At 67.3% G+C, this 114346-nt stretch carries 101 protein-coding genes, 1 pseudogene and 1 riboswitch (1 of these 103 cut by a window edge); of the genes and pseudogenes, 62 read left to right on the plus strand and 40 right to left on the minus strand.

Translation table 11 applies throughout. The features are described from left to right. The first annotated feature begins 405 nt into the window (after positions 1–405). Positions 406–1794, plus strand: a complete 1389-nt coding sequence (locus ACSYDW_RS10390; RefSeq protein ID WP_438338665.1) for an MFS transporter — start codon at positions 406–408, stop codon at positions 1792–1794. A 146-nt stretch (positions 1795–1940) separates the two neighbouring features. On the opposite strand, the gene ACSYDW_RS10395 is transcribed toward ACSYDW_RS10390, so the two are convergent. The 9 genes from ACSYDW_RS10395 to ACSYDW_RS10435 form a co-directional block, all read right to left on the minus strand. Further along, the gene (locus ACSYDW_RS10395; protein WP_438338666.1) at positions 1941–2477 is read right to left on the minus strand and encodes a DinB family protein; all 537 of its coding nucleotides are present in this window, start codon (positions 2475–2477) and stop codon (positions 1941–1943) included. Between the two features lie 147 nt (positions 2478–2624). After that, on the minus strand, positions 2625–4394 hold the full coding sequence (locus ACSYDW_RS10400) for an acetyl/propionyl/methylcrotonyl-CoA carboxylase subunit alpha (protein WP_438338667.1): 1770 nt from the start codon (positions 4392–4394) through the stop codon (positions 2625–2627). 169 nt (positions 4395–4563) lie between these two features. Then, positions 4564–4872, minus strand: a complete 309-nt coding sequence (locus ACSYDW_RS10405) for a winged helix-turn-helix domain-containing protein (protein ID WP_438338668.1) — start codon at positions 4870–4872, stop codon at positions 4564–4566. After that, the gene (locus ACSYDW_RS10410) at positions 4869–5312 is read right to left on the minus strand and encodes a hypothetical protein (protein WP_438338669.1); all 444 of its coding nucleotides are present in this window, start codon (positions 5310–5312) and stop codon (positions 4869–4871) included. Before ACSYDW_RS10410 ends, ACSYDW_RS10405 begins: the two co-directional genes overlap by 4 nt. Further along, positions 5309–5518, minus strand: coding sequence for a hypothetical protein (locus ACSYDW_RS10415; protein ID WP_438338670.1), 210 nt, complete (start codon positions 5516–5518; stop codon positions 5309–5311). Before ACSYDW_RS10415 ends, ACSYDW_RS10410 begins: the two co-directional genes overlap by 4 nt. Before the next feature lie 193 nt (positions 5519–5711). Continuing rightward, positions 5712–6404: a Maf family protein gene (locus ACSYDW_RS10420; protein WP_438338863.1), complete on the minus strand. Its 693-nt coding sequence runs from the start codon at positions 6402–6404 to the stop codon at positions 5712–5714. A gap of 17 nt (positions 6405–6421) precedes the next feature. After that, positions 6422–9910 (minus strand): MMPL family transporter, encoded by a 3489-nt coding sequence (locus ACSYDW_RS10425; RefSeq protein ID WP_438338671.1) that lies wholly within the window; start codon positions 9908–9910, stop codon positions 6422–6424. 4 nt (positions 9911–9914) lie between these two features. Continuing rightward, positions 9915–10565, minus strand: coding sequence for a TetR/AcrR family transcriptional regulator (locus tag ACSYDW_RS10430; protein WP_438338672.1), 651 nt, complete (start codon positions 10563–10565; stop codon positions 9915–9917). Positions 10566–10774: 209 nt separating this feature from the next. Then, complete coding sequence (locus ACSYDW_RS10435; protein WP_438338673.1) at positions 10775–12181, minus strand: dicarboxylate/amino acid:cation symporter; 1407 nt, start codon at positions 12179–12181, stop codon at positions 10775–10777. A 304-nt stretch (positions 12182–12485) separates the two neighbouring features. Here ACSYDW_RS10435 and ACSYDW_RS10440 point away from each other — a divergent pair, with 304 nt between their 5' ends. Beyond that, entirely contained in the window at positions 12486–15071 is a 2586-nt protein-coding gene (locus ACSYDW_RS10440) for a response regulator transcription factor (protein WP_438338674.1), read from the plus strand. Positions 15072–15704: 633 nt separating this feature from the next. On the opposite strand, the gene ACSYDW_RS10445 is transcribed toward ACSYDW_RS10440, so the two are convergent. The 3 genes from ACSYDW_RS10445 to ACSYDW_RS10455 all read right to left on the minus strand — a co-directional run bounded on the left by ACSYDW_RS10445 (position 15705) and on the right by ACSYDW_RS10455 (position 19397). After that, positions 15705–17372 carry a DUF885 domain-containing protein gene (locus ACSYDW_RS10445; protein WP_438338675.1) on the minus strand — a complete coding sequence of 556 codons (1668 nt, stop codon included), beginning with the start codon at positions 17370–17372 and terminating at the stop codon, positions 15705–15707. Between the two features lie 181 nt (positions 17373–17553). Beyond that, on the minus strand, positions 17554–17787 hold the full coding sequence (locus ACSYDW_RS10450) for an acyl-CoA carboxylase epsilon subunit (protein WP_438338676.1): 234 nt from the start codon (positions 17785–17787) through the stop codon (positions 17554–17556). Continuing rightward, entirely contained in the window at positions 17784–19397 is a 1614-nt protein-coding gene (locus ACSYDW_RS10455) for an acyl-CoA carboxylase subunit beta (protein WP_438338677.1), read from the minus strand. Before ACSYDW_RS10455 ends, ACSYDW_RS10450 begins: the two co-directional genes overlap by 4 nt. Before the next feature lie 194 nt (positions 19398–19591). On the opposite strand from ACSYDW_RS10455, the gene ACSYDW_RS10460 reads away from it, so the two are divergent. The 7 genes from ACSYDW_RS10460 to ACSYDW_RS10490 all read left to right on the plus strand — a co-directional run bounded on the left by ACSYDW_RS10460 (position 19592) and on the right by ACSYDW_RS10490 (position 29392). Further along, on the plus strand, positions 19592–20452 hold the full coding sequence (locus ACSYDW_RS10460) for an SDR family oxidoreductase (RefSeq protein ID WP_438338678.1): 861 nt from the start codon (positions 19592–19594) through the stop codon (positions 20450–20452). Between the two features lie 58 nt (positions 20453–20510). Continuing rightward, entirely contained in the window at positions 20511–21377 is an 867-nt protein-coding gene (locus ACSYDW_RS10465; RefSeq protein WP_438338679.1) for a biotin--[acetyl-CoA-carboxylase] ligase, read from the plus strand. A gap of 123 nt (positions 21378–21500) precedes the next feature. After that, a complete protein-coding gene (locus ACSYDW_RS10470) occupies positions 21501–22088 on the plus strand; it encodes a hypothetical protein (RefSeq protein ID WP_438338680.1) in 588 nt (195 codons plus the stop codon). After that, a complete protein-coding gene (locus ACSYDW_RS10475; RefSeq protein WP_438338681.1) occupies positions 22081–23346 on the plus strand; it encodes an adenylate/guanylate cyclase domain-containing protein in 1266 nt (421 codons plus the stop codon). The genes ACSYDW_RS10470 and ACSYDW_RS10475 overlap by 8 nt, the downstream gene beginning before the upstream one ends. A 1-nt stretch (position 23347) precedes the next feature. Continuing rightward, positions 23348–24487, plus strand: a complete 1140-nt coding sequence (locus tag ACSYDW_RS10480) for a PP2C family protein-serine/threonine phosphatase (protein WP_438338682.1) — start codon at positions 23348–23350, stop codon at positions 24485–24487. Between the two features lie 90 nt (positions 24488–24577). Beyond that, positions 24578–26860: an NAD-dependent DNA ligase LigA gene (gene ligA, locus ACSYDW_RS10485; protein WP_438338864.1), complete on the plus strand. Its 2283-nt coding sequence runs from the start codon at positions 24578–24580 to the stop codon at positions 26858–26860. Between the two features lie 1707 nt (positions 26861–28567). Then, entirely contained in the window at positions 28568–29392 is an 825-nt protein-coding gene (locus ACSYDW_RS10490) for an inositol monophosphatase family protein (protein WP_438338865.1), read from the plus strand. Positions 29393–29558: 166 nt separating this feature from the next. Here the strand turns inward: ACSYDW_RS10490 and ACSYDW_RS10495 are convergent, their stop codons facing one another. The 7 genes from ACSYDW_RS10495 to ACSYDW_RS10525 form a co-directional block, all read right to left on the minus strand. Continuing rightward, the gene (locus ACSYDW_RS10495; RefSeq protein WP_438338683.1) at positions 29559–30350 is read right to left on the minus strand and encodes a glucosamine-6-phosphate deaminase; all 792 of its coding nucleotides are present in this window, start codon (positions 30348–30350) and stop codon (positions 29559–29561) included. A gap of 13 nt (positions 30351–30363) precedes the next feature. Next, positions 30364–31374 (minus strand): ROK family protein, encoded by a 1011-nt coding sequence (locus ACSYDW_RS10500; protein ID WP_438338684.1) that lies wholly within the window; start codon positions 31372–31374, stop codon positions 30364–30366. Next, positions 31371–32888, minus strand: coding sequence for a glycoside hydrolase family 3 N-terminal domain-containing protein (locus ACSYDW_RS10505; protein ID WP_438338685.1), 1518 nt, complete (start codon positions 32886–32888; stop codon positions 31371–31373). The genes ACSYDW_RS10500 and ACSYDW_RS10505 overlap by 4 nt, the downstream gene beginning before the upstream one ends. Continuing rightward, on the minus strand, positions 32888–33727 hold the full coding sequence (locus tag ACSYDW_RS10510) for a carbohydrate ABC transporter permease (RefSeq protein ID WP_438338686.1): 840 nt from the start codon (positions 33725–33727) through the stop codon (positions 32888–32890). The genes ACSYDW_RS10505 and ACSYDW_RS10510 overlap by 1 nt, the downstream gene beginning before the upstream one ends. 1 nt (position 33728) lies before the next feature. Beyond that, entirely contained in the window at positions 33729–34703 is a 975-nt protein-coding gene (locus ACSYDW_RS10515; protein WP_438338687.1) for a carbohydrate ABC transporter permease, read from the minus strand. A 100-nt stretch (positions 34704–34803) separates the two neighbouring features. Next, entirely contained in the window at positions 34804–36192 is a 1389-nt protein-coding gene (locus tag ACSYDW_RS10520) for an extracellular solute-binding protein (protein ID WP_438338688.1), read from the minus strand. 93 nt (positions 36193–36285) lie between these two features. Beyond that, on the minus strand, positions 36286–37437 hold the full coding sequence (locus ACSYDW_RS10525) for an ROK family protein (protein ID WP_438338689.1): 1152 nt from the start codon (positions 37435–37437) through the stop codon (positions 36286–36288). A 234-nt stretch (positions 37438–37671) separates the two neighbouring features. Here ACSYDW_RS10525 and ACSYDW_RS10530 point away from each other — a divergent pair, with 234 nt between their 5' ends. From ACSYDW_RS10530 to gatB, 5 genes are all read left to right on the plus strand, one after another. Beyond that, positions 37672–38196, plus strand: a complete 525-nt coding sequence (locus ACSYDW_RS10530; RefSeq protein WP_438338690.1) for a GNAT family N-acetyltransferase — start codon at positions 37672–37674, stop codon at positions 38194–38196. A 170-nt stretch (positions 38197–38366) separates the two neighbouring features. After that, positions 38367–38945, plus strand: coding sequence for a maltokinase N-terminal cap-like domain-containing protein (locus ACSYDW_RS10535; protein ID WP_438338691.1), 579 nt, complete (start codon positions 38367–38369; stop codon positions 38943–38945). Between the two features lie 103 nt (positions 38946–39048). Next, complete coding sequence (gene gatC, locus ACSYDW_RS10540) at positions 39049–39345, plus strand: Asp-tRNA(Asn)/Glu-tRNA(Gln) amidotransferase subunit GatC (protein WP_438338692.1); 297 nt, start codon at positions 39049–39051, stop codon at positions 39343–39345. Between the two features lie 3 nt (positions 39346–39348). Beyond that, complete coding sequence (gene gatA, locus ACSYDW_RS10545) at positions 39349–40896, plus strand: Asp-tRNA(Asn)/Glu-tRNA(Gln) amidotransferase subunit GatA (protein ID WP_438338693.1); 1548 nt, start codon at positions 39349–39351, stop codon at positions 40894–40896. A gap of 1 nt (position 40897) precedes the next feature. Then, positions 40898–42412: an Asp-tRNA(Asn)/Glu-tRNA(Gln) amidotransferase subunit GatB gene (gene gatB / locus ACSYDW_RS10550; protein WP_438338694.1), complete on the plus strand. Its 1515-nt coding sequence runs from the start codon at positions 40898–40900 to the stop codon at positions 42410–42412. A gap of 95 nt (positions 42413–42507) precedes the next feature. Here the strand turns inward: gatB and ACSYDW_RS10555 are convergent, their stop codons facing one another. After that, on the minus strand, positions 42508–44313 hold the full coding sequence (locus ACSYDW_RS10555) for an HNH endonuclease signature motif containing protein (protein ID WP_438338695.1): 1806 nt from the start codon (positions 44311–44313) through the stop codon (positions 42508–42510). A 117-nt stretch (positions 44314–44430) separates the two neighbouring features. On the opposite strand from ACSYDW_RS10555, the gene ACSYDW_RS10560 reads away from it, so the two are divergent. From ACSYDW_RS10560 to ACSYDW_RS10610, 11 genes are all read left to right on the plus strand, one after another. Next, entirely contained in the window at positions 44431–44772 is a 342-nt protein-coding gene (locus ACSYDW_RS10560; RefSeq protein ID WP_438338696.1) for an ArsR/SmtB family transcription factor, read from the plus strand. Then, on the plus strand, positions 44769–45170 hold the full coding sequence (locus ACSYDW_RS10565) for a VOC family protein (RefSeq protein ID WP_438338697.1): 402 nt from the start codon (positions 44769–44771) through the stop codon (positions 45168–45170). The genes ACSYDW_RS10560 and ACSYDW_RS10565 overlap by 4 nt, the downstream gene beginning before the upstream one ends. Then, positions 45167–46099 carry an aminoglycoside phosphotransferase family protein gene (locus tag ACSYDW_RS10570; protein ID WP_438338698.1) on the plus strand — a complete coding sequence of 311 codons (933 nt, stop codon included), beginning with the start codon at positions 45167–45169 and terminating at the stop codon, positions 46097–46099. The genes ACSYDW_RS10565 and ACSYDW_RS10570 overlap by 4 nt, the downstream gene beginning before the upstream one ends. A gap of 291 nt (positions 46100–46390) precedes the next feature. After that, on the plus strand, positions 46391–47620 hold the full coding sequence (locus tag ACSYDW_RS10575; protein ID WP_438338699.1) for an ROK family protein: 1230 nt from the start codon (positions 46391–46393) through the stop codon (positions 47618–47620). Between the two features lie 250 nt (positions 47621–47870). Beyond that, a complete protein-coding gene (locus tag ACSYDW_RS10580; protein ID WP_438338700.1) occupies positions 47871–49463 on the plus strand; it encodes a peptide ABC transporter substrate-binding protein in 1593 nt (530 codons plus the stop codon). A gap of 100 nt (positions 49464–49563) precedes the next feature. Continuing rightward, positions 49564–50487 (plus strand): ABC transporter permease, encoded by a 924-nt coding sequence (locus ACSYDW_RS10585; RefSeq protein ID WP_438338701.1) that lies wholly within the window; start codon positions 49564–49566, stop codon positions 50485–50487. Then, the gene (locus ACSYDW_RS10590) at positions 50484–51485 is read left to right on the plus strand and encodes an ABC transporter permease (protein WP_438338702.1); all 1002 of its coding nucleotides are present in this window, start codon (positions 50484–50486) and stop codon (positions 51483–51485) included. Before ACSYDW_RS10585 ends, ACSYDW_RS10590 begins: the two co-directional genes overlap by 4 nt. A 1-nt stretch (position 51486) precedes the next feature. Next, positions 51487–52533, plus strand: a complete 1047-nt coding sequence (locus ACSYDW_RS10595; RefSeq protein ID WP_438338703.1) for an ABC transporter ATP-binding protein — start codon at positions 51487–51489, stop codon at positions 52531–52533. Continuing rightward, positions 52520–53560 carry an ABC transporter ATP-binding protein gene (locus ACSYDW_RS10600; RefSeq protein WP_438338704.1) on the plus strand — a complete coding sequence of 347 codons (1041 nt, stop codon included), beginning with the start codon at positions 52520–52522 and terminating at the stop codon, positions 53558–53560. Before ACSYDW_RS10595 ends, ACSYDW_RS10600 begins: the two co-directional genes overlap by 14 nt. A gap of 76 nt (positions 53561–53636) precedes the next feature. Further along, on the plus strand, positions 53637–54842 hold the full coding sequence (locus ACSYDW_RS10605) for a Gfo/Idh/MocA family protein (protein WP_438338705.1): 1206 nt from the start codon (positions 53637–53639) through the stop codon (positions 54840–54842). Between the two features lie 12 nt (positions 54843–54854). Next, positions 54855–56279, plus strand: a complete 1425-nt coding sequence (locus ACSYDW_RS10610; protein WP_438338706.1) for a sulfatase family protein — start codon at positions 54855–54857, stop codon at positions 56277–56279. On the opposite strand, the gene ACSYDW_RS10615 is transcribed toward ACSYDW_RS10610, so the two are convergent. Beyond that, positions 56276–57184, minus strand: coding sequence for a LysR family transcriptional regulator (locus tag ACSYDW_RS10615; RefSeq protein WP_438338707.1), 909 nt, complete (start codon positions 57182–57184; stop codon positions 56276–56278). The genes ACSYDW_RS10610 and ACSYDW_RS10615 overlap by 4 nt on opposite strands. Before the next feature lie 133 nt (positions 57185–57317). Between ACSYDW_RS10615 and tdh the strand changes: the two genes are divergently transcribed. Further along, positions 57318–58364: an L-threonine 3-dehydrogenase gene (gene tdh, locus ACSYDW_RS10620; RefSeq protein ID WP_438338708.1), complete on the plus strand. Its 1047-nt coding sequence runs from the start codon at positions 57318–57320 to the stop codon at positions 58362–58364. A 49-nt stretch (positions 58365–58413) separates the two neighbouring features. Continuing rightward, positions 58414–59613 carry a glycine C-acetyltransferase gene (locus ACSYDW_RS10625; RefSeq protein ID WP_438338709.1) on the plus strand — a complete coding sequence of 400 codons (1200 nt, stop codon included), beginning with the start codon at positions 58414–58416 and terminating at the stop codon, positions 59611–59613. Positions 59614–59790: 177 nt separating this feature from the next. Here ACSYDW_RS10625 and ACSYDW_RS10630 read toward each other — a convergent pair whose 3' ends face one another. Continuing rightward, complete coding sequence (locus ACSYDW_RS10630; RefSeq protein ID WP_438338710.1) at positions 59791–60372, minus strand: peroxiredoxin; 582 nt, start codon at positions 60370–60372, stop codon at positions 59791–59793. A 94-nt stretch (positions 60373–60466) separates the two neighbouring features. Between ACSYDW_RS10630 and ACSYDW_RS10635 the strand changes: the two genes are divergently transcribed. Continuing rightward, positions 60467–60670 (plus strand): hypothetical protein, encoded by a 204-nt coding sequence (locus ACSYDW_RS10635; RefSeq protein WP_438338711.1) that lies wholly within the window; start codon positions 60467–60469, stop codon positions 60668–60670. Here the strand turns inward: ACSYDW_RS10635 and ACSYDW_RS10640 are convergent. The 5 genes from ACSYDW_RS10640 to ACSYDW_RS10660 form a co-directional block, all read right to left on the minus strand. Beyond that, positions 60667–61212: a YceI family protein gene (locus ACSYDW_RS10640; RefSeq protein ID WP_438338712.1), complete on the minus strand. Its 546-nt coding sequence runs from the start codon at positions 61210–61212 to the stop codon at positions 60667–60669. The two genes, ACSYDW_RS10635 and ACSYDW_RS10640, sit on opposite strands and share 4 nt — an antisense overlap. A 642-nt stretch (positions 61213–61854) precedes the next feature. Beyond that, the gene (locus tag ACSYDW_RS10645) at positions 61855–62619 is read right to left on the minus strand and encodes an ABC transporter permease (protein ID WP_438338713.1); all 765 of its coding nucleotides are present in this window, start codon (positions 62617–62619) and stop codon (positions 61855–61857) included. Beyond that, positions 62616–63455, minus strand: coding sequence for an ABC transporter ATP-binding protein (locus ACSYDW_RS10650; RefSeq protein ID WP_438338714.1), 840 nt, complete (start codon positions 63453–63455; stop codon positions 62616–62618). Before ACSYDW_RS10650 ends, ACSYDW_RS10645 begins: the two co-directional genes overlap by 4 nt. Positions 63456–63477: 22 nt before the next feature. Then, positions 63478–63864: a DUF1048 domain-containing protein gene (locus ACSYDW_RS10655; protein ID WP_438338715.1), complete on the minus strand. Its 387-nt coding sequence runs from the start codon at positions 63862–63864 to the stop codon at positions 63478–63480. 2 nt (positions 63865–63866) lie between these two features. After that, positions 63867–64217 carry a PadR family transcriptional regulator gene (locus ACSYDW_RS10660; RefSeq protein ID WP_438338716.1) on the minus strand — a complete coding sequence of 117 codons (351 nt, stop codon included), beginning with the start codon at positions 64215–64217 and terminating at the stop codon, positions 63867–63869. A 175-nt stretch (positions 64218–64392) separates the two neighbouring features. Here ACSYDW_RS10660 and ACSYDW_RS10665 point away from each other — a divergent pair, with 175 nt between their 5' ends. The 4 genes from ACSYDW_RS10665 (at position 64393) to ACSYDW_RS10680 (ending at position 67571) form a co-directional block, all read left to right on the plus strand. Beyond that, positions 64393–65037 carry a maleylpyruvate isomerase family mycothiol-dependent enzyme gene (locus ACSYDW_RS10665; protein ID WP_438338717.1) on the plus strand — a complete coding sequence of 215 codons (645 nt, stop codon included), beginning with the start codon at positions 64393–64395 and terminating at the stop codon, positions 65035–65037. 122 nt (positions 65038–65159) lie between these two features. Beyond that, on the plus strand, positions 65160–65657 hold the full coding sequence (locus tag ACSYDW_RS10670) for a universal stress protein (RefSeq protein WP_438338718.1): 498 nt from the start codon (positions 65160–65162) through the stop codon (positions 65655–65657). A 156-nt stretch (positions 65658–65813) separates the two neighbouring features. Continuing rightward, the gene (locus tag ACSYDW_RS10675; protein ID WP_438338719.1) at positions 65814–67001 is read left to right on the plus strand and encodes a TerC family protein; all 1188 of its coding nucleotides are present in this window, start codon (positions 65814–65816) and stop codon (positions 66999–67001) included. A gap of 81 nt (positions 67002–67082) precedes the next feature. Beyond that, positions 67083–67571: a universal stress protein gene (locus tag ACSYDW_RS10680; protein WP_438338720.1), complete on the plus strand. Its 489-nt coding sequence runs from the start codon at positions 67083–67085 to the stop codon at positions 67569–67571. Positions 67572–67598: 27 nt separating this feature from the next. Here ACSYDW_RS10680 and ACSYDW_RS10685 read toward each other — a convergent pair whose 3' ends face one another. The 6 genes from ACSYDW_RS10685 to ACSYDW_RS10710 form a co-directional block, all read right to left on the minus strand. Then, on the minus strand, positions 67599–70319 hold the full coding sequence (locus tag ACSYDW_RS10685) for an aminotransferase class I/II-fold pyridoxal phosphate-dependent enzyme (RefSeq protein WP_438338721.1): 2721 nt from the start codon (positions 70317–70319) through the stop codon (positions 67599–67601). A 186-nt stretch (positions 70320–70505) separates the two neighbouring features. Further along, complete coding sequence (locus tag ACSYDW_RS10690) at positions 70506–71732, minus strand: serine hydrolase domain-containing protein (RefSeq protein ID WP_438338722.1); 1227 nt, start codon at positions 71730–71732, stop codon at positions 70506–70508. 124 nt (positions 71733–71856) lie between these two features. Next, positions 71857–74226 carry a biotin carboxylase gene (locus tag ACSYDW_RS10695; RefSeq protein WP_438338723.1) on the minus strand — a complete coding sequence of 790 codons (2370 nt, stop codon included), beginning with the start codon at positions 74224–74226 and terminating at the stop codon, positions 71857–71859. Between the two features lie 820 nt (positions 74227–75046). Then, positions 75047–75652 (minus strand): HutD/Ves family protein, encoded by a 606-nt coding sequence (locus ACSYDW_RS10700; RefSeq protein WP_438338724.1) that lies wholly within the window; start codon positions 75650–75652, stop codon positions 75047–75049. Between the two features lie 9 nt (positions 75653–75661). Further along, the gene (locus ACSYDW_RS10705; protein ID WP_438338725.1) at positions 75662–76324 is read right to left on the minus strand and encodes a LysE family translocator; all 663 of its coding nucleotides are present in this window, start codon (positions 76322–76324) and stop codon (positions 75662–75664) included. A 69-nt stretch (positions 76325–76393) separates the two neighbouring features. After that, positions 76394–77062: a LysE family translocator gene (locus ACSYDW_RS10710; RefSeq protein WP_438338726.1), complete on the minus strand. Its 669-nt coding sequence runs from the start codon at positions 77060–77062 to the stop codon at positions 76394–76396. Between the two features lie 308 nt (positions 77063–77370). Here ACSYDW_RS10710 and ACSYDW_RS10715 point away from each other — a divergent pair, with 308 nt between their 5' ends. Genes ACSYDW_RS10715 through ACSYDW_RS10725 form a run of 3 tightly spaced genes read left to right on the plus strand, consistent with a single transcriptional unit; the run spans position 77371 to position 81624 of the window. Next, positions 77371–77991, plus strand: coding sequence for a PadR family transcriptional regulator (locus ACSYDW_RS10715; protein ID WP_438338727.1), 621 nt, complete (start codon positions 77371–77373; stop codon positions 77989–77991). After that, complete coding sequence (locus ACSYDW_RS10720; RefSeq protein ID WP_438338728.1) at positions 77988–78713, plus strand: ABC transporter ATP-binding protein; 726 nt, start codon at positions 77988–77990, stop codon at positions 78711–78713. The genes ACSYDW_RS10715 and ACSYDW_RS10720 overlap by 4 nt, the downstream gene beginning before the upstream one ends. A gap of 1 nt (position 78714) precedes the next feature. Beyond that, a complete protein-coding gene (locus ACSYDW_RS10725; RefSeq protein ID WP_438338729.1) occupies positions 78715–81624 on the plus strand; it encodes an ABC transporter permease family protein in 2910 nt (969 codons plus the stop codon). A 342-nt stretch (positions 81625–81966) separates the two neighbouring features. Here the strand turns inward: ACSYDW_RS10725 and ACSYDW_RS10730 are convergent, their stop codons facing one another. Both ACSYDW_RS10730 and hutH read right to left on the minus strand, forming a co-directional pair. Further along, positions 81967–82605 (minus strand): HutD/Ves family protein, encoded by a 639-nt coding sequence (locus tag ACSYDW_RS10730; RefSeq protein WP_438338730.1) that lies wholly within the window; start codon positions 82603–82605, stop codon positions 81967–81969. A 30-nt stretch (positions 82606–82635) separates the two neighbouring features. After that, entirely contained in the window at positions 82636–84219 is a 1584-nt protein-coding gene (gene hutH, locus ACSYDW_RS10735; RefSeq protein WP_438338731.1) for a histidine ammonia-lyase, read from the minus strand. A gap of 232 nt (positions 84220–84451) precedes the next feature. Between hutH and ACSYDW_RS10740 the strand changes: the two are divergent. The 14 genes and pseudogenes from ACSYDW_RS10740 to ACSYDW_RS10805 form a co-directional block, all read left to right on the plus strand. Next, positions 84452–84859, plus strand: a pseudogene (locus ACSYDW_RS10740) (IclR family transcriptional regulator); the annotation flags it as partial. A 357-nt stretch (positions 84860–85216) separates the two neighbouring features. Beyond that, positions 85217–86896: a urocanate hydratase gene (hutU, locus tag ACSYDW_RS10745; protein WP_438338866.1), complete on the plus strand. Its 1680-nt coding sequence runs from the start codon at positions 85217–85219 to the stop codon at positions 86894–86896. A gap of 219 nt (positions 86897–87115) precedes the next feature. Beyond that, complete coding sequence (locus tag ACSYDW_RS10750) at positions 87116–88387, plus strand: allantoate amidohydrolase (RefSeq protein WP_438338732.1); 1272 nt, start codon at positions 87116–87118, stop codon at positions 88385–88387. Next, positions 88384–89685, plus strand: coding sequence for a formimidoylglutamate deiminase (locus ACSYDW_RS10755; RefSeq protein ID WP_438338733.1), 1302 nt, complete (start codon positions 88384–88386; stop codon positions 89683–89685). Before ACSYDW_RS10750 ends, ACSYDW_RS10755 begins: the two co-directional genes overlap by 4 nt. Then, complete coding sequence (gene hutI, locus ACSYDW_RS10760) at positions 89682–90926, plus strand: imidazolonepropionase (protein ID WP_438338734.1); 1245 nt, start codon at positions 89682–89684, stop codon at positions 90924–90926. Before ACSYDW_RS10755 ends, hutI begins: the two co-directional genes overlap by 4 nt. 44 nt (positions 90927–90970) lie before the next feature. After that, positions 90971–91468: a thiol peroxidase gene (tpx, locus tag ACSYDW_RS10765; RefSeq protein ID WP_438338735.1), complete on the plus strand. Its 498-nt coding sequence runs from the start codon at positions 90971–90973 to the stop codon at positions 91466–91468. A 274-nt stretch (positions 91469–91742) separates the two neighbouring features. Continuing rightward, entirely contained in the window at positions 91743–92651 is a 909-nt protein-coding gene (locus ACSYDW_RS10770; RefSeq protein WP_438338736.1) for an SIS domain-containing protein, read from the plus strand. A gap of 22 nt (positions 92652–92673) precedes the next feature. Next, entirely contained in the window at positions 92674–93603 is a 930-nt protein-coding gene (locus tag ACSYDW_RS10775; RefSeq protein WP_438338737.1) for an ROK family protein, read from the plus strand. Next, complete coding sequence (locus tag ACSYDW_RS10780) at positions 93600–94541, plus strand: 1-phosphofructokinase family hexose kinase (RefSeq protein ID WP_438338738.1); 942 nt, start codon at positions 93600–93602, stop codon at positions 94539–94541. The genes ACSYDW_RS10775 and ACSYDW_RS10780 overlap by 4 nt, the downstream gene beginning before the upstream one ends. A gap of 39 nt (positions 94542–94580) precedes the next feature. Further along, positions 94581–95423: a class II fructose-bisphosphate aldolase gene (locus ACSYDW_RS10785; protein ID WP_438338739.1), complete on the plus strand. Its 843-nt coding sequence runs from the start codon at positions 94581–94583 to the stop codon at positions 95421–95423. A gap of 308 nt (positions 95424–95731) precedes the next feature. Continuing rightward, positions 95732–97006 (plus strand): extracellular solute-binding protein, encoded by a 1275-nt coding sequence (locus ACSYDW_RS10790; RefSeq protein ID WP_438338740.1) that lies wholly within the window; start codon positions 95732–95734, stop codon positions 97004–97006. A 153-nt stretch (positions 97007–97159) separates the two neighbouring features. Continuing rightward, positions 97160–98083 carry a carbohydrate ABC transporter permease gene (locus ACSYDW_RS10795; protein ID WP_438338741.1) on the plus strand — a complete coding sequence of 308 codons (924 nt, stop codon included), beginning with the start codon at positions 97160–97162 and terminating at the stop codon, positions 98081–98083. Positions 98084–98090: 7 nt separating this feature from the next. After that, positions 98091–98948, plus strand: coding sequence for a carbohydrate ABC transporter permease (locus ACSYDW_RS10800; RefSeq protein ID WP_438338742.1), 858 nt, complete (start codon positions 98091–98093; stop codon positions 98946–98948). Positions 98949–99085: 137 nt separating this feature from the next. Next, complete coding sequence (locus tag ACSYDW_RS10805; protein ID WP_438338743.1) at positions 99086–99889, plus strand: DeoR/GlpR family DNA-binding transcription regulator; 804 nt, start codon at positions 99086–99088, stop codon at positions 99887–99889. Here the strand turns inward: ACSYDW_RS10805 and ACSYDW_RS10810 are convergent. Then, complete coding sequence (locus tag ACSYDW_RS10810) at positions 99886–100731, minus strand: phosphotransferase family protein (protein ID WP_438338744.1); 846 nt, start codon at positions 100729–100731, stop codon at positions 99886–99888. The two genes, ACSYDW_RS10805 and ACSYDW_RS10810, sit on opposite strands and share 4 nt — an antisense overlap. A gap of 62 nt (positions 100732–100793) precedes the next feature. On the opposite strand from ACSYDW_RS10810, the gene ACSYDW_RS10815 reads away from it, so the two are divergent. The 3 genes from ACSYDW_RS10815 to ACSYDW_RS10825 all read left to right on the plus strand — a co-directional run bounded on the left by ACSYDW_RS10815 (position 100794) and on the right by ACSYDW_RS10825 (position 102330). After that, positions 100794–101612 carry a CPBP family intramembrane glutamic endopeptidase gene (locus ACSYDW_RS10815; RefSeq protein ID WP_438338745.1) on the plus strand — a complete coding sequence of 273 codons (819 nt, stop codon included), beginning with the start codon at positions 100794–100796 and terminating at the stop codon, positions 101610–101612. Positions 101613–101759: 147 nt separating this feature from the next. After that, positions 101760–102038 (plus strand): hypothetical protein, encoded by a 279-nt coding sequence (locus tag ACSYDW_RS10820; RefSeq protein WP_438338746.1) that lies wholly within the window; start codon positions 101760–101762, stop codon positions 102036–102038. 16 nt (positions 102039–102054) lie between these two features. Continuing rightward, positions 102055–102330, plus strand: coding sequence for a hypothetical protein (locus ACSYDW_RS10825; protein WP_438338747.1), 276 nt, complete (start codon positions 102055–102057; stop codon positions 102328–102330). Positions 102331–102413: 83 nt separating this feature from the next. Here the strand turns inward: ACSYDW_RS10825 and ACSYDW_RS10830 are convergent, their stop codons facing one another. Then, positions 102414–103058, minus strand: a complete 645-nt coding sequence (locus ACSYDW_RS10830; protein ID WP_438338748.1) for a VOC family protein — start codon at positions 103056–103058, stop codon at positions 102414–102416. 169 nt (positions 103059–103227) lie between these two features. Beyond that, positions 103228–103343, plus strand: a riboswitch (SAM riboswitch). A 73-nt stretch (positions 103344–103416) separates the two neighbouring features. On the opposite strand from ACSYDW_RS10830, the gene ACSYDW_RS10835 reads away from it, so the two are divergent. Further along, positions 103417–104763, plus strand: a complete 1347-nt coding sequence (locus tag ACSYDW_RS10835; RefSeq protein WP_438338749.1) for a bifunctional o-acetylhomoserine/o-acetylserine sulfhydrylase — start codon at positions 103417–103419, stop codon at positions 104761–104763. Positions 104764–104765: 2 nt separating this feature from the next. Next, the gene (gene metX / locus ACSYDW_RS10840) at positions 104766–105908 is read left to right on the plus strand and encodes a homoserine O-acetyltransferase MetX (protein ID WP_438338867.1); all 1143 of its coding nucleotides are present in this window, start codon (positions 104766–104768) and stop codon (positions 105906–105908) included. Positions 105909–106008: 100 nt separating this feature from the next. Here the strand turns inward: metX and ACSYDW_RS10845 are convergent, their stop codons facing one another. Continuing rightward, on the minus strand, positions 106009–106428 hold the full coding sequence (locus ACSYDW_RS10845; RefSeq protein WP_438338750.1) for an SHOCT domain-containing protein: 420 nt from the start codon (positions 106426–106428) through the stop codon (positions 106009–106011). Positions 106429–106576: 148 nt separating this feature from the next. Further along, on the minus strand, positions 106577–107437 hold the full coding sequence (locus ACSYDW_RS10850; protein WP_438338751.1) for an SGNH/GDSL hydrolase family protein: 861 nt from the start codon (positions 107435–107437) through the stop codon (positions 106577–106579). Positions 107438–107528: 91 nt separating this feature from the next. Between ACSYDW_RS10850 and ACSYDW_RS10855 the strand changes: the two genes are divergently transcribed. The 3 genes from ACSYDW_RS10855 to ACSYDW_RS10865 all read left to right on the plus strand — a co-directional run bounded on the left by ACSYDW_RS10855 (position 107529) and on the right by ACSYDW_RS10865 (position 109731). After that, positions 107529–108185 carry an alpha/beta hydrolase gene (locus tag ACSYDW_RS10855; protein ID WP_438338752.1) on the plus strand — a complete coding sequence of 219 codons (657 nt, stop codon included), beginning with the start codon at positions 107529–107531 and terminating at the stop codon, positions 108183–108185. Between the two features lie 101 nt (positions 108186–108286). Then, complete coding sequence (locus tag ACSYDW_RS10860; RefSeq protein WP_438338753.1) at positions 108287–109348, plus strand: hypothetical protein; 1062 nt, start codon at positions 108287–108289, stop codon at positions 109346–109348. Beyond that, positions 109345–109731 carry a GntR family transcriptional regulator gene (locus tag ACSYDW_RS10865; protein ID WP_438338754.1) on the plus strand — a complete coding sequence of 129 codons (387 nt, stop codon included), beginning with the start codon at positions 109345–109347 and terminating at the stop codon, positions 109729–109731. Before ACSYDW_RS10860 ends, ACSYDW_RS10865 begins: the two co-directional genes overlap by 4 nt. On the opposite strand, the gene ACSYDW_RS10870 is transcribed toward ACSYDW_RS10865, so the two are convergent. Beyond that, on the minus strand, positions 109728–109955 hold the full coding sequence (locus tag ACSYDW_RS10870) for an RNA-binding S4 domain-containing protein (RefSeq protein WP_438338755.1): 228 nt from the start codon (positions 109953–109955) through the stop codon (positions 109728–109730). The two genes, ACSYDW_RS10865 and ACSYDW_RS10870, sit on opposite strands and share 4 nt — an antisense overlap. 145 nt (positions 109956–110100) lie before the next feature. On the opposite strand from ACSYDW_RS10870, the gene ACSYDW_RS10875 reads away from it, so the two are divergent. From ACSYDW_RS10875 to ACSYDW_RS10895, 5 genes are all read left to right on the plus strand, one after another. Further along, positions 110101–111081, plus strand: coding sequence for a DMT family transporter (locus ACSYDW_RS10875; RefSeq protein ID WP_438338756.1), 981 nt, complete (start codon positions 110101–110103; stop codon positions 111079–111081). Continuing rightward, a complete protein-coding gene (locus ACSYDW_RS10880; RefSeq protein WP_438338757.1) occupies positions 111078–112067 on the plus strand; it encodes a DMT family transporter in 990 nt (329 codons plus the stop codon). Before ACSYDW_RS10875 ends, ACSYDW_RS10880 begins: the two co-directional genes overlap by 4 nt. Positions 112068–112137: 70 nt before the next feature. Continuing rightward, positions 112138–112728: a carboxymuconolactone decarboxylase family protein gene (locus ACSYDW_RS10885; protein WP_438338758.1), complete on the plus strand. Its 591-nt coding sequence runs from the start codon at positions 112138–112140 to the stop codon at positions 112726–112728. 158 nt (positions 112729–112886) lie between these two features. Continuing rightward, complete coding sequence (locus ACSYDW_RS10890) at positions 112887–114272, plus strand: glycine--tRNA ligase (RefSeq protein ID WP_438338759.1); 1386 nt, start codon at positions 112887–112889, stop codon at positions 114270–114272. Between the two features lie 4 nt (positions 114273–114276). Next, positions 114277–114346 carry the 5' end (the start) of a GNAT family N-acetyltransferase gene (locus ACSYDW_RS10895; RefSeq protein ID WP_438338760.1) on the plus strand. Its footprint extends 848 nt past the window's final position, so 70 of the gene's 918 nt are visible here — the first part of the coding sequence; its start codon is at positions 114277–114279; its stop codon lies off the right edge, out of view.

Genomic DNA, 114346 nt, shown 5'->3' on the forward strand with positions numbered 1-114346 from the left:
CGGCGCCCCCCCCCCCCCCCCCCCCCCGGGGGCGGGGGCCCCCCCCCCCCCCCCCGCCCGCCCCCCGCCGCCCCCCCCCCCCCCGCCCCCCCCCGCCCCCCCCCCCCCCCGCCCCCCCCCCCCCCGCCCGCCCCCCCCCCCCCCCCCCCCCCCCCCGGGGGGGCCGCCCCCAACCCCCCGTTTTTGGCCCCCGGCCCGCCTTCGCTTTGTGCGGCGTTGTCCGTTCGTGGGGAAACGTTCCCCCTGCGGCACCGGGTTCCCGCGGACCGTTCCGCGGGCCGTGGCTACTACCGCCGAAAACGCCTCCCACCACCGAATGTCCAAATGCTGGACACCATCGTCCATCTGGTGAACAATCGGCATAGAGTTGTTGTCTGCTTTATTCCACCAAGAGAATCTTGAGCCATGTCTACCAAGTCAGCGGTCACCGCACCGAAGGAGAACACGCGAGGACGCGTGCTGTTCGCCAGCCTCATCGGCACCACCATCGAGTTCTTCGATTTCTACGCCTACGCCACGGCGTCGGTGCTGGTCTTCCCCGCGCTCTTCTTCCCGAACGCGTCGAACGTGAACGCCATCCTTTCGTCGTTCGCGATCTTCGGTGTCGCCTTCGTGGCCCGCCCGGTCGGCTCGATCCTCTTCGGGCACTTCGGCGACAGAATTGGCCGCAAGGGCACCCTTGTCGCCTCGCTGCTGCTCATGGGCATCTCCACCTTCCTGATCGGCTTCCTGCCGGCGGCGCAGGGCCACTTCGTGGTGCTTGCCCCGCTGATGCTGGTGCTGCTGCGTTTCGCGCAGGGCCTGGCGCTGGGCGGCGAATGGTCGGGCGCGGCGCTGCTGGCCACCGAGAACGCCCCGGCCAACAAGCGCGCCATCTACGGCACCTTCCCGCAGCTGGGTGCCCCGATCGGCTTCATCGTCGCGAACCTGATCTTCGTGGTCCTGCAGACCACGCTGACCGAGGAGCAGTTCATGGCCTGGGGCTGGCGCGTGCCGTTCCTGCTCTCGGCCGTCATGGTGGCCGTGGGCCTGTGGGTCCGGCTGAAGCTCGTCGAGTCCGTCTCCTTCCAGAAGGTGCTCGACCAGAAGAAGGTCGCAAAGTCCCCGTTCAAGGTGACAATGCAGCACCACTGGCGCCCGGTGGTTGCCGGCACGTTCATCATGCTCGCCACGTACGTGCTCTTCTACCTGATGACCTCGTTCACGCTGGCCTACGGCACGGCCCCGGCCACCGTCGAGGCCGCGCGTGCCGCGGCCGAGGCCAAGGGCAAATCGTTCGACGCCGCCAGCTTCGTGCCGGGCCTGGGCATTGCGCGTCCCGAGTTCCTCACCATGCTCATCATCGGCGTCGTCTTCTTCGGCATCTTCACCGTGGTCTCCGGCCCGCTGGCCGAGAAGTTCGGCCGCCGCAAGTTCCTGATCTGGGTGACCGCCGGCATCCTGGTCTTCGGCCTGGCCTGGACCCTGATGTTCGGCCCGGGCAAGGGCGCGGCCATGGCCGGCCTGGTCATCGGCTTCACGCTGATGGGCCTGACCTTCGGCCCGATGGCCGCCTACCTGCCCGAGCTCTTCCCGTCGAACGTGCGCTACACCGGCTCGGCCGTCGCCTACAACATGTCCTCGGTGATCGGCGCGGCCCCCGCCTCGTTCGTGGCCATCGCCCTGTGGCAGTTCGGCGGCGGAAACACCGTGTGGGTTGGCGCGTACCTGGCCCTGGGCGCGGTGCTGACGCTTGTCGCACTGTTCCTGACCAAGGACACCACGAACGTCGACTTCGAGAACAACGTCTCCTAGCCCTTCCCGGTCCTTTGGGACCTGGGCCGGCCGACGTGGCCGGTTGGGCACCGCGGCGCCCGCACCCCACAGGGGGAGCGGGCGCCGCGGTGCTTAAGGCGGGACCCTGCGCCGGGCGCGGGAGGGCCGGAGCCGGGGGCCGGCCGCTACTCGCCGACGACCCCGTCGATGCACTCGCGCAGCAGGTCCGCATGGCCGTTGTGCCGGGAGTACTCCTCGATGAGGTGGGTGATGATCCAGCGCACCGAGACCTCCCCGTGGCGCCCGACGTCCACACGCAGCTCCAGCGGTTCCTGGACCAGCGCGGCGTCGCTGAACGCGGTCTCCGTGCGCCAGGCCTCCCACGAACGGTGCACCAGGGCCTCGGTCGCCTCCGGGTGATCGAAGTCCGTGTCGCGGCCGTCCTCGCGCCAGTACAGCGGTGCATCCGGCTGGCCCAGCAGGTTGGTCCTGACCCAGAAGCGCTCGACGTCCGTCAGGTGCCGCACCAGCCCCAGTAGCGAGAGCGTCGAGGGCGGCACGGAGCGCGCGGCCAGCGCCGTGTGGCCAAGCCCCGCGCACTTGGCCTCGAGTGTTTGCCGCTGGTAGGCCAGGAACCCCAGGAGCGTCTCGCGTTCGCTGCCGCATGCCGGGGGATCCGTGCGGGGATCCTGTTCGGCGGAGGCAAACATGGGTGTGCTCATGGGCCATAGCTTAGGCACACGACGGCCTGCCCGTGCAACGGTCCCGCGGCGGGATGCTGGTTAACGCGCAAAGGGACGGGCGGGCTCCCTGTGGGGGAAACCCGTCCATCCCTTTGCGCTCCGTGCCCGGGGGCACGGAAGGGCGTGCTACTCGCCGATCGAGGCCAGCACGGTCCCGGCCGAGACGGTGTCGCCGGCCACTGCTTCGAGCCCGGAGACGACGCCGGAGCAGTGCGCGGTCAGCGGCTGTTCCATCTTCATGGCCTCGAGGACCACAATCAGGTCTCCTTCGGACACGGTGTCGCCGTTGGCGACGGCAACCTTCACGATGGTGCCCTGCATGGGGGAGACGAGGTCGGCGCCGGAGGTGGCGGTGGTGGCGCCGCCGCGGGCCTCGCGCTTCTTCTTCTTGGACTTCGAGCCGTTGCCGGCCGCGGAGAACGAACCCAGCGATGCCGGAAGGACCACTTCGAGGCGCTTGCCGCCGACCTCGACGGTGATGGCGTTGCGTGCCGAATCCTCGGCAGCGGTGCCTGCCGTGGAGGGGTCCCAGGCAGGGATGTCGTTGGAGAACTCGGTTTCGATCCAGCGGGTGTGGACCGTGAACGGGCCCTCCTCCGGGGTGAATGCCGGGTCCGCCATGACCGCGCGGTGGAACGGCAGCACGGTCGGCATGCCCTCGATCTGGAATTCCTCCAGGGCACGGCGGGCGCGCTGGGCGGCCTGGGTACGGGTGGAACCGGTGATCACGAGCTTGGCGATCATCGAGTCGAAGTTGCCGGAGACGGTTTCCCCCTCCTCGACGCCGGAGTCAAGGCGGACACCGGGGCCGGTCGGCAGCTTCATGGCGGTGATGGTGCCCGGTGCCGGCATGAAGCCGCGTCCGGCGTCCTCGCCGTTGATGCGGAACTCGAAGGAGTGGCCGCGGATTTCCGGGTCGCCGTAGCCGAGCTCCTCGCCGCGGGCCAACCGGAACTGCTCGCGGACCAAGTCGATCCCGGTGACCTCCTCGGAGACGGTGTGCTCGACCTGCAGGCGGGTGTTGACCTCGAGGAAGGAGATCACGCCGTCCTGGCCCACGAGGAACTCGCAGGTGCCGGCGCCGACGTAGCCTGCCTCGAGCATGATCGCCTTGGAAGCCTCGTAGAGGCGTGCGTTCTGCGCGTCGCTCAGGAACGGGGCGGGGGCCTCCTCGACGAGCTTCTGGTTGCGGCGCTGCAGCGAACAGTCGCGGGTGGAAACCACCACGACGTTGCCGTGCGCGTCGGCAAGGCACTGGGTCTCCACGTGGCGCGGGGCATCCAGGAAGCGTTCGACGAAGCACTCGCCGCGGCCGAAGGCGGCGATGGCCTCGCGCACTGCGGATTCGTAGAGTTCGGGGATTTCCTCGCGGCTGCGGACCACCTTGATGCCGCGTCCGCCGCCGCCGTAGGCGGCCTTGATGGCCAGCGGCAGGCCGTGCGCGTCGGCGAAGGCCAGCACTTCCTCGGTGGACTCGACGGGGTCCTTGGTGCCGGGAACAAGCGGGGCGCCGACCTTTTCCGCCAGGTGGCGCGCCTGCACCTTGTCGCCCAGCTGGTCGATGGCGGCGGGGGAGGGGCCGATCCAGGTCAACCCGGCGTCGATGACGGCCTGGGCGAACATGGCGTTCTCGGCCAGGAAGCCGTAGCCGGGGTGGACGGCGTCTGCGCCGGAGCGCCGGGCCACGGCGATGATCTTCTCGATGTCCAGGTAGGACTCTGCCGCGGTGGAGCCGCCCAGCGAGTAGGCTTCATCGGCCAGGCGCGAGTGCAGTGCGTCGCGGTCGGGTTCGGCGTAGACGGCAACCGAACCGATGCCCTCGTCACGGGCTGCACGAATGATGCGTACTGCGATTTCTCCGCGGTTGGCGATGAGGACCTTGGTCAACTGACTCATGGCAGGGTTTTCTCCTTAAATGTGCTCTTGTGGAGCCTACCTGCCGTTGTGGGAAATACACCCACAAACCACCTTGTGTCGGACGGAAGTCGCGATTTTGTTGTAGGAACCCTACAAGTTGTGTCAGTTGCGTGCGTCGTTGCAGGTCCGGCCCGATCGGTGCGCCCGGCTACGGGTTGCCGCCCGCGATGGCGTTGAGTGCGGCCAGGTGCCGCGCCCACTTCTCGCGGCCCTCTGCCGTGAGGGAAAGCCAGGTGCGTGGACGCTTCCCGACAAAGCCCTTGCGGATCCGGACGATTCCCGCAGACTCCAGCGCGGAGGCTTGGCGGCTGAGCACGGAGTCTGATACCTGCAGGTGCTCGCGCACCGCGGCGAACTCGCTTTCCTCGGTTCGCGCGATGGCGGCCACCAGCGAGAACCGGACGGGGTGGGCGAGCTCGTTGCAGAGCTGGTGGCGGGCATGTTCCGGCTGGCTCATGCCCGCACCTCGCGCCAGGCGCCGATGACCGAATTCGCGGTGATGGCCGCTGAAACCGCAACGAAGAACCACAGCGAACCCGGGAAGAAGACCAGTCCTACGACGGTCCCCAGGGTCCACAAGCCGGCCCAGATCCCCATGAAGGCCATCCAGCGGCGGGTGAAACCGAACTTGGTGGTGCGCCCGTTTGCGAGCATGAATCCCATGAAAATTCCGAGCCACAGCAGCATGGCGAGCAGGGGGAGGGTGATGAGGGATTCGTCGAACTGCCCGACCATCCAGAAGGACAGCAGGCTCAGCGAGCTGATCGCCCCGAGGCCGAGCAGCATGGCGATGTGCGGCCAGCTGGCACCTGCGCGGGAGGCAGCGCCGAGCCGCCCTGCTTGCTCCAGCATCTCGCGGGCCGCCTGCGCCGAGGGGGCCGTGGGGTCCGGATTCATTGCGCTGCCCGCTTCGTGGCTGCAACATGGGTCGCGCTCCAGGTGGCGCCCAGGACGGCCGCGAGCGAGGAACTGATGGCCACCATCCCGGGCTGCCGGATGGCAAGCCCGAAGATGAACAGCCCCGCCATGCAGGCGATGCCCATGGCGAAGCCGATCCATGCGTAGCGTGTCCCGGTCCGGGAATTCCTGCTTTTCTCGTTCACTGCTGCCTCCTGGGTCGTTGATGGACTCAGCCTAGAAAGTACTTTCCAAAATAGCAAGTACTTTCCGGATATCGCTCCAGGATGCCCGGACCCGATGCGTGGCGGTCCAACGCGAAGGCGGCGTGCACCACGACGAAAATCGTGGCACACGCCGCCTTGAACCAGGCCTGTTTTGGCAGTCTCCCGGGGCCGGTCAGGCCCAGACATCGGTGATGGACAGCCCGGCCTCGTGCAGCAGCTCGCGCAGCGTGGAGACGTTCAGGCCGATGACGGTGTGCGGGTTGCCCTCGATGCCGCGGATGAACGCGGCCCCGCGGCCGTCGATGGTGAACGCGCCGGCGCACGGCAGCGGCTCGCCGGTGGCGACGTAGGCGGCGATCTCCTCCGCGGAGACCTTCTCGAAGTTGACAACCGTCGAGGAGACGGCGCCGATGGTGGCACCCGACCCGCCGTCCCCGTCGTCCTCGGAGCGGTTGTCGACAAGCCAGTGGCCGGTGTGCAGGATGCCCGACTTCCCGCTCATGGCCTCCCAGCGTTCGGTGGCGACCTGCGCGGTGTACGGCTTGCCGTAGGCAACGCCCTCGAACTCGAAGACCGAATCGCAGCCCAGCACCACGGCGCCGTCGGTGTCCTCCAGGCCCGCCACGTCCTCGGCCTTGGCCTTGGCCAGCAGCAGGGCCGTGTCGGCCGGGCCCAGCGCACCGAACCGCTCCGTGGCCGCCGCAAGCGCGGCGTCCTCGTCGACAGTGGAAACCTGCACGTCGAAGTCGATGCCCGCGTCCTTCAGGATCTTCGCGCGCCCGGGGGAGGCCGAGGCCAGCACCAGCAGGGGGAGTTCTTCCGGGCCGGCGCCTTCCCCGTGCGGCGCGTCGGACGGGTTGGCCATGTTGCTTGTCATCTCGCTCATGCATCCACCGTATCCCGGGCCGCGGGTCCCTGGGGATCCTGCGGGTGGCCGTAGCCTTCGTCCCCGGCCTGCCCTCCGGCGGCGTCGGCCTCCGCGAGCGCGGCGATCTTCGAGCCCTCCACGTCGACGTCGGGCAGGATGCGGTCCAGCCAGCGCGGGATGTACCAGGCGCGGTGGCCCAGCAGGTGCATGAGCGCGGGGGTCAGCGTCATGCGGACGATGAATGCGTCGAAGAGCACGCCGATGGCCAGCGAGAAGCCGATCGCCCGGATCATGCTCAGGTGCGAGAACACGAACCCGGCAAACACCGAGGTCATGATCAGTGCGGCGGCGGTGACCACGGGGGCCGAGTGGGCGAAGCCCGAGCGGACAGCGGCGCGGGCCGGCTGCCCGTGCGCGAACGACTCGCGCATGCCGGCCACCAGGAACACCTGGTAGTCCATGGCCAGCCCGAAGAGGATGCCGGTGAGCAGGATCGGCAGGAAGCTCATGATCGGGCCGGGCACGTTCACGTCGAACACCTCGCCCAGCCAACCGAACTGGTAGACGGCGACGGTCGCGCCGAACGCGGCAACCAACGAGAGCAGGAAGCCGGCGGTGGCCAGCAGCGGCACCACGACGGAGCGGAAGACCAGCAGCAGCAGGATCAGCGAGAGGCCCACGACGATGCCGATGTACAGCGGCAGCGCCTCGGCCAGCTTCTCGGAGACGTCCACCTGCGCGGCAACCTGCCCCGTCACGGCGATCTGCGCGCCCGTCGCGTCCTTGATGGCGCCGGCGGAATCGCGCAGCGTGTGCACCAGCGCCTCGGTCTCGGCGCTGGAGGGGCCGGCGACCGGGATGACCTGGATGGCCCCGAGCGTCAGCTCCTCGTTGGTCTGCACGGGGATCGCCGCGACAACGCCGGGGACCTGGCGCAGCTCGTCGGCGATGTCCAGGTTCGCGGTTTCCGCCCCGCGCTCGTCGAGCCCGGCCGGCAGGTCCGCGAGCACCAGCAGCGGGCCGTTGTAGCCTGCGCCGAACTTGTCGCTCATCTGCTCGTACGCCTTGTATGCGGCAGAGTCGACGGGTTCGGCGCTGCCGTCGGGCAGTGCCGTGCGCAGCTGCAGCGCGGGCAGGGCGACGATCGCGAGGACCGCGATGGACGCAATCGTGGCGATCCAGGGGCGGCGGGTGACGACGGCACCCCAGCCGCGGTTGCCCGCGTCGTTCGCCGGCGCCGCCTGGGCGGCGCCCGCAGCCTCGTGGCGCGCCCAGGCGCGCTTGGAGACAAGCCTGGTGCCGATGAAGCCCAGCAGCGCCGGGGTCAGGGTGATGGCGATCAGCACGGCCATCGCCACGGTGAACGCGGCGGAGAAGCCCAGGATGGCCAGGAACGGCAGGCCCGGGACGGCAAGCGCGGAGAGCGCGATGACCACGGTGAGGCCCGCGAACACCACGGCGTTGCCGCTGGTGCCGGTGGCCCGGGCGATCGACTCGCCCACCGGGATGCCCTCCAGCAGCTGCCGGCGGTGCCGGTGCACGATGAACAGCGAGTAGTCGATGCCCACCGCGAGCCCCAGCATCAGGGCCAGGGCGGGGGTGATGGAGGCCATCTCGATCACCGAGGACAGCGCCAGCGTCCCGCCGACGCCCGCCCCGACGCCGAGCACGGCCATCAGCAGCGGCAGCCCGGCGGCAACCAGGGTTCCGAGCATGATCAACAGCACCGTGGCCGCCACGGCCAGGCCGACGACCTCCGCGGCGCCGAAGAGCGAGGAAAGGTCCTGCAGGATCTCCTTGGAGAAGAGCACCTCGACGCCGGCGGCCTCCGGCCCGGCCGCGATGGACTTGATGTCCTCGCGCTGGTCGGTGGTCAGCGAATCGGTCTGGCCCTTGAAAGTCACGTGGGCGACGGCCGTCGACCCGTCCAGGGAGATGAAACGCATGCCCTCGGAGGCGCCGGCCTGGCGCGCGGCGAAGGCGAGCTCGGCCTCGCCGGTGGCGAGGTCCTTGGCGCCCTGCTCCAGCTTGGCCTCGGCCTCGGGGATCTGCGCTGCCTTCTCGTCGAGGGTCTTCTGGCCCTCGACGAGCTTCGCTTGGTTCTCGTCGATGGCCCGCTGCCCGGCGGCGAGCTTTGCGGCGTTGGCGTCGATCTCCGCCTGTCCAGCGCGCAGCTGGGCCCGGCCGTCGGCGACCTTGGCCGCGGCGGCATCCAGCGTGGCCCGGCTTGAGGCAAGTTCCTTGGCCCCGGCGTCGAGCTTCTTCTTGGCGGCCGGCAGCTTCGCGGCGCCGGCCTCCAGCTCCTTCTTCTTGGCGTCGAGGATCTTCTGGCCCGCGGCAAGTTCCTTGCTGCCTGCATCCAGCTGCTTCTTTGCGGCGTCGAGCTGCTGGAGCCCGGCGGTGGCTGCAGCAATGCCGTCCAGCGCGCCGTTGGCCTCGGTGACGCCGATTTCGGCCTTCTTCTGCTCGGCCTCGAGGGCGGTCAACTGTCCGGTGAGCACGTCCTGCTGCTGCCGGGCCGCCGCCTTGGCCTCCTCCGTGGCGGCGTCGTCGTCGAGCACCTGCTGCGCCTGGGTGATGCCGGCCTTGGCCTGTTCGATGAGCGTGGCGAGCTGGGCGAGCCCTGCCTGGGCGCTGGCCAGTCCGGCCTCGGCCTGCGCCTTGCCCTGGGCCAACCCCGCCTCGAATTCGGTGCGGGACTGCTCCTGCAGAATGTGCTGCATTCCCGCGTCGTACTTGGCCCGGCCGGCGGCGATGTCCTTTTCCCCGGCGTCGATCTTTGCCTGCGCCTTGGCGATTTCCTTGCGGCCGTCGGCGACCTTTGCGGCGCCGGCGCGGTACTGGCGGTTGCCCTCGTCCCACTGCTTTTGCCCGGCGGCCAGCTTGGCCTGCCCGTCGGCAAGCTGTGCCGCGCCGGCATTGAGTTCGGTCCGCGCGGCATCCAGCTTGGCCTGCCCTGCGGCAAGCTGCCGGCGGCCGTCGGCGACCTGCGCCTTGGCCTCACCGAGCTTGACCTTGCCGGAGTCCAGCTCCTCCTGGCCCTTTTCCAGGGCCACCTTGCCGTCGGCGAGCTGCTGCTTCCCGACGGCCAGCTGCTTGGCGGCGTCCTCGAGCTTGGCGCGGCCTTCCTCGAGCTGTGGCTGGGCGTCATCGAGCTGCTGCTGGAGCTCGAAGGGCTGCCTGACCTCGGTGACCTCGGACTGCCCGGCCAGGTCGTCGAGGGATCCGGCGATGGCGCGGTGCTGTGCCTGGGTCAGGGCCGTGCCGTCGGTGGTGCGGAAGACGATCGACCCGGTGCCGCCGGCGAGCTCCGGCATCTCGACCTTGAGCCGGTCCAGCGTGCGCTGGGTTTCGGTCCCCGGGATGGAGAAGGTGTTGGAGAGCTTACCCATGAAGGCGCCGGCACTGACGCCGATGAGCAACAGGACCACGGCCCAGATGCCGAGCACGGCCCAGCGCCGGCGGTAGGCCAGTGCGCCGAGTCGGTAGAGGAAGGAAGCCATGTCCTTAGGCCTTTCGGGGTTGGATGGCGCGTTGCCGGAGGGAAGGGAAGCCGTCGCGCAACTGGGCGATGGCGTCGGCAAGGAACGTGCGCAGCAATTGCGTGCTGTGCGCGTCCACGGGCCCGTCGAGGTGCCGCGACCACTGGGCGAAGGCCGCCTGGCCCGCCCCGACGATCGAGTGCGCCAGGACCGTCGCGGCCAGCTCGGTGCCCTGCGGGGCCCGGGCGGTGATGATTCCGGTGAGCTGTTCGGCGCAGGTGTTCCACGCCTCGAGGTGCATGCGCCCCACCTGCGGGTGTGCGGCGGCGTGCAGGTAGAGCATCGCCACGGGCTCCAGGTAGGCCGGTTCGACGAGGTGTTCGATGGATACCACTGCGGCGTCGAGGAGTTCCACGTCCGGGTCCAGTCCGTCGAGGGCGGCGACGGCGCGGTCAAGCAGTTGCCGGGTCGGCTCGTTGAGCGCCGCCTCGAGCGAGGTGAAGTAGTTGAAGAAGGTGCGGCGGGAGACCCCTGCCGCTTCGGCGACGGATTCGGCGGTCAGCGAGGCGAAGCCGCCGGTGTTCAACAGCTCGAATGCCGCATGGACTATCGCGTCGCGGGTGGCGGTCTTGTTCAGTTCACGCCTCGAGGGCGCAGTGGTGTCGGGGGAACTCACATTTCTACACTACGTGCAAACTTGCATGCCGTGCAATTTGAAGGTTGCTTCCCGATCGGGAACCGTTCCGGGTTTATGCACGCCGGCCCCTGCCGGTGGCCGGGAGGGCTCCCTTAAAGCAGGAAGACCGCACCGTGTCCCGCGTTCCCGGGAGGGGAAACGAGGGACACGATGCGGTCTTCCGTGCGGCAACTACATCCGCGGGGGTGTCAGCCCACCTGCACCTTTTCGGTGGAGGCTTCCTGTGCCGGCTCGGACTTCGAGGCCGTGGCGAAATCGTCGCTGAACGGATCGCCGTGGCGCGGTGCGTTGTACAGCTCCTCGTCCAGGATTCCCTCGCGCTTGGCGACGATGGTCGGAACCAGTGCCTGGCCGGCGACGTTGACGGCGGTGCGGCCCATGTCGAGGATCGGGTCGACGGCCAGGAGCAGTCCGACGCCGGCCAGCGGCAGGCCCACGGTGGAGAGCGTCAGGGTCAGCATGACCACGGCGCCGGTGGTGCCGGCGGTTGCGGCCGAGCCGAGCACCGAGACCAGGGCGATCAGCAGGTAGTCGGTCAGGCCCAGGTCGATGCCGAAGAACTGGGCGACGAAGATGGCGGAGATCGCCGGGTAGATCGCGGCGCAGCCGTCCATCTTGGTGGTGGCGCCCAGCGGCACGGCGAAGGACGCGTAGCCGGAGGGCACGCCGAGGTTGCGCTCGGTCACGCGCTGGGTCAGCGGCAGGGTACCGATCGAGGAACGCGAGACGAAGGCCAGCTGTACGGCCGGCCAGACGCCGGAGAAGTACTGCTTGACGCTCAGGCCGTGTGCGCGGACAAGCACCGGGTAGAAGGCGAAGAGCACCAGGGCCAGGCCGATGTAGATGGCCACGGAGAACTTGCCCAGGGCGCCGATGGTGTCCCAGCCGTAGGTGGCGACGGCGTTGCCGATCAGGCCGACGGTGCCCAGCGGTGCCAGGCGGATGATCCACCAGAGGATTTTCTGGATGACGGCAAGGGTTGCGGTGGAGAAGTCGAGGAACGGCCGGGCGGCGTCGCCGACCTTCAGCGCGGCGATACCCACGGTGACGGCGATGACGAGGACCTGCAGCACGTTGAAGTTCAGTGCGGTGGTCACGGCCCCGGCCTCGGAGATCTTCGAGGTGGCACCCAGTCCCAGGTAGTTCGACGGGATGAGCCCGATGAGGAAGGACCACCAGTCACCGGTGCGCCCGGTGTATTCCGCCGGCGCGGGCTGGCCGGTGCCGGCACCCGGGCGGAGGACGACGCCCAGCACGATGCCGATGACCACGGAAACCAGCGAGGTGATCCCGAACCACAGGATGGTCTGCCAGGCCAGGCGCGCCGCGTTGGTGACCTTGGCGAGGTTTGCGATGGACGCCACCACCGCAAAGAAGACGAGCGGAATGACTGCGGACTTCAGCAGGGAGACGTAGCTGGAGCCGATGACGGCCAGCGTGGCGCCCAGTCCGGTGGGGGTTTCCTCGGTGTGGCCGGTGTACTTTGCGAGCAAGCCGAGGCCGAGACCCAAGACCAGGGCAATGATGATTTGTGGGCCAAACGCGGTGGCCCAAGAGGGCAGACGGCGCTTTGGCGCGGAAGTTGATGTAGGCACCCCTCGAAGGTAGGTCGTGCAATTTACCAAAGAAAGCCAGTATTGAGAAGTATTACGAAACGCGGATTTGTTCCCGAACATTGCGTTGGTTTTGTGATTCTTTACACAACATCATGTCGCGGTGTTAAGCTTTAATTTCCGGCCACGAGGTTGGAACGCTACTTGTCGTGCCTTGTGATCAAGTGGTTTGGGGGAGCCTGGTTCGTTGGGCATTCGCAAGGATCGGGGTGGGACGCACATGGTTTGGGGCCGCGCGCAGAGCAGTGTCACCCGCAGCCGACTTGATGCCCTGCTGGAAAAAACCGTGAGGTCGCCCATCGCGATTGCCAGGGGGCCACGCGGTTCGGGCAAAAGCACGGCGGTTCGGGACTGGCTGGAGCGCCGTGATCCGCAGGCGACAACCTGGAGCTGGATCAACCTTCCCAAGCTCGACAAGGAATTGTCCCTCGAATCCTCGGGGCAGGGAGCGGGCGGTGTCGCGTCGATGCCGCCTGACGCCGAGGACCTGGATCATCTGCGCCTCGCACGCGTCCGCCGGATGTTCGACCAAGCCGCCACACCCGAGTCCCACCTGCTGGTGCTTGACGCGTTTTCCACGCGCCACGAGGCGGGGCTCATGGCCTGGCTGGAAGTGAATGCCGAACGGCATCCGGGTCGTCGCGTGCTTATCATCACCCACGAGTTCCTGGTGGTCGAACGCCGCAGGACCCTGGCAGATTTCGACGTCTCCGTGCTTCCTCCGCACGAATTCGCCTTCACCATCGAGGAAACCGCTTTGTATCTCGAAGGGACGCGGTTGGCGGAGTTCGCGGCGGAGCTTGCTGAGGAGACTTGCGGGTCCGTAGCGCTGCTTCGGTTGGCGAAGCTTCGGGCGGACAGCCTCGACGCACCCAGGTCCTTTGGCGGCACATTCCCGCCTGACCGGCACAGCAACCATGGTTCGCCGCTGCGTCCCGACCATGGAAAGTTTGATCCGGAGACCCGCGCCGTCGTGGACACTGTTTTGGCCGCGATCCGCCGAGATGTGTTGCTTTTGATCCAAAGCGAGGACCTGGAACCGGAACGGCTGGAATTCTTTGCTGCGATGTCAGTTCCCTCGCTCGTGGACGAATCCATCGCATCCGAGCTGTATCCCGAGGCGCAGACCGCGTGGATCAGCGACCTGGAATCGAGGGGACTGGCCTACCGGACTTCCAGAAATCCGGAGCGGGAACTTCGAATCAATCCCGTCTTCCGCAGGGTCCTCCAGGACACCTACCTTGCTCCGGATCCCGAGCGGCTCCGTGACCTGAATGAGCGTTGCGCGCGCTTTGAAATTGCCAACGGGTCGTCGTACCGGGCCTTGCGCCACTCGCTCGAAGCGGCCAATTACGCGCTGGCATCGGAAATCCTGCGCACTCGTGCCGACGAGTACGTCGATGGGGAGCTGGGCCGGCGCGGATGCCTGCTGCTGGACAAACTTCCCATGACGGTGCTCGCCAAATACCCGATGCTCTCGGCGTGCCTTGCCATCGCCTACAGCGCCACGGGCAAATTCAAGTTCAAGACCCTTGAGCTGTTGGCCCTGGCCGCCACGGGCGCACGCACGGTGGCCAGGAAGGGGCCGGCCGCGGACAAGCTGGTCATGCTGATGATCGAGTCCGTCGCCATGCGGCTGAGTGGATTCGGCGACCGGGCGGCACGCGCGGCGAGGGCCGGAATCGCACTTTACCGGGAGATGGGCCCCGCTGATCGAGACGAAATTGGGCCCTTCGAGGGAGCGATCCTGGTGCAGTTCGCCCTGGCATTCCATAGTGTCCTGCTGCACCACGAGGCCCTGGAGGTCGTTGAGCTCGCTGTGGCGGTGGACCGCCGGCACGACCGGAGCGAAAGCGACAAGTACGCCGGAACGGTCCGTGCCTACCTGTATGCGCTCAGGGGGGACATCCGACTGGCCCAGGCGGAACTGCTGGATTCCCGCCCCGAACATTGGTCAAACCCTGCTGCCAATGCGTATTTTGCCTCCCCTTTCAGGCTTGCGTCGTTCATTTGCGCCCTCGAGGAGCAGCGCTTCGACCAGGCCGCGGAATGGATGGAACTGCTCGGCATCGACTTGGGCGGGAACGAGTTCTGGCCGGCGATCCGGTTGGCTGAATCCGTCCTCGCGATAGTCAACGGCGAGAGCACGGCATCCTTCGTCCGGATGCAGAACTACCTCATGAGGGAACGCGAGCAACCCATCGCCCAGAAGTTCGGACGGCAAATGCTTGCCGAGGCCTCGAGCCTCTTGAACCTGGCCGCCGGCGATGCGGGCGCGGCACATCGGATGACCGCCAAGTCCACGAACCCCGTGGCAAAGCGTCTGCTTCAGGCGCGCATCCGCTTGGCCGAAGGGGATGCGGCCGAAGTGCTGAGGTTGTGTGCAATCATCGGTACCCCGGTCTCGCCGAGGCCGCGCTTTGAGCAAGCGGTCCTGGTGCTTGCCGCGACGTTGCAACAAAAAAACCAACAGGCCATCGGCGGCGCCATGCGCCTTGTCGCGGCGCTGAGCGAGGAATGCGGGTTGGGCCTTGCCTTGAACCTGTTGCCGGCACCGGATCTCGAACGGGTACTCGGCCAGGCGCGAAGCATGGGTGTGCAACTTGTGGTCGATGAAAATGTTGTCTCGAACATCCCGGGCGGGCTCGGCCGTGTGGTGCTGAGCGAGCGCGAGCTTGCGGTCCTTGCCGAGCTTGCCACCACAGGGAGCGTCGCCGAAATCGCCGAGAGGCAGTTCGTCTCGGTCAACACCGTCAAGAGCCAGCTCCGGAGCGTGTACCGCAAGCTGGGCGTATCCGAGCGCGCCGCCGCCATCGAAGTTGCGCGGGTCCAGGGACTCTTGGTGCTCCAGGAACACTACGACGAGGGATAGCCTCACGTAGTCGTGCCCGGACCGGGCACTGCCATGGTGCCTCGAATGCGAGGAGTCGATTCCACCATGATCTAACCCGGAATCTTTCCCCAACTGCCGGTGCAGCCCCCAAGCTTGCACTAGCGCACCACTGCGATCGTTTCCCCAAACGGCTTTCGCTTTATTGCCTGAAGTGGAGTTTCCCGGAGACCCGGGCCGTGGTCACTTCAGGTTATTTCGCAGTGATAGATATAACTATCTCAAGAGATCCACGGCACTAGAAGCGTTTGACGGACTATTCACCCTGTCGTTCACCCTCATGCCGACTCATTCCGAATTTCCGTTGCGCGGACCCCGAAATCCCCGCCACGGAACGCTTTTTGCGGCCCGTCACCCGGTGCCGCCGGCCCGGGATGAGCCGGTGGCCCGGTGGCCGCCGGCATCGCGGATGGCCATGCGCGGCGTGTGGCGAAGGCGCTCTTTTGCCATGTCATTGGGCATTCATGTGCGATGCTCGGCAATCGTTCGGGAAGGCCGGGGCGCGGCCGTGGGGTGCGAACCGGGCCGGGTGCATTCAGGCACGGGAGAGGCCCGCGTTCCCCCTTATCTATCGAAGGGAGAAAGCGGGCCTCGTTCGCGGAAGGGCGGTGCCCGCTAGCCCAGCAGCGCGCGGCGCAGGGTGTCCAGCCCGACGGAGCCGACGTTGAGCGCTTGGGAGTGGAACGCCTTCAAGTCGAAGTCGGCGCCCGCACGCGCGGAGCGCTCATCGCGGATCTGCTCCCACAGGCGCTGGCCGACCTTGTAGGCAGGGGCTTGCCCGGGCCAGCCGAGGTAGCGGGTGAATTCGAACTGGAGCTGGCCCGCGGAGATGTCCAGGTTCTTTTCAAGGAAGGCGAAGCCGCTCTCCGAATCCCAGATGCCGTTGCCCCAGGCCTCCGGGATCTCCAGCTCGAGGTGCACGCCGATGTCGAAGACGACGCGGGCCGCACGCATGCGCTGGGCATCGAGCATGCCCATGTAGTCTCCCGGGTCCGAGAGGAAACCGAGATCGAACATGAGGCGTTCGGCGTACAGGGCCCAGCCTTCGCCGTGCCCGGAAACCCAGCACGCGTGGCGGCGCCAGTCGTTGAGTGTCTCGCGTGCCAGCACCGCGGTGGCGACCTGCAGGTGGTGGCCGGGAACGCCCTCGTGATAGACGGTGGTCAGCTCGGCCCACGTGGTGAACTTGTCCTCACCAACCGGAACGGACCACCACATGCGGCCCGGGCGCGAGAAGTCCTCTGAGGGGCCGGTGTAGTAGATGCCGCCCTCCTGGGTGGGGGCGATCATGCACTGGATCTGGTCCATCGGTGCGGGGATGTCGAAGTGGGTGCCGGCGAGTGCCTTGATGGCGGCATCCGACTTCTCCTGCATCCAGGCCTGCAAGGCGTCGGTCCCGTTGAGCTGGCGGGTCGGGTCCTCGTTGAGGATCGCTTTGGCCTCCGCGATGGAGGCCCCGGGGGAGACCAGTCGGGCCACGCGTTCCTGCTCGGCGATGATGTTCGCGAGTTCCTGCACGCCCCAGGCGTAGGTTTCTTCCAGGTCGACCGTGGCACCCAGGAAGCGCCGGGACATCAGCGAGTAGTATTCCCTGCCAACGGCGTCCTTCTCGGGGGCCAGCGGCAGCAGCTCGGTTTCCAGCACGTCGGCCAGGGCAAGGTAGGCGGCGTTGGCCCGCTGCGCGCCGGAAGCCAGGCGCTCGCCGAGATCGGGGGCGGCGGCGGTCCCGGCAGCGGCCAGGGTGTCGAAGAAGCCGCCGGACTTTGCGTAGTCTCGGGCCTGGGTGGTGACGATCTTGACCTGGCGCACGGCCGAAACCAGTCCGCGGGCAGCCGAATCGCGCAGCGAGGCGATGTAGCCGTCCACGGCGGCCGGCAGGTTGTGCATGCGTTCGGCGATGAATGCGAAGTCGACGGTGGTTTCCTGCGGCATCAAATCGAAGATGGCGCGGATGTCCTGGGCGGGCGAGGCGATGTTGTTCAGCTCGGTGCGGTGGGTCTGGGCGATCTCGATCTCCAGTCCGAGGCGCTCGCGCATGGCGTCGAGGGTGATCTCGTCGACGGCGTCCTGGGGCTCCAGGGATTCGAGGGCGTCGAGGGCCGCACGTGCGGCCTGGACCTGTGCCTCGGTTCCCGCGGGTGAGTAGTCGGAGTACGCAGCCTCGCTGCCGGGCAGGCCAAGGGAAGTGGCGAACTCGGGGGAGAGCTCGAGGAGCTTCTTGAAGTAGTCGGTGGCTACGGCGTCGATGGCGCTGGCTGCGCGAGTGGCTGTGGTGTTCGTCATACCTACAGCCTAAGGGCATGTGAAGTTGTTGTTGAAGATTATTTCCTGCGGGTTCCCCGGTTCGGGTTCTCCGGAGGGGCGGCGGGCACGAAAACGGCGGCGGGCCGAGGTGAAGCGCGCGGGGCGTTCTACCTCGGCCCGCCGCCGTAAGGATGTTGCGCCTTGCGGGAGCGGCAGTGGGTCAGCGTCGGCCCGAACGCCAGGGTTGCGGAGCCGCGGCAAGCAGGCGCCGGCGCTGCATGCGGTTGCGGCGCGCGTTGCCGGTGCGGGTCTCGGGTTCCGGCGTCGAGGATGCTGCCTGCATGGCTGCGACAACCGCGGTGACTGCGGCGATTTCCTCCGCGTTCGGGGCGCCGTGCGTGAAGCTCAGCGTGGTGCCGGCAGGTTCGGCCGCCGGGTCCTGGTGGCCGGTCACAGCGGGATGTTCCCGTGCTTCTTGGCCGGCAGCGCCGCGTGCTTGTCGCGGGTGGCGCGCAGTCCGCGCACGATCTGCAGGCGGGTGTCGCTCGGTGCGATGACCGCGTCGACGTAGCCGAGCTCGGCGGCCTGGTACGGGTTGAGCAGCTCGGCCTCGTAGCCTTCGATGATGGCGGTGCGGCGTGCCTCCACGTCGCCGCCCTCCGCCGCCACGGCGGCAAGGTCGCGGCGGTAGAGGATGTTCACGGCGCCCTGGGCGCCCATGACGCCGATCTGCGCCGTCGGCCAGGCCAGGTTGATGTCCGCGCCGAGCTTCTTGGAGCCCATCACGATGTAGGCTCCGCCGTAGGCCTTGCGGGTGATCACGGTCAGCTTGGGCACCGTGGCCTCGGCGTACGCGTAGAGCAGCTTGGCTCCGCGGCGGATGATGCCCTGGAACTCCTGGTCCTTGCCCGGCAGGAAGCCCGGGACGTCCACCAGGGTGAGGATCGGGATGTTGAAGGCGTCGCAGTGGCGCACGAAGCGCGCGGCCTTCTCCGAGGCGGCGATGTCCAGCGTGCCGGCGAACTGCATCGGCTGGTTGGCGACGATGCCGATCGTCGAGCCCTCGACGCGGGCGTAGCCGATCATCACGTTCGGCGCGTACAGCGACTGCATCTCCAGGAAGATGCCGTCGTCGACGATGTGCTCGATGACCTTGCGCATGTCGTACGGCTGGTTGGCCGAGTCCGGGATCAGCGTGTCGAGTTCGAGGTCCTCGGCGGTGAGCTCGTGTTCCTCGTCGAACTCCATGGACGGGGCCTCGGAGATGTTGTTCGAGGGCAGGAACTCCAGCAGTTCCTTGCAGAACTCGATGGCGTCCTGCTCGTCGGTGGCCAGGTAGGTGGCGGTGCCGGTTGTCGCATTGTGCTGGCGCGCACCGCCCAGGGTCTCCATGTCCACCTCCTCGCCGGTGACGGTCTTGATCACGTCGGGGCCGGTGATGAACATGTGGCTGGTCTTGTCGACCATGATCACGTAGTCGGTCAGTGCGGGGGAGTACGCGGCGCCGCCGGCGCAGGGGCCCATGATCAGGGAGATCTGCGGGACGACGCCCGAGGCGTGCACGTTGTTGCGGAAGATGTCCGCGAACATGGCAAGCGAGGCCACGCCCTCCTGGATGCGTGCGCCGCCGCCGTCGTTGATGCCGATGACGGGGCAGCCGTTGCGCAGCGCGAATTCCTGCACCTTGACGATCTTCTCGCCGTTGACCTGGGAGAGCGAGCCGCCGTAGACGGTGAAGTCCTGCGAGTAGACGGCGACCTGGCGGCCGTCGACGGTGCCGTAGCCGGAGACCACGCCGTCACCCAGTGGCCGCTTCTTTTCCATGCCGAAGGCGTTGGAGCGGTGCACGGCCAGGGCGTCGAACTCGATGAACGAGCCCTCGTCGAGCAGCATGTCGATGCGCTCGCGGGCCGTGTGCTTGCCGCGTGCATGCTGCTTCTCGATGGCGTCCTGCCCGGAGGGGGCCTGCGCAAGGGCCTCACGGCGGCGGAACTCGGCGATCTTGCCGGCCGTGGTCGACAGGTCGATCGATTCCGTGAGGTCTTCGATGCGGCTCTGGGTCATCCCGGGGCTCCCTTGGGGTAGTTGCGTAGTAGGAAAGGCACAATAACTATGCCACCTCGGCCAGTCTAGTGAGGGTTTGGATCGATTTGTGTGTAGGAACCCTACAAAGTCGCTCCGTGTTGGGCGCCGGGTTGGCCATAAAACAAGTTACTGACGGGTAGCTTATGGACGCGGGGTGCCGTAACGTGTGTCACATGAGTGAACCACGACGCGACACCATCGCCGCCAATGCGCGACCACTGAACGGCAAGACCATCCTGATGAGCGGGGGCAGCCGCGGAATCGGCCTGGCCATCGCCCTGCGCGCGGCGGCCGAGGGGGCCAACGTGGCGATCATGGCCAAGACCGGCACGGCCCACGCCTCCCTTGAGGGAACGGTGCACACCGCCGCCGCGCAGATCGAGGCGGCCGGGGGTTCGGCGCTGGCCATCGTGGGCGACGTGCGCAACGACGAGGACGTACTTGGCGCCGTGGCGCAGACCGTCGAACGCTTCGGGGGGATCGACGCGGTGGTCAACAACGCCTCGGCCATCGACCTCTCCAAGACTGACGACGTCTCGATGAAGAAGTACGACCTGATGATGGACATCAACGTGCGCGGCACCTTCCTGCTCTCCAAGGCCGCGCTGCCGCACCTGCGCGCCAGCGACAACGGGCACATCCTCACCCTCTCCCCGCCGCTGAACCTCGACCCGAAGTGGGCCGGCGCGCACCTGGCGTACACCATGGCCAAGTACGGCATGTCGCTGACGACCCTGGGCCTGGCCGAGGAGCTGCGCGGCGCGGGCATCGGCGTGAACTCGCTGTGGCCCGCCACCCTGATCGACACCGCGGCCATCCGCAACATGCCCGGCGGGGAGCAGCTGGTGAAGGCCGCGCGGTCCGCGGACATCGTCGCCGACGCGGCCCACGCGATCCTCACCTCCCCGGCGTCGGGATGCAGCGGAAACTTCTTCACCGACGAGGAGGTGCTCTCCGCGGCCGGCGTTACCGACCTGGGCGGCTACTCCCTGGGGGCGCCGGCCGACCGGCTGGTCCCCGACATCTTCCTCTGAGGTCCGTGACGGCAGGCCGGGGGTGCCCGGGCGCCCGCGGGTGGCTAGGCTTGTGGCCATGAGCCCCGAACCAGCACCCGCCCAGCGCCCGCCCCTCGACGAAGCCCGGCTGCGGGAAACCATGAAAGGCCTGGGCATGGGGGAACTGCGGATCAGCCAGTCCACGGGATCCACCAACGACGACCTGGTGGCGCGTGCCCGTGACGGGCGGCTGCCGCACCTGAGCGTCGAGACCACCGAGCACCAGGTCGCCGGGCACGGCAGGCTCGGCCGCGGATGGGAAACCCCGGAGCGCAGCGCCCTGGCCATCAGCATCCACTTCCGGCCCGATCCGGGTTTCGACCCCGCCGGCCTGCCCTGGCTCTCGATGCTCTGCGCCACGGCGATGGTGCAGGCGCTGTCCGAACGGGCCGGCCTTGCCGCCGGGCTGAAGTGGCCCAACGACGTGGTCGCCGGCGGGCACAAGCTCTGCGGCGTGCTGGCCCAGCTGGTGCCCACGGCCGGAGGGCCGGCAGTGGTGGTCGGGGCCGGGCTGAACGTCAGCCAGGAGCGTGCCGAGCTTCCGGTGGCGACGGCCTCAAGCGTCGCCCTGCTGGGGGGACGCACCACCGACCGGACCGAGCTGATGGTTGCCTACCTTCAACGGGTCGCCGAACTCCACTCCGGATTCGCCGCGGTGCACGGGAATGCGGAGGCGCCCGGCCCCGGGCAGAGGGTCTCCCTGAGGCGGGCCATCGCCGCGCACATGGTGAGCATCGGCCACGAGGTCGACGCCCACCTTCCCGACGGCACGGTGCTGCGCGGGACGGCCGAGGACCTGGGCCCGGAGGGGGCGCTGCTGCTGCGAGACGGCACCGGGGCGCTGCACCACGTGCTGGCGGCGGACGTGTTCCACCTTCGCCGCAGCGACGGCAGCTACGCCTGAGCGGGCCGCGGAACACGTGCCGATCCGGGGGATCCTGGCCTAAGCGTGGGTGCACTGGCTCTACGATGGAAGGGTAGGGATAGACCGGCACACACCACCGGTGTGGCGCCGAAGGAGCAGGACGTGAAGCTGATACTGGAAATGCGCGAACGCGTGATCGTGAAGACGCGGGCGCATCCCCGTGCCCTGCGCGGTGCACTGCTGCGGTTTTTCATCCTGCTGGCGGGCACCAGCTTCCTGGCCGGGCTGCTGGTCCGCACCGACCTGCCGGACTGGGCCGCCGAGGCCAGCCCGCTGTTGCTCGCCCTGCTCGGCGTCACGTTCTGCGTGTTGCTGGTCGTCTGGTGCCTGCGCCCGCTGGCGCGCTGGGCCGGCAGTTACACCTACCTGACCACCGAGCGGATCGTGACAAAGCGCGGCCGCTCCGCCGCCGGCCAGCGCTCCATAGGCCTCTACGCCATCCACGACCTCGTGGCGGTGACCGGCAAGCGCGCCCCGTACCAGGCCCCGGGAACGCTGCAGGTCGTGCTGGCCCACCAACGGATCGACATCCCCAACATGCCGGCGGTGCAGCGAATGCGGGAGCTCGGCATCGGGGCGATCACGGCACTGCCACACTTCCCCCGGGTTGATGGTGTAAACATGGAAGAGCGCGTTGAACCGGACCAGCCAACGCACCCACGGCAAACAGATTGGACTGAGCATGAGTGAGCGGTCGCAGGCGACGGGTTCCCAGCCCGTTGCACCCACCGCTGCCCGCGATGCGGCACGTGCCCAGGCCATGCGCCAGCCGAGCGATGTCGATGACCTCGGCGGCATCCAGGCCCGGGAGCCAGAGGCCGCCAAGGACGAGGCGGCGCTCGCCGACCCCATCGCCGACCTCGCCGCGGCCATGAAGAGCCCCGAACAGGTCGACCAGACGACGCCCGCCTCCGCGCGCGACGCCGTGCGGGAGCTCGAACGCCGTCTGCTGGGCGCCGAACGCACCATGAAGCGGCGCGAGGTCGCGGCCGAGGCCGGCGTCTCGCTGCTCTCCGCACGCAAGATCTGGCGCGCCCTGGGTTTCCCAAACCTCGGGGACGAGGAGGTCTTCTTCACCGAGGTCGACGAACGGGCCCTGGAGCTGATGCTCGGGATGGTCCGCGACGGCACGCTGACCGAGGAAACCGCGATCTCGCTGACCCGGTCCATCGGCCAAATGACCGACCGCATGGTGGTCTGGCAGGTCGAAGCACTGGTCGAGGACATGGTGCAGAACCAGAAGATGAGCGACCCCGAGGCGCGGCGGAACCTGGTGAACCTGCTCCCGGAGTTGATCGACCCCATCGAACACATGCTGGTGTACTCGTGGCGGCGGCAACTCAACGCCGCGGTGCACCGCCTGGCCGTGCGCGCCGAAACCGGGCTCGCCGCCTCCGCCGAGGGCCGCGACGGCTCCGAGGACGACATCTCGCTGCCGCTGGCCCGCGCCGTGGGTTTCGCGGACCTCGTCTCCTACACCTCGCTCTCGCGCCGCATGAACGAGCGCACGCTGGCCCAGCTGGTGCAGCGCTTCGAGTCGAAGTGCGCGGAGATCATCTCCGTGGGCGGCGGCCGGCTTGTCAAGACCATCGGCGACGAGGTGCTCTTCGTGGCCGAGACCCCGCAGGCCGGCGCGCTGATCTCGCTGGCCATGTCCCGCGAATTCGCTGCCGACGAGCTGCTGCCCAACACCCGCGTCTCGCTGGTCTGGGGCCGCGTGCTCTCCCGGCTGGGCGACATCTACGGGCCCACCGTGAACCTCGCGGCGCGGCTGACCTCGCTGGCCGAGCCCGGCACGGTGCTCACCGACGAACTCACCGCCTCGACGCTGGCCGGCGACGACAGGTTTGTCCTGCACCCGCAGGAGACAACGGCCGTGCGCGGCTTCGGAGACATCAATCCGGTGCGCCTGGCCCCGGGAACCGGGACGGGACTGGTGCTGGACTGAGATGCACACGCACATGGGCGGGATCCACGGGGCGGCACTGACCGACATCGGCCTGCGGCGCGCCGTCAACGAGGACGCGGTGCTCAGCGCCGGCAGCATCTTCGCCGTGGCCGACGGCATGGGCGGCCACGAGGCCGGCGACCTGGCCTCGCGGTTGTGCATCGAGACCCTCGAACAGCTGGCCGTCGACCCGGAGCAGGCGGGGCCCGCCGGGCTGCCGCATGCGCAGGCCGTGCTGGCGCAGGTCGAACGGGCCGATGCGATGATCCGCGCGGCCATCGGCTCCCGCGGCGGCACCACCCTCTGCGCGCTGGCCCTTGTCAGCTGCGAACCCGGAGGCACCACCTGGCCCCAGGAGCCGCCCTCGGCCGCCACCACGCTCCAGCTGCCGGTCCAGCCCGGTTCCGCAGCGGCCCCGGGCCCGGGGACCTCCGCGGCCCGCTACCTCGACGCCGTCGAAGAGGCGCACGTGCACCCCGCGGACGCCGTGTTCCGCCACGGGCAGGTGGACGACGCAGGGCAAGACACCGCGAAAGACACCGGGGAACCCGACCCGACCACCGATGTGCTGCCCTACACGCCGGCGCCCGGCGCCGGAACCCCCGCGGTGACGCGGCTTGGCGATCCGGGGTCCGGGCAGCAGGCCGGCCCGGCACCGCACGCGGACGCGGCGGCGGACAGTGCTGCGGACGCGGGTCCCGGCACCGGCCAGGACGCCGGGGTCCGGCTGATGCTGCTGAACGTCGGCGACTCCCGGGGCTACCGCCTGCGCGGGGGCAAGCTGACGCAGCTGACCCTCGACCACTCGGCCGTGCAGGAGCTCATCGACGCCGGGACCATCACCGAGGCAGAGGCCCGCATCCACCCGCAGCGCAACCTGATCACCCGCGCCCTGGGCGCCGGGGGCAACTCCGTGCCCGACTCGCAGTTCCACGAGCTGGTGGAGGGGGACCGCTACCTGCTGTGCAGCGACGGGCTGACCGGCGAGGTGGACCCGGCCCGCATCGAGCACATCCTCAACCGGGTCCCGGACCGTGCCGAGGCCATGACCCGGCTCGTGGACGCGGCCCTGGCCAGCGGCGGCCGGGACAACATCTCGGTCGTCGTCATCGATGTGTCGGGGCCGACCCGGGGCGACTGACCCTCCGGCCTCATCCCGCCCGGCCCCATCGTGGGGCAAAATGGGAGGGTGAGCCACCAAGAAGCGACCCAGCCCGCACCAACGACCCAGCTGCCAGAGACGTTCCCGGGTGCCGACCCGGCCGGCGAGGTGCTTCCCAGCGAGGCCCTGCGCGCCGAGTACCAGGCCCTCATCGACCAGGTCCGCACGCACCGCGCCGCCTACTACAACGACGACGCGCCGCTGATTTCCGACGCGGAGTTCGACGTCCTGTACTCGCGGCTCGAAGTGCTCGAGGCGCAGCACCCCGCCATCGTCGCCAACGACTCGCCGACCCAGGAGGTCGGCGGCGAGGTCTCCGCCGCCTTCACCCCCGTCGAGCACCTCTCGCGCATGTACTCCCTGGAGGACGTGTTCTCGCTGGAGGAGGTCATTGCCTGGGGCGAGAAGACCATGGCCAACGCGGCGCTGCGTGCTGCAGGGCACCGGCTGCGCTGGCTCTGCGAGGTCAAGATCGATGGCCTGGCGGTGAACCTGCTCTACCGCAACGGCAAGCTGGTGCGCGCCGCCACCCGCGGGGACGGCACCACCGGCGAGGACGTCACCCACAACGTGCTGACCATCAAGGAAATCCCGACCCAGCTCACGGGAACGGACTGGCCGGAGGAGGTGGAGGTTCGCGGGGAGATCTTCATCCCCTCGGCCGACTTCGCCGCCTACAACGAGGCGCTGATCGAGGCAGGCAAGGCCCCGCTGGCCAACCCGCGCAACGCGGCGGCCGGTTCCATCCGGCAGAAGGACCCGGCGGAAACCGCCAAGCGCCCGCTGAAGATGTTCGTGCACGGACTGGGCGTGCGCGCCGGTCTGGAGGCCGCGACCCAGTCCGAAACCTACGCGCTGATGGCCTCCTGGGGCCTGCCGGTCTCCCCGTACTCCAAGGTCGTCGACACGCTCGACGAGGTGCTGGAATTCATCGCCGCCAACGGCGAACACCGCCACGACCTGCTGCACGAGATCGACGGCATCGTGGTGAAGACCGACGCGTTCGAGATCCAGCGCAACCTGGGCTTCACCTCCCGCGTGCCGCGCTGGGCCGTGGCCTACAAGTACCCGCCGGAGGAGGTCAACACCAAGCTGCTGGACATCCAGGTGCAAGTGGGCCGCACCGGCCGGGTCACCCCGTTCGGCATCATGGCACCGGTCAAAGTCGCCGGCTCCACCGTGGAGCGCGCCACGCTGCACAACCAGGACGTCGTCAAGGCCAAGGGCGTGCTGATCGGGGACACCGTGATCCTGCGCAAGGCAGGCGACGTGATCCCGGAGATCGTCGGCCCGGTCCTGGCGCTGCGCGACGGCAGCGAACGCGAGTTCGTCATGCCCGCCACCTGCCCCTCCTGCGGCGAGCCGCTGGCCCCGGCCAAGGAGGGCGACGTGGACATCCGCTGCCTGAACGCCGAGTCCTGCCCGGTCCAGCTGACCGAGCGCGTCGCCCATCTGGGCGGGCGCGGCGCCTTCGACATCGAGGCGCTGGGCTACGAGGCCGCGCAGGCGCTGACCGTCGGCCCCGGCCCGGACCCTGCACAGAACGGCGGGGTGATAGCCCCGGCCGGCCCCGGCCCGATCACCAGCGAGTCGCAGGTCTTCGCGCTGGCGGAAAGCTACCCGGACCCGGCCCTGCGCGAGGCGCTGGCCGGGGTCAACGTGTGGCGCGAGATCCGTTCCAAGGGCGCGGGCACCGGCAAGTTCCAGCTGGTCCCCTACTTCTACACGAAGGCCACCGCCAAGAAGGAATCCGTCCCCTCCAAGACCACCGAGAAGCTGTTCACGGAGCTGGACAAGGCCAAGTCCCAGCCGCTGTGGCGGGTGCTGGTGGCGCTGTCCATCAGGCACGTGGGCCCCACCGCCTCGCGCGCCCTGGCCACCAAGTACGGGTCGATGGATGCCATCCGCGAACAGCTCGCCGCCCCGGATGCCCGCGAGGCGCTGGCCGAGGTCGACGGCGTCGGGGCGATCATCGCCGACGCACTGATCGAGTGGTTCTCCGTCGACTGGCACAACCGGATCGTCGACGAATGGGCAGCGGCCGGCGTGCTGATGAGGGACGAGCAGGACGAATCGATCACCAAGCACCTCGAGGGCCTGAGCATCGTTGTCACCGGCACGCTGCCGACCTACAGCCGCGACGCGGCCAAGGAAGCGATCATCATCCGCGGCGGCAAGGCCGCGGGATCTGTCTCCAAGAACACCGCCTACCTGGTGGCCGGCGAGGCCGCCGGTTCCAAGCTGGACAAGGCCGTGTCCCTGGGCGTGCAGGTGCTCGACGAGGAAGGCTTCAAGCTGCTGCTCGATGGCGGGCCCGACGCAGTCGCCGGCCGCCCCAACCCGGAGGCCTGACGCACGGGTTGGCCGCACCTCCGGCATCGGTTCCAACGGTGCTGCAGAATCGGATCCCTATCCGGTCGCGCGTGGTGGGACGAAGCATGGAAAGCCATGCCCGGGATGGTGGTGGCCGAGGGCGAGAACTCCGGCCGGTCCGGGAACCCTATGGGCACGTGGACATAGGGTTCCCGGGCCGCTGCGGGCGTTGGATTTCCTGGGTGCTTGGAGCCCAAGCAGTTCGGCGGGACGGGGCCCTTGCAGACCCGGCTCGACCGTACCCGCCACCTCAGGGAGCTCGAATTGGTTGCCCCGGGCATTGCCCGACGACCGTGACCCGTTCAGGATTTGGTGGCGTTCCAGGGACATTTTGGCCGCACCAAGCGCGGTCCATGGCGACGAGGGAAGCATCGGACAATGCTGGCCAATTCCCGCTTCATCTCCGTTTCCCGTGTGGCAGGAAGCGCCAGGCGGCGAACCGCGATCGAGGTCCACGCGGTGGACCATGGGATTGCACAGTTGTAGTCCGCGTTGCTGGGTGGTCTTCCCGGCAACTGCATCGGCTCCTCGCGTACGGGGCAGGATCGACGGACGGTTGGAACTGGCGATCCGATGCCAGATGACTGGAGCGGGCTTAGCTGCAGGAGCCGCAAACCAGACCATCGGGCAACCAATGGGGGAGCCGAAGAATCGAAGCAAACAAAATACCTTCGCCGGAGCAATGAATGGATCTGGTCTTGGCCTTGCGACGATCATGTGTCCCAAGGCCAAGCCGGGGTTGGCGTCCGTCCACCCAATGAACAAGTCACCGGATAGACGGAACTCTTTGTAAGCCGACGGCGGGTTTGTTGCCGTGGCTTTCGTCGGGGTTCAGCACGACCTCGTTGCCGACGAGGGTGGGGGGACCCGCTGATTCCAATCTCCCCAACATGTGCGAGTGCTTAATTGCATGGGAAATACCTGTCACCTGAACAAGATGTGTTGAATCGCCGAGAGCCCCGATCCGGAAAAACCGGCAGAACGAGGATCCGGCACCTCCACGACCAATAGGAGTGGGGTCGGTAAATCGATATTCTCGGGTCGATTACTTAAGCAAGGTCGCCGATGGCTGCCGCGTCCCCAAGCGGTAAGGCAACCATTGCGCGGCACCATTTTGACACCGCCTCAGCAGGGATTCAAGACTTCCACGAGCCGAGCCGGAATGTATGCGAAATCTTGACGTTGGCCCGCATCGTCCCGGCAAAGCCGAACGACGTGGGATACCTAATCCATGGACACGTCGTCATGTGGGATGCGGTTGCCCACCCAACGTTGAACGCCGGAAGAAACCTGCCTCTGATCAGAGACTGCGGGAGGACATGGCCGCCTTGGCAACGGAACCGTGTACGCAAAAGATCACGGTGGAGCATTCGAAAGGGGACCAGCATGGCTCAACCAAGGGATGCCCGGGTGTCTGGATTGGTTGCATGGGCCGCGGATGGCCGAGGTGCAATCCCGGTGCCCCTCGGACTTTTCTGGAATACGAGGCACCGAAGCCATGGCCGTGAAACACGAGTCACGAGTGCGAGTTGGGTACGCTCGAGATATCACGCAGGCCACGCCCACCACCACAGATCCGTATATGCGGCACTTCGAACCCAGGAGCAGCACATGAACAAGCAGCCACAGAACCGGCATCAGGCAGGTTCCGGGGGAGCCGCCGGACCGATCGGCGGAACGGAGCTGATGGCCCAACTGCTCGGCGTCGCTCGTGAGGCGGCAGCGGCAGGTGCAGCCGTACTTTCGGGGCGTGGCCGGACAAGGGTGGACGCGGATACCAAGAGCGCCGCGGGGGACTGGGTGACAGATTTTGACCGGCGGGCGGAAGTGGCGGTGCGCAACGTCATCTCCACGGCCCGCCCCAACGACTCGATCACCGGAGAGGAGTACGGCCACACGGTGCCGGCTTCTCCGTCGGGTTACAGGTGGTCGATCGACCCCCTGGACGGCACCGCCAACTTCGTCCGCGGTATCGTGTACTACTGCACCTCGGTGGCCGTCTATGGCCCGGACCCCGGAGCGCCGGAAACCGGGCGGTGGCTGGCCGCCGCAGTCAGCGCCCCTGCCTTGGACAGCGAATACTACGCCGCGGCGGGCTCGGGCGCTTGGCTTGCAGAAACCGACAGTTCAGCCGGGACCGGTGGGCAGCCGGCCGACGGCCCGCGGCCGGCGACGCGGTTGCACGGAGGTGACCCGGCGGAATCCGGCAGGTTGTTGGCCACGGGATTCGGCTACGATGCCAATCGCCGGCAGTTCCAGGTGGGCGCCCTGATGGGGCTCATGCCGGGATTCGCGAACGTGCGGCGACTGGGTTCGGCGGCGCTGGACCTGTGCCTGGTCGCGGACGGCACGCTGGACGCCTACGCGGAGTACGGGACGCAGGAATACGATTGGGCCGCCGGGGCACTGATCGCAGAGGAAGCGGGAATCCCCGTGCTGCGTCCAAGTGGCGGGCCGGGGTGGCAGGCCGCGGGCCGGCTCGATTTCAACGAGCTGCCTGCGGCCCACTAGCCGACACGGGGAGCACCGGGGTGGGCACGAAGGGCGCCCGGGCCCACCGGCGTCGCCGGGTCTCCACGGAACGGGGCCACGCGCAGGGCCGCTTCCCCGGCACGGATACCCGCCGTGGGGAAGCGGCGCTGTGCGTGCCGCGATGCGCCATGCACAGGGTGAGGTGCTAGATCCCGAACTGGAGTCCCGCGGCGGCATCGTCGTAGTAGGCACGGTTCTTCAGGTGGGCTGCGGCGGCCTCGTCGAGCACCACCACGGCATCCGGGTGCAACTGCAGCACCGAGCCCGGGCAGGATGCCGAGACCGGCCCTTCGACCGCGGCGGCAATGGCCTCGGCCTTGTGGCTCCCGGTGGCGATGAGCACCAGGCGGCCGGCCTCCTGCACGGTGCCCAGACCCTGGGTCACGCAGTGGGTGGGTACCTGGTCAAGGCCGTCGAAGAAGCGCGCGTTGTCCTCGCGGGTCTGCGAGGCCAGGCGCTTGATGCGGGTGCGGCTGCGCAGCGAGGACGCCGGTTCGTTGAAGCCGAGGTGCCCGTTGGCGCCGATGCCCAGGATCTGCACGTCGATCCCGCCGGCGGCCTTGATGGCCTCGTCGTAGGCGGCGGCCTGCGCGGCGATCTGCCCGACGGTGTCCCCGGTGCCGTTGGGCACGTTCAGTCCCGACTCCGGCAGGCCGATCACGGTGCAGACCTCGCGGATGAGGGTCTGCCGGTAGGACTGCTCGTGGGTGTCGGGCAGACCCACGTACTCATCGAGCGCGAAGCCGCGGGCGGCGGAGAAGTCGACCTCCCCGCGCCGGGCCGCGGCGGCCAGCTCGGCATAGAGCCCCAGCGGCGAGGAGCCTGTGGCGAGCCCCAGCACCGGGTCGCCGGTGCCGTAGGCCCGCAGGCCATCGAGCACCGCCGCGGCGGCAAACGACGCGGCTTCTTCGGGGGTATCGACGATCAAAACTTCCACGTAAACCTGTTCCTTAGTGCTTGGGCTGGTTCCGTGCCGGCAACAGCGCCGCACCCAGGGCGGCGACCGGCACATCGGAGGGCAGCAGTTCAAAGCGGTCGGCCAGCTCCAACGATGCGACGAAGTCGGAGGCCGCCGCATCACGGGTCAATTCCGAGCGTATCCCGTCCTCGAGGGCGTTTCCCAACGCGCAGAGCCCGCCGCCGAGCACTATCCGCTCGGCGCCGGTGGTGAGGACCAGCAACTGCAGGGAAAGCGCAATCCCGTGGCAGAGCACCTGCGCGGCGTGCGCGGCCACGGGGTCTCCGGACGCCGCGGCGGCGAAGGGATCGCGCCCACGGCCGCCGGGGACCCTCCAGAGCCTGTCCAGGGCCGAGCCCGAGGCCAGCGTCTCCAGGCAGCCGAACTGCCCGCACTTGCACAGCGTTCCTCCGGCCACCGGGAAGTGCCCGATTTCCCCGACGGTTCCGTCACGACCGCGTAACACTTGGCCGTCGCGCACCACGGCGGCGGCCAAGCCGGTGCCGAGGTTCAGGTAGGCCAGGGTGCGTTCCTCCGGTGACGCGGGTGCCACGGGCGTTTCCGGTGCCTCGGGGGACATGGGTGCACCGGAGCGGGCGCGCAGCAGTGCATGGGCGCCGAGCGCCGCGGCCTTCACGTCGTTCTCGACGCTCACGTCCATCCCGAGCGCCTCGGACAAGCCGCGGCGCAGGTCCATGGCCTCGACCCCGAGGTTCACCGCGTGGCGGACCATGCCGCTGGCCGGGTCAACGAGGCCCGGCATGCACGCACCGGCCGATTCCAGGACCGGGGCCCCGCCGGGAACGAGTGCCGGGGCGCCGGCCGCGGGAACCGGGACGGGGCAGGCCTCGGCAATAGCGGCCTTGGCGAGCATCGCCGCCACCGCGACGACCTCGCCCGGTCCGTGGCCGGAGGGGGCGGTGTGCAGGGCTGCGACGGAGCCGTCCCCGTGCAGGATCGCGGCGGCCGTCTTGGTGCCGCCGATGTCCAGGCCGAGCCTCATGCACCCGGTCCCGGCATGGGGCCGGACACGGTGCCCGACCGGGAGAGCAGCGCCACCAGCGCCTCGGAGACGGCCAGCGAGGCGCCGAAGGTGACGAGGTCGGCCCCGCCGCGCGGCCAACCGCATTCCACGACGATGACCCGACGGCCGTCGGCGCGCAGCTCGTCGGCCAACGGCCAGACCGGGTGCCCGGCGTCGAGCCCGCGCCCGACCAGGGCGATCTTGGCGTTCGGGGACACCTCGCGGATCCCGGTCCCGGCGCCGAGCGCGGCGGGACCCCACGGGACGTGGCCGACCGCCATGTTCGCCTCCGAACCGACCTGCACCAGCGCGGGGTCGCCCGGGTCGGCAAGCCACGTGCGGGCGGATTCGGATACTTCGAAGGCGGCGGTGATCGCAGACGCGCCGGTCGGCGATGCCGGCCCGGCAGGTGCGTCGTCGGTGCCCCGGACGCCGGCGGGTTGCACCGGCGGGTAGCCGGCGGCCAGCACGGCGGTGCGCCGGGCCGCATCGCGCAGCCGCTCCGGCGGCAGGGTCCCGGCGCGCACAGCGTCGACGATCGCGGCGAGGATGCCGTCGTAGCGTTCGGCGGAGGTCTCCGAGCCCAGGCAGAGCAGGTCGGCACCGGCGGCCAGGGCGCGCACGGCGGCGGCCTCGATCCCGGTCTCGGCGCTGGCGCCGGCCATGTCCAGCGCGTCGGTGATGATGGCGCCCTCGAAGCCCATGCTCCCGCGCAGCAGCCCGCCGAGGATCGCCGGGGAGAAGGTCGCGGGGTTTTCCGCATCCAGCGCCGGGACCATGATGTGGCTTGTCATGATGCTCGCGACGCCGGCTGCGATGGCCGCGGCGAAGGGCACCAGCTCTCGTTCGCGCAGGGTCTCGGGGCCCGCCTCGATCGTGGGCAGTGCCAGGTGCGAATCGACGGCGGTGTCCCCGTGCCCCGGGAAGTGCTTGGCGCAGGCGGCGACGCCGGCGTCCTGCAAGCCCCGCACCCAGGCGGCGGTGTGTTCGGCGACGAGCGTTGCGTCGGCACCGAAGCTGCGCACCCCGATCACGGGGTTTTCCGGGTTGGAGTTCACGTCGGCGTCGGGCGCCAGGTTCAGGTTGAAGCCCAGGTCGGCCAGTTCGCCGGCGATCGCCGCGGCGGAGGCCGAGGTGGCGGCGGGGTCGTTGATGCGGCCCAGCACCGCGTTGCCCGGCTGGTTTGACCCGGTGAGGTAGTGCAGGCGGGTGACGTCCCCGCCCTCCTCGTCAAGGGTCAGCAGGGCGGTGGGGGATGCGGCGCGCAACCGGCCCATCAGGGCGGCCAGCTGCCGGGGCGAGACAAGGTTGGTGCCGTAGATGCACACCGAGGCCAGCCCGTCGTCGAGCGCGGAGCCGATCCAGTCCGGCATCTGCGTGCCGGTGAAGCCGGGCATCAGGGTACCGGCGGCGAGCCTGCGAAGCTCGGCGTCGGATGTGGCGTCGGGGGCTGTGCCGGCAGGGTTTCCGGCGGCGGGGAGGAGGGAACGCATCAGCCCTTCACCGCCCCGCCGACGAGGCCCGAGGACATCCGGGACTGCACCACCATGAAGAACACGATGACCGGGACGGCGACAAGCGTTGAGGCGGCCATGACCATGCCCCAGTCGGTTTCGCGGGTGGCCGAGGCCTGCACGAAGCCGCGCAGCCACAGCGGCAGCGTCTTCATCTGGTCCTCGGTCATCACCACCAGGGCCACGGTGAACTCGTTCCAGGCCTGCAGGAACGCGTAGACGCCGGAGGCCACCAGGCCCGGGGCCAGCAGCGGGAAGGTAATGCGCATGAAGGCCTGGGTGCGCGAGAGTCCGTCGACCATCGCGGCTTCCTCCAGCTCGGCCGGCACTCCGGCCACGAAGCCGCGCAGCATCCAGATGGTGAAGGGGACGACGGCCGCGGTGTAGAGCAGCGTCAGGCCCAGCACGTTGTTCAGCAGGCCCACCGAGCTCATCATCTTGTACTGGGCGATGAACATGCCCTCGGCCGGCAGCATCTGGATCAGCAGCATCGCCAGGATGAAGGACTTGCGGCCCTTGAACTTGAAGCGGCTGATGGCCAGCGCGCCCAGGAACGCGACGAAGAGCGCCACGGCCACGGTGGCCAGGGTGACGGTGAGCGAGATGCCCAGTGCCGCGACGAACTTGCCGTCGGCGAAGACCGCCGCGAAGTTGTCCAGGGACCCGCCGAAGGGCAGGAACGTCGGGGTGCCGGACTGCAGCACCGTGTTGGGCAGGAACGAGGAGTTGACCATCCAGTAGACGGGGAACGCCCAGGCCAGGGCGATGACCAGGGCCATCGCCGTCCAGGCGCCCGTCGAGATCGACTTGATCCGCATGCTAGTCCTCTTCCTTCATCAGCGAGCGCACGTAGTACCAGCTGATGGCGATGGTGATGATGAGCATCAGGATCGATACGGCGCTTGCCGCGCCGAAGTCGCCGGAGCCGACGCCCATTTGGTAGATGTAGGTGCCCAGCAGGTGGGTCTCGTTGGCCACGCCGCCGGCGTCCTGCAGCAGCTTGATCTGGGTGAAGACGCGCAGGTCCCAGATCAGCTGCAGCAGCAGCACGATCGAGAGGACCGGGGTGATCAGCGGCATGATGATGTAGCGGATGCGCTGGGGCCCGGTGGCGCCGTCCATGGCCGCGGCCTCCAGCACCTCCTCGGAGATCTGGGTCAGCCCCGCGTAGATGCTCAGCGCCACGAACGGCACGGACATCCACACGACGATGACCAGCGCGATGGCGAAGAAGGTGAGCGGCTCGGCCAGCCAGTTGTGGCCCTCGGCGTCGAACCCGAGGCGGGTGAGCAGCCAGTTCAGCACGCCGCGGCGCCAGTCGACGAGCCAGACCCAGACGGTCATGGAGGCGACGACGGGCATCGACCAGGCCAGCAGCATGGAGATCTGCAGGGCCAGCCGGGCGACGGTGCCCACGCGTTTCATGAGGATCGCCAGGAGGAAGCCGATGGCGACGGTGATGCCGGCCGCGAGCAGGCAGAAGAGCAGGGAGCGGCCCAGGATGACCCAGAAGTTCGGGTCGGAGAGCAGGGTCGTGTAGTTCTCGAGCCCGACGAATTCGGGCGGTGCGCCGAACTGCTGCTTCAGGCCGAACTTCTGGAAGCTGGTGTAGATCTGCCAGCCCACCGGGTAGCCCAGTGCTGCGACGAGGATGACCAGCGCGGGGGCGACGAGCCAGAAGGGGGCCTTGGACTTGCGCTTCCGGGCGGGGGGAGCGGGGGGTGTGGCGCTGGCGCGGGCGGGTTCAACCTGTTGCGGTTGCTGCGCCGGCGGTGCCGGGGCGTGGGTGGGCATGAGCTGCTTACGGCCTTTCGTCTCGGCGGTAGCCGACGTACGGGGTGCTGCACCGATGGCGATGGCCGGGGCGGGTTCGCGCCCCGGCCATCGGGATGTGCTACTTCAGGTTCAGCATCGGGGTGATCTGGGCGTCGTATTCCTTCGCCAGGGCCTCGAGGTCCGCGGCGTCGCGGATCTTGCCGAAGAACTCCTCGAGCTTCAGCGAGGACTCGACGGCTGCCCAACCGGGTGCGGCCGGGGTCAGCTTGGAGTTCGATGCCGAGGCGATGGCCGCCTTGGCGAACTCGTCGTCACCCAGCGAGGCGTTGTTGTCCGAGTTTGCCGGGCCCAGGCCGTTCTTGCCGAGCATGTTCTGGTAGTCCGAGGAGAAGATGATGCGCATCAGTTCCTTGGCCAGTTCCGGGTTCTGGGACTTGGCGGAGACACCGATGTTCGAGCCGCCGGCCAGCACGGGTGCCGGCTTGCCGTCGTTGCCCGGGAGCACGAAGGTGGAGAACTTCTTCTCGTTCCAGGTGCGCACGTCCTTGCCGGTCTTCGCATCCTTCTCCAGGTCGCCGATGGACCAGTGGGCCCATCCCGGGGCCATGATGGTGGCTGCGGAAAGCGAGGTCTTGCCGGTGGGCTCGCCTGCTTCGTCGAGGATCTGGTCGGCGTCGTTGATGTAGAGCCACGGGGTGGCGTCCTTGGCGTCGGCCGGTGCCTTGGAAGCGTTCTTGTACAGGTCCTGCAGCTGTGCCAGGCCCTTGAGGGTGTTCGGGTCCGAGAGGGTCGAGACCCACTGGTCGCCTTCCTTCTTGGCCAGTTCGCCGCCGTTGGCGAAGACCCAGGAGATGCCGTTGCGCCAGTCCTGGCCGCCGAGGAAGAAGCCGGAGAAGTTCTTGATGTCGCGCGGGTTCTTCTCGGTGATGGTCTTGACCGCGGTGTTGAACTCGTCAAGGGTCGTGGGGGTCTCGACCCCGGCTTCCTTCCAGACGTCGGCGCGCTGGAACATGTAGCGCGAACCGGCGTAGTACGGGAGGGTGAACTTCTTGCCGTCGACGCTGCCGGCCTCGACGAAGGACGGGATCAGCTTGGCGCCGCCGAGCTCCTCGAACATGTCCGAGATGTCCAGGAAGGCGCCGATGTTGGTGAAGGTCGGGGACTGGGTGTTGCCCATTTCCACGACGTCCGGGGTGTTGTTGGCGTCCGGAAGGGCGGTGGTCATCTTGGTGACGAGGTCGCCCCAGCCCTGTTCCTCGATCTTGAGGGTGGCGCCGGTCTTCTCCTTGAAGGTGTCCTTCAGGTAGGTGCGCAGGGCCTCGGGGGTGTCGGCGCCGGCGAGCCACAGGGTGATCGACTTGTCGGCGTTTGCGGCCGGGTCGAGCGCTGCGGAGGAGCTGGCGCCGGCCGGTGCCGACGATGCTGCGGGGGAGCCGCTGCCGCCGCAGGCGGTCAGGGACAGTGCCGCGGCGGTCGTAAGAGCCGCAAGCCCAAGGTACTTCTTCATTGGAGATCCTTTCGGAGGGTGATTGGGTTTACCGCGGGCAAACCCATGCGAAGGGTCTAGCGTTTTGGATCGGGTCAAGCTGGGTACAACGGGTCAGGCCACTCCCAGTTGGTTCCAAAGAACCATGACTGCGGTACCGCGCAGGACCACGTCCTGCGGTTCCTTGGCGAGGCGTACTTCCACCAGGGGTGGTCTGTGCGGAAGCATCCGCTCCGCCAGCGTCTTTTCGACGCTTCGGCGCAGGGTTCCTTCCAAAAGGTGTGCCGGTCCGCTCAAGACGACTTCGGCCAAATCAAGGGCGCCGACGATGGGCGCCAGGGCTACGGCGAGGCGCTCGCCGGCGATCTGCAGGACATTCTCGGCTGCCGCGCCCGGGTCCTCGAAGGCCGCTGCCGCGGCAAGCCCGCGTTCAAGGAACGGGACCGAGAGCCAGGTTTCGAGGCAGCCGCGCTTGCCGCACTTGCACTCGAGGCCGCCGTCCGTGCCGACCACGACATGGCCGATTTCGCCGGCCGCCGAGTGGACGCCGCGGGCCCGCTGGCCGTTGACCATCAGCCCGGAGCCCACGCCGCGGCCGACCTTGACCAGGATCATGTCGTTTGCGCCGCCCCCGAAGGTGAACTCGGCGAGCACCGCGGCGTCGGCGTCGTTGGACACCAGTGTGGGGAGCCCGGTGTGGGTCTCCAGCAGTTCGCGCAGCGGAACGTTGTTCCAGGCGAGGTTGGGGGCGGTGAGGACCTCGCCCTCGAGGTTGACGATGCCGGGGGTGCCGACGCCGATGCCCAGCAACGGCGCGGTGGCCAGGGCGATGGCGCGGGATGCCAGGTCGAGCACCAGCTCGGTGACCTCCTGGCCCTTCTCGTCAGCCGTGGAGGTTTCGACCCGGTGCAGGATGTTTCCGTCAAGGTCCATGACTGCGGCCCGGAGCACCGAGTTCTCCGCGAGGTCCAGGCCGACGATCTGCAATCCCCGGCGGTTGAGGTCGACCATGATGGCGGGCTTCCCGGGTCGGATTTTCTCGGACTGGCCGAGTTCGATGACGTGGCCGCGTTCGAGCAGTTCGGAGACGAGGTCCGATACCGTGACCCGGGTCAGGCCGAGGGTTCGCGAGAGGTCCGCGCGGCTGAGCGGACCCGTCGAATGGAGGGTCTGCAGGACCAGCGACAGGTTGTGTGCGCGGCCGTGCGACGGCAGTGCCGCAGCGCCTGATGCCATGCTGCGCAGCGGGCCCCGTGAAGTGTTCATGGTTGTTAGTAAACTGTACTAACAAACATTGCGCAAGGGCGGCGGCGCCGAATGTCGGGTCGTGATCGAATTGTGACGTGCGACAAGTTGCGAAAAACCTGCCGGGGAAAGGTTTGCTTCGACCAGCCGGTGGTTCCCCGAGTTGCCCACCGCGGGGAAGGCGTGCGTGAGGTTGGCTACATGCGCCGGGAATCCCCGGGAGCGCCCGGCGCCCAGCTGTCACACTGGACAGTGATGACTACAGCAACCCGCACCGATGCCAGCACCCTCGTGATCCGTCCCGCCGTGGAAGCCGACTACCCGCACATCGCGCGGATCACCGTCGACTCCTACCTGGATGCCGGTCACTTCGATGACCCGAACCACGAGTACCTGCAGTTCGTGCAGCAGGTCGCCGAGCGACACGCATCAGCAGAGATCCTCGTGGCCGAGCGCGGAGGCGTCGTCATCGGCTCCGTCACCCTGGTGCGCCCGGGCAGCCCCTACGCAGACATCGCCCTGGACGGCGAGCTTGAATTCCGCATGCTGGTCATCGACCCGGCCGTGCAGCGAAGCGGGGCGGGCCGTGCCCTTCTCCGCGCCGTCATCGAGCGTGCCCGCGAGATCGAGGACGTGCACACCGTCTCGCTGACCACCGGGGGCCACTGGGTCGCCGCCCGCGCCCTTTACGAGGCCGAAGGGTTCCGGCACACCTCGGAGCGCGACTGGTACGTCCCGAACACCGAGATCGTGCTGGTGGTGTACACGCTGGGGCTCTAGCGCCGGTGCTTTCTCGCCGGTGATTCCTTGCCGGCGCCCCGGGATGCCCGCTGCCTTCACACCGGCGGTGCCTGCTGCGCGGGGCATTGCGTGATGCCGGTTCGAGGTGCTGGCTAGGCTGGAGACGGGGCGCGGACGGCGTTCCCGTCGCCGAGCAAAGGACTTTTCCCGTGAGCGTCATCTTCGAAACCACCATGGCACCGACCAAGCGCGAACTGATGGCCAGCTGGCTGCCGGGACAATCCTGGTTCGCCGGCAACACCGCACCGTCCCTGAGGGTGGTGGGCGGGTTCCGCCTCGACGACCCGGCTGGCAAGGTCGGCCTGGAGATGATCCTGGTGCTCGACGAAGCCCCGGAGGCACCGGTTCTCTACCACGTGCCGCTGAGCTACAGGGGTGAGGCGCTGCCGGGCGCCGAAGGCTTCCTGGTGGGCACCAGCGAGCACGGGGTGCTGGGCACCCGCTGGATCTACGATGCCGCCGGAGACCCGGTGTGGCAGGAGCAGGTACGTGCCCTGGCCGCGGGGAGCGTGCAAGCACAGCACCAGAGCACCTCGAACACGCCGGAGCCTGCGGTCACCGTGGGGTTCGGGCCTTCCACCGGGGAATCGCGCCCGGTCTTCCCCGTGGTCGTCCGCCGCCCGCGGGCGGGTGCGTGGGGATCCGCCGAGGCTCGGGCCTGGATCGGCGCGCCGTGGCCCGCCGGCGCCGGCGATGTCGTGACGGGCGCCGTCATCGAGCTCCTGTAGGGAGCCTCCCGGCCCCGCCGTCCGGGCCCGAAATCGGCGCGGGATCGGCGCCCGCGGCGTACTAGACTAGTGGGGAAACCCATCCGCCCACTTAGGGAGATACATGTCTGCCATCAGCCGTGAGGACGTTGCGCACCTGGCGCACCTGGCCCACATCGAGATGAGCGATGCCGAGCTGGACAAGATGACCGGCGAACTCGGTGTCATTGTCGAAGCAATCGCGTCGGTGTCCGAAGCCGCGTCCGCCGATGTTCCGGCGACCACCCACCCGATTGCGCTCTCCAACGTCTTCCGCGAGGACGTCGTCGGCGAGACGCTGACCGCCGAGGAAGCGCTGCAGAACGCGCCGGATTCCGCCGACACGCGCTTCAAGGTGCCGGCCATTTTGGATGGAGAGTAATTCATGAACGAGATCATTCGTTGCTCCGCAACCGAGCTCGCGGCCAAGCTGCGCGCCGGGGAAGTCACCAGCGTGCAGGCCGTGCAGGCCCACCTGGACCGCATCGCCGAGGTTGACGGTGGAGAGCAGGGCGTCCACGCCTTCCTGCACGTCAATGCCGAAGAAGCATTGGCAGTTGCCGCAGAGGTCGACGCGATCCGCGCCGCCGGCGGTGCCGAGGCGGAGGCGCTGCACCCGTTCGCCGGCGTGCCGATCGCCATCAAGGACCTGATCGTCACCAAGGGCCAGCCCACCACCGCCGCATCGAAGATGCTCGAAGGCTGGATGAGCCCGTACGACGCCACGGTGATCACCAAGATCCGCGCGGCGAAGCTGCCGATGCTGGGCAAGACCAACCTCGACGAGTTCGCGATGGGTTCCTCCACCGAGCACTCGGCGTACGGCCCGACCCGCAACCCGTGGGACCTGAACCGGATCCCCGGCGGCTCCGGTGGCGGCTCCGCCGCCGCGGTTGCCGCGTTCGAGGCCCCGCTGGCCCTGGGCACCGACACCGGCGGCTCGATCCGCCAGCCGGGCGCCGTCACCGGCACCGTCGGCGTGAAGCCGACCTACGGCGGCGTCTCGCGCTACGGCGCTATCGCCATGGCCTCCTCGCTTGACCAGATCGGCCCGGTCACCCGCACCGTGCTGGACTCCGCATACCTGCACGAGCTCATCGGCGGGCACGACGCTGCGGACTCCACCTCGCTGAACGAGCCGGTTCCTGCCCTGGTCGACGCCGCGGAACTCGGTGCCTCCGGCGACATGACCGGCGTGCGCGTCGGCGTCATCAAGGAACTGCAGGGCGAAGGCTACGAGCCGGGCGTGCAGGCGCGCTTCGACGAGTCCCTGGAGGCACTGCGTGCCGCCGGTGCGGAAATCGTCGAGGTTTCCTGCCCGAACTTCAAGTACGCGCTGGGCGCCTACTACCTGATCATGCCCTCGGAGGTCTCCTCCAACCTGGCGAAGTTCGACGGCGTGCGCTTCGGCACCCGCGTGCTCCCCACGGAGGGTCCGCTGACCATCGAACGCGTCATGGGTGCGACCCGTGCCGCGGGCTTCGGTGAAGAGGTCAAGCGCCGCATCATCCTGGGCACCTACGCGCTGAGCGCCGGCTACTACGACGCCTACTACGGCTCCGCGCAGAAGGTCCGCACGCTGATCCAGCGCGACTTCGACGCAGCGTTCGCGCAGGCCGACGTGCTGATCTCCCCGACCAGCCCGACCGTCGCGTTCGAGCTGGGCTCGAAGACCGGCGACCCGCTGGCCATGTACCTCAACGACGTGGCGACGATCCCGGCGAACATGGCCGGCGTCCCGGGCATCACTGTCCCGGGCGGCCTGTCCGAGGGCCTTCCGGTCGGCATCCAGTTCCTGGCCCCGGCCCGCGAGGATGCCCGCCTGTACCGTGCCGGTGCGGCACTTGAGAAGCTGCTGGAGGAGAAGTGGGGCGGCCGGTTGATCGACCAGGCCCCCGAACTCTCCGCCGCCACCACTGGAGGGGTTGCCTAAGATGGCTGCATACACCGATGAACTCGTAGACTTCGACGTCGCACTGGAAAAGTACGACCCGGTGCTGGGCTTCGAGGTCCACGTCGAACTGAACACCAAGACCAAGATGTTCTCGGCCGCGCCGAACGTGTTCGGCGACGAGCCGAACACCAACGTGACACCGGTCTGCCTGGGCCTGCCCGGCGTGCTGCCCGTGGTCAACAAGACCGCCGTGGAATACGCGATCATGATCGGCCTGGCGCTGAACTGCAAGATCGCCGAGACCTGCGGCTTCGCCCGGAAGAACTACTTCTACCCGGACACCCCGAAGAACTTCCAGACCTCGCAGTACGACGACCCGATTGCCTACGACGGCTACCTGGACATCGAGCTCGAGGACGGCGAGGTCTTCCGCGTGGAGATCGAGCGCGCGCACATGGAGGAGGACGCCGGCAAGCTCACCCACATGGGCGGGGCCACCGGCCGCATCCAAGGTGCCGACTTCTCGCTGGTCGACTACAACCGCTCGGGAGTTCCGCTGGTCGAGATCGTGACCAAGCCGATCGTCGGCGCCGGCAAGCGCGCCCCGGAACTGGCCAAGGCCTACGTCGCGGCGATCCGCGAGATCGTCAAGGCGCTGGATGTCTCCGACGCGAAGATGGAGCGCGGCAACGTGCGTTGCGACGCCAACGTCTCGCTGATGCTCAAGGACGCGGAGAAGTTCGGCACCCGCACGGAGACCAAGAACGTGAACTCGCTGCGTGCCGTCGAGCACGCCGTGCGTTTCGAGATCGAGCGCCACGCCGCGGTGCTTAACTCAGGTGCGGCGATCGTGCAGGAAACCCGCCACTGGCACGAGGACACCCGCACCACGACCTCGGGCCGCCCGAAGTCCGACGCCGACGACTACCGCTACTTCCCGGAGCCGGACCTTGTCCCGGTCGTCACCACCCCGGAGTGGATCGAGGAGCTGCGCGCCCGCCTGCCGGAGCCGCCGGCCGAGCGCCGCAAGCGCCTGAAGGCCGAGTGGGGCTACTCGGACGCCGAGTTCCGCGACGTCGTGAACGCCGGCGTCACCGAGGCCATCGAGGAGACCGTTGCCGCCGGAACCACCCCCGCGGTGGCCCGCAAGTGGTGGATGGGCGAGATCGCGCGCCTGGCCAAGAACGCCGACGTCGAGGTCCTGGACCTGGGCGTCGCCCCGGCGACGATCGTCGAGCTGAACTCGCTGATCGAGACCAAGAAGATCAACGACAAGATCGCCCGCCAGGTGCTTGAGTTCGTGGTTGCCGGCGAAGGCACCCCGTCCGAGGTCGTGGAGAAGCGCTCGCTGGCCATCGTCAACGACGATTCCGCCTTGGGCGCCGCGATCGACGCCGCCATGGAGGCCATGCCGGATGTCGTTGAGAAGGTCAAGGCCGGCAAGCTGCAGGCCATTGGCGCGCTGATGGGCCCTGTCATGAAGGCCACCCGCGGACAGGCCGACGCCGGCCGCGTGCGCGAGCTTGTCCTTGAGAAGCTGGGCATCCAGGGCTAACACCCGGCCGTGCCACGAGGCCCCGGTTCCTCCTCGCAGGAGGAACCGGGGCCTTTTGCCGTGTGCCTGCAAGTCGTTGTGGCGCGAAGCGGGAATCAGAAGAGCGGGATTGCGGTGAGGGTCGGCTGCGGGTTCCAGTAGGTGTTGCGCAGCGGCTTCCGCCCGGCGTCCATGAATTCCGGCAGGATGACTGCGGGAAGCTCATCCTCGTTGTGCACGATCTTGACCAGGCCCGCGTGGGCCGCATGGTGGTGGCCGCTGCAGACGGGTGCCCCGTCCTGGATGCGCGTCAGCCCGCCGCTTTCCCAGGGAATGAGGTGGTGGATCTCGCAGTGTTCGGGTGGCACGGTGCACCCGGGCACCAGGCATCCGCCGTCCCTGGCGAGGATCGCCTGGCGCATGTAGTCCGGGAAATACCGTTGTGAGCGCCCCAGGTCCAGGACCTGGCTCTTGCCGTTCATGACGATGGGAATGGCCGCACAATTGCACAGGTTTTGCCGCAGTTCCGCGGCGCCGAGTTTCTGGCCGTGCCGGGTGGTGCCGTTGCCGGTAGCGCGGCCCTCGAGTTCGGCGAGCGTGGTGATGATGACGACGTCTGGTGAGGGCAGTCCCGTGGTCTTCTTCGGGCCGCCCGTCCTGCCGTTGGATTTCAGGAGATTCAGCAGACCCTGCAGGTGGCGTTGCGGGGGAGTGAGCCCGTCCTCGCCCGCGCCTCCCTGGTTGAGGGCCTCGAACGCATCGGGACTTGGGGCCGTGCGCGGAGTTTCCGGGTGGGCCGGCCTGTTGCCGAGGGTGATGGCTGCGAGCTGCTCGGGCGTGGCCAGCGGGTGATCGTGGGAGGGGGAGGCGCCCACGAGGAAATCGGGGTAGGTGGTGCGTTCCGCGTCGGCATCGACCTCGGTGACGGCAATGGACTCCTGGGCGGCGACGGACTCCGGGGCGGAAACGGGCGCCTTGTCCTGCTGGCCGGGGGTGCCGAAGGCCGATTGTCGCAGCGGGCCGTCGCGGTCGCCGGCCTTGGTCCGCGGATTGTCCGTTTGGGCGCAGAGCGAGAGCACGAATTCGGCGTCGCCGGGCATCATGCGCAGCAGGAACTCCACGGTGCCCGAATTCATGCCCCGGTAGAACAACCCGAGCCTGGATCGCAGGACTTCCTCCGAAGGGTCGGTGGTTCCCTGCTCCAGCGCGCCCTGGATGGTGCTCAGAAGGCGTCGGGTGGTGCGGGGGTCCTGGGTACGTACCGATTCGAGGACCTGGCCCTCCAGCTCTGTCGTGAGCGCCTGCGGGTCGGGTTGCTGGTTGATGTGGGGAGCCAATGAGTCGAGCTTCTTCGCTGCGCTGCTGATTTCCCGGGGCGATGCGTCGCCCGTGGCAAGTTCGCCGGCGAGTTTCGGGAACCTCGGGGGCTGGTGCATGCCATTGACGTCGGTGTGCGGCAGCAGGTTGGCCGCCGCTTGCAGGCGGTCGCGCGCCTCGAAGAAGGTCAGGTGCAGCACGTTCTGCAGGAAGTCGACGGGGTTCCTGAACGTCGGGCGGCCGGCGGGGACGGTGCGCGGGTCCTCGGGCAGGGCCGACGCGCCGCTGATGTAGGCGTCGGGTTCCTTGGCCAGGGCACGCAGTCCGTTCAGGTGCGCGGCGGGCAGCTCGTGGGCGAGCGTTCGCTGGGCGAGGTCGGCGGCAAGGATCTGCTGGTAGGCGGCGGAGTGCTGTGCTTGCTCGGCAACCAACGCGAAGTAGCTTGCGCGCGTGGGGGAGGCGGTGCGTTCCGCGATGCGCTGCCCCAGTGCTGCGGCGAGCCGCACCGCCTCGGTGTAGGCGCGCAGTTCATCGTCCGGGGTCGGGCGGGACCCCGGTGCGTCGCCGTGGCCGGCGACGGCTGCGATGAATGAGTCGGTGTGCATGGGACAAGGATGCCGTCGGTGGCGGAGACCCAGGGTAGGGCGGCGCGGGAATGTGGACAAACGGCGGGTTCCGGGATGCTTCTTGACAGGCAAGTGTGTGCTTGCCTTAATGGAGTCGTGGAACTACTGCTGAAGGCCCTCGCCGACCCGACCCGGGCGCTCATCCTCGATGGGTTGGTGGAGCGGGACGGGCAGACGCTCTTCGAGATCTGTGCGCGCCTGGCCGGCAAGCACGGGATCAGCCCGACCCGCCAGGCGGTCTCGCAGCATCTGGCGGTGCTCGAGGCGGCAGGCCTGCTGCGCAGCGAACGCGTGGGCCGCTACAAGTTCCACTATGTTGACACCGAGCCGCTGCGGGAGATCTCGCGCCGGTGGCCGCCGCGGGAGCCTGGGCCGCCGGGCGGCCGGCGGGAACCGGAGGCAGGCACCGAACCATCGTCGGAAAGGACGAAAGCATGAAAATCAACCTGGCAAGCATCTTTGTTGACGACCAGGCCAAGGGGCTGGACTTCTACACCCGCATCCTGGGCTTCGAGAAGAAGAACGACGTCCCCATGGGGGAGTTTTCCTGGTTGACGGTTGTCTCCCCGGAAGCGCCGGACGGAGTCGAGCTGGTGCTGGAACCGGCCAACCACCCCGCCGTCGCACCCTTCCGGGATGCGCTCGTGGCGGACGGGATCCCCTTCACCTCGTTTGCCGTAGCGGATGTGCAGGCGGAGTACGAACGGCTGTCGGGGCTCGGGGTGGTCTTCACCCAGCCGCCCACCGTCATGGGTCCGGTCACCACGGCGGTGTTCGACGACACCTGCGGCAACCTGATCCAGATTGCCGCAATGCTCCAGACCCCGGGGCAGTGAACGCCGCGCCCGGAACAGGGCCGAAGCCCGCCGCGGATGTGGAGATCGGCCCCGAGCTGGTGCGGGCCCTGCTGCGGGCCCAGCACCCGGAGCTGGCCGGGCTGGAGCCTGTGTTTGCGGACGACGGATGGGACAACGCCGTCTACCGGCTCGGCGCGGATCTGGCGGTTCGCCTGCCGCGGCGCGCCGTCGCGAATACGCTGCTGCTCAACGAGGTGCGCTGGCTGCCGTTCCTGGCGCCCCGGCTGCCCGTGCGGGTTCCGGTGCCGCTGCACCGCGGCAGGCCCGGGGAGGGCTACCCCTACCACTGGGCCGTCGTGCCGTGGTTCGACGGGGTGAGCGCCGCCCGTGTTCGTCCGGGGAAACGCGACAGCTATGCACCGGAGTTGGCCACGTTCTTCCGGGCGCTGCATGTCCCGGCACCGGCGGATGCGCCGCGGAATCCCGTGCGCGGCGTGCCGCTGGCGGAGCGGGATGCGGCGGTGCGCGGGAGGCTCGCGGGGTCGGGACGGCCGGAACGCGCCGCACTCCTGGAAATCTGGGACGCGGGGGTCGCGGCGGAGGAGCATCGCGGCCAGAGACTGTGGCTTCACGGGGATCCGCACCCGCACAACATGGTCGTGGGAATCGCGCACCCCGAAGGACCTGGACAGCCGGACCACGGTCTGCGGGCCATCGTCGATTTTGGCGACCTGACGGCCGGGGACCCAGCCAGCGACCTGGCAGTTGCCTGGTTGCACTTCACAGCCCGCGGCAGGGAGACCTTCCGGTGCCGGCTGGAAGGGCATGCCCTGTATTCGCCCGGGACCTGGCGGCGCGCCAGGGCGTGGGCCGTGAACTACGCATCCTTGATGTGGGAGCTTCCGGAGAGGGATCCGCTGCACGGCGTCGGGTTGCATGGCCTGGAACAGCTGATGCTGGATCGCTGAGCGACACGAAGCGCGCCGGCATCCGCGGCGTTGGAACCGTGGCCCTGCCCGAGTCCCGGTTCCTTGGAATTCCGCGTGCACGGTGGGCCCGCTGTGCCAATCGTTGGTGCGAGGTGTGCTCCGATTTCGGGTTCGGAGGATTCGCTGGGTAAGGTTCGGAAAGCTGACACAGAAATTGCGTGGGACCATGTCACGCCAGATTGCTTGGCTGTTGCCCAAACACCGGCCAATGCGAATGGGTGACCAGGGCTTCGCTACGGAGCAGCCGGACGATACGGAGGTGTACCGGGAATGGGGATGCTCGAACGGGAGCAGGGATCGGGCTTGCGCAACGGGCGTGGGCATCGGGGCGACGACCTTCGCCGCCTGAACACCTCCGCGGTCATGAAGCACGTCTTCGACCATCCGGGGCTTTCGCGCTCGGAAATCGCCGCCCGCTTGGGGCTTAGCGCGGCATCGGTTACAAATATCACGTCGTCCCTGCTGGACGCGGGGTTGCTGTGCGCGATGCCGTCCCCAAGCGCCGGGCAGGGGCGGCCGCGGGTCCCCTTGCAGGTCGACAGCAAGTCCTCGTTGGTCATGGGCATCCACCTGGGTCCGCGGACCGCGGGCGTGGTCTTGATGGGCCTGGACGGCAAGGAACGGGCCTCGGTGCTGGTTCCGCACGCCGGTCTTGAGGCGAGTGAAACGATCGAGTTGGTGGTGGCTGCCGCCGAGAAGTTGGTTGCAGCCCACGCCGTGGGGCACCTTTTGCTGGGGACGGGCATCGCCACGGGTGGAATCGTGGACCGGCGTGCCGGGGTGATCATTGACAACCCGGGTGCGAATTGGCAGATGGTTCACGTCATGGACTTGTTGCGTGGCAGGTTGCCCGCGCCCGTGATCCTCGACAACAATGCCCGGGCCGCCGCCCAGTCGGAACTGCTGTACGGCCACGGGCAGCAGTCCGATGACTTCGTTTTGATGGTGATAACCGCAGACATCGGCTCGGTGATGGTCGATGCAGGGCGGATTAGGTCGGGGTTCAGCCAGACGGCGGGCCAGATCGCCCACATGCGGGTCAGCGACGAGCCCAGACCCTGCACCTGCGGAAGAACCGGCTGTTTTGCGGCCGTGGCCTCCGATGACGCAGTGGTGGCTGAGGCCAAACGTCGGGGAATCCGCGGGGCCGGGAACATCGACCTCGTCATCGCCTTGGCGGAAGCGGGAAACGAAGAGATCATCGATCTGCTTGAGCAGCGAAACCGCTATGTGGGTCGGGCGGCAAGCCAACTGATAGACATCCATGATCCCGAGCTTCTGGTGGTGGCGGGTACACCTTCCGAAACCCCCGCAGTCTTCGGGGCGTTGACGGGGGAAGTCGCAAAATCCGCACACATGGGACTGGGTGCGGCGGGCCGTGTGGTCCTGTCCTCCGAGCACGTGTTCTCGTTGTCGCTCTTTGCCGGATCCACGGTGGTGGAAGCCGTATTGTCGGACCCTTTGGGCGTTGTCGACTCCAAGGTCGGCCTCGTCCACTGACGCACCCTCGCCGGGCGGTCGATGGCGCCGCCGGGCGCGCCGAAATCCTTTTGCGGCGGGCGAAGCGGGAACGGGCCCGGCCAAGAACCGGGTGGCGCGGTTTTCCAGGAATTGTTGACAGGGTGAACTGCATCTGGTTTATTTTAGAGCGTGAAAAAAACAAGTGAGGCCAATCACAGGTCGTGATGCCTTGCTGTCTCCGCTCTTCACGCGGCGGCGACATGCGGATCATTTGTACGGGAGGAGCATCATGTCAACGAAGAAGATGTTGGCCGCAGCAGCGGCCTCGGCGGCCTTCATGCTGGTAGCCAGCGGCTGCTCGGCAGGGGCGTCGGCAGGACCTGCGGCAGGCGGCGAAAAGAGGCTGTCATTCCAGATGGCCGAACCCACGTCCTTGGTGCCGCACCAGGCTCCGGGAAGCCAGGTGGCGATGGCGTTGTGCGCCAACCTGATGGAAGTCAACACCGAAACCCAGGAGCTGAGCCCCCTGGCCGCGAAATCGGTGACGAGCGATGATTCCAAGACCTGGAAGATTGCCCTGCAGGACGGGTGGACCTTCCACGACGGGTCTCCGGTCACCGCCAGCTCCTTCGCCAAGGCCTGGGACAAAACGGCCACGGGTGCCAACGCCTGGCAGGGCAACGGCAATTTCGCATCCTTCGTCGGCTACCAGGACTTGAACCCGACCGACGGGTCCAAGCCGAAGACCGACACACTGTCCGGCGTGAAGGTCATCGACGACCAGAACCTGGAAGTGACACTCAACGCGCCGAACGCCGACTTCCCCAAGCTCTTGAGCACGGCGTCCCTGTGCCCGCTTCCGGAACAGGCGTTCAGCGACCCAGAGGCCTACGAGAAGAACCCGTTTTCCAACGGTCCCTACAAGTTCGTGTCATGGGACCACAATGTTGAAGTCGTGATGGAGAAGTGGGACGGCTTCAAGGGCGGCGCCGGTTTCACCGGTGGCGCCGACAAGCTCGTCGGGCAGATCTACACCGCGGTCGATGCCGCCTACACCGACATGACGGCCGGAAACCTGGACATGATCCGCAACGTCCCGGCGACGATGGTTTCGAAGGCCAAGGGCCAGCTCGGCGAGGAATCCCTCTACGAAGTGAAAACCGCGTCGAAGCAGTACACGCTGCAGATCCCCGAGTACGTCAAGGGCCTCGAAAACCCCGACCTGCGTCGGGCGATCTCCATGTCGATCGACCGTGCGTCGATTGCCACGTCGCTGCTGCAAGGCTACGCGGCTCCGTCCGACTCCCTGGTTCCGCCGTCCCTGGATTCCTACCGCGAAGGTTCGTGCGAGGCATGCACGTTCGACCCGGCCAAGGCCAAGGACCTGCTGGCGAAGGCCGGCGGATTCGACGGCACGTTGATCATCGAGCACAACTCCGCAGCCGACCAGCAGCTGGTCCAGGCGATCTCCAAGCAGATCCAGGACAACCTGGGCATCAAGGTGCAGCTCAAGCCGATGCTTGCCACCGAACTCGATTCCCGGCGCAACGGCAAGAAGCTCGAGGGCGCAGTCTTCGGCCTGTGGGGCTGGTCCTACAAGAGCCCCGACCAGTACCTGAGCCAATACGAGACCGGCGGCGACGGCAACGCGACCACGGGCTACTCCAACGACGCCGTCGACAAGATGCTTCGCGCCGCCCGCGGCGAGCAGGACGCCACCCAGTCGGCGGACCTTTACGCACAGGCGGAAGCCCTGATCATGAAGGACATGCCGGCGATCCCGCTGTTCATCCCGACCGACTTCGGCCTGAAGTCCAAGTGCACCGTGATGAACGATTCGCAGGGCGACCTGCAGTACTACCGCGCCGGCTACGGCTGCTAGAGGAGCACAACACTTGCGCTTCGGGGTTTGCCGGCTATGACATGCCGGCAAACCCCGAAGCGCGGATGCGGCCCCAGTGGTCGCGAAAGGAAGCAGTTGCATGCTTGGATACACACTTCGCAGGGTCCTGCAGATGGTCCCGGTGGTCATCGGTGCCACGTTCATCATCTACGCCCTGACGTTCCTGATGCCCGGGGACCCCGTCGCCGCGCTCACCGGCGAGCGGCCCCTGCCAGAGTCCACGGTCGCCCAGATCCGCCTGGCCTACCACCTCGATGACCCGTTCCTGGTCCAGTACGGCAACTACATGCTGGGCCTGCTCCAGGGGAACTTCGGCATCGACTTCTTCGGCCGCCCGGTCCTGGGTCTGATCATCGAGCGCCTGCCGACCACCTTTGCCCTGGCCATGACGGCCTGGGTGCTGAAGATGGCCATCGGCCTGGCCATCGGCGTCTACGGCGGGCTGCGCAACGGGCAGGCCGGGGACCACTTCGCCCTGGTCTTCACCGTCATTTTCCTGGGCATCCCCGGCTTCGTCATCGCCCTGGGCGCACAGACGGTCTTCGGCGTCCAGCTGGGCTGGGTGGATCCCGCAGGCATCCGTGCCGGCTGGCCCATGGCCTTCATCCTCCCGGCGCTGGTCATGGCCGTCGAGGCCTCCGCGGGCCTGGCGCGGCTGACCCGCACCTCGCTGGTGGACGTGCTGCGGGCCGAGTACCTGCGCACCGCGCGCGCCAAGGGACTCTCCCCGCAGCGCATCATCTGGGGCCACGCCCTGCGCAACGCCATGATCCCGGTGGTCACCTACCTGGGCCTGTCCCTGGCGGGCATGCTCGGCGGCGCGGTGATCATCGAGGCGATCTTCAACATCCCGGGCATCGGGGGGTTGATGGTCACCTCGATCAACAACAAGGAGGGCACCGTCGTGGTGGGCATCGCCACGATGCTCGTGCTGGTCTACCTGATTTTCAACCTGCTCGTGGACCTGCTCTACGGCATCATCGACCCGAGGGTACGGATATGAGCCAAGAAACCGAAACCACCAAGGGTCCGGACTCCGGCATCGACCCGTCGGCCGCGGACCCGCTGGCCCCGACCAACCCGATCACGCCCCCGGCCGGCCTGAAGAACCCGGAGGGTTCCCCGGTGACCCCGGTGGGCTTCGCCCGCCGCACGTCCGGCAAGAAGGTCAACCACGGCCCGGCCTGGCGCAAGCCGCGCTTCCTGATCTCCGGGTCCATCGTCGCCCTCATGCTGCTCATGGCCGCGTTCCCGCAGCTGTTCGCCGGCTTTGGCGCGGACCCTAGCGCGAACTGCGACATCATGAACACCAACCAGGCACCCAGCGCCGGGCACATCTTCGGCATGGACATCCAGGGCTGCGACTACTACACCAACGTGGTGTTCGGGGCCCGCGCATCGATCCTCGTCGGCATCGTGGTCACCGCGATCTCGTTCGCGATCTCCGCGTTCCTCGGGGCGCTGGCCGGGTACTTCGGCGGCTGGGTAGACACGATCATCTCCCGGGCCTGCGACATGGCGTTCGGTCTGCCGTTCATCCTGGCCGCGATCGTGGTGCTGCAGCTGTTCAGCGAACGCACCGTCTGGACCGTCATCTTCGCCCTGGCACTCTTCTCCTGGCCCGGCGGGGTGCGCTTCATGCGCTCCTCGGTGCTGGAGGTGCGCAACCGCGAATACGTCCAGGCCTCCCGGCTGCTGGGCGCCTCCCACGGGCGGATCATCAAGACCCACATCGTCCCGAACTCGCTGACCCCGCTGCTGGTGCTCCAGACCCTGGGCATCGGCGGGGTCATCTCCGCCGAGGCAGGTCTCACGTTCATCGGCATCGGGCTCACCCCGCCCTCGGTGTCATGGGGCCTGCAGCTGGCGGCGGCGCGCGACTACATTTCCGCGGCCCCGCACCTGCTCATCTTCCCCGCGATCTTCCTGACCATCACCGTGCTTGGCTTCGTGCTCTTTGGCGAGGCACTGCGCGACGAGTTCGACCCGAAAGGCAAATAACGTGGGCACCCACCAACACGCAACCCCCGCAACGGGTCCCTCCGCCGCCGACGCGGCGGACGAGGTGCTGCTGCGCGTGAAGGACCTCGAGGTCGAATTCAACACCTCCCGCGGCATCGCCACCGCCGTGAACGGGATGAACTTCGAGGTCAAGCGCGGTCAGGCGCTGGGCATCCTGGGCGAATCCGGCTCCGGCAAGTCCGTGACGGCGCGGGCCATCATGGGCATCCTCGACATGCCGCCCGCGCACATCCCGCGCGGTCAGATCCTGCTCGAGGGCGAGGACCTGCTTACTGTCACGCCCAAGCGGCACCGCCAGCTGGTCGGCTCACGCGTCTCGATGGTCTTCCAGGACGCGCTGACGGCACTGAACCCGGTGCACCCCGTGGGACGGCAGATCGGTGAGCTCTACCGCGTGCACCGAGGCTACTCCCGCAAGGCGGCCAAGGCCGCGGCCATCGCGATGATGGACAGGGTCAAGATCCCCGCCGCCGCGAAGCGAGTGAACGACTACCCCCACCAGTTCTCCGGGGGCATGCGCCAACGCATCGTGATCGCCATGGCCCTGGCCCTTGACCCGGTGCTGCTGATCGCGGACGAACCCACCACGGCACTGGATGTCACGGTGCAGGCGCAGATCCTCGAACTGCTCAAGGAGCAGCAGGCTGAACGGAACATGGGCCTGATCCTGATCACCCACGACATCTCCGTGGTCAAGGAGGTCACCGACCAGGTAGCTGTCATGTATGCGGGGCGGGTCGTCGAACACGGCCCCACGGCGGAGGTCCTGGAGCGCCCGGGCCACCCGTACGCCCGGGGGCTGGCGGCCTCGGTCGCCGGGGAGGAGCTCAAGGGCCGGCGGCTGCCGGCCATCCCGGGCACGCCGCCGGATTTGCTGCGCCTTCCGCAGGGCTGCTCGTTCGCGACCCGCTGTTCGTTTGCCACAGACCGGTGCCGGGAATCGATTCCCGGCCTGGAAACCCTCGAAGCAGGCCGCTTCGCCGCCTGCTTCCATACCCAGGAGGTCCTGAACCGTGTCAGCGCCTGAAACCCTCGCCCGGTCCGCCGGCGCGGCCCCGGCGGGAACCACCCCGTTGATGGAACTGCGCGGGGTCAAGCAGCACTACGCCGTGGCCCGCCACCTGCCGATCGGCCCGCGCAAGGTCGTCAAGGCCATGGACGGCGTCGACCTGGCCGTCGCCGCGGGGGAGACCCTGGGCGTCATCGGCGAATCCGGGTGCGGCAAGTCCACCCTCGCCCGCGTGATGGCCGGGCTGGAGAAACCCACCGAGGGCCAGGTGCTCTTCCGCGGCACCGACATCAACGACCTGCGCGGAGACGAGCGCCGCGAAATGCGCCGGAACATCCAGCTGATCTTCCAGGACCCCTACTCCTCGCTGAACCCGCGGATGACCGTGGAGCAGCTGGTCGGCGAACCCTTCGAGATCCACCCGGACATCGCCCCGAAGTCCGGGCGCAAGGCGAAGATCAAGGAGCTGCTGGAACTCGTCGGCCTGAACCCGGACCACGCGGAACGCTACCCGCACAACTTCTCCGGCGGGCAGCAGCAACGCATCGGCATCGCCCGGGGCATCGCGCTGAACCCGAAGATGCTCATCTGCGACGAACCGGTTTCGGCGCTGGATGTCTCGGTCCGCGCCCAGGTGGTGAACCTGCTGGACGACCTTCAAAAGGAGCTGGGGCTTTCCTACCTGTTCATCGCCCACGACCTGCAGATCGTCCGGCACATCTCCGACCGGGTGGCCACCATGTACCTGGGCCGCATCGTCGAGCTGGGCACCTACGCCGAGCTTTACGACAACACCGCCCAGCCCTACACCCGGGCGCTGCTCTCCGCGGCCCCGGAACTGCGCCGGCACGACGGCACCGACAGGGAACGGATCATCCTGCAGGGGGACCCTCCCTCGCCGATCGACCCGCCGGCCGGTTGCCGCTTCCACACCCGGTGCCCGATGGCCCAGGCCATCTGCGCCACCCGGGAACCCGAACTCATCCCGCTCGGTCCCACGCACGTGGCCCGCTGCCACTTCGCCACCGACCTCGCGGCCAATTAGCACCGCCTCCGTGCGCCCGGAACGGCGGAGCACGGGCACCCGTCCAAAGTCTTGTACCAACCAAAGGAGTAATTTCGTGGATCTCAAAGTAGGCGTTGTCGGGTTCGGCCTGCGCGCCGGCCTGTACCAGCACGCCCACCGCCCCGGCGAGGGCTCGGCGGTGACGATGGTGTGCGACACCTCGGAGCGCGGACGCGCCGACGCCGCGGCCAAACTGCCCGGGGCAAGAATCACCGCGGACCTGGACGAGCTGCTCAACGCGGGCCTGGATGCCGTGCTGGTGCTGACCCCGGACAACCAGCACGCGGCAGTCGCCAAGCGGACCCTGGAGGCCGGCATCCCGACGTTCTGCGAAAAGCCGCTGGATGTCACCCTGGAAGCGGCCGACGAGGTGCTTGAAACCGCCTTCCGCACCGGCACCAAGCTGTATGTCGGCCACAACATGCGCCACATGCCGGTGGTCCGGCAGATGCGCGAGCTCATCGAATCCGGTGCCATCGGCGAGGTCAAGGCCGTCTGGTGCCGCCACTTCGTGGGCAACGGCGGCGACTACTACTTCAAGGACTGGCACGCGGAGCGCAAGAACACCACCAGCCTGCTGCTGCAGAAGGGGGCGCACGACATCGACGTGATCCACTGGCTGGCCGGCGGCTACACCGAGTCCGTTTCCGCCGTCGGGGACCTGGCCGTGTACGGGGACGTCGAATCCCGCCGCGACAACACCGACCGCCGCATGCGGGACTGGTTCTCGCTGGAGAACTGGCCGCCGACCGCGCAGACGGACCTGAACCCGGTCATCGACGTGGAGGACATTTCCATGATGCAGATGAAGCTGGACAACGGGGTGCTTGCCTCCTACCAGCAGTGCCACTTCACCCCCGACTACTGGCGGAACTACACGGTCATCGGCACCGCGGGCCGCCTGGAGAACTTCGGCGACGACGCGGGAAACAAGATCAAGGTGTGGAACACCCGCAGCCAGAACGGCTACGTCGAGGCCGACCTCGAGGTGGAGATCGAGGCGGCCGACGGTGGCCACGGAGGCGCCGACCCGCGCCTGATCGCCGAGTTCCTGCGCTTCGCCGCGGAGGGCGGGCCCACCGAGACCTCGCCCGTCGCCGCCCGTGCTGCGGTTGCCGCGGGCGTGCTGGCCACCGAGTCGCTGCGCGGGGACGGTTCCGCGCGGGAGGTCCCGCCGCTCGACGCCGGGCTGCTCTCCTACTTCGCCGCGAACCAGGAGCATGCGGCCCTCCGGACCGGAAGCAACGCGCTCCCCGCCTGAAAGGAAAGCACCATGCCGAAGCCGGCAACGAACGTCATCCTGATCGTCTCCGACGACCACGGGTATGCGGACCGGGGGTCCCTGGGGATCCACGGCGATGTCAGCACCCCGGGCCTTGACCGCCTCGCCGCCGAGGGCGTCAGCTGCACCGAGGGGTACGTGACGGCCCCGGTGTGCTCGCCCTCCCGGGCCGGGCTGATCGCCGGGCAGTACCAGGCGCGCTGGGGCGTGCACTGGTTCGGGGACAGCAGTTTCCCGCAGCACACCCCGTCGCTGGCGGAACAGTTCAAGGGGCTGGGCTACAGCACCGGCTACCTGGGCAAGGTGCACTACGGGCAGGAAAAGGTCGGCGACCCCGGCGCCCCTCCGCACCACGGTTTCGACACCACCTACTACGGCCTGGCGGGCCAGCAGACGGGGCGGCTGAACTACCTGAGGCATTCAGCCGCCGCGGTGGAGGAATACGGGGAGTTCGGTACAAAGGTCAGCGCCGTCCAGCCGATGCTGGAGGGGGACGACGAGGTCGATTTCGAGGGTTTCCTCACCGACGAGCTGGGTGCGCGTGCCCGCGACTTCGTCCGGCAAGGCGTTGCCGGGCAGCGGCCGTTCTTCCTGATGCTGGCCTTCAACGCCGTGCACAACTTCTGCTGGCAGCTGCCGGAAGCGGAACTGGCCAAGCGGGGCCTGCCCACGCACGCCGACTACCGGGGGGAACGCCACGACTACCTTGACTGGTACGACGGACAGGTGCAGCCGAACCTCGAGCACGGCAGGGAGTACTACCTCGCGCAGCTCGAACTGATGGACCGGCAGATCGCCTCCCTGCTGGAAACCCTCGACGCCGAAGGTGTGGCCGAGGACACCGTCGTGGTGTACCTGACGGACAACGGCGGCTCCAACTGCAACTTTGCGGACAACACGCCGCTGCGCGGAACCAAGTACACGCTGTGGGAGGGCGGCATCCGGGTGCCGTACCTGGTCCGCTGGCCGGGCGGAGGGCTGCCGGCGGGGGAGCTGCGCGACGGGCCGGTGTCCTCCATGGACCTGTATCCCACGCTGCTTGCCGCCGCGGGCGCCCCGGACCGGGACTACGCGCACAGCGACGGCATCAACCTGCTGCCCCTGCTGCGGGGGGAATCCGGCGACGGCCACGGGGAGCTCCACTGGGACAACGGGTTCCAGTGGGCCGTGCGGTCCGGGCGGTGGAAACTGACGTGGGTGGATGCCCACAGCCGCGACACCCAGGGGCTGCGCGACGTGGAAAAGGCGGAGCCCGGGCTCGGCCTGCAACTCCACGACCTCGCCGCGGATCCGGGGGAAACGACCGACCTGGCCGGCTCCCGCCCGGACATCGTGCGGCAACTTACGGCGCTGCACGAGGCATGGCGGGAAGAGGTCGTCGGTTCCGCGGTGCCCGTGCCGCGGCCCGTGGCCTAACTGCCGATCAGCTCGGCCATCGCCGAGTCCATGGCCGAGGCAACAAGCCGCACGCTGCGCCGGTGCATGGATTCGGGCCGGGCCAGCAGGTCGATCCGGCGCCGGTTGGCGATCCCTTCCAGGGCGCGCAGCACCACCTTCTCGCCCACCGCCGCCCCCGCGGTGTAGCGCGGGATGATGCCGATGACGTCGCCCGATGCCACCAGTGCGGAGACAGTGGCGTAGTCGTTGATGCGGTGGATGATCTTCGGCGCCGCGCCCGAGACGGCGCTGATCGCGCCGAGCACGTCGGCGGGGGAGAAGCCCTCGCGGCTGACCACCCAGCGTTCCCCGGCGAGGTCCGCCGGGCGCAGGGTCTCCCGCCCCGCCAGCGGGTGGCCCGCGGGCAGCGCGATGTCCAGCGGCTCGTGGGCCAGCGGCGTGACGACCACCCGGTCCGCGGGCCAGTGCGGGGTGTGGTCCATGCGGTGGGCCAGTACCAGGTCGTAGCGGGCGCTCAGTGCGGGGAAGTCCTGCTGGGCGACGTCCTCGTCGAAGAATTGGGGCAGCGGGGCACCCTCGTAGGAGAGCTTGCTCAGCAGCGGGGCGAAGAGCGACTGCCCCACCGAGTGGAAGCCCGCGATGCTCACCGGCGCCGCGGCGCTCTCCTGGAAGGCGCCGATGGCGGACTTCGCGGCGGCGAGCGAGGAGATGACCTCGGCCCCGGCGGCGGCCAGCACGTGGCCCGCCTCGGTGAGCACCAGGTTGCGCCCCTCCTTGCGGGTGAGCGGCACGCCGATGTTGCGCTGCAGCAGCGCCAGCTGCTGCGAGACAGCCGACGGGGTGACGTAGAGCGCGCTGGCCACGGCCTTGACGGACCCGAGGTCGCCGAGCTCGCGCAGGATCTGCAGCTGGTGGACTTCCATGTAGCAAATTCTAAATCGTTGATTGAGAAACATGTACATCTTCTAAGGTGTATGCCGGGTGATGCAGGTGACACACTTGAAGCCGATCACGTTCGCCAGGGCGCCCGCGCGGGCGCAGGATAAGGAAAACACGATGAAGGCACTGTACAAGTCCGGACCACACGCCGGCTTCGAACTCGTTGACCGCCCCGAGCCCGCCACCGGCGACCGCGACGTCAAGATCCGCGTGATGACCGCCGGCATCTGCGGCACCGACCTGCACATCCAGGCCTACGACGACGCCGCGAAGGCCATGATCAAGGCCCCGATGATCCCGGGCCACGAGTTCTACGGCGAGGTCGTCGAGGTCGGCGACGACGTCAACGACGTGAAGGTCGGGGACCGCGTCTCCGGCGAGGGCCACGTGGTCTGCGGCATGTGCCGCAACTGCCGCGCCGGCCGCCGCCAGATGTGCATCAACACCGTCTCGGTCGGCGTCCAGCGCGACGGCGCCTTCGCCGAGTTCGTCGTCATCCCCGAGACCAACGTGTGGGTGCACCGTGACGCCTCGATCACCCCGGAGCTCGGCGCGATCTTCGACCCGTTCGGCAACGCCGTGCACACCGCGCTGTCCTTCCCGCTGGTCGGCGAGGACGTGCTGATCACCGGCGCCGGCCCGATCGGCCTGATGGCCGTGGCCGTAGCACGCCACGCCGGTGCCCGCAAGATCGCCATCACCGACGTGTCGCCGAACCGCCTGGAACTGGCCCGCGGCATGGGTGCGGACCTGGCTGTCGACGTCTCGAAGATGCGCATCAAGGAGGCCCAGCGCGAGCTCGGCATGCTCGAGGGCTTCGACTTCGGCATGGAAATGTCCGGCCACCCCACCGCGCTGCCGGAAATGATCGAGAACATGAACCACGGCGGCCACATCTCCATGCTTGGCCTGCCTTCCAGCTCGATCGACATCGACTGGGGCAAGGTCGTCACCCACATGCTCACGCTCAAGGGCATCTACGGCCGCGAGATGTACGAGACCTGGTACGCGATGAGCGCCATGCTGACCTCCAACCCGGTCCTGCGCGAGCGCATCTCCTCCGTGGTCACCGACTTCCTGCCGGCCACCGAGTGGGAAAAGGGCTTCGAGGCCGCACGCTCGGGCCACGGCGGCAAGGTCGTGCTGGACTGGACCGTCTTCTAGACTTCCCCCGTAGCCCCTCCACCCCCTTCGCGACTTCCAGGAGAAGCACATGTACACCACCATGAAAGACGAACTCGCTGCCGAGCTGGCGCAGCTGCGCACCGACGGCCTTTTCAAGTCCGAGCGCCACATCGATTCGCCGCAGTCGGCAAGCATCGCCGCCGGCGAGCTCGGTGCCGAGGCCAAGAAGGTGCTGAACTTCTGCGCCAACAACTACCTGGGCCTGGCCGACGACGCCCGCATCATCGAGGCCGCCAAGAACGCCATGGACGAGCGCGGCTTCGGCATGGCATCGGTCCGCTTCATCTGCGGCACCCAGGACCTGCACCTGGAGCTGGAGGAAGCCGTCTCCAAGTTCCTGGGCACCGAGGACACCATCCTGTTCTCCAGCTGCTTCGATGCCAACGGCGGCGTCTTCGAGTCGCTCTTCGGCAAGGAAGACGCCATCATCTCCGATGCGCTGAACCACGCCTCGATCATCGACGGCATCCGCCTGTCCAAGGCCGCGCGCTTCCGCTACGCGAACCAGGACATGGCGGACCTGGAGACCCAGCTGCAGGCGGCCGCGGCGATGAACGACGGGGCGGGCGCGCGCCGCACCATCATCGTCACCGACGGCATCTTCTCCATGGACGGCTACATTGCGCCGCTTGAAGCCATCTGCGACCTGGCCGACAAGTACAACGCACTGGTCATGGTGGACGACTCCCACGCAGTGGGCTTCATGGGCGCCACCGGAGCCGGCACCCCGGAGCACGCTGGGGTCTCGGACCGCGTGGACATCTACACCGGCACCTTCGGCAAGGCCCTGGGCGGCGCGTCGGGCGGCTACGTCTCCGGCCGCGGCGAGATCGTCGCGATGCTGCGCCAGAAGGCCCGCCCGTACCTGTTCTCCAACTCGATGGCCCCGGCCATCGTCGCCGCGACGCTCAAGGCGCTGGAACTGGTGGAGGGCTCGGGCGAGCTGCGTGAGAAGCTCTTCGCCAATGCCAACCACTTCCGCACCCGCATGGCCGAGGAGGGCTTCGACCTGCTCGAGGGCGAACACGCGATCGTCCCTGTCATGTTCGGCGACGCCGTCAAGGCCGCAGAGGTCGCGGGCAAGATGCTGGAGCACGGCGTCTTCGTGACGGCCTTCAGCTTCCCGGTGGTGCCCAAGGGCGCGGCGCGCATCCGCGTGCAGCTCTCCGCGGCGCACTCGGCCGAGGACATCGAGGCCTGCGTGCGGGCCTTCGTCGCCAGCCGCTAGGCCATCAACCGCCGGGCCGCTCCCGGCACCATGTTTGCAGGCATCGTCCGCACTTCTTCATCCGTGGATCCACGGGCGGGGGAGTGTGGGCGATGCCCGCTTTAAAGGGGGTATGCCGTGGCCGGGCGCACCGGGTTGCGGCTGTCCCCGCCAAGACTGCCCCGGCCGGGAGTACCCCTACTGGAATCTTTCCTGCCGGAGCTGCCCGAGCAGGCGCTGCGGGTGCCCGGCAGCATCGGTGATGCCCGGGAACGCATGGGTGATCGTGCGGCCGCTGACCACCAGCGTACTGCGCACGTGCAGCAGTTCGCCCTCGAACCCGAAGGTCGGCAGGCCACACGCCGTGGCCAGCGCGAAACCGGGGTCCGAGAGCAGCGGGTAGGCCAAGTGCAGGCGCGCGGCGGCCTCGAGCTGGGCGTCGTGCGACTGGCTGGAGAGCCCCATGATGCGGTAGCCGATGGCCGCGTAGTCGGCGGCCAGGTCCCGGAACCCGCAGGCCTCCGGGGTGCAGCCCTTGGCCCCGGGAACCTGTGCCCACCCGGGCGGCTCCGCCTCGTCCGGGCGGCCGGTGCGCGGATAGATGAACAGCACGAACGAGCCGGCGGCGAAGTCCATCGGGCCCATCGTTTCCCCTGTGGTCGAGGGCAGGGAAAGCAGCGGGAACTGCTGCCCGAGCAGGTGTTCGGCGGAGGAGTCGGCGGAGGCACCTGCAGGAACGACTGCGGAGTCGCCTGCAGAAGCGCCGGTGGGGTTGTCCATCGGAACAGTTTGCCACACGGCGGTGAAGCGCGGCCCGGACTACTCTGCCTGCTGTGGCCTGCCGCGGCCCGGACTGGTCGGAAATTCGAGAGGCGTGCTCGACGGCGAACACACGATCGGCCCGGTCATGTTCGGCGATGCCGCCGAGGTCGCCAGCAAGATGCCGGCGAGCGGCATCTTCGGGACAGCCTTGGGCTTTCCGTCCGTGTCGTCATGGTCCGGCATCGTGTGCGATGGAAAGCGAAGGAGGCCGTCGTTCACCGGGGTGAACGACGGCCTCCTTGGCGAAGGCGCCTAGTTGCTGGCGGCGAGCACGAAGGCGGAGTCGATGTTGATGGTGACCTTGTCGCCCACCAGCACGCCGCCGGCTTCGAGGGCGGCGTTCCAGGTGATGCCGAATTCCTTGCGGGAGATCTGCGTGGTGGCGGAGAACCCGGCACGGGTGGCACCGAACGGGTCGACTGCCACGCCACCGAATTCGACCTTGAAGGTCACCGGCTTGGTGGTTTCCTTGATGGTCAGTTCGCCCTGGAGCTCGAACTCCTCGGGGGTGCCTGCGACGCCGGTGGACACGAAGGTCATCTCCGGGAACTGCTCGACATTGAAGAAGTCTGCGCCCTTGACGTGGGCATCGCGGTTGTTGTCGTTGGAATCGAAGGACTCGGTCTTGACGATGGCCTCAACCTTGGAGGTTGCGATCGAATCACCGACAGTCAGTGTGCCGGTCACGTCGGTGAATGCGCCGCGGACCTTGGAGATGCCTGCGTGGCGGACGGTGAAGCCGACTTCGCTGTGCGAGGTGTCGAGGTTCCAGGTGCCGGGGATGATTTCGATGCTCATGGGTGAAACTCCTTGTGGTGGGAAGCCGGTGTGCTTAACCGGATTACATGCGTATGCATACAAGTGTGCATCGATTTGATTGAAGTGTCAACCATTGATTCTTGGGGGCGCAACACTTCTTCATCTGTTGCCAGCGCGCAAGGGCGCGCCGAGGGGCGTTTGAATGCCCGGCGAATTCATCTCCAAAGTGGTGGAGCGTCGGGCGCGGTTGGCGACGGTGGCAGGGGTTGTGGCAATTACCGGCTCGCCCGGGGTGACGGGGGTTGCGGTGTTGGCGGCGACGCGTGCCAAGCCGCATCGGAAAAGCACGTAGCCAATGAGCGTCGGGATGGAGATGCATCGGTCGTGAGGGCGCGGGGCTGGGGGTCGATCATCGGTGTGTCGGTGCGAATGGGATCCCACCCGCACGGACCTGCGCGCCCGGGGAAGTGGCGCCGAGTGCTTCAGTGAGCGGTCCGCCACCTGCTGGGCGGGGTGCGTTGCGCAACCCATTCCAACAAGCCCGTGGCGCGGTCGTTCGTCCGGGGCGTGACGGGACGCGGTCGGTTGCCCATTGTCCACTGCGCAAGTCGGAGATGACGAATGCCGCCCGCATCCCGGTGGGGGCGCGGGCGGCATTGGTCGTTCAGTCGGCGCCTGGCCTCAGCTGATCTTGCGCCGGTAGATGGCGACGGCGAACAGGTAGGCCACTACGAGGATGCCCAGAAGCCATGCGAGCGCCGTCCAGATGTCCCCGCCCACAGGCTCCTGTGCGAACAACGCGCGGATGGTGTCCACGACCGCCGTCACGGGTTGGTTTTCGGCGAACCAGGCAACGGGGCCGGGCATCGTGTTGGTGGGCACGAACGCGGAGCTGATGAACGGCAGGAAGATCAACGGGTAGCTGAATGCGCTGGCCCCGTCGACCGTCTTCGCCGAGAGTCCTGCGATCACGGCGATCCAGGTCAGTGCCAGGGTGAAGAGGACCAGCAGGCCGGCGACAGCCAGCCAGGCAGCCACCGACGCCCCGGTGCGGAACCCCATGAGCAGTGCGACACCGATGACCACGGCCACGGAGACAAGGTTCGCCGCCAGCGAGGTGAACACGTGGGCCCAGAGCACGCTGGAGCGAGCGATCGGCATGGAGGCGAAGCGTTCGAAGATGCCGCCCTGCAGGTCAAGGAACAACCTGTAGGCGGTGTAGGCGACGCCGGAAGCGATCGTGATCAGCAGGATGCCCGGCAGCATGTAGTTCACGTACGACCCGCCGGATCCGGTGTTGATGGCACCGCCGAACACGTAGACGAACAGCAGCATCAGGGCGATCGGGGTGACCGCGGTGGTGATGATGGTGTCGGGGCTGCGCATGATGTGGCGCAGCGAGCGGCCGGTCAGGACTCGGGTGTCGCTCAGGACCTGGGTACTCATCGTGTTTCCTTTCCCGCCGGGAGCCGGCCGGCGCGCTCGCCGTCGGCGGTGCCGGTGTCATCGCCCTCGCCGGTGTCCCCGACGAGGCTGAGGAAGACCTCCTCCAGGGAGGGCTGCTTCTCGACATACTCGACGGTGGCCGCGGGGAGCAGGGCCTTGAGTTCGGCGAGCGTGCCGTTCTGGATGATGGTGCCTTGGTGCAGGATCGCGATCCGGTCGGCGAGGTGTTCGGCCTCGTCGAGGTACTGGGTCGTGAGCAGCACCGTGGTGCCGCCGTCGGCCAGCTGCTTGACGGTTCGCCACACCTCCAGGCGGGCCTGGGGGTCCAGCCCGGTGGTCGGCTCGTCGAGGAAGATGACCGGCGGGTTGCCGATCAGGCTCATCGCGATGTCCAGCCGGCGCCGCATGCCGCCGGAGTATGTTCCGGCCCTGCGGTTCCCGGCCTCGGTGAGCGAGAAGCGCTCGAGCAGGTCGTCGGCGATCCCGCCGGCATCCTTCAGCCGGCGCAACCGGGCGATCAGCACCAGGTTTTCCCGGCCGGTGAGCACCTCGTCGACGGCGGCGAACTGGCCGGTCAGGCTGATCGCCTCGCGCACCGCGGCCGGGCTCGCGGCGACGTCGAAGCCGCCGACCGTGGCGGTGCCGGCATCGGGCTTCAGGAGCGTCGAGAGGATCCGCACCAGCGTGGTCTTGCCGGCGCCGTTGGAGCCGAGCAGCGCGAAGATGCTGCCGGCCTTCACCTCGAAGTCGACGCCGCACAGGACCGGCAGGTCCTTGAACGACTTCTCGATGCCCCGTACCCGGATTGCCGGTTCGGGGGCCTGGTCGGTGCTCATGGGTTTCTCCGTTCCGGGCTTTTCAGGCCCCGTCGGTGGAATGGTTGGTGGATTCGGTGGCCGACTCGTCGATCGCGTCGACCAGGCGCTTGCGCTCCTTGTTGATCCACTGGCCGTCCGCGTAGTTCGCGATGAAGGTGTCCGCGAACTCCACCGGGTCGTCCCCGACGATGTCGCGGATCGGGGTGCCGTTGGCCGCGGCCCCCTCGATCAGGTCGGCGAGGTCCTCGAGCATCTGCGCCATGACGTCGCCCTTGACGATCGCACCGGCGTACATGAAGTAGCGTTCGATCCCGTCGATCGCGGTCTTGTAGCTCGTGGGGAGTGCTTCCTTGCGGGCCTTGTACTGGCGCCAGCGCTTCTTGTCCTCGAACGATCCGGTGACCATTTCGATCCATTTTGCTGCCATGGTTACTGTCCTTCTTCCTGCTGGTTGTCGATGCGGTGGCGGAGCTTCTCGATCCGTTCGGCGAGGAAACTCCAGTTGCTCCAGAATTCCTCGAGGTATTCGCCGCCCTGGGCGTTCAGCGAATAGACCTTGCGTGGGGGGCCCTTTTCGGAGGGGACCTTCTCTACGTCGACGAGGCCGCGTTGCTCGACCCTGACCAGCAGGGCGTAGACGGTGCCCTCGACGATGTCCGAGAATCCCTGGTCGCGCAGGCGCGCGGTGATTTCATAGCCGTATGCCGGCTGGACGGCCAGGGTGGCCAGGACGATGCCCTCGAGCGTGCCTTTGAGCATCTCTGTTGATTGCTTGCCCATGGGGCTCTCCTTCCAACTACTCTGTGTTGCTGACTACCACTAAATAGTAACACTGAATACCGGTCGCGCAAGAGGTGGATTTCGGTGGATCCGAGCGCCCCTCGTCACGGGTCGGCGGCCAAGCGGGAAAAGCGGGCGCTTGCCATGTGTCGCACCCGGCTGGTTGAGTTGCCCCATGACCCGACTGCCCCCGGATACCGTATGGCCGGTGGTGCACGACGAACGGCGTGCACTGCTCAATGACCTGCAGGCACTGGAACCCGACCTGTGGCTGACACCATCCTTGTGCCCCGGGTGGGACGTCCACGACGTCCTGGCGCATCTTGTCGATTCCGCGCGAACCACCAGGCTGGGGTTCGTGCGCCGGATGCTCGCCGCGGGCTTCGACTTCGACAAGGACAACGCGACAGGTGTGTCCCGGGAGAAGCGCGAGGACCCGGCACTGACGCTTGCCGCCTTCGGCGCCGCTGTGCCCCTGACGTCCACGCCGCCGGCGGCGCTGGCCACGCGCCTGGTGGAGGCGTTCGTCCACGGCGAGGACATCAGACGCCCCCTGGGAATCGGGCGGGAGTACCCGCCGGCAGATGTGGCGTTGGCCCTGGAGTACCAGGTGAAGACGAGTGTGAAGATGGGCGGGGGCAGGGAGGTGGCCGCGGGCTGGCGACTTGTCGCCGTGGACGCGGACTTCGTGCACGGTTCGGGTCCGGAGGTCAGCGGCCCGTCCATGGCCCTACTGTTGGCGGTCTCCGGGCGGCCTGTCGACCCGGGGGAACTGGGCGGCGCCGGGGCCGGGGATTTCCTGCAAGGAATCCGCGGCTGAGGGCCCGCCCGGGACGCCCCGTCCGGCCGTGAAAGCAGGCCCCCGCACTTCCGCCGGAGCCGTTTCTCCGTCATCCTGAAATCAGGACGACACGGTGCCGTCCGCGGAACCTAGGGGTGGCCATGTCCTCGAACGAAGCATCCGCACGGGGCCCGTTGGTGGTGGGGGTCATTCCCAAGCAGCACCCCGAGGTCATGGCCCAGGCTGCGGAGCTGGCCCAGCAGCTGGGCCGCGCCGTCATTTTCGCCTACGTGGAGCCCAACAGCTACCTGACCGAATGGAACCTGAAGGAGGACATCCGGGACCAGTCGCTGCATCCGCGGGACATCGACGAGGACATGACCGAGGACGCCGTGGCGATCCTCGCCGACATCGAAACCAGGATGGCCGGCAGCACCGCGGCCTGGAGCCTGCGGATCCTGGCGGGGGAGATATGGAAGGCGCTGGCGCGCCTGGCCTCGGAGTCCCAGGCATCGATGATCATCGTCGGAACGCGGGAGTCAACGTTCGGCGCGCACGTGTCGCAGCTGCTCAACGGCGCCACCGCCTCCCACCTCACGGTGCACCAGCACCGGCCGGTGCTCGTGGTCCCGGCGGCCCCCAAGGCGCCGAAACGCTGAGGCCCCGCCCCTGACGTGCGGCGGGCCAAGGGTCTACCATTGACCTACAAGCGACGACGGCCCGGGCACCTCGGAATCCGCACCTGCCGCACGGACCCGGTTCGCACCGCGGACCGGGGTGGGCGCGCTGCGGCGACCCCATGAAAGCAGGGTCGAATGGACGTGTCGCCGCTGATCTGGGTCCTCACCGTGGTGCTCATCGCGGGTTTGCTTGCGTTCGACTACTTCTTCCACATCCGCAAGGCACACGTGCCCTCGCTGAAGGAGTCGGCGACCTGGTCCTCCATCTACGTGGGCATCGCCATCGCCTTCGGAATCCTGGTGCTCGCCTTCGGGGGCCGCACCATGGGGTCGGAGTACTTCGCCGGATACATCACCGAGAAGGCGCTCTCGGTGGACAACCTTTTCGTTTTCCTGATCATCATCTCCAGCTTCAGGGTTCCCCGCGAAGACCAGCAGAAGGTACTGCTCTTCGGGATCGTCTTCTCCCTGGTTGCACGGACCGGGTTCATCTTCCTGGGTGCCGCGCTGATCAACTCCTTCGCCTGGGTGTTCTACATCTTCGGGCTGATCCTCCTGCTGACCGCCGGGAACCTGCTCAGGCCCGGGTCGCACGGGGATGAACAGAGGGAGAACTTCATGGTCAGGCTGGCCAGGAAGTACTTCCACACCACCGCCCACTTCGACGGCGACAAGCTGTTCACCATGCACGAGGGCCGGAAGGCCCTGACGCCCATGCTGCTGGTCATGGTGGCCATCGGCGGCACCGACATCCTCTTCGCCCTCGACTCGATCCCCGCGATCTTCGGGCTGACCCAGAACGTCTACATCGTCTTCACCGCCACGGCGTTCTCCCTCATGGGGCTGCGGCAGCTCTACTTCCTGATCGACGGGCTGCTGGACCGGCTCATCTACCTCTCCTACGGACTGGCCGCCATCCTCGCGTTCATCGGCGTCAAGCTGGTGCTGCACGCCCTGCACGAGAACAACCTGCCCTTCATCAACGGGGGAGAACCGGTGAAGGTCGTGGAAATCTCCACCGACCTGTCGCTGGGCGTGATCATCGGGGTGCTTGCCGTGACGGTGCTTGCCTCGTTGGTGAGCAAGGCGGGCAAGGCCCAAACGGCCATCAACAGCGCCCGCCGCCACGCGGAGAGCTACCTTGACCTCGACTACACCGCCGACTCCGCCGAGCGCGAGCGCATCTACCGGCTGCTGGCCGAGGAGGAGGCACAGATCCGGGACATGGACCCGAAGTACCGCAACAAGGCCAAGGACGTCGAGGGGCTTCGCGGGCTGATCGCCGAGGCCCACCGGCAGCACGGGGAATACCTGGAGAGATAGGGACGTGCCGCCCGGACGCCCGTGCGGCGCGGCAACGCAGCCCGGCCGGACCGCCGGCCGGCACCACCTGGGAGATGCACCATGAAGAACGAGAACACGTTCAGCACCACGAACCCCGTCCCGGAGCCGGCGTCCGGCACGAGCATCGTGGTGGGCCACGACGGGTCCGCCGGCGCCGACCACGCGCTGGGCATGGCCATGGAACTTGCCGCCAAGCTTGAGTCACCCGTCGTGGTGGTCAGGTCATGGTCCATCCTTACCGCGCCGCGGCCGGCCGAGTGGGAGTACGGCTACGTGTCCTCCTTCGCCGAGTACACGGATGCTGTCCGCGCGGAAATGGTCCGCGGGCTCAAGAAGGTCGTCGACGCGTTCGACACTGTCGAGGTTTCCTACGAACCGGTCCACGCGCCGCCGGCCAAGAGCCTGATCGAGGTCTCCCGGAACGCGCGCATGCTGGTGGTGGGAACCCGCGGGCACGGTGGGCTTGCCGGAATGCTGCTCGGCTCGGTCAGCGAGCAGTGCGTGCGCCACGCCGCCTGCCCGGTCCTGGTGGCCAGGCCGAGGCACTGAACCGCCGCGTCGCCGGAGCGGGCCCCGTCATGCCCGGACCGCGCGTTCCGGGAGTTCGGTGATGACCCGGTACCCCAGGTTCGGGTCGAACCCGTGGATCTCGCGGGTATCCAGCGACTCCATGTAGGAGAGGATCTCCTTGGTGACGACCTGCCCCGGCACGAGGATCGGGAACCCCGGAGGGTAGGGCGTCACGAACCCGCCGGAGACCACCTCGTCCCCGGCGATGACGCGCTCGGCCAGCTGGCGGGGCATCAGGTAGCCGCAGCTGCCGGTCTTGTAGGTGGTGAAGTAGGCGGATCGGATGTCGCCGTCGGTCGTCTTGTCGTCGCTGCGGAACCTGTCGGCAAAGCGGCTGAAGTCCGGCAGCGGAGGCGGCGTTCCCACAAGCCCCGCGATCCTTTCCCGGCGGGCCTCAAGCGCCAGCGGCCCCATGTCCGCCTGCTCGCGCTCGAAGTGCTCGGCGAGCTTGACCAGCACGTCGATCAGGTAGGCCACGGCGCTGCGCGAGGTGCCGATGTTGGTCATGAACAGCACGGTGTTCCGCGAGGTCTTGTTGACCTGGATGCCGTGCAGGTCCATCAGGTACTTGTGCTTGAACGTGTCCCCGTCCACGCCGGTCCGCCCGATGTGCAGCGTGAGCCGGCTGGGGTCCACGACGAACTCGTCGGTCCGCCAGGCCTCCTCCATGGCCGCGAGCCCGTCCTGCAGCGGCATGGGCCCTGCCGCGGCGCGGTACTCGCGGGGGATCAGGTCGTGGGTGCTGAGCACCCGGAAATACTTCTTCAGCAGCGGGTGGCGCGCCACCATCCGGGCCACGGACTGGGCCAGGTAGGCCTGGCGCTGGACCAGCTCGTAGCCCTCCAGCTCCGCCTGGCGGCGGCCGATGTCCAGCGAGGCGAGGATCTGGTAGTTCGGCGAGGTGGAGGTGTGGGTCATGTACGCCTCGCGGAAGGTCACCTCGTTGAGGTGGCTGAAGTCCTGGTCGAAGACGTGGATCATGGACCCCTGGCGCAGCGAGGTCAGCGTCTTGTGCGTGGACTGGGTGGCGTAGACGCGCAGCCGGGCCGCCGCCGGGTCCGGCAGCAGGCGGGTGGAAAGCCACACCTGGTCATCGACCGGCTGGCCGGTCTGCGCGTCGAAGAGTGCCGCACGCTGGGCCCGGGCCCGCTCGATGTAGTCGGGGTCCTTGAAATCGGCCTCGAGTGCGGCGGCGGCGGCCATGGCGGTGCGCCGGCGGTAGATGGGGTGGAAGCCGGCGAACGCGAACCAGGCCTCGTCCCAGAGGAAGACCAGATCCGGCTTGATGGCCAGGCATTCCTCCATGACCCGCCGGACGTCGTAGACGATGCCGTCGAAGGTGCAATTGGTCAGCGTGACCATCTTGACCTCGTCGAGGCGGCCGGCACGGCGGTAGTCCAGCAGCATGCCCTTGAGCGTTTTCAGCGGCACGGCGCCGTAGAAGGAGTATTCGTCCAGCGGGTAGGCATCGACGTAGGCGACCTGCGCGCCGGCGAGCATGAGCGCGTAGTGGTGTGACTTGTGGCAGTTGCGGTCGGCGATGACCACGTCGCCCGGGGCGACGATGGACTGGTGCACGATCTTGTTGGCGGTGGAGGTTCCGTTGGTGACCATGTAGGTCCGCCGGGCGCCGAAGGCGCGCGCCGCCAGCTGCTGGGCACCCTTGAGGGAGCTGCGCGGATCCAGCAGCGAATCCAGCCCGCCGGAGGTGGCGGAGGTTTCCGCGTGCAGCAGGTTCAGGCCGTAGAACTCGCCCATGTCCTTGATCCACCGGGACCCGACGACGGAGCCGCCGCGGGAGACCGGCAGGGCGTGGAAGACCGCCGCGGGCTTGCGGCTGTGGCGCTGCACGGCGTCGAAGAACGGCGTCGCATGGCGTTCGGCGACGCCCTGGAGCAGGGAGAGGTGCAGCTCCATGGATTCGCTGCGGCGGAAGAGCCTGGTGAACCTGCGCCCCGAGGCCCCGGCCAGTTCCTCGATGGACACGTCCGCCACCAGGTACAGGTCCAGCTCCGGGCGCAGGCCCTTGAGCAGGTCAGCGAGCCGCAGGATCCGCTCATGCGGCGGGAAGACCGCGATACCGGGTTCGATCAGGGCATCGAGGTAGGCGCGCAGGTCATCGCCCGGCCGGTGGCGGGTGGGCACCGCGAAGCCGGGACGCAGCACGCAGGCCTGGATGGTGGGGTTCAGCAGCACCGCGATGAGTGCGTCCTCGAGGCTTGGCACCACGTTCACCGCGTAGGCGAAGGCGTCGGTGTCCCGGCGCTGGCGGGCCATCTCGGCGAGGAACTCCTGGCGAACCGTCTCGGACATGTCGTCGATGACCAGGACCTCGAAGCGCGGCCGCGGGTCCGGGGCGGTGGCCCTCGCCGCTTCCAGGGCGACGGCGGGGGAGTCCGGGTTTTCCAGGTGGTCCTCGTGGTCGGGCTCGAAGCGCGCGAACCCGCGGGTCACGGCCTCGGTCAGCACCAGCGCCGCGGCGTGGTCGCCCTCCTCGAAACGGGCGCGCAGCGCGGCCACGTGCGCCATGCCGGGCACCGCCCAGTAGGCCTCGACAGCCTCGAGGATGCACAGCCGGCGCCCGACCTCGTCGAGCAGCCCCCGCTCGGCGAGGGCCGGGTCGGTGGTGCCGTGCAGCTGCTTGGCCGCGTAGGCCAGGTATTCCCAGACGTCGGTGCGCAGGCGCCAGACGTTGCTGGGGGTTCGGTAGTCGTCGTCGGTGTTCATTGCGGGAGCCTTCACGGCTGCTCCGATCCTGGGCTGTGTCCGTGCCGGACGTGTGGTGGTGGTTGCAGGAGGTTGGTTACAGGAAGTTGGTTGTTGCAGGGGTTCGGTGGCCGCCGCGCGCGTGCGGCGGCCACCGGGGCCGGACGGAAGGGGCCGGCCAACGGCCCGAGGTGCCGGTGGGCGTTGCTAGTCCAGGCTGGCGGCGATCGAGTCGAAGGCCCGCAGGGTGGCGAAGAGCTTGGCGGCGTCCTGCGGCAACGGCCAGCTGGAGAGCTTCACCCCCACCATCTTCGCGGACCTGTTGATGTAGATCATCTGCCCGTGGATGCCCAGGCAGAGCAGCACGTTGTTGCCCTCGTACGGGAACCACATCTGGTTCCTGTACATCCCGCCGGGCATCCGGTTGTCGCCCGGGCTGTTGGCGAAGGCCTGGCGGGAGTCCGGCGCCCCATCGAGGGTTTCGGCGATCCACTGCCCGGAGAGCACCCGCTCGCCATTCAGCGCCCGGCCCCCGTCGAGGAAGAGCGCACCGAAGCGGGCCAGGTCGCGCAGCGTCGCGTTGATCCCGCCGTCGAACATCCCCGTGCCCACCTGGTCGATGCCGATCGCGGCGTCGGCCTGGGCGCCGATCCTGCCCCACAGCACCCTCGACATCAGTGAAGGCATCCGCTCCCCGGCCGCCGCCTCGCAGATCCACCCCAGCATGTCGGTCTCGCAGGAGCGGTACTCGAAAGCCCCGCCGTGGGCCGTCTTCTGACGCAGCGTCATCAGGTACGGGTACATCCCCACGGGTCCGGGAACGGCCGGTGGCGCCCAGCCGATCGCCTCTTCGAGCATCCTGACCTCCGCGAACGGATCCAGGTAGTTCTCCGAGAACGCGATGCCCGAGCGCATGTCCAGCAGGTTGCGCACCGTGGCACCGGCATAGCCGGTGTCCGCCAGCTGGGGAACATAGGCGGTGAGCGGCTGCTCGGGACACAGCACCCCGGCGTCGGTCAACGCCCCGGCCACGGCGCCGACGAGCGACTTGCTCACCGACATCAGCAGGTGCTGGGTCCCGGCGTCCATGGTCCCGAAGTACTGCTCCGTGACCACGCGCCCGCGGTGCAGCACCATCCACCCGTCGGTGTCCGTGGAGGCCATGACCGACCCCACGCTGGAGCCGGGCCCCGCACTCGGCTCGGCACCCGGCTCCGCCGTGTCCGTGAGTCCCGGGTCGGTGCCGGGCACCGGCAGGGAATCAAGGTCGCGGTGGGCGGCTGGCAACGCCACTGCCAGCCCCGGCCCCCGCGGGATCTCCGCGGTGGGCAGGAAGTCGGCGATGTGCTGGAAGGACCAGCGCAGGTGCTCCGGCGTCTGCCAGTTCTTCAGGTCCATCCCCGGCGGGAGTTGGACCAGGTGTGTGCCATCCACTAATGCTCCGTTCAATGGCCGTGGCGGTGCGGCGATGCGCTGCTGCGCCGCCACGGCGCTTTCGTTGCTCCCGGCTTGCAGCCGGGTCATGGCCGCGGTCCTGCGGCGTTGTTTGCTACGGGCCCTACCCAGGGGTTTTAACCCCCGCACCCACGGCATGGTCGGCCGTCACCGCCCCATCCAGAGGAATGCCGACGAACCCGGCCCTGATGCAGTCGATGAAGTGCCGGGCCCGGATGCTCAGCTGCGAGGTCCCGTTCCTGTCGATCTGCAACCTGCCCTTGGTGACAAGGATGCCCAGGTCGGCACCCTTCCAGCGGTAGTCGCCGGGGCCGTAGACGCGCAGGAAGAACGCCTCGGACTCGTTCTGCAGCAGGTGCCAGTCCAGGGCCGCGCCGCTGAAGACCAGGGCGCCGTTGGCGTCCAGGTAGTACAGTCCGGTGGCCGGGGTCGCGGAGAGCAGCTCCACCCGGTCCGAGGTTTCCTTGATGATCATGTGGCTCCACACGTCGGCGCCGGAGAGCGCCTCCCAGCGCTCGTTGATCTCCTTGACGTCCAGCTCAAAGTCCACGTCCATGTACTCGAGCAGGTGGAAGAGGAAGAGCGGGACGTCGGCGTAGGCCCCGGCCGTCACGTTGGTGATGGCGCTGGCCCCGGAAATGCGCGGGTTCAGCTCGCCCAGGTAGACCTCGTCGGTGTCGAGGTCCACGAGCACGTCGACCTCGAAGAAGCCGCGGTAGCCCTCCACGACCAACCGGTCGCCCATGCGCTGGACCAGCTCCATGGCGCGGGTCCGCTGGGAGGAGGTGAGGACATCCGGGTGCATCTCGTTGCCGCACCAGCCGCCCGGGTAGGGGGTGAGGTCCTGGTGGCCGGCCAGCTCGGCGAGGAACGGGCCCACCACGGTGCCCGAACGCGTGAGCACTGCCTCGACGGCCACCGCCAGGTTGTTGATCCGGCGCATGACCTTGATTTCCTGGCCGACGATCTGTGCCGCGTGGGTGTCCCATTCAGCCTCGGTGGAAATGAAGAACGTGGTCTTGCCGGAGTCGCCGTACGGGGTCTGGACGACCAGCTCGTCCCCGAGCCCGGCCTTTTCGGCCTCGGCGCGCAGCGTCTTCCAGTCCACGCCCTGGGTCAGGACGTTGGGGACCGACGGTGCGCCTGCCTCGTTGCCGAGCTGGGTGGTGACGATCTTCGAATCCAGCCGGTGCCGCAGCTCGGCCGACGGAAGGATCAGGTCGTAGCCCAGCTCGTTGCAGATCTGCTCGGTTTCCTCGTTGAAGAAGACCATGGCGACCTTCGGGCGGACGCCGGGGCGCAGGCCGCGGGACATGCGGGCCCGGACCTCGGCGTTGAGCAACAGCCAGTTGTTGATCTCCTCGCCGGACTCGAACTCGCGGTATGGCTTGAGCGCCGGGGTGAAGACGCGCGGGTGGGCGCCGTCCCAGGCGTTGTAGTAGCTGATGTAGGTGAAGTTCCGAACCCAGCGATCCAGGCCCAGCAGGTTGAACGGGGTGGCGCCGATGAAGAAGATCGGCACGTCGTTGGTGCGGAAGAAGTGGCGGACTTCGGAGATATTGCGCAATTCCTGCGGGTAGGTGAGGGCCGGTGCCGTCGAGGCGAAGGCCGCGTCGGTGCCGATGGTTGCCTCGGGCGCCTCGGGACCGGTCGGCGTTGCCCGCGGTGCCGGCTCCTCGGCGGTGCGCTGGTCGGCCGGGGCAGCGGCAGGGATCTTGGTCTCCTGTGCCTTGGTGGCTGGCGCCGATGCGGAGCCTGCCTTGCCCGTCGAAGCTGCCGGCTTTGCACCCGTGGTTTTCGCGGCCGGCTTGTCGGTTGCGGACTTTTCCGCAGTTGCCACAGCCGAGGTGTCTCCGGCCTTGGTCGCTGTCGAGGTCGCCTTGGCCGGGGTCTTTGCGGCTGGTTCAGCAATGCTCTTCGTTGCCGGGGCGGACTCGGCGGCGGGTCGTGCTGCGGGGGACTTCGTTGCCGACGGTGCCGCGGCACCGTCCTTGGTTGCAGTGGCGGTTGTCTTCGTCGGGGCCTTGGTGGCGGAAGTCGGGGTAGCGGCCGGGGCAGCTCCGGCGACCGTCTGCGTTGGGGTCTTTGCGGTTTCCTCCGGGGAAGGTGCGACGGCCTTGGTCGCGGATGCGGCCGGTTTGTGCGCGTCGGTCGCGGTGCGCGATGCCCCGGTCCGGCTTGCCGTGTCCGTTGCCTTCGCCGCGGGCTTTGCGGCAGCGGCCTGGGTCGTCGAGGTGGTCGGGACCTTCGACGTGGATGGTGTTGTTGCCGTGGGTTTCGACGCCGTTTCCCTTTCGACTACCGTGGATGTTTCACCGGAGGCCGGCGGGGTGGTCGCCGTCGCTGCTGCGGTTTCTGCCGAGGTGGAGCTTTCCGCAAGAGTGCCCTTGGAAGCCGCGGATCTAGCTGCATTCTTTGCTATCTGGCTCGGCTGGCCGATCTTCTTGGTGGCTTTATTCGCACGTACGGTCAATTTCATACTCCTTCCATTCGGAGAACACCGAATCCTGCGGAGGCGGGCATTTCCCTGCTGCCGGTCGGCGATGCTTTCCGTTTCTGGACGGATGCACCGGACACCGGCAACTGGGTGACGACCTACCTCCCCCGAAAGCCGTCCGCGGCGGGTGCCGCGGATCGAGCGCTTCGGGTTCGACGTTTCCATCATCAAGTTCCGCCAACATAGTGTGATTCAGTGAACAGCGCGTGTACCCAAGATGACCGTGTCGTGTGTTTCATTTTTGCGTAAAGCGATTGACTGTTAAATCGCGCCTGACTTCAAGTCTTCTGTGGAAATCCGTGCACCGGAAACAATCGAATAAAGCCGAAAATTACACTGTTTTAGCGAAACCTATTCCGACTAGCGATGATGCCGTTTTCCAGGGAAATCCGGCCGTTTCGTCTCCGGCTTGGATTCGGGTTCGGCGGCGATTCGCAGGTGATTCCGATGACGCTCCGGCGTCGGATGTGCGCATTCACGAAGAATTTTCGAATATTTCTTGTGTCCAAATGAATCGTGACGATCGATTGCGGAGTGTGACCGGGCTTTTGATAAAGGATTCACAGCTGCTACGAGGCGTAGCACATGAGCGTAGCTCAAGCCGTTGAGAGAGTTGCCGCAACCAAGCAGCAGCAAAGCAGATAAGGCAGGCGCACAGAAACGTCGCGGAGTCGCGCGTGGAATGCGGCTTTCGATGACAGCCAACCCGGTTCAAGGCAGGGCTGCGAGTTCAGGCGAATGGGGGAGACCCGAGCGGGTACTGGCGGGACAGTCGCACGGGATTCCGCCGGACTTCTCAGGGAAGGTCGAGGGACACCACTGCCATGAAGCCTCGGCCGCTGATGCGCGGAGAATCTTCTTCGCCTCCGACCACGGTGTCACGCAGCTCAACTGCACGCTCTGTGTCGCCTTGGAGAACCACTGCCTTCCCCTGGAGCAGGACTCCGAACTGCGAGCCGAAGAGGTATTGCTCGCGTTTCTTGGAGAGCTCGACTATCCGGACGTTGCCGCGTACCGCGCCGGTGCGGGTAATCAGGTTCAAGGCAAGGACCTCGCCGGTGGGCAGCGTCGCGCTGGTGGTGCTTCCGCCCGGGAACTTCAGCGGGCGGTATAGCTCCACAGCCTGCTTGGTTCCGTCGATGGTAAGTTCGAGCAATTCGCCGGTGATGACCGTCAAAGTGCGGTCGAATCCGTCATAGGGCGTGAAATTTCCGGCTCTCTCGATGGAAGCGACGCTCAGGCGCCAGTCCCATTCTTCTGCTGTCGAGGGGACGAGCGCGCCGTCGGCATCGAGCGTTCCTGCCGCGATATCCCGGACCTGGCCCTGGGCCTGGCCCCACATTTTCTTGGGCGATGCGGCCAAGGGAACGATCGAGCCGGTTGCCAGCGTGGGATTACTCATGTGTCGAGCTTAGTTGGAAACGAAGGCGCCAATGAGCACCACAACGCCCATGGCCGCCAGCGCGGCGGAGGAGATGCGTTCCATCCAGATGCCCACGGCCGGGCTCTTGAACCAGGCCACGGCGCGGGCCGCAACGAGGGTGAGCGCCATGAGGTAGGCAAAGCCGATCACCGTGTACACGAGACCGAGCAGCAAGGCGGAGGTCAACAGGTTGGAACCCGGGGGGATGAAGGGCGGCATCAGTGCCAGGAAAAGCAGTCCAAGTTTGGGGTTCAACGCCGAGGAAAGCATGCCCGCCCTGAACGATTGCGGGATCGTGAACTCCACGCTGCCGGCAGCCTGCACGCGAGTGGCAGTCCGGGCCGTGGCTGCTGAAGCCCCGCCCAGGAACCGTGCCTTGATGAAGGTGCCGAGCCCAAGGTAAAGCAGGTACAAGCCGCCGATGACCGCGATGGCCTGGTGGATGGCCGGGTAGGTTTTCAACAGCGCGGCAACACCGATGCCGGCCAGGGCGGCCCATCCCATGATCGAAACCATCATGCCGGCGGCCGCAGCCACTCCGTTGCGTGGCCGGTTCAAGGCGTAGCGCAGGAGCAGAAAGGTGTCGGGTCCCGGCGTCAGGACGACCACGAGGGCTATCCCCGCGAAACCCAGAAGGGCGGATAACGGCATGTCACCCATTATTGGGGCATGGGCGGCCATGCGGCCATCCCGGAATCCCGTCGTGCGTGTCCCGGCCGATCAGTCGTGGGGAACGAAGGCCCCGATGAGCACCACCGCACCCATGACGGCCAATGCAGCGGAAGACACGCGCTCCAGCCAGATGCTGACCGCCGGGCTCTTGAACCAGGCCATGGCTTTGGCTGCGATGAAGGTCAGGACCATAAGGTAGGCGAACCCGATCACCGCGAATACGGCGCCAAGCGTCAGCGCGGACAGCAGCAGGTTGGAGCCGGCAGGGATGAATGGAGGCATCAGGGCCAGGAACAGCAGACCGAGCTTCGGGTTCAACGCGGAGGAGAGCGCCCCTGCTCGTAGCGACTGCATGAAGGTGAACTCGGCGGTGCCCGCGGCGGTGATCGAACGTGTCGTGGTGCGTGCCGTCGCGGCGGCGGCTCCAGCCAGGAACCGTGCCTTGATGAAGGATCCGAGCCCCAGGTAAAGCAGGTAGATGCCGCCGACTATGGCGATTCCTTGGTGGATGGCCGGGTAGGTTTGCAGCAACGCGGCCACGCCGAGTCCGGCAAGGGCCGCCCAGAGCATGATCGAAACCATCATCCCCAGCGCGGCGGCAACGCCGTTGTGGGGGCGGTTCAGGGCGTATCGAAGCAGCAGAAACGTGTCGGGGCCGGGTGCAAGGACAATGACCAGCGAGAGACCGGCGAAACCAAGAAGAGCAGATAACGGCATGTGATCCATTATCGGTGCCGGCGGTTCACCGACGGAAAGGCAGGCGCGTCTTTGGGCAGTCTTTGGCCGTGTGTGTCCGTGGAATGCAGCACGAAGAGCCTGATGCCTTCGCTGGCAGATCCGTTGTGAAATGCGGCCCGAAAAGTCTTCCCGCGGAGATCCGGGATTGGCTGTCTAAGTCCGTTTGAAGAGGTACCTGTTGCAAACTGCATACTCGGTAGGTAGATTAATGCATACGCGGTATTCATGTTTGTCGTCGGAACCTCTTCCGAAACCGCGTGCTACCCAAATCGATCGAGGAGAATGCAATGTCCATTCGGCATTCGTTGTTGGCCCTTTTGCAGGAAGGGGCTCGCTATGGCTACCAGTTGCGTGGCGAGTTCGAAGAGCGGACGGGTACCACGTGGCCGCTCAATATCGGACAGGTCTATACGACGCTTGACAGGCTGGAGCGCGACGGCTTGGTTGAAAAAGAGGTCGCCGGCGGTGAGCGGCAAGTCATTTACAGCATCACTGCGAACGGTCGGGACGAGGTTTCGCGATGGTTTGCCGAACCCGTGGCCCACAGCAATCCTCCGCGCAACGAACTGGCGATCAAATTGGCCCTGGCCATGACTATTGAAGGTGTTGACGTCGCGGCGGTCGTACAGGCTCAGCGCACCGCCTCGATCCGTTCTTTGCAGGCCTACACCCGCCAGCGTCGATCAGCAGCGAAAGATGTCGATGCCAGAACCGGCAACGACGCCGCCTGGCTCCTGGTCTTGGATTCCCTCATTTTCTCCACCGAAGCGGAAGTCCGGTGGCTGGACCACTGTGAGGGATGGGTAAGCGCACGGGCCACAGGAGCACGAAACGCAATCAGGACCGCATCATCGACACCGCCGAATCAGCAAACCGCCGTCTCGGACAATGAAAAGGTTTCCAATTGAGCACCGAAGTCCTTCAGTTGGAAGGCGTCTCACGCACCTATGGGGAGGGTGCCACCGCTGTTGCAGCCCTCCGCAACGTCAACTTAACTATTCATGCAGGCGAATTCGTTGCAGTGATGGGGCCTTCCGGCTCGGGAAAGTCCTCGCTGCTGACGTTGGCCGGCGGACTGGACAAGGCGACCAGCGGCACCGTGTTCGTCGAGGGCACCCCGCTGACAGGGCTGGGCATCAACGAACTGGCCAGGCTGCGCCGGCGTGCCGTCGGATACGTGTTCCAGGATTTCAACCTGGTGCCCACACTCACGGCAGCGGAAAACGTTTCACTGCCACGTGAACTGGATGGAATTCCCGCGCGCAAGGCACGCCGCCAGGCCATGGACGCGTTGCGGCTGGTGGGGATTCCGGAGCTTGCCAACCGTTACATGGACCAGATGTCCGGAGGCCAGCAGCAGCGTGTGGCCATCGCGCGGGCCATCGTGGGCGAACGACGACTGATTCTTGCCGATGAACCCACCGGGGCCCTGGACTCGGTAACAGGAGACGGGATCCTCGAAGTCCTGCGTCACCGCGCCGAGGCCGGCGCCGCCGTGGTGATGGTGACCCACGAAGCCAGGCATGCCGGCTGGGCCGATCGGGTGGTGTTCCTAAAAGACGGGCGCATCGTCGACGAGGCAGCCTCTGCGCACGATCCTTCCGTCTTGCTCACCGGAATGACCTACTGAGGTGGCGTTGGACCTGACCCCGGTCACAGGCGGGAAAAGGCGGCAGCTCCAGCTGGCACTGAGAATGGCGTGGAGGGACATCAAGCGCCACAAGGGCCGATCGGTATTGATCGCCGCGCTGATAGCCTTGCCGATCTTCGGGATGGCCTTCGCCGCCACCGTGGGCTTCAGCATGATCCCCACCCCTGCGGAAATCGTTTCTCGGGAACTGGGGCAAACGCAGGGAAGACTCAGCAGTATGCAGGTGGCAAACGGTGCAGCCAGGCAAAGCCCGGCGGGCGATCTCGGAACGAGGTTCTTCACGGGCGAGCAGGACCCGGACTTCACACCTGCAGCTCCGGCCTCGATGGCACCCGCGGGGTTCGAGACGATCGGCTGGAAATCCGTGGAGCTCACCGCAAAGGTCGGCAACGCCAACATCGTCCTGCCGACGGTGATCAGCGACGTGCTGCATCCGGCGTTCACCGGCAAATATGTGTTGCTGGACGGACATGCCCCGGCAACAACGGAACAGGCACTCGTTTCCCCCGGACTGCTGAAACGCTTCGATCTTCGCTCGGGAGATGTCATCGATACCTCGGCCGGCAAGTTTGCCATCACCGGCACGCTTCGCGACAGTGCCCGGGATGATTCCGAAACCCGGATCTATCTCAACGAGCGACAGCTTCCGCCAGGGAAACCGGTCCAAGCGGATTCGGAAGACCTCTACCTGGTGGGAAGTGCCCCGCTCACGTGGCAGGATGCCAAGAAATTCAATGCGCAAGGAATCCAGGTCACTTCGCGCAGTCTGCTGCTTGACCCGCCTTCGGCGGCTGAAATCGGGCCGCATGTCGACGAAACCGGGATTGGCTCCGGATTCGATCAAGTGCTGAACTTCGCGGTCCCCGGGGCGATCATCGGGGTCTTGGCTTTGCTGGAAGTTGGCCTGTTGGCCGGCGCGGCGTTTGCCGTTGGTGCCCGCAAGCAGCAGCGGGATCTGGCGCTGTTGGCGGCATCCGGTGCCGAGACGAGCCTTCTGCGCAATACCGTGACGGCCGGCGGTCTCTGGCTTGGACTTTTCGGCAGTGTGCTCGGGGCAGGCATGGGGGTCGTTGGCGGGACGGTCTTGGTGACGATCATGAAATCCCGGGGTGATTCGTCGTTCGCTGGTGTACACATTTTTTGGCCGGTTATCTGCGGACTGGTGCTCGTGGGATTGCTCTCCGCAGTCATCGCGGCGCTTGTCCCGGCACGGGCAGTGGCCAAGCAAGCGACGCTGGCAGCACTGAAATCGGGCAGGACCGCTGAAGTCGGATCCAAGCGGACTCCGCGCGTTGGACTGCTGTTGCTCCTGCTATCAGTCGTTTCTCTGACCGCAGGGGTCGCCGTCTCGTTGGTGCAGGGGCGGAGCGCCGAGGCCAGTGAATGGTTGCTGGTCGCCATGGGGCTGGTTGCGGCCGGGACGATACTTTTGATCGGTGGGCTGGTATGCCTGACGGGCAAGATCGTTACGCTACTAACTGCCAAGTCGTCTTGGCTGCCCGTGCCTTTCAGGCTTGCTGCGCGGGATTCGGAGCGCAACCGCAGTCGCACGGTTCCGGCCATCGCGGCGGTGCTGGCAGCGGCGTCGCTCTCCGGCGCATTGATCGTGTTGACTTCAAGCCTCATGCAACAAGGTAGCGATCTCCACCAATGGCGCTTCAACCTCAACCAAGCCGGAATCGCCTTGGAAAAAACCCAGAGCACCGAGATCCAATTCGGTCCAGATTCGTCGACCCTGACGGCGCTGAAAGCGGTCAGTATCGATCCCGAACCCGTGGCTTCCGCTGTCCAACAGATCTTCGGACCGGAGGTCAAACAGCAGATCATCGCCGGTACGCCAAGCAGTTCCGCATGTCGCGTAAATGAGTTCAAGGCCGAACAGGATGGTCGTGATCCAGCAGACGTCCAATGCCTGTCATGGATGCTGCAGGAACCAACGGAGAATCGGTGCGCCATGGGCGAGGATTTCCGACCCAAGGATCTCAACGACTGGCGTTGCAGCGGGCCCATGAGCCACGGGTACGAGCACGACCTGCTTCCGGCCCTGGTGGTGGGCGGGGAACCGGAACTCACCGCGCTATTGGGTCGAGCACCAAGTGCCGCAGCACTCAAGACGTTGAAGGACGGCGGGGTTGTCGTCACCAATAGGGTTTTCCTCACCGATGCGAAATCCGCATCCCTGGTGGTGTATGACCGCAATGAACCTTGGCGGTCGGGTACCGGAAATGGCTTCCAAGAAGACAGCGCCTATTTGCGGACTCAGTACAGCCCGATCACAACACACGCGCTGCACGCCGTACTTGAGGAACCGGAACGGCCCCTGGATTTCTACGGTGTGGTTTCGGCCGATACCGCGGCCAAGGTCCAGATGCCGGTGGTGGACCGGACCCTGTTGCTCACCGCGCCACAAGCACCAACCCAGAAACAGTACGACACTTTTGCAAGTGCGTTGGTGGCACTGACCGGGGAAGCATATTACTCGCAGTTTGAGACAGGTCCTGCAACCAACGTGACCTCGATTCTGTGGTTGATTGTCGCCGGGGCAGCGTTGATTACGCTCAGCGCCGCAGGGATCACCACCGGCCTAGCGCTGGCTGATGGCCGCATCGACCATGCAACGCTTGCCGGCATTGGGGCCGACACCAGACTGCGCAAGGCGATGTCCGGCGCGCAGACCGTCATGACGGCTTCACTTGGCACGTTGTTGGGACTATTCGCCGGAACGCTCCCCATGATCATCATGCTCTCAGCCCAGGCAGGGATGCCGGTGGTAATCCCCTGGTCACAGCTCGCAGTGTTGCTAATAGTCGTGCCCTGCGTTGGAGCCGTCGTAGCCTGGGTCTTTACCCGCGGCAACGTGCCGCTGACCCGTCGCCAAACGTTGGCTTAGTCCCGCACCTGGCCGTGTTGTGGACCTTCCGTGAATCGAATGCATCGTGACGAATACTGCCAGTCCCGTTTTCGACATCGTGTATTGCACGGGGAAAAGCCATTCCAGGAGCTTTAGCATCGTTGCTGCGGCCCGTGCTCAAGTGACCTTCTGGGAGTTCGATCTGCACGTCAATAGCCGCTGACTGGACATCGACCAGCAATGGAACCACTTTGGTCGGGAGCAGCAATCTGCAAGACGTATGCGTTTCACGACCCCCGTGGTTCAAGACCCCGGAAACACTGGTGGCACCCCCCGCGATGCTTCGGCCGCAAACGTTGGCGTGGGAAATTGCCACCACCGCTACGAATGCGTTGGTTTCTTAGCGGAAGGGGATAGCGAAACTACTGCCAGCAGCGCGTTGCCTTCGATCGCCACGGCAGGTTCCCCGCCGCCCACGACGGTGTCGTAGCGTTCGAGCGGGCGCTCGCCGGAGTTTCCGGGGGACAAGCACGCCCGACCGCGCAACAGGACGCCGAGCCGGCCCGCGGCCAGGGCCAGCGGCCGCCCGGGCGCCAGTTCCACGAGACCTACCCGCCCCTCCACGGTGCCGGTGCGGGCGATCAGGTTGAAGTCCCTGATCGGCCCGCCGGGCAGCGTGGCGCTGGTGGCGGCGCCGCCGTCGAAACGCAGCGGCGCGTATTTCCCCAGCTGCATGTCGACGCCGTCCATGGTGATCGCCAGGCCCTGGCCTTCGATGACGGTCAGGACCCGTGTCATCCCGGCATAGACCGAGAACGGGCCCTCGCTCTCCACGTCGGCGATGCTCAGGCGCCAGTCCCAATCGTCGCCGGGAACGGATTCCGGGATTCCCGCGGCACCCAATGTTCCGGCGGCGATCTGCCGGGTCACCCCGCCACCGTTGCGCCAGCGTTCGGGAACAATCCCGGCGTAGGCGATGACGGTGCCGGGGGACAAGGACGGGTGCTGCGGGGAATCCACGGGATGATCGTTCGCCGGGTGCAGCGGTTGCTAGGCCAGCGGCGTTGCGAGAACCGAGTTCGCGGCTTCCAGCAGCGAACCGTCGGTGACCAGCTGGAACACGGACTCGATCTCCGGGGAGATGAACCGGTCGGTGCCGGGGCCTTCGACCTGGGTGCGGATTGCTTCGCGCACCGCGGTGATGACCGGCGAGGACTTGGTGGAGGCCAGGCCGCCGTCGCGCATGTCCAGTGCCCGGGCGCTGGTGAGCAGCTCGATGGCCAGCACGCGGGCCAGGCCGTCGATGGCCTTGCGCAGCTTGAGGCCGGCGTGCCAGCCCATGGAGACGTGGTCTTCCTGCATGGCGGAGGACGGGATCGAATCCACGGAGGCCGGGACGGCCAGGCGCTTGAGCTCGGAGACGATGCCCGCGGCCGTGTATTGGGCGATCATGTGGCCGGAGTCGACTCCCGGGTCGTCGGCCAGGAAGGCGTTAAGGCCGTGGCTGCGGGCGGTGTCCAGGAAGCGGTCGGTGCGGCGCTCGGAGATCGAAGCCAGGTCCGCGACGGCGATGGCCAGGAAGTCCAGCACGTAGCCCATCGGGGCGCCGTGGAAGTTGCCGTTGGACTCGACGCGGCCATCGGGGGTGACGACGGGGTTGTCGATGGCTGAGGCAAGCTCGATGGAGGCGACGTTCTCGGCGTGGGCCAGCGTGGCGCGGACCGCGCCGTGCACCTGCGGTGCGCAACGCAGCGAGTAGGCGTCCTGCACGCGGGTGAACTTGTGGGCCCCCGCCTTCTGCTCGGCCAGCAGCGCCGAGCCGGCGAGCACGGTGCGCATGTTGGCGGCGGAGTCGATCTGTCCCGGGTGCGGGCGCAGCGTGTGCAGGTCCGGGGCGAAGACGTCGTCGGTGCCCAGCAGGCCCTCGACGCTCATGGCCGCGGAGAGGTCGGCGACGCTGATGAGGTCGCGCAGGTCGGATGCGGCCATCAGCAGCATGCCGAGCATGCCGTCGGTGCCGTTGATCAGCGCCAGGCCTTCCTTTTCGGCCAGCACCACCGGTTCGATGCCGGCCGCGGCAAGGGCCTCGGACGCGTCGACGAGTTCACCGGCGGCGTTGCGGACCTTGCCCTCGCCCATGACGGCCAGGGCGCAGTGGGAGAGCGGGGCCAGGTCGCCGGAGCAACCCAGCGAACCGTATTCGCCGACGACGGGGGTGATCTGGGCGTTCAACAGTGCGGCGTAGGTCTTCGCGACGACGGGGCGCACGCCCGTGCGGCCGGTGGCCATGGTGGAGAGACGGTTGAGCATCAGCCCGCGGATCACCTCGCGCGGCACCTCGGAGCCGGAGGATGCGGCGTGCGAGCGGATCAGCGAACGCTGCAGCTGGGCGCGCAGCTCGATAGGGATCTGCTTGGTGGCCAGCGCGCCGAACCCCGTCGACACCCCGTAGTGGGGGACGGTGTCGGTGACGAGCGCGTCGATGACGGCCCGGGACTGCTCCATTGCCGCAAGGGATTCGGCGGAAAGCTCGACCGGGGCGAGGTGGCGGGCGACGTTGACGACTTCGCGCGGAAGCAGGGCGCCGGTGGAGACGGTGACGGCACCGGTTGAGAGGGTGATGCTGGCGTTCATGTGCTTTCCTTCTGGCTGTCAGGTTTCCGTGGTCGAGTGCGGGTCAAGTTTTGCCCCGCTCTTGCCAACAGATGAAATTAGCGTTTCAATAAGTGAAACGCATTAGCGGGTTCGGGGCAAGCCCCCGGCCGGTGCGAATTACCCCAAGGGTGCAAAAGCACCCGCGAAGCAGTACACCCAGCAACACCTTTTAGTGGAGGATATCCCCGTGGCTGAACCAGCGACCAGGACCGTGGAGCGCGCCCTGCAACTCTTGGGGGCGGTGTGTGACGCCGGGGCAGTGACCCTGGCCGGGGTTGCACGCGAGACGGAACTTTCCGCCTCGACGGCATTGCGCCTCCTGCGCACGCTGGAAACCAGCGGTTTCGTCCGCAAGGACGCGGACGGTGAGTACCGGCCCGGCCTGCGGCTGGTCCAGCTCGGTGCGCAGGCGCTGAGCCACGAGTCGTTGGTCCACCTCTCGGCACCCGCCTTGCAGCGGCTCGTGGATGCCACGGGGGAGTCGGCCTACCTTTCGGTACGCGGACACCATGGCACCGGCAACGACCATGCTGTCTACCTGGCCATCGCGGAGGGCACCCACTCGGTGCGCCACGCCTCGTGGGTGGGCCGCAGCGTTCCGCTGGAGGGATCGAGCCTCGGCTTGGTCTTCGCGGGGCAAACCCCCGACAGCGGCTTCGCGGTTTCCGACCGCGGCGTCGAGGAAGACGTCACGGCCATTGCGGCACCGCTCCGGCAACCGGGCGCCAACGGAGCCATCGACGGCCCGGTGGCGGCCATCTCGGTGGTGGCACCGAGCTACCGCATGACCCCCGAGGGGATCGCGCGCATCGGGGCACTGGTTGCCGCCGAGGCCCGCGCGCTCTTCGGGGCAGGTGGGGCACCCGATTCCGCGGGCCACCCGGCACCCGGCACCCGCCACCCACCACTAAGCAGCACGACAACCACCCATCCGGCACCATCCGCCAAGCAACACCAGGACCAGGAGAAAAGATCCATGAGCTTCACCCAGCACGATCCAACCCGTGTCATCCGAGCCCCGCGCGGCACCACGCTGACCGCAAAGTCCTGGGCCACCGAGGCCCCGCTGCGCATGCTGATGAACAACCTCGACCCGGAGGTCGCCGAGCGCCCCGAGGACCTGGTCGTCTACGGCGGCACCGGCCGCGCTGCCCGCTCGTGGGAGGCCTACGACGCGATCATCAAGACGCTGACGGACCTCGAGGAGGACGAGACACTGCTAGTGCAGTCGGGCAAGCCGGTCGGCGTCTTCCGCACCAACAAGTGGGCCCCGCGCGTGCTGATCGCCAACTCCAATCTGGTCGGCGACTGGGCCACCTGGCCCGAGTTCCGCAAGCTCGAGGCCGAGGGCCTGATGATGTACGGCCAGATGACCGCCGGTTCCTGGATCTACATCGGAACCCAGGGCATCCTGCAGGGCACCTACGAGACCTTCGCCGCGATCGGCGTGAAGCGCTTCAACGGCACGCTGGCCGGAACCCTGACGCTGACCGGCGGCTGCGGCGGCATGGGCGGCGCCCAGCCGCTGGCCGTCACCCTGAATGGCGGCGCCTGCCTGATCGTCGACGTTTCCGAGGACCGCCTGCGCCGCCGCCTGGGCAAGCGCTACCTGGACGACGTGGAACTGGACCTGGACGCGGCAATCGCCAAGGTCACCGCCGCGAAGAACGAGGGCCGCGCGCTCTCGGTCGGCTACGTGGGCAACGCCGCCGAGGTCTTCCCGGAACTGCTGCGCCGCCAGAAAGCCGGGCAGATCGACATCGACATCGTCACCGACCAGACCTCGGCGCACGACCCGCTGAGCTATCTGCCGGTGGAATTCACCATCGACCAGTGGGATGCCGAGGCGCAGGCCGACCCGGTGGGCTTCACCAAGAAGGCACAGGTTTCCATGGCCCGCCACGTCGAAGCCATGGTCGGTTTCCAGGACATCGGCGCCGAGGTCTTCGACTACGGAAACTCCATCCGCGACGAGGCCCGCCAGGGCGGCTTCGCGCGCGCTTTCGAGTTCCCGGGCTTCGTCCCGGCCTACATCCGCCCGCTCTTCTGCGAGGGCCTTGGCCCGTTCCGCTGGGTGGCGCTCTCCGGGGACCCGGAGGACATCCGCGTCACCGACGAGGCGCTGAAGGAACTCTTCCCGGAGAACGAGCACCTGCACCGCTGGCTCGACGCCGCCGCCGAGCACGTCGAGTTCGAGGGCCTGCCGGCGCGCATCTGCTGGCTGGGCTACGGCGACCGCGCCAAGGCCGGCGTGCTGTTCAACCAGCTGGTGGCCGAGGGCAAGGTCTCCGCGCCCATCGTGATCGGCCGCGACCACCTGGACTCCGGCTCCGTGGCCTCCCCGTACCGCGAGACCGAGGCCATGAAGGACGGCTCCGACGCCATCGCCGACTGGCCGCTGCTCAACGCACTCACCGCCACTTCCTCCGGAGCCACCTGGGTCTCGATCCACCACGGCGGCGGCGTCGGCATCGGCCGTTCCATCCACGCCGGCCAGGTGTCGCTGGCCGACGGCACCGAGCTGGCAGCCGCCAAGCTCGAGGCGCTGCTGACCAACGACCCGGGCATGGGCGTGATCCGCCACGTGGACGCCGGCTACGAGCGCGCCGTGGAAGTCGCCCACGAGCGCGGCGTGCGCATCCCGATGGCCGAATAGCGCCCCGACGGCAGCCGGACGGGTTTCACCGGACTGATTGAACCGCACGGCAACAGGTCCGCAATGGTGTGCGGGCGCAGCACCCGCTGCGCCCGCACACCGCGGCACCACCCGGCCACGCCACCCGGCCACGCCACCCGGCCACGCCACCCGGCCACACTGCCGGGCCCGAACGCCCTTGACGACGAACGCGCGCGAGACGAAAGAGACGACACCCCAGTGAGCACAGTAAATTCCCTGTTGGCAGCGATCAGCGACGAGGGGCGCGACGCCCGGCGCGGCGGCTATTCGCGGCCCGTGTACTCGTCGGCGGAAATCACGCTGCGCGAATGGTTCTCCGCCGAGGCGCGGGCCCGCGGGCTGGAGGTCACCACCGACGCCAACGGCATCATCTGGGCCTGGTGGGACCTGCCCGGCCACGCCGGGGACGAGGCCTCGCGCCGCGGCGCCCTGGTCACCGGCTCCCACCTGGACTCGGTCCCCGGGGGCGGCGCCTTCGACGGGCCGCTGGGGGTGGCCAGCGCGCTGGCAGCCTTCGACGTGCTCGCCGCGCGAGAGGCCGCCGGGAACCTGGTGCGCCACCGGGCGCTGGCCCTGACGGTCTTCCCGGAGGAGGAGGGCTCGCGCTTCGGCGTTGCCTGCCTGGGCTCGCGCCTGCTCACCGGTGCCATCGACCCGGCCAAGGCGCTGAACCTGCGCGACGCGCAGGGCAACACCTTCGCCGACGTCGCGGCCGCGCACGGGCTTGACCCGGCCCGCATGGGCCGCGACGATGCGGCGCTGGCGCGCATCGGGGACTTCATCGAGCTGCACGTCGAACAGGGCAGGGGGCTGAACTCCGCCGAATTCACCGACCAGGCCGGCCGCGGCCCGGCGATCGCCGTCGGCGACTCCATCCTGGGCCACGGCCGCTGGCGCCTCTCCTTCTCCGGCCAGGGCAACCACGCGGGCACCACGCTGATGGGCGACCGCGCCGACCCCATGGTCGCCGCCGCGCAAACCATCGTGGCAGTGCGCCAGGCCGCCGCCGCGCAGGAGAATGCGCGGGCCACGGTGGGCCGGCTGGAACCGGTGCCCGGCGGCACCAACGTCATAGCCTCCCGCGTGGATATGTGGCTGGATGTGCGCCACCCGGACGACGCCGTCACGGCGATGCTTGTGGAAAGGATCCACGGGCAGGCCCAGCGGCTCGCCGCCTTCGAGGGCTGCACCGTGAACCTCACCGAGGAGTCCTTCTCCAACACCGTGCACTTCGACGCCGGGCTCACCCGCGCGCTGGCCGGGTCGGTGCGCCGCCTGGTCCCCGACGCCCCGCTGCTGCCCACCGGCGCCGGGCACGACGCCGGGGTGCTGGCCGGGCACGTGCCCTCGGGCATGCTATACGTGCGCAACCCCTCGGGCATCAGCCACTCGCCGGAGGAATACGTGGAGCACGACGACGCCGATGCCGGGGTCGCTGCCCTCGCCGACGCACTGGAGGACCTGCTGTGAGCACCGCACCGAACAGTTCGCCGAACGCCGCACCGAACGTTGCACCGAACGCCGCACCGACGGCCAGCACCGTCAGGGTCCCCGCACCCGTGAACGCGCACTCGCACGCCTTCCACCGGATCCTGCGCGGGCGCACCCACGAGGGCGCGGACGGGGGAGCGGGCTCCTTCTGGACCTGGCGCGAGCACATGTACGCCGCCGCGCACTCGCTGACCCCCGCCGGGTACCAGCAGCTGGCCACCGCCGTCTTCGCGGAGATGGCAACCACCGGGTACAGCGCGGTGGGGGAGTTCCACTACCTGCACCACCACAACGACGGCACGCCCTACGGCGCGGACGGATCGGACACCGAGCCGCACGCCATGGAACTCGCCCTGGGCCGCGCCGCGCTGGCCGCCGGCATCCGCCTGGTGCTCCTTGACACCTGCTACCTGCAGGGCGGGCTGGGCCCCGACGGCTCGGTGCTGCCGCTGGATGAGACCCAGCAACGCTTCAGCGACGGCAGTGCCGAAGCCTGGCTCGAACGCCACGGCCGGCTCGCCGCAGCCCTCGCCGAGCTCGATGCCGGGGCCGGTCTGCTCACCCTGGGCGCAGCCATCCACTCGGTGCGCGCCCTGGCCCCGGCCGACCTCGAGCTCATTGCCTCCCGGCTGGATCCCGCGCTGCCGCTGCACGTGCACCTCTCCGAGCAGCCCGCGGAAAACCACGCCTGCCGCAACGCCTACGGGCTGAGCCCCACCGGGCTGCTGGACCGGGCCGGGTTGGTGGACGCGCGGCTCTCCGCGGTGCACGCCACCCACCTCAGTGATGCGGACATCGCCGCGCTGGGCCGCGGCACCGCCGGCATCGTCATGTGCCCCACCACGGAGGCGGACCTGGGCGACGGGATCGGCCCGGCCCGCGAGCTCGCCGACGCCGGCGCGGTGATCTGCCTGGGCAGCGACCAGCATGCGGTGCTCGACCCCTACCTGGAGCAGCGCGCCCTGGAGCACGGGGAGCGGCTGCGCAGCGGGGCCCGCGGGCGTTTCTCGCCCACGGAGATCTCCGCAGCCGCCCGCGAGGCGGGCCTGCGCTCGCTGGGCCTGCCGGAAAACGACGACCACCTCGTGGTGGCCACCGACTCGGTCCGCACCGTGGGATCGCGCCCCGCCCAGCTCCCGCTCACCGCCACCGCCGCGGACATCGCAGAGGTCCACATCAACGGGGAACTCGTCGCCGTCAACGGCATCCACACCACGCTGGGCGACCCCGCAGCACTGTACGCAGCCTTCTTCGAGACCCACCCGGAGTTTTCATGAGCACCAGACCGAACGCCAGCATCCCGGACGGCACCACCCAGAACGGAACCACGCTGATCACCAACCTGTCCGAGGTCTTCACCGCCGACGCCGCGCAGTCGGTCCTCACCGACGTGGCGATCCTCGTGGAAGGGGAGGACATCGCCTGGATCGGCGCGCGTGCCGACGCACCTGCGGCGGACGCCGTGTTCGACGCCGGCCACCGGGCCGCGCTGCCGGGCTGGGTCGACTCGCACACCCACCTGGTCTTCGCCGGGGACCGCAGCCAGGAGTTCGTCGCCCGCATGGCCGGGCAGGAGTACGCGGCCGGGGGCATCGCCGTCACCACGGCGGCCACCACCGCGGCCAGCGACTACGACCTCACCCGCCTGGTCATGGGCAGGGCCGCGGAGGCCCTCGCCGGGGGCACCACGTTCCTGGAGACCAAGACCGGCTACGGGCTCAGCGTTCAGGAGGAGGCGCGGCACGCCCGCATCGCCTCCACCGTGGCGGACCGGGTGACGTTCCTCGGTGCGCACCTGGTGCCCGCCGGGATGGACGCCCAGGAGTACACGGACCTGGTCTGCGGCGAAATGCTCGAACGCGTCGCCCCCTACGTCCAGTTCGCCGACGTCTTCTGCGAACGCGGCGCCTTCAACGAGGCCCAGTCGCGCCAGGTGCTCGAGGCCTGCGCCAAGGCCGGGCTCGGGCTGCGGGTGCACGGCAACCAGCTGGGCCCCGGCCCGGGGACGCGGCTGGCCGTCGAGTTCGGTGCCAGCAGCGTCGACCACGTGAACTACCTCGACGATGCAGACGTGGCGGCGCTCGCCGGTTCGTGGGTGAACTGGGACGCGGCATCGCGCACCGGCACCGCCGGCACGGTGGCCACCTGCCTTCCGGCCTGTGACCTCTCCACCCGGCAGCCGTTGGCCCCGGGCCGCGAGCTGATCGACGCCGGGGTGCAGATCGCCCTGGCGTCCAACTGCAACCCCGGCACCTCCTACACCTCCTCCATGGCGTTCTGCGTGGCCACCGCCGTGCTGCAGATGCGCCTGAGCATCGGCGAGGCCATCACGGCCGCCACCTACGGCGGGGCGCTGGCCCTTGGCGTGGGGGACCGGGTGGGCTCCCTGGAAGTCGGCAAGCGCGCCGACATCCAACTGCTGAACGCGCCGAGCGTCGCACACCTTGCCTACCGGCCGGGAATGAACCTCACGGGACCGGTCTTCCGGGCCGGGAAGCTGGTTGCGGGGAAACCTTAGTCACCGCTTCGTGTCGCTGCGGACGTTCGTGGTAAACAGTAAACATGGCTATTACCGCATTCAAAGGAACCCCCGTCCAGACCATCGGCGAGCTGCCGGCCGTAGGCGCCCTGGCTCCCGAATTCGCCCTCACCGGCACCGACCTCAGCGATGTGACAAGCGCCGACCTCCGCGGCAAGCGCGTGGTGCTGAACATCTTCCCGTCCGTCGACACCGGCGTGTGCGCCGCGTCGGTGCGCCGCTTCAACGAGCTGGCCGCCGGCCTGGAGAACACCGCCGTCGTGTGTGTCTCCGCCGACCTGCCGTTCGCCCTGGGCCGTTTCTGCGGTGCTGAGGGCCTTGAGAACGTCATTCCGACCTCCGTCTTCCGCTCGGACTTCGGTGCCGACTTCGGCCTGACCCAGGTCGAGGGCCCGCTGCGCGGGCTGCTTGCCCGCGCCGTCATCGTGCTGAACGAAGCCGGCGAGGTCCTGCACACCGAGGTCGTCGAGGAAATCACCATCGAGCCGAACTACGATGCAGCGCTTGCAGCACTCGTCTAATTCCCGGTAGCAACCTCGAGAAGCGCCGGCCGGCACAGCCCCCACGAGCAGTGGTTAGGCTGTTGCCGGCCGGTGCTTTCCCGTTTAAGCAAGCGGGGGAGGAGCCGACCGAACGGCGGGGCATGCGGCGGGCCGGCCGTGGCCGAGCATCACGAGCCGTTTAGATTTTTTATGATCGCTAGACAAGAGAAACGATCATAAGCAATCATTGTAGGGAAGATCTTGCCACTCCCGGATGCACAACCCGCGTCCGGGGCTACTGAAGGAGCCTGCCTTGAGCGACAACACCCAGCTCGGTTACCACATGGACATCGAACTCACCTCGCAGCCCGAAATGTGGGAACGCGCCATCGCCCAGGCCAAGGCCGAGAACCTCCTGCCGGCCGATGGCGCCCGCGTGGCGGTCGTGGGTTGCGGCACGTCCTGGTTCATGGCGCAGTCCTACGCCACGGCCCGCGAGGCCGCCGGCAAGGGCGTCACCGATGCCTTCGCCGCCTCCGAGGCCTTCATCGCCACCCGCGACTACGACGTTCTCGTGGCCATCACCCGCTCCGGAACCACCTCCGAGGTGCTGGCCCTGCTCGACGAGCTGGACGGCTCAATCCCGACAGTGGCCGTCATCGGCGACGTGACCTCCCCGATCGTCGGGAAGGTCGACGCGGTCGTCGAGCTGCCGTACGCCGACGAGGAATCGGTGGTGCAGACCCGCTTCGCCACCACCGCCCTGGCCTACCTGTTGACCAGCGTCGGCGTGGACCTGGGCGACGCCGTGGCCGATGCCCGCACGGCCGTCACTGCCGAAACCCCTGCCGAACTGATCGACGCCGAGCAATTCACCTTCCTGGGCCGCGGCTGGACCGTGGGCCTGGCCCACGAGGCCGCGCTGAAGATGCGCGAGGCGGTCCAGGGCTGGACCGAGTCCTACCCCGCCATGGACTACCGCCACGGCCCCATCTCCATCGCCGCACCCAACCGCGTCACCTGGATGCTGGGCAACGAGCCCGAAGGGCTCTCCGGCGACATGGTGCGCACCGGCGCCCTCTACATCAACAACGGGGTGCACCCGCTGGCCGAGCTGGCACGCATCCACCGCGTCACCCTGGACCGCGCCCGGGCCCGGGGCATGAACCCGGACGCACCGCGCAACCTGACGCGCTCCGTGATCCTCACCGAAGACGCCTAGGAAACGACCGGGGCCGAACACCATGAATCCTCCCTACCTGCTCTTTGACGTCGGCGGCACCGACATCAAGTCGGCGTTGTCCGACGACGCGGGAAACCTGACGGGCATCCGCCGGGTCCCGACCCGCCGGGGGACCCCCAACCCGGCCGAGTCGCTGGTTGACCAGCTCCACGGCCTGGGCGCCGAGATCCTGGCGGAAACGCCAACGGTGCGGCCCGAGGCCGTGGGCCTGTTGGTCTGCGGGATCGTCGACGAGGCACAGGGGCGCGGCGTGTTCTCCGCGAACCTCGGCTGGCGGGACGCGCCGCTGCGGGACATGGCATCCCGCGCCTTTGCCCTGCCCGTGGGATTCGGCCACGACGTCTCCACCGCCGGTGCCGCCGAGCTGCAGTTCGGTGCCGGTGCCGCGTTGGGAAGCAAGGTCCGCAACGCCGTCATGCTCGTCATCGGCACGGGCATTGCCGCAGCCCTCTTTGTCGACGGGCGTCCGCTCTCGGCAGGCGGGTATGCCGGGGAGCTGGGCCACGCGGCAGTGCCCGGCGGGCTCGAATGCCCCTGCGGCGCCGTCGGGTGCCTGGAGACCGTCGGTTCGGCCGGCGCGATCGCCAAGCGGTACTCCCTGGCCACCGGCACCCAGGTGCGCGGGGCGCGCGAGGTGCTGGAGGCCATGAATGCCGGGGACGCCATTGCGGCGCAGGTCTGGGACGACGCCATCGAGGCGCTTGCCTTCTCGGTCGCCCAGCTGTGCGCCTCGATCGCCCCGGAGGTCGTCATCATCGGGGGAGGACTGGCGCAGGCCGGCGAGGCGTTGCTGGAGCCGTTGCGCCGCTCGGTGCGCGGCAAGCTTTCCTACCACCGCGAACCGCTGATCGTCCCCGCGCAGCTGGGCGAGGACGCCGGCCTGCTCGGCGCCTTCCTCAAGGCCAGGGAAGCGAAGGAGGCCGGGTCATGATCCTCACCATCACGCCAAACCCGGCCGTCGACGAAACCTACGGCCTCGGTACCCTGGACCTCGGCGGCACCAACAGGGTTGATGCCCCGTTGCGCCGGGCCGGTGGCAAGGGGCTGAACGTTGCCCGCGTCGCCCATTCGCAGGGGGTCCCGGTCATTGCCGTGGCGCCCGTGGGCGGGCCCAACGGCGAGGTGTTCACCAGGGAATTGGAAACGGCGGGCGTCGAACACGCGCTGGTCCGGGTTTCTTCCGAGACCCGGCGCAGCATGGCCCTGGTCGAGCACGCCACGGGCCGCACCACGGTGCTCAACGAACGAGGAGCCGCATTGGGCACCGCCGAATGGCAGGCGATCCGGGCAAGGATCGGCGAGCTGCTGGATCGGGGAGCCACGGTCCTTGCGGCTTCCGGGTCGCTGCCCGTGGGCGCCGACGAGGACTTCTACCCGTGGTGCGTGCGCGAGGCCGAGCGCCGCGGCATCCCCAGCATCATCGACACCTCCGGGCCCGCACTGCTGGCCGCGGCGCGGGCCGGTGCCACGGTGCTCAAGCCCAACCACCACGAGCTGCGCGAGATCACCGGAACCGACTCGTTGGAAGCGGGCGCCGCGATCCTGCTGGAAGCCGGGGCCCGGCACGTCTATGCAAGCGCCGGCGAGGGCGGTCTGTTCCATTTCGCCGCCGAAACCCCCGGGCGCTGGGCCAGTGCCCGGCTGCCGGAACCGCTGGTGGGCAACCCCACCGGCGCCGGGGACTCTGCGGTTGCCGCCATTGCGGTGGGCCTGCACCGGCGCGAAGACCACGACTCGGTGATCCTCGCCCGGGCAGCGGCCTGGTCCGCCTCGGCCGTGCTCATGCCCACGGCCGGCGAGCTGCATCCATCGCACCCCGAGCTGGCCCGGAACCTCGTCCTGGCCTCTTCCCCGTCGCGCCGGCCGTAGCGGCGGCGCACCACTCCACTTTGAAAGGACGCACCCACCGTGCCCTTGGTCAACACCGCAGAAATCATGAAAGCCGCCCGTGCCGCCAACATCGGCCAAGGTGCCTTCAACGTCATCCACCTGGAAAGCGCCGAGGCGCTGATCCGGGGAGCCGAGCTGGCGCAGACCCCGGTGATCCTGCAGATCTCCGAGAACTGCGTGGGCTACCACGGCGGCCTTGAACCCGTGGCGCTGGCAACGCTGGCCGCGGCGCGCAACGCCGGGGTTCCCGTCGCCGTCCACCTCGACCATGCTGAGTCCGAGGACCTGGCCCGCGCGGCCGTGGACCTGGGTTTCGGGTCGATCATGTTCGACGGTGCGCACCTTGACTACGGGCAAAACGTCGAGGCCACCCGGCGGGTGACCGAATACGCCCACGCGGCCGGCGTCTACGTGGAAGCGGAGCTGGGCAAGATCGGCGGCAAGGACGGCGCCCACGCCCCGGGCGTGCGAACCGACCCCGCGGAGGCCCTTGCGTTCGTGGGCGCCACCGGCGTCGATGCCCTGGCCGTCGCGGTCGGCTCGTCGCACGCCATGCTCGACCGTTCCGCCGCGCTTGACACCGACTTGATCGCCCGCATCAGGGCGGCCCTGGAGGTACCCCTGGTGCTCCACGGTTCCTCGGGCGTCAGCGACGAGAACATCGTCTCCGCGATCGATGCGGGCATGACCAAGATCAACGTCTCCACGCACCTCAACGGGTTCTTCACCCGTGCCATCCGCCGGTACCTCGAGGAAAACCCCCAGGTGGTGGATTCGCGCAAGTACCTGGCGCTCGGCCGTGACGCGATGGCCGAGGAGACCGCCCGGCTCCTGGCGCTTTTTGCAGGCAAGTCGCTCTAGCCTCGCTTGGGCATGCGCCTGGTAGGGATCTTGTCGCGCGTGTGCCAGCGGGCACCCCTGTGGCAGCACCTTCGGCGAATCGTTCCTACTGAGACCCCAGAAATCCGGCAGATCGCTGCGGCCGTCGCGCACGTGGGGAAATGTAGCTGATTTGTGACTGGCCCGGCTTGACCGTGTGGCAACCGTCACAGCATAATCGTGCTACATGTACTTTATTGCTCGTTCTTGGTGTAAATAAAGCACATAACATCAGATTGAGTTGACGTCATGCGCAGTGCGCCAACGTCGACCTCACGGAACGAGGATCAATGAAGAAGCACAATCTCCGAGGCGCGGTGGTCGCTGGCGCGGCCGCCGCGGCCCTGCTGCTTACCTCCTGCGGTTTTGGCGGCGGCACAAGCACGGGCCAGGCCAGCGGCTCCGCCGGTGCATCGGCCGGTGCCGTCACCACCGTGGACATGCTCGTACCGAGCTACTCCACGGGCACCAAGGCATTGTGGGAAAAGGTCATCAAGGACTTCGAGGCGGCCAACAGCGACGTCAAGGTCAACCTCGAGATCCAGTCCTGGGAAAACATCGAAGGGGTGCTGAAGACCAAGATCCAGGGCAACAAGGCCCCTGACATCTACAACGGCGGAGCCTTCGCCGAGTTTGCCGCCGAGGGCCTGCTGGCCCCGGCCACCGACGTTGCTTCCGAAGCCACCATCGCCGACTTCCAGCCCTCCTTCGCCGATAACGAGAAGGTGGACGGAACGCAGTACGGGCTGCCGCTGATCGCCTCGGCCCGCGCACTGTTCTACAACAAGGCGCTCATGAAAGAGGCCGGCGTTGCAGAGGTTCCCAAGACCTGGGACGAGCTCCACGCCGCAGCCAAGGCCGTGAGCGAGAAGACCAAGTCGGCCGGCTACGGCATGCCCCTGGGCAGCGAGGAAGCACAGGGCGAGTCGCTGATCTGGTTCGCGGGCAACGGCGGCAACTTCGGCAACGCCACGGCCATCGAGGTCGACACCCCGGCAAACCTCGAGGCCGCAGACTTCATGCAGAAGATGATCAACGACGGCGTCACCCAGAAGGACCCGGGCGCAACCCAGCGCACCCCGATGCTCAACACCTTCATCCAGGGGAAGATCGGCTTCGTGTACGCGCTGCCGCAGACCGTTGGCCAGATCAAGAAGGAAAACCCCTCCCTCGAGTACGGCATCGCCCCCGTTGCGACCAAGTCCGGCACCCGGGCGACCCTCGGCGTTGCCGATCGCCTGATGTCCTTCAAGAACGACGGCTCCAAGGCCGCTGCGGTCAAGAAGTTCATGGACTACTTCTTCTCGGCGGATGTCTACTCCGACTGGGTCTCCACCGAAGGCTTCCTGCCGACCACCAAGTCGGGGTCGGAAAAGATGGCCGGCGATGAAACCCTCAAGCCGTTCCTGGAAATGCTGCCCAATGCGGTGTTCTACCCGACCACCAACCCCGCCTGGAACGCCACGGACGGTGCGTTCAAGTCTCTGATGGGCCAGATCGCGACGGGCAAGTCGGCGGCGGATGTCCTGAAGGAAATCCAGGCCAAGGCCGACGCGGCCAAGTAACACCGCCGATCCGTGCCGCGTTGGCCCCGTCGCGGGGCGCCCGCGGCAGCGACCGAGCAAACACGTGAATCGGGGCCCACCGCCACCTCGGGGGTGGGTCCCGTTTCGCTTGGACCACCGAACCGCCCAACATCACAACGCAGGAGCACACCCATGAGCGTGGCAACAGCACCGAAGCGCACGGCAAAGCGCACCTCCGCCAGGGAAGGCGGTTCGTTCCTTGCCGCGCTGCCCTGGATCGGACCGGCCATCCTGCTGATCTTTGCCATCGTGGTGTTCCCCGCCGGGTACATGATCTACAACTCCACCCGAAAAATCTCCCAAGTCGGCACGGACCTCAAGGGTGTCGGGTTCGACAACTACGCCAAGGTCTTCGCCGACCCCAACCTGCCCCGGATCCTGCTCAACACCGTGGTCTGGGTTGTCGTCGTCGTGACGCTCACTGTCCTCATCTCCCTGGCCCTGGCCCAGTTCCTGAACAAGCCGTTCCCCGGGCGCACCCTGGTGCGCATGGCAGTCATCGTTCCCTGGGCCGCATCCGTCGTCATGACCACCACGGTGTTCTACTACGCCACGGACCCCAACTACGGCATCTTCAACAAATTCCTGATGGACATCGGGGTGCTCGACGAGGGTTTCGGCTTCACCAAGAACGCAGTCCCCGCGATGGCCGTCGCGATCGTGATCGCCGTCTTCGTGTCGATCCCGTTCACCACCTACACGATCCTTGCCGGGCTCCAGTCGGTGCCGACCGAAACGCTGGAGGCCGCCCGCATGGACGGCGCCGGACGCTGGCGCACCTACGTCTCGGTGATCCTGCCCCAGCTTCGCGGCGCCCTGGCGGTGGCGGTCCTGATCAACATCATCAACGTCTTCAACAACCTGCCGATCCTGAAGATCATCACCGGTTCGATCCCCGGCTACAGCGCCGACACCCTGATGACCTACATCTTCAAGGTCCTGCAATTCGACAGGCGGCTGGACATCTCCTCCGCCCTGTCGGTACTCAACTTCGCGATAGTGATAGTGATCGTCGCCATCTACGTCAAGACCGTCAAGCCCATGAAGGAGGTCTAGGAAAGCCATGTCGATCCTGACTACAGAAGACCGAGCCTCCCGCCAAACCGTCATCTGGCGCATGGTCGCCGGGCTGGCCATCGCCGCCGTATTCATGGTTCCCTACGTGGTGATGTTCACCGGATCCCTCAAGACACAGGCCGAGATCCTTGCCATCCCGCCCAGCTACCTCCCGCGCGGGGGTGCCCAGTGGTCCAACTACCTCACCATGTGGGACACCCCCGAGACGCCGGTGGCCTACAACCTCATTTCAACGATCGTCATCTCGCTGTGCGCGACCCTGTTGGTGCTGCTGGTGGCCACCCCCGCCGCCTACTACACCGCGCGTTTCAAGTTCCCCGGCAAGATGGCGTTCATGTTCCTGGTGATCGTCACCCAGATGCTGCAGCCCGCGGTGCTGACCGCAGGCCTGTTCAAGCAGATGCTGGCCATGAACCTGTACGACACCTGGCTCGCGATGATCCTGATCAACGCCGCCTTCAACCTGGCCTTCGCGGTCTGGATCATGCACTCCTTCTTCGCCGCGGTGCCCAAGGAAATCGACGAGGCCGCCCAGATCGACGGTGCCGGCAAGCTGCGGGTGCTGTTCAGGATCAACCTGCCGCTGGTCTGGCCGGGCATCGTCACTGCGGTGATCTTCACGTTCGTGTCCTGCTGGAACGAATTCGCGGCCTCGCTGGTCATCCTCTCCACCGCGGAGAACCAGCCGCTGTCCGTGGCACTGACCAAGTTCGTAGGACAGTACTCGACGGCCTGGCAGTACGTCTTCGGCGTCTCGATTGTTGCGATCATCCCGGTCATCGCACTGTTCATGCTCATCGAGAAGCGCCTGATCGGCGGTTTGACCGCTGGAGCGGTAAAGTAAAATCCCATGTCGACCTCTGCCTTGCCAGGAACCACGGCCTCCCTCGGGGAGCGTCCCGTGGACATGCCGCACCCCGCACCGGAAGCCTTCGGGGAACCCGGGCACGGCAGGCTGCGGGAGACGGGAAGGCATCCACGATGAAACGCGAAGAACGCCAGAGCAACATCCTCGAGATGCTCTCCGAATTCGGGCAGATCGAGGTCGAGGAAATCGTGCGGCGCCTGGAGGTCTCCCCGGCCACCGCGCGGCGCGACCTCGATTCGCTGGCCGCTGCGTCCCTGCTCTCGCGGACCCACGGCGGGGCCGTCAGCAACTCCGTGGCCTATGACCTTCCGGTGCGTTACCAGAAGGAGGAAGCGGCGGTGCAGAAGCACGCGATCGCCGTGCTGGCCGCCGGCCTGGTGAAGCAGGACATGGTCGTCGGCCTGTCCGGGGGAACGACCTCCAGCGCGATCGCCACCCAATTGGGCATGCGCCGCGACCTGGTCAACGACTCGGGCCGGACGACCTTCACCGTTGTCACAAACGCGGTGAACATCGCCTCGGCGCTGGCCGTGCGGACCCACGTCAAGGTGATGGTCACCGGGGGAGTGCTGAACCCGCGGTCCTACGAACTCGTGGGCCCGTTCGCCGAGCAGGCGTTGGAGAAGGTCACCCTTGATATCGCCTTCGTGGGAATCAACGGCCTCGAAGCCCACATCGGGCCCACGGTGTCCGACGAGTTCGAGGCATCCATCAACGACCTCATGATCCGCCGGGCCCGGCGCAGCTACCTGGTGTGCGATTCCTCCAAGATCGGCCACAGCGCCTTCGCGGCGCTGACCCGTGCCACGTTCAATGCGTTGATCACCGACGAGGGCATCACGGCCGAGCAAAAGCACGAGCTGGAATCGGCGGGCATCCCCGTGGTCATCGCCCCCGCGGCTTCGCCGGGACACTAGGAGCGGGCTGCTGTCGCAGCCCGCTGGATGCGGTGTGCGACCTTGGAAACCATGGCCTCCAACCGTGCCGGATCGTTGGACAGGCGAACGTCGTAGATGCTTTCCAGGCTCATGGCGCCAAGCCACACACGGGCCCGCCACGCTTCCCGGGCGGTCGGTGCAATTTCGTCCAGCATCGCCTCGCCGTGCCAGAGCGCGAGGTAGGCGCTGTTGAGTGCCGGATCCCAGGCGGCTGCAAGGTCCCAATCAAGCACTCCCACGAGCCGGTTTCCCCGCCAGTGAACGTTGTGTCCGGCCAGGTCGCCGTGGACGAGCGCCAGGGGAATCCCGGCGAAGCCGGCGATCGTTCCAAGCACCAGTTCGGCATCGGGGACAAGCCCGGCCGGCAGCGACCGCAGGGCTGCTTCGGTCTTCGTGGGTGTCCAGGGGCCGTTGAAGGCAAAGGGCGGCGCCAGCAGGTGCGCCAGCGGCGCGATGTCGATTCCGGCAAGATCCTCCACCAGGTTGCGGAGTGCCGTGGCATCGCCCGTGTGCGGCGCATGGGCGCCTCCCGGGACAAATCGCTGGACCACCGCGGAAAAGCCCTCGCCGTGCCACACGGGGCCCAGGGCTGTGGGGAGCGCGAAACCCACCCGGGGTGCCAGGGCCTCCACGAGATCCACCCGCCGCTGCATCTGGCGTGCGGCCTCCGCGGTTCGGCTGATCCGCAGTACCGCCTGGTTCTCGGCGACGAGCACCACATGGAACTGGCCGCCCTCGTTGACGTGGGCGGCTTCCCAGTCGGGGCCGGGATGGAGGCGTTGGGCAAGGGCGACTTCCGCCGGGAGCGGTTTTCGGATCACGGCTCCATCCTTGCATGTCAGCCGCGAGGTGCCGGCACAGGATGACAACGTAGGATCGGGACATGAACCAAAGGCCAGTGGGGCAAGGAAAACCCCTTGAACCGGCAACGCTTCCGTCCGGGACCCCAGACGCTCCTTCGCGCAAGGTCGTGTTAATCGAAGTGCTGATTGTGCTGGGCCTGTCCCTGGGGCAGTCGGCCGTCTACTCGATCGTGAACCTCATCGACAAGATGACGCGGGCACCCCTGGGTTCACAGACAACGACGCTCAACAATCCGCTGAACCAACGTGAGTACTTCGACCTCACGTACCAGTTCCTGGACATCTTCTTTGCCCTGGTGCCCGTCATGCTGGTGCTCTACCTGCTCTGGCGGCTGCCCGGGGGGAACCCGTTCACCAGGCTGGGCTTCGATGCCGCGAAACCGCTCAAGGACCTGGTGTGGGGCGGCGGGCTGTTCCTGGCCATGGGCCTGGGCACGCTCGGCGTCTACGCAGCGGGCAGGGCATTGGGGGTGACCACGATCATCGTCCCGGCCGCGCTCGACGAGTATTGGTGGACCATCCCGGTGCTGGTCCTTTCGGCGATCCGCCACGGGATCCTTGAGGAAGTCGTCGTGGTGGGCTATCTCTTCGAGCGGCTCCGCCGACTGGGCTGGGGGACGTGGCGCATCATCGTGGCCAGCGCGGTGCTGCGCGGCAGCTACCACCTCTACCAGGGCATCGGCCCGTTCATCGGCAACGTCGCGATGGGTATCGTCTTCGGCTACGTGTACTCGAAGAAGGGGCGTGTCATGCCGCTTGTCATCGCACACGCATTCCTGGATATCGCAGGATTCGTCGGCTACGCGCTTTTGGGGGCGTCCATCGGGGTTGGATCCTAAAGAACTGCTTGATCTCACTGTTTGTGTTTCAAGCGGAAAAATGGAGCCTGCTAGGCTGGACGGAATTCCATGTTTCGACCTGTGATTTCCGGACTTCGGACGCTGCAGGCGGGATCAATCAGTCAGGAGATCCGGTTGCCCACCGCCATGAGTTCGCAAAAAATGTTCCGCGTCGGCCTGGTCCTGGGCATCATCGGCCTGCTCTTCAATGTCGTGGTGTCGCCGTTGTTGAACTGGTCGTTCAATGAGGGCGGATACGTGCTGCCCCTCTGGATGGTTTCCGGCCTCACCTTCGTCGTGCAGCAGGGGTCCTTCTACGCGGGCTTGTTCCTGCTCGCGGGTTCCTTCGTCGTGAAGTCGGCCGAGGAAGCCGTGGAAGTGATCCGCAAGGAACAGCGTCCCCGCACCGCCGGCGACCAGGAGTAGGGTGGTGGGGCTTTCCATGGATTCGCGTCACATGCTGCGGTTGGGCGTGGCAGCAGCTGTTGCCGGTGCCGTCCTGGCCCTGGTGGGGACTCCGGTGTTCCTGGGGGTCTCCGACATGCTGCCCGCGTACCCCGACATGGTGCTCGGTTTCGCCAAGGCACTGCAGCAGGCCTTGCTCATCGGCGGCATTTTCATGGCCCTCGGATCGATCATGGTGCGGCACTTCGAGGTCCTGAGGGAAGTAGCGGATCATTCTGGCGGCGGGAAGGCGTCGACCGAGGGATCGGACTAGTTGTTAACGAACCGCGGGGTTGTGGTGAACGGGAAGCCCGTTTCGCCACAACCCCGCGGTTGTCGTTGTCTCTTGTTGAAACCCTAGAGGGTGATCGAGCCCTTGGGGGTCTCGAAGGTCACCGAAAGGATTCCCGGCGTGCCGTTCGGGGCCTGCCAGTCGACCGTGACTTCGCCGACCGGCAGCTGCTCGGGCTGTCCGAGCCAGTCGGCGACGCGATCGCTGGAACCGGCGATGCTGATCGAGGAAATCTTGCCCACCGGCGTCAGTGCCTTCGACGGGTGAAGGCTCTCGGTTCCGTCATCCCAGCGCAGCAGGTAGGGGACCTGCGGGTCGGCAATCAAACCGTTGACGCCGATTTGGCGCCAGGTCAGTTCCTGTCCATCGGGGAACTTCCGGTTTCCCGGGACCGAGCTGCGGCCCAGGCGTTCCTCGACCGGTGCCAGGTCGTCGACCGCGACGCACCAGCCCATCCAGCCGCCGCCGAGTTCGGAGCGCGCACGAACGGCCTGGCCGAACGGTGCCTTGTCCGATGCGGGGTGGTTCAGTACCTCGACGACTTCGAGGTACTGGTCGTTCTGCAACGGGAAGATGACATTGCGGGTACCAAATCGTGGGTGAATACCGCCCTTTACAGATTCGAGTCCAAGGGCCGCGCCGATCCGAGCGGCAGTTGCCGCGAGGCCGTCGGGTCCACAAGCGTAAGTTACATGGTCCAACCTCATCATGAACCCATCATGGCACGATGTGATCTGGCTCTCGACTTAGGGTTGCCTAACTTGAGAATGGGCTGCGGTTTCAGGCGCGGAACGCGGATCGCGCGCCGATCCTGCCGCGTTGTCACATTTTGAGATGTTCTTGCGCGCCCGCGATTCAGTGGGCAAGACTGGACGACAAGGTCATGAGTTCCAGCAACAAGCCCCGGCTTGCTGGACGGCAACCCTCCACCGCGGTGGGGTGCCCCGGGTGAAGACCAGGCCCTGCGCCAGAAAGGCGCAGGACAAGCGCGGGCATGCCCCTACGTACTAACCGACGCCACAGGCGTCGGCTACGGGCATACCCCTTGAATCCTTGAAGGGGACAACAATGTCAAACGACTGGTCATTTGAAACTCGCCAGATCCACGTGGGCCAGGAACCTGACGCCGCCACCGGCGCACGGGCCCTGCCGATCTACCAGACCACCGCCTTCGTGTTCCCGACGGCTGAAAGCGCCGCAGCACGGTTCGCTCTCCAGGAGCTGGAACCGATCTACACGCGCATCGGCAATCCCACGCAGGATGCGGTCGAGCAGCGCATCGCCAGCCTCGAGGGCGGCGTGGGAGCCCTGCTGCTGGCCTCGGGCCAGGCCGCCACCACGTTCGCGATCCTGAACCTCGCCGAGGCCGGCGACCACATCGTGGCGAGCCCCAGCCTCTACGGCGGGACGCAGAACCTGTTCAAGCACACGCTGCGCAAGCTGGGCATCGAGGTCAGCTTCGTTGCGGATCCCGACGACCTGGACGGCTGGCGCGAAGCGATCAAGCCCAACACCAAGGCGCTGTTCGGCGAGGTTGTCTCCAACCCGCGCCAGGACGTTCTGGACATCGAAGCAATCTCTGCCATCGCCCACGAGGCCGGCGTCCCGCTGATCGTCGACAACACCCTGGCAACCCCGTACCTGGTGCGTCCCATCGAGTGGGGTGCGGACATCGTGGTGCACTCGGCCACCAAGTACCTCGGCGGCCACGGCACCGCGATCGCCGGCGTCATCGTGGATTCGGGGAACTTCGACTTCGCCGCCGACCCGGAGAAGTTCCCGGGCTTCAACACCCCGGACGAGTCCTACAACGGCCTGGTCTTCGGCCGCGACCTGGGCGTCAACGGCATCCTCGGCGCCAACCTCGCCTACATCCTCAAGGCTCGCGTCCAGTTGCTGCGCGACCTGGGTTCCGCGGTTTCCCCGTTCAACTCGTTCCTGATCGCCCAAGGGCTGGAGACGTTGTCGCTGCGCATCGAGCGCCACGTTTCCAACGCGGTCGAGGTCGCCACCTGGCTGGAGGCGCACCCGCAGGTGAAGTCGGTCAACTACGCGGGCATCGAATCCAGCAAGTGGTTCGAGCGGGGGCGCAAGTACGGCCCCCGGGGCATCGGCGCGATCGTCGCCTTCGAGATCTCCGGAGGCCTAGAGGCCGGCCAGGGCTTCGTCGATGCGCTGACGCTGCACTCCCACGTGGCAAACCTCGGCGACGTCCGCTCGCTGGTTGTCCATCCTGCGTCCACCACGCACGCCCAGCTCACCGAGGAAGAGCGGGTCGCCGCGGGTGTTTCCCCGGGCCTGGTGCGGTTGAGCGTGGGCATCGAGAACATTGCCGACATCATCGCCGACCTCCGGGCGGGCTTCGAGGCAGTTGCCTCGATCTCCGAGGTTGAACTGCAGGGCGCCACTCGTTGAGCCTGGAGACTGACGTGGCATTTTTCGACGCGGAAACCGCCCAGGCGTTGGACTACGCCCCGGACGGGATCCTGCGCCACCTTCACACCGGTGGATACACCTTCGAGACAGGCGGAGTGCTTCCGGAGGTCGTGCTGGGCTTTGAGACCTGGGGGACGCTTAACGAGGATGCGTCAAACGCCGTCTACATCGCCCATGCACTGACCGGGGATTCCCACGTCGCCCGCGGGCTCTCGACCGAGCCCGGATGGTGGGACGGTTTCGTGGGTCCGGGCAAGACCGTGGACACCGACCGCTATTTCGTGGTGTCGGCGAACATGGTCGGTGGGTGTTCCGGATCCACCGGGCCGGCCAGCCTGGACCCGGACGGCAAGCCGTGGGGTTCGCGTTTCCCCTTCACGACCATCAAGGACTCCGTGCGCCTTGAAGCGCGCCTGGCCGATGCCCTGGGTATCAAGGTCTGGCACGCGGTGCTCGGCGGTTCCATGGGCGGGGCCCGGGTCCTGGAATGGGCTGTCGAGTTCCCGGAGCGGGTCAGGAACTGCGTTGTGGTGGCCGCGACAGCGGAATCCTCCGCGGAGCAGATCGCCTTCGCCCAGGCCCAGAGCGCCGCGATTCGCCTGGATCCGGACTTTGCCGGTGGCGACTACTACGCCAACGACAATGTCCCCTCCGCGGGGCTCGGATTGGCCCGCAGGATCGCTCACATCACCTACCGTGCCGAACCCGAACTCGAGGTGCGGTTCGGCCGCGCCGCGCAGGACGGGGAGGCCCCCTTCGGGTCCCCGGACCTGAACAGGGGCCGCTACCAGGTGGAGAGCTACCTGGACCACCAAGCCGGCAAGCTGGTGCAGCGCTTCGACGCCAACAGCTACCTGGTGCTGACCGACGCCTTGATGAGCCACGACGTGGGGCGCGGGCACGGTTCCATCGAAGCTGCGTTGGCACGCCTGGGTTCGGTCAACTTCTTCGTTTCGGCGGTTGACTCGGATCGCCTGTACTGGCCCGAGCAGTCGGAACGGTTGGCGAAGTCCCTGCCGAACCCGGTTGAGGTCCGCTACATCACTTCGCCGATCGGGCACGATGGATTCCTGACGGACATAGAACAGCTTGGCGATGCCCTGCGGGACCGGATTTTCTCCTAGGAATCAGGTTCCGGCAGGGTAGCCGGGTCGTTGAAGGCGAATGGCTCATGTTGAAGAACATTTCTTCAACATGAGCCATTCGCCTTTTGCCATGGGGGAGCTATTCGCCCAGTGCCTTGAGCCTGGCCTGGGTGTATTCGTCACGCGTGATCAGGCCTCGTGCCAACAGATCGTCCAGTTCGCGCAGCTTCTCTTCGATGGTTTTCTTGGGTGCCAGCATTTCGGAATTGGCAGCCCGGACCGCGAGCTCGGTTTGAAGCGTGAACGGATCCAGCCCCGCGTTCTTGCTGGCCTTGTAGTTACGGACGTAAAGGAACGCCATGAAAACGCCTGCCGCAAGAATCAGGAGGGTGACGATCCCGAAGATCACGCCGAACGAATCGAAAACGAATCCGAGGCCCCCGGGAAGACCGTTCCCGTCCGTATCGACGAATCCGAAGTCCTCGGGCTCCGGGTTGCCCAGCTGTTCCAGGACCTCCGGGGGAACAGCGTCGCTCGTAATGGTGCTTGCCAGCTTCATGGGTGCAGTCCTGTCCCGGCCCGGGCCGAAGTGGGAAAGGTCGACGCCGCGACCTGAAGCAACCAGTCAAGCACAAATTGATGGCAGAGCCTTGGACGTCGCCCTTGTGTATTCAGCGTGCGGCGACCATGTATCGTCCCCCTGGCGATCAGTCGGTCGAGCCGGTGCCCAGGGAAGGCGCCGTGGTGGACTCGCTGAACGGGACGGCCAGGGGACGCTTGGGTGTAATCCCGTCTCCGGAGGACTGGTGGCGGATGCGGCGAAGGACCCAGGGGGCCAAATGCGTCCGGGCCCAGATCAGGTCCTCGCGGCGGGCCTCGCGCCAGTTCTTCGGTTCGGTTTCCCCGGGCGAAGCGTGCTCCAGCTCGTGGGAAACATTCAGCGCATCAAGTGCCATGGCCGCGATCGTTTGGTGCCCGAGCGGCGAGAAATGCAGCCGGTCGTCGGCCCACATATGCGGCTGGTGCAGTTCGCGCAGCGACCACATGTCGGCAACAACCGCATCGTATCGGGCCGCGATCGTACGGACGTTTTCGTTGTAGATCGCTACCTTTCCGCGGATGCCGCCCAGTACCGGGGTGTCGCGGATGTCAGGGCCGGTGAAAAGCAGGATGGTCGCACCGGATGTCGCAAGGATCCGCATCAGTGCATCGAGCTTGTCGGCGATGGCGTCCGGATCGCCGCCGGGTCGGATGACGTCGTTTCCACCGGCGCACAGGCTGACCAAATCGGGCTTGAGCTCAAGGGCGGGGCCCGCCTGCTCGTCGAAAATCTGGGTAATGAGGCGGCCCCGGATGGCGAGATTGGCATAGGCGAAGTCCTCGACGCCGACGCTGAGCTGCTCGGCCACGCGGTCCGCCCAACCTCGGTAGCCACCGGGACTGTGTGGATCGACATCGCCGATTCCTTCGGTGAAGGAATCGCCCAAGGCCACGTAGCGCCGCCATGGGTGGAGAAGCGAGTTGTCGGTTGGCGAATCAGTGCTGAGGGAATCGGCGAAGTTGTTCACTTAGATATTCTTACCAAAGAATATCTAAGTTACCTAAGCGTAGGTTAAATGGCGACACGCAAGCGCGCGCGGATTCTGGTTGACTGGATGAATGAGTGAAAACACCTGGAACCCCACTGTTATCTGGTCGCGTCCCGAGGCCGAGCGAGCCGGAACCCCGCTGCTGGTGCTGCTGCACGGATATCTGTCCAACGAGGAAGACCTGATGGGGTTGGCACCGATGCTGCCCGAGGAATTCACCATCGTCTCGGTGCGGGCCCCGCAGGCCCTGGGGCCCGGATTCACGTGGTTCCCGCTGATGCAGGACCTTGACTATTCATTCGATGCGGTCAAGAAGTCGGTCGGGGACCTGTGGGCCTGGCTGGAACCCATCGCCAAGCAGCACTCGTCCGTCAGCCTGCTCGGGTTCTCCATGGGCATGGCGGTCGCCACCTCCCTGCTGCGTCACCAGCCGCAGGAGATCTCCACGGTCATCGGTCTCTCCGGCTTCGCGGTACCCGGGGACGATTCCGGGTTCTTCAAGGACGAGGAACTGGTCGGCCTCAAGACCCCGGTGTTCTGGGGCCGTGACCAGGCGGATCCCGTCATCACGGCGGACAAGATCGAGTACACGCACGCATGGGCCACCGAGAACGTGCATGTCACCAAGGTGCTTTACGCAAACATGCTGCACTCCGTCAACGCGCAGGAAATGGCGCACGTCCACGAATTCCTGACCCATGTGGTGCTCAAGGGTGCCTCGGTCTGACTCTCTTGTGTCACTTGATTGACACAAGCTTCGACCTCCTGTTTGTATTGTTTTGTTGATACAAGCGGGAGGTCTTTGCTTTCCCGAGAAAAGGACAGCACATGATTAACCTGCTCCCCGTCGCGGCCTTTCTAGGTTTTGGTGTTGCGCTGCTATTGCTGGTCCGCAAGGGATCCTTGTCGCAACGACGTAGCGACCTTGGCGATCTGGCGAACCGTGGCAGTGCGCCGGACGTCGCAACGGCCCGGAGGATTCTTCGGATCATGCGAGCCCGAAACATCTCGGCGTTTGCGGCGGCGGTGGCCGGTGCCGTTGGTGCCTTCATCCTCCACGACACATTTCCCCAGGGATTCGGCCTTGCCATCGTCGTGGCTCCCGCGTTCATGTGGGTACTGGCCGCCGCAGTGTATGCGTTATGGCCCATCCCCAGCGAATTCCCAAACGCGGTGTCTGAACCGGAACCCCGGCTCAGTGCCGATCTGACTACGAGATCGGCAGGGATGTTCGGCCCTGCGTGGGGCATTGTTGCTCCGGCGGTCTTGCTTGTTGCAACGGCTGTCGGGGTTGTGGCGGCCGGGCGGGTTTCCGGTGCCGACGAGAACGGGCTTTTCCGGAACTTCCCGCACTCATCGATGAATGGGGCGGAACTGGACGAAAACATGGTGATCATCGGCACGGTTGCCACCGAGGGAGCGTCCGGGCCGTTCCCCGGCTGGTACTACGGGGTCCCCGTGATCGTGTTATTGGCCGTGGGGGCTGTGTTGACCCTGTGGGCGCTGAACTCGAATGCCCGCAGGCCACGCCTGCGAAGCGCGGGGCTCCGGGAACTTGACCTAGCCATTCGCACGCATCAGGGATACGTGCTCAGTACCGGGGCCAGCGCGATGCTGTGTTTTCAGGCATTGCCGTTGCTGCTCATGGCGTTGATCTCGGTTCGCAGCGCCGCCTCACGGACCATACTTGTGGTCGGCCAGGTCTTCGACGAAAGCTCCATGCCAGCCCGCGGGCTGGATCCGTTCCTTGGCGGCGTGGCAGTCGGACTGGCCGTTGTTGCGTTGTTGCTGCTGGTCATAGGCTTGGTGTTGCTCGCCAACCTGGTGGCGTGGATGAGTTCAACCATCAAGCCCCGGAAGCGCGGGGCCATCGAAAGTGCGACCGCATGATCACACTCGATCCGCTCCATCCCAGTGGCCCCGCCGAACAGATCAGGGCGCAATTGGCGGCGATGATCCAAAGCGGGGAGCTGCCGGCCGACGCGAAACTGCCGCCGGTGCGGCAGCTCGCAGGGGACCTTCGGGTCGCCGCCGGAACCGTGGCCAAGGCCTACAAGGAACTGGAAACCGCCGGCTTGGTGCGCACGGGCCGGGCCAACGGCACCCGGGTGAATCCCGGACAGACACTTGAAGCACCAGTACTTCAGGACGTGAGGAAAATGGTGCTCAAGGCAAAATCCGCGGGGCTGGGCCTGGACGAACTTCAACGACTTGTGGCGGCAGCCTGGAAACCCCAGGTGCCGCCACAGGGCGTGTTCGGAAGAGGGAACTAGGCCGTTTCGACCTGGATGGATTCGCCGTTGACGGACACGGTGTCGCCGTTGCGGATCTGGGCACCGCGGCGCGTCTCGATCTCTCCATTGACCTTCACCAAGCCGTCCTCGATGAGCTGCTTGGCGTGGATGCCGTCCTCGGCCAGGGACGCCAGCTTGAGCAGCTGACCCAAGCGGATTGATTCGTCGCGGATCTGGATGGGGAATACCTCGGGATTTGCCATGCATCAATCATCGCGCATCTTCCGCGTGCGATGTGCATGAAGCGAAGATGACGCCGCGCCATGTGGCGTAGCCGACAGAATGACCGGCTGCGCCAACGGTGGGAGTACGTTTCTCTAGGTAGCCCCCGGCAGCAAAGGAAGAAGAGTGGCACGTCAAGAACCCCGCCCGGCTGCCGGCGCCTTGGTCCTTGCGGGCTCCGCGGGCATGCTCATGCCGATCCAGGCGCTGATCACCTCAAGCGCTGCCGCCCCGCTGGGTGGGTACCTGCCCGCGGCGATCCTCAGCTCCGCTACCTCACTGCTGTGCATGATCGTCGCGAGCCTCTCCATTCCCGCAGCACGCCGCGGATGGCGCCGGGTCGGCACGGTGTGGCGAGAACGCCGAATCCCGCGCTACTTCGTTCTCGCCGGGCTCATCGGCGCCTACTACATGGTCGCGCAGGCCATGAGCGTGGGCAGCATCGGTCTCGCGCTCTTTGCCGTCGCGGTGGTCGGGGCACGCACGCTCTCGAGCATCCTCATCGACGTGATCGGGTTCAGCCCCGCCGGACGCCAACCCGTCACCCGGCAACGCATCGTCGGCGCCCTGCTCCTGGTCCTTGGTGCGTCTGTCGCCGCGTGGGGGACGGGGGCCCGTGCCGCCGAGGACCCGATGGCGCCGCTGGCGTTGGCAGTGGCGGTCGTTGCCGGGTTGCTGGTGAGTTTCCAGCAGTCGATGAACGGGCGGGCCGGGCAGGCCTACGGGTCGACGGCCACGGCGACAACCGTCAACTACCTTGCCTCAGCGATCGGGCTGCTGCTGGCCATGGCCGCCGTCGCACTGCTGGGCCTGGAACCCTTCGGCTTCGCCCGGGCTCCCGAGTGGTGGATGTACTTCGCCGGACCACTGGGCATCCTCTTCGTCGTCACCGGCGTGAGCCTGGTCCCGAAGCTGGGCTCCCTGTTGCTGGGCATCGGGTTGGTGACGGGGCAACTCGTGGGTTCGCTGCTGATGGACCTGCTGCTCGAGCCGGCGCGCGTGGGCGCCAGCGAAATCCTTGGAACACTGCTGACCCTCGTCGCGGTGTTCATTGCCTCATGGCGCCGTGGCGGGCGTCCACGTTGGAAAGCAGAAACCACCCCGTGAACGCATCCCCATCCATTGCCGTCCCGGGCACCGCGCGGCGCCTGGGCCCGGTCTACCTGATGGCCGCGATCCTTGCCGGCCTGCTCATGCCCCTCCAGAGCCGTGTCAACGGCGCGCTGGGTGCCCGGCTGGGCGACCCCGTCGCCGCCGCGCTTGTCAGCTTCACCACCGGGCTGGTCCTGCTGGTGCTGGTCTCGCTGGCGGTGCCCGGCGCGCGGGCCGGTGCGAAGCTGATCCCCGTTGCCCTGCGCGAGCGGCGTTTTCCGCGCTGGTACGTGGCTGCCGGATGCGTGGGTGCCCTGGTGGTGCTCACCCAGTCCCTGACGGTTCCGTTGCTCGGGGTTGCGCTGTTCACCGTGGCGATCGTTGCCGGACAGACGGTGGGCTCCATGCTTGTCGACGGCATCGGTTTCGGCCCGGGCGGCCGCCGCAAGGTCAACGCGCTGCGCGGCATCGGAGCCGTCTTGGCGATGGCCGGGGTGCTGTGGGCCGTCAGCCCGCGCATGGCCGGCAACTCGGCTGTCGCGAGCCTGCTGGTCCCGATGCTGCTGCCCTTCGTCGCGGGTTTCCTCATGGGTTTCCAGTCGGCGATGAACGGCGTACAGGCGCAGGCGTACGGCACCCCGGTGGCGGCAACACTCATGAACTTCGCGGTGGGGGCGTTGCTGCTGGGCATCGTGCTCCTGCTCCGGCTGCCGTCCACCGGGGCACCGAACCCGCTGCCCGGCGCATGGTGGTACTACCTGGGCGGCCCGCTGGGCTGCGTGCTGATCGGGCTCTCCGCATTCCTGGTCAAGCACCTGGGCGTGCTGCTGACCGGCCTCGGCATGATCGGCGGGCAGCTGGCCGGGTCCCTGCTGATCGACCTGTTTTTCCCGGCACCGGGTACGGTGGTGAACGCCGCAACGGTCGGCGGCACGCTGCTGACCCTCGCTGCCGTCGCCCTGGCCTCGCTGTCCGGTGGCAGCCGGCCCAAGCTCCGCTAGCACTGCCCCCTGTCCCCGCCAATGCGGCTGCCCTAGGATTCCACTAAAACGGAAGCAGGGGCCAACCGCCATGAGCATCATCAAAACCCCCGGCGAGGACGAAGCCACAGGGGAAACCGCCGCCATCTACGCGCAAGACCTGGCCGCGCTCGGGTACGTGCCGGAGCACACCCGCGTGATGGCCGTGAACGCCGGGGCCCACGAAGGCTGGACGAAACTTGCATCGTCGATCGCCGGCTCGATGGGCATGCGCCGGTACGAGCTGGTGACCCTGGCAGCGGCGCTCGGGCTCGAGTCCCGGCATTGCCGGCTCGCCCACGGACAGAAAGCGCTGAAATTCATCGGTGAGCCCGAACTGGTGCGCATCGCCAGGGACTACCGGAACGCCGGCCTGGACGAAGCGGAGGTCGCCATGATGGACTTCGCGCTCAAGTTGAGCACCGATGCGACGTCCATGGACGATTCCGATACCCGCAGGCTGCGGGAGGCGGGATTCACCGACCGAGAGATCGTGGACATCGCCCTGGCCGCGGCTGCCAGGAACTTCTTCAGCAGGTTCCTGCAGGCGCTGGCCGTGGACGTCGACGTGCCGCCGAACCTCGGCGAGGAACTTCGCACGGCGCTGCTGGAGCCCCTCGGCCCCGGACCCCGGCCCGAGTAGTTGCCGCCCGGGCGGGTGCCGGGAAACGACCGGCCGGTGAACACCCATGTAACGCTGTGGAACGCTCTGGCATCGCCCCGCAAACACGTTAGGCTTATCGAGTATGTTTTTCGCCCTGCGGACCGCAACCAGCGGCCTCGTGAATCATTGGAGTTGTTATGGCGCCTCAGTCCAAGCTCGATCAAGTCATCTCCCTCGCCAAGCGGCGCGGCTTCGTTTTCCAGGCCGGTGAGATCTACGGTGGCTCCCGTTCGGCATGGGACTACGGACCCCTGGGCACCGAGCTCAAGGAAAACATCAAGCGCGAATGGTGGCAGACCTTCGTGCGCGGGCGTGAGGACATGGTGGGCCTGGATTCCTCCATCATCCTGCCCAAGGCCGTCTGGGAGGCCTCGGGCCACGTTGCGACGTTCACCGACCCGCTGGTCGAGTGCACCTCGTGCCACAAGCGCCACCGCGAGGACCACCTGATCGAGGCGTTCGTCGCCAAGAAGAAGCGCCAGCCGGTCGACGGCATGAGCGAGATCGCCTGCCCCGACTGCGGCACCAAGGGCCAGTTCACCGAACCGCAGCTCTTCTCCGGCCTGGTCAAGACGTTCCTCGGCCCTGTCGACTCCGCCGCCGGCCTGCACTTCATGCGCCCGGAGACCGCCCAGGGCATCTTCGTGAACTTCAACAACGTGCTCACCGCCAGCCGCAAGAAGCCGCCGTTCGGCATCGGCCAGATCGGCAAGGCCTTCCGCAACGAGATCACCCCGGGCAACTTCATCTTCCGCACCCGCGAGTTCGAGCAGATGGAAATCGAGTTCTTCACCGCCCCCGAGGACGCCCCGGCGTTCTTCGACAAGTGGGTCGAGGACTGCTGGGCCTGGTTCCTGGACCTGGGCATCAACGAGGAGAACCTGCGCCGCTTCGACGTCCCCGAGGACGAGCGCGCCCACTACTCGGCCGGCACCATCGACTTCGAGTACCGCTTCGGCTTCCAGGGTTCGGAGTGGGGCGAGCTCATGGGCGTCGCCAACCGCACCGACTACGACCTGTCCTCACACTCCAAGGGCTCGGGCACGGAGCTTTCCTACTTCAACCAGGCCACGGGCGAGCGCTACACCCCGTACGTGATCGAGCCGTCCTTCGGCCTGACCCGTTCGATGATGGCGTTCCTTGTCGACGCCTACGTCGAGGACGAAGCACCGAACGCCAAGGGCGGGGTGGACAAGCGCACCGTGCTGAAGCTCGACCCGCGCCTGGCCCCGGTCAAGGCCGCGGTGCTGCCGCTCTCGCGCAACGAGGACCTGTCCCCGAAGGCCAAGGCCCTGGCGGCCGAGCTGCGCAAGCAGTGGAACATCGACTTCGACGACGCCGGCGCCATCGGCCGCCGCTACCGCCGCCAGGACGAGATCGGCACCCCGTTCTGCATCACCGTCGACTTCGACACCCTCGAGGACCAGGCCGTGACCATCCGCGAGCGCGACACCATGACGCAGGAACGCGTGGCCCTGGACCAGGTGCGCGCCTACCTGGCCGAGCGCCTCAACGGAGCCTAGGCCCATGGCAGAGCTCGAATTCCGGCCCTGGAGGGACGGGGACGACCTGGCGCTGCTGGAGATCTTCGGCGACC

Origin of the sequence: Paeniglutamicibacter selenitireducens, from assembly GCF_051550675.1 — a bacterium.
Classification (GTDB): Bacteria; Actinomycetota; Actinomycetes; order Actinomycetales; family Micrococcaceae; genus Paeniglutamicibacter.

Excerpts from the sequence above, each read along its gene's own strand:
- gatA (WP_438338693.1), top strand. The coding sequence starts at position 39,349 with ATGAACGAGATCATTCGTTGCTCCGCAACCGAGCTCGCGGCCAAGCTG.
- ACSYDW_RS10830 (WP_438338748.1), bottom strand. The coding sequence starts at position 103,058 with ATGATGAGGTTGGACCATGTAACTTACGCTTGTGGACCCGACGGCCTC.
- ACSYDW_RS10455 (WP_438338677.1), bottom strand. The coding sequence starts at position 19,397 with ATGACCCAGAGCCGCATCGAAGACCTCACGGAATCGATCGACCTGTCG.
- gatC (WP_438338692.1), top strand. The coding sequence starts at position 39,049 with ATGTCTGCCATCAGCCGTGAGGACGTTGCGCACCTGGCGCACCTGGCC.
- hutU (WP_438338866.1), top strand. The coding sequence starts at position 85,217 with ATGAGCTTCACCCAGCACGATCCAACCCGTGTCATCCGAGCCCCGCGC.
- ACSYDW_RS10610 (WP_438338706.1), top strand. The coding sequence starts at position 54,855 with ATGCCGAAGCCGGCAACGAACGTCATCCTGATCGTCTCCGACGACCAC.
- ACSYDW_RS10860 (WP_438338753.1), top strand. The coding sequence starts at position 108,287 with ATGATTAACCTGCTCCCCGTCGCGGCCTTTCTAGGTTTTGGTGTTGCG.
- ACSYDW_RS10670 (WP_438338718.1), top strand. The coding sequence starts at position 65,160 with ATGTCCTCGAACGAAGCATCCGCACGGGGCCCGTTGGTGGTGGGGGTC.
- ACSYDW_RS10775 (WP_438338737.1), top strand. The coding sequence starts at position 92,674 with ATGAATCCTCCCTACCTGCTCTTTGACGTCGGCGGCACCGACATCAAG.
- ACSYDW_RS10710 (WP_438338726.1), bottom strand. The coding sequence starts at position 77,062 with ATGCCGTTATCTGCTCTTCTTGGTTTCGCCGGTCTCTCGCTGGTCATT.
- ACSYDW_RS10820 (WP_438338746.1), top strand. The coding sequence starts at position 101,760 with ATGAGTTCGCAAAAAATGTTCCGCGTCGGCCTGGTCCTGGGCATCATC.
- ACSYDW_RS10805 (WP_438338743.1), top strand. The coding sequence starts at position 99,086 with ATGAAACGCGAAGAACGCCAGAGCAACATCCTCGAGATGCTCTCCGAA.
- tpx (WP_438338735.1), top strand. The coding sequence starts at position 90,971 with ATGGCTATTACCGCATTCAAAGGAACCCCCGTCCAGACCATCGGCGAG.
- ACSYDW_RS10790 (WP_438338740.1), top strand. The coding sequence starts at position 95,732 with ATGAAGAAGCACAATCTCCGAGGCGCGGTGGTCGCTGGCGCGGCCGCC.
- ACSYDW_RS10665 (WP_438338717.1), top strand. The coding sequence starts at position 64,393 with ATGACCCGACTGCCCCCGGATACCGTATGGCCGGTGGTGCACGACGAA.
- ACSYDW_RS10565 (WP_438338697.1), top strand. The coding sequence starts at position 44,769 with ATGAAAATCAACCTGGCAAGCATCTTTGTTGACGACCAGGCCAAGGGG.
- ACSYDW_RS10655 (WP_438338715.1), bottom strand. The coding sequence starts at position 63,864 with ATGGCAGCAAAATGGATCGAAATGGTCACCGGATCGTTCGAGGACAAG.
- ACSYDW_RS10400 (WP_438338667.1), bottom strand. The coding sequence starts at position 4,394 with ATGAGTCAGTTGACCAAGGTCCTCATCGCCAACCGCGGAGAAATCGCA.
- ACSYDW_RS10855 (WP_438338752.1), top strand. The coding sequence starts at position 107,529 with ATGAGTGAAAACACCTGGAACCCCACTGTTATCTGGTCGCGTCCCGAG.
- hutH (WP_438338731.1), bottom strand. The coding sequence starts at position 84,219 with ATGAACGCCAGCATCACCCTCTCAACCGGTGCCGTCACCGTCTCCACC.
- ACSYDW_RS10420 (WP_438338863.1), bottom strand. The coding sequence starts at position 6,404 with ATGGCCAACCCGTCCGACGCGCCGCACGGGGAAGGCGCCGGCCCGGAA.
- ACSYDW_RS10590 (WP_438338702.1), top strand. The coding sequence starts at position 50,484 with ATGAGCCAAGAAACCGAAACCACCAAGGGTCCGGACTCCGGCATCGAC.
- ACSYDW_RS10490 (WP_438338865.1), top strand. The coding sequence starts at position 28,568 with ATGGCCCAACTGCTCGGCGTCGCTCGTGAGGCGGCAGCGGCAGGTGCA.
- ACSYDW_RS10685 (WP_438338721.1), bottom strand. The coding sequence starts at position 70,319 with ATGAACACCGACGACGACTACCGAACCCCCAGCAACGTCTGGCGCCTG.
- ACSYDW_RS10480 (WP_438338682.1), top strand. The coding sequence starts at position 23,348 with ATGCACACGCACATGGGCGGGATCCACGGGGCGGCACTGACCGACATC.
- ACSYDW_RS10395 (WP_438338666.1), bottom strand. The coding sequence starts at position 2,477 with ATGAGCACACCCATGTTTGCCTCCGCCGAACAGGATCCCCGCACGGAT.
- ACSYDW_RS10885 (WP_438338758.1), top strand. The coding sequence starts at position 112,138 with ATGAGCATCATCAAAACCCCCGGCGAGGACGAAGCCACAGGGGAAACC.
- ACSYDW_RS10890 (WP_438338759.1), top strand. The coding sequence starts at position 112,887 with ATGGCGCCTCAGTCCAAGCTCGATCAAGTCATCTCCCTCGCCAAGCGG.
- ACSYDW_RS10800 (WP_438338742.1), top strand. The coding sequence starts at position 98,091 with ATGTCGATCCTGACTACAGAAGACCGAGCCTCCCGCCAAACCGTCATC.
- ACSYDW_RS10675 (WP_438338719.1), top strand. The coding sequence starts at position 65,814 with ATGGACGTGTCGCCGCTGATCTGGGTCCTCACCGTGGTGCTCATCGCG.
- ACSYDW_RS10660 (WP_438338716.1), bottom strand. The coding sequence starts at position 64,217 with ATGGGCAAGCAATCAACAGAGATGCTCAAAGGCACGCTCGAGGGCATC.
- ACSYDW_RS10530 (WP_438338690.1), top strand. The coding sequence starts at position 37,672 with ATGACTACAGCAACCCGCACCGATGCCAGCACCCTCGTGATCCGTCCC.
- ACSYDW_RS10845 (WP_438338750.1), bottom strand. The coding sequence starts at position 106,428 with ATGAAGCTGGCAAGCACCATTACGAGCGACGCTGTTCCCCCGGAGGTC.
- ACSYDW_RS10460 (WP_438338678.1), top strand. The coding sequence starts at position 19,592 with ATGAGTGAACCACGACGCGACACCATCGCCGCCAATGCGCGACCACTG.
- ACSYDW_RS10510 (WP_438338686.1), bottom strand. The coding sequence starts at position 33,727 with ATGCGGATCAAGTCGATCTCGACGGGCGCCTGGACGGCGATGGCCCTG.
- ACSYDW_RS10475 (WP_438338681.1), top strand. The coding sequence starts at position 22,081 with ATGAGTGAGCGGTCGCAGGCGACGGGTTCCCAGCCCGTTGCACCCACC.
- ACSYDW_RS10505 (WP_438338685.1), bottom strand. The coding sequence starts at position 32,888 with ATGCGTTCCCTCCTCCCCGCCGCCGGAAACCCTGCCGGCACAGCCCCC.
- ACSYDW_RS10525 (WP_438338689.1), bottom strand. The coding sequence starts at position 37,437 with ATGAACACTTCACGGGGCCCGCTGCGCAGCATGGCATCAGGCGCTGCG.
- ACSYDW_RS10780 (WP_438338738.1), top strand. The coding sequence starts at position 93,600 with ATGATCCTCACCATCACGCCAAACCCGGCCGTCGACGAAACCTACGGC.
- ACSYDW_RS10405 (WP_438338668.1), bottom strand. The coding sequence starts at position 4,872 with ATGAGCCAGCCGGAACATGCCCGCCACCAGCTCTGCAACGAGCTCGCC.
- ACSYDW_RS10640 (WP_438338712.1), bottom strand. The coding sequence starts at position 61,212 with ATGAGCATCGAAATCATCCCCGGCACCTGGAACCTCGACACCTCGCAC.
- ACSYDW_RS10425 (WP_438338671.1), bottom strand. The coding sequence starts at position 9,910 with ATGGCTTCCTTCCTCTACCGACTCGGCGCACTGGCCTACCGCCGGCGC.
- ACSYDW_RS10825 (WP_438338747.1), top strand. The coding sequence starts at position 102,055 with ATGGATTCGCGTCACATGCTGCGGTTGGGCGTGGCAGCAGCTGTTGCC.
- ACSYDW_RS10630 (WP_438338710.1), bottom strand. The coding sequence starts at position 60,372 with ATGGACAACCCCACCGGCGCTTCTGCAGGCGACTCCGCAGTCGTTCCT.
- ACSYDW_RS10575 (WP_438338699.1), top strand. The coding sequence starts at position 46,391 with ATGGGGATGCTCGAACGGGAGCAGGGATCGGGCTTGCGCAACGGGCGT.
- ACSYDW_RS10465 (WP_438338679.1), top strand. The coding sequence starts at position 20,511 with ATGAGCCCCGAACCAGCACCCGCCCAGCGCCCGCCCCTCGACGAAGCC.
- ACSYDW_RS10835 (WP_438338749.1), top strand. The coding sequence starts at position 103,417 with ATGTCAAACGACTGGTCATTTGAAACTCGCCAGATCCACGTGGGCCAG.
- hutI (WP_438338734.1), top strand. The coding sequence starts at position 89,682 with ATGAGCACCAGACCGAACGCCAGCATCCCGGACGGCACCACCCAGAAC.
- tdh (WP_438338708.1), top strand. The coding sequence starts at position 57,318 with ATGAAGGCACTGTACAAGTCCGGACCACACGCCGGCTTCGAACTCGTT.
- ACSYDW_RS10645 (WP_438338713.1), bottom strand. The coding sequence starts at position 62,619 with ATGAGTACCCAGGTCCTGAGCGACACCCGAGTCCTGACCGGCCGCTCG.
- ACSYDW_RS10515 (WP_438338687.1), bottom strand. The coding sequence starts at position 34,703 with ATGCCCACCCACGCCCCGGCACCGCCGGCGCAGCAACCGCAACAGGTT.
- ACSYDW_RS10680 (WP_438338720.1), top strand. The coding sequence starts at position 67,083 with ATGAAGAACGAGAACACGTTCAGCACCACGAACCCCGTCCCGGAGCCG.
- ACSYDW_RS10615 (WP_438338707.1), bottom strand. The coding sequence starts at position 57,184 with ATGGAAGTCCACCAGCTGCAGATCCTGCGCGAGCTCGGCGACCTCGGG.
- ACSYDW_RS10650 (WP_438338714.1), bottom strand. The coding sequence starts at position 63,455 with ATGAGCACCGACCAGGCCCCCGAACCGGCAATCCGGGTACGGGGCATC.
- ACSYDW_RS10625 (WP_438338709.1), top strand. The coding sequence starts at position 58,414 with ATGTACACCACCATGAAAGACGAACTCGCTGCCGAGCTGGCGCAGCTG.
- gatB (WP_438338694.1), top strand. The coding sequence starts at position 40,898 with ATGGCTGCATACACCGATGAACTCGTAGACTTCGACGTCGCACTGGAA.
- ACSYDW_RS10715 (WP_438338727.1), top strand. The coding sequence starts at position 77,371 with ATGTCCATTCGGCATTCGTTGTTGGCCCTTTTGCAGGAAGGGGCTCGC.
- ACSYDW_RS10520 (WP_438338688.1), bottom strand. The coding sequence starts at position 36,192 with ATGAAGAAGTACCTTGGGCTTGCGGCTCTTACGACCGCCGCGGCACTG.
- ACSYDW_RS10870 (WP_438338755.1), bottom strand. The coding sequence starts at position 109,955 with ATGGCAAATCCCGAGGTATTCCCCATCCAGATCCGCGACGAATCAATC.
- ACSYDW_RS10410 (WP_438338669.1), bottom strand. The coding sequence starts at position 5,312 with ATGAATCCGGACCCCACGGCCCCCTCGGCGCAGGCGGCCCGCGAGATG.
- ACSYDW_RS10580 (WP_438338700.1), top strand. The coding sequence starts at position 47,871 with ATGTCAACGAAGAAGATGTTGGCCGCAGCAGCGGCCTCGGCGGCCTTC.
- ACSYDW_RS10815 (WP_438338745.1), top strand. The coding sequence starts at position 100,794 with ATGAACCAAAGGCCAGTGGGGCAAGGAAAACCCCTTGAACCGGCAACG.
- ACSYDW_RS10445 (WP_438338675.1), bottom strand. The coding sequence starts at position 17,372 with ATGACGAACACCACAGCCACTCGCGCAGCCAGCGCCATCGACGCCGTA.
- ACSYDW_RS10555 (WP_438338695.1), bottom strand. The coding sequence starts at position 44,313 with ATGCACACCGACTCATTCATCGCAGCCGTCGCCGGCCACGGCGACGCA.
- ACSYDW_RS10865 (WP_438338754.1), top strand. The coding sequence starts at position 109,345 with ATGATCACACTCGATCCGCTCCATCCCAGTGGCCCCGCCGAACAGATC.
- ACSYDW_RS10700 (WP_438338724.1), bottom strand. The coding sequence starts at position 75,652 with ATGAGTAATCCCACGCTGGCAACCGGCTCGATCGTTCCCTTGGCCGCA.
- ACSYDW_RS10585 (WP_438338701.1), top strand. The coding sequence starts at position 49,564 with ATGCTTGGATACACACTTCGCAGGGTCCTGCAGATGGTCCCGGTGGTC.
- ACSYDW_RS10795 (WP_438338741.1), top strand. The coding sequence starts at position 97,160 with ATGAGCGTGGCAACAGCACCGAAGCGCACGGCAAAGCGCACCTCCGCC.
- ACSYDW_RS10500 (WP_438338684.1), bottom strand. The coding sequence starts at position 31,374 with ATGAGGCTCGGCCTGGACATCGGCGGCACCAAGACGGCCGCCGCGATC.
- ACSYDW_RS10705 (WP_438338725.1), bottom strand. The coding sequence starts at position 76,324 with ATGCCGTTATCCGCCCTTCTGGGTTTCGCGGGGATAGCCCTCGTGGTC.
- ACSYDW_RS10390 (WP_438338665.1), top strand. The coding sequence starts at position 406 with ATGTCTACCAAGTCAGCGGTCACCGCACCGAAGGAGAACACGCGAGGA.